Source organism: Paraburkholderia caledonica, from assembly GCF_000383275.1.
Classification (GTDB): domain Bacteria; phylum Pseudomonadota; class Gammaproteobacteria; order Burkholderiales; family Burkholderiaceae; genus Paraburkholderia; species Paraburkholderia caledonica.
Genome location: NZ_KB911037.1, coordinates 287,168 through 400,950, shown reverse-complemented (window position 1 = coordinate 400,950; position 113,783 = coordinate 287,168). Strand labels below are relative to the sequence as shown.

At 62.2% G+C, this 113,783-nt stretch carries 106 protein-coding genes and 1 riboswitch (2 of these 107 running past the window's edge); of the genes, 63 read left to right on the top strand and 43 right to left on the bottom strand.

Annotated features, from left to right (window positions below; all coding sequences use genetic code 11):
- Positions 1–44: the end of a DUF2934 domain-containing protein gene (locus H281_RS0114505; RefSeq protein WP_020067843.1), read on the top strand. It extends 136 nt beyond the left edge of the window; the window shows 44 of its 180 coding nt (coding positions 137–180); the start codon falls outside the window, past its left edge; it ends in the stop codon at positions 42–44.
- Between the two features lie 51 nt (positions 45–95).
- Positions 96–2,144, top strand: coding sequence for an AI-2E family transporter (locus H281_RS0114500; protein WP_020067842.1), 2,049 nt, complete (start codon positions 96–98; stop codon positions 2,142–2,144).
- Between the two features lie 71 nt (positions 2,145–2,215).
- On the opposite strand, the gene H281_RS36840 is transcribed toward H281_RS0114500, so the two are convergent.
- Both H281_RS36840 and H281_RS0114490 read right to left on the bottom strand, forming a co-directional pair.
- A complete protein-coding gene (locus H281_RS36840; protein WP_020067841.1) occupies positions 2,216–2,386 on the bottom strand; it encodes a hypothetical protein in 171 nt (56 codons plus the stop codon).
- 136 nt (positions 2,387–2,522) lie between these two features.
- Entirely contained in the window at positions 2,523–4,133 is a 1,611-nt protein-coding gene (locus tag H281_RS0114490; RefSeq protein WP_020067840.1) for an FAD-dependent oxidoreductase, read from the bottom strand.
- A gap of 282 nt (positions 4,134–4,415) precedes the next feature.
- Here H281_RS0114490 and H281_RS0114485 point away from each other — a divergent pair, with 282 nt between their 5' ends.
- Together H281_RS0114485 and H281_RS0114480 are read left to right on the top strand one after the other, a co-directional pair.
- Complete coding sequence (locus H281_RS0114485; protein WP_027804601.1) at positions 4,416–6,569, top strand: hybrid sensor histidine kinase/response regulator; 2,154 nt, start codon at positions 4,416–4,418, stop codon at positions 6,567–6,569.
- 116 nt (positions 6,570–6,685) lie between these two features.
- On the top strand, positions 6,686–6,979 hold the full coding sequence (locus tag H281_RS0114480) for a hypothetical protein (RefSeq protein WP_020067838.1): 294 nt from the start codon (positions 6,686–6,688) through the stop codon (positions 6,977–6,979).
- A gap of 87 nt (positions 6,980–7,066) precedes the next feature.
- Here H281_RS0114480 and H281_RS0114475 read toward each other — a convergent pair whose 3' ends face one another.
- The 3 genes from H281_RS0114475 to H281_RS0114465 all read right to left on the bottom strand — a co-directional run bounded on the left by H281_RS0114475 (position 7,067) and on the right by H281_RS0114465 (position 8,926).
- Positions 7,067–8,086, bottom strand: a complete 1,020-nt coding sequence (locus H281_RS0114475; protein ID WP_020067837.1) for a class I fructose-bisphosphate aldolase — start codon at positions 8,084–8,086, stop codon at positions 7,067–7,069.
- Positions 8,087–8,163: 77 nt separating this feature from the next.
- Positions 8,164–8,583 carry a secondary thiamine-phosphate synthase enzyme YjbQ gene (locus H281_RS0114470; RefSeq protein WP_020067836.1) on the bottom strand — a complete coding sequence of 140 codons (420 nt, stop codon included), beginning with the start codon at positions 8,581–8,583 and terminating at the stop codon, positions 8,164–8,166.
- A gap of 22 nt (positions 8,584–8,605) precedes the next feature.
- Positions 8,606–8,926, bottom strand: a complete 321-nt coding sequence (locus H281_RS0114465) for a thioredoxin family protein (protein WP_020067835.1) — start codon at positions 8,924–8,926, stop codon at positions 8,606–8,608.
- A gap of 308 nt (positions 8,927–9,234) precedes the next feature.
- On the opposite strand from H281_RS0114465, the gene H281_RS0114460 reads away from it, so the two are divergent.
- The 4 genes from H281_RS0114460 (at position 9,235) to H281_RS0114440 (ending at position 13,284) form a co-directional block, all read left to right on the top strand.
- Positions 9,235–9,735, top strand: coding sequence for a hypothetical protein (locus H281_RS0114460; protein WP_020067834.1), 501 nt, complete (start codon positions 9,235–9,237; stop codon positions 9,733–9,735).
- A 183-nt stretch (positions 9,736–9,918) separates the two neighbouring features.
- Positions 9,919–11,262: a sugar efflux transporter gene (locus tag H281_RS0114455; protein ID WP_020067833.1), complete on the top strand. Its 1,344-nt coding sequence runs from the start codon at positions 9,919–9,921 to the stop codon at positions 11,260–11,262.
- A gap of 233 nt (positions 11,263–11,495) precedes the next feature.
- Positions 11,496–12,533 (top strand): phosphogluconate dehydrogenase (NAD(+)-dependent, decarboxylating), encoded by a 1,038-nt coding sequence (gene gnd, locus H281_RS0114445; protein ID WP_027804600.1) that lies wholly within the window; start codon positions 11,496–11,498, stop codon positions 12,531–12,533.
- Positions 12,534–12,582: 49 nt separating this feature from the next.
- Positions 12,583–13,284: an HAD family hydrolase gene (locus H281_RS0114440; protein ID WP_020067830.1), complete on the top strand. Its 702-nt coding sequence runs from the start codon at positions 12,583–12,585 to the stop codon at positions 13,282–13,284.
- 92 nt (positions 13,285–13,376) lie between these two features.
- On the opposite strand, the gene H281_RS0114435 is transcribed toward H281_RS0114440, so the two are convergent.
- A complete protein-coding gene (locus tag H281_RS0114435) occupies positions 13,377–13,913 on the bottom strand; it encodes an ankyrin repeat domain-containing protein (RefSeq protein WP_027804599.1) in 537 nt (178 codons plus the stop codon).
- A 576-nt stretch (positions 13,914–14,489) separates the two neighbouring features.
- Between H281_RS0114435 and H281_RS0114425 the strand changes: the two genes are divergently transcribed.
- Together H281_RS0114425 and H281_RS0114420 are read left to right on the top strand one after the other, a co-directional pair.
- A complete protein-coding gene (locus H281_RS0114425) occupies positions 14,490–16,883 on the top strand; it encodes a phosphoketolase family protein (protein ID WP_027804598.1) in 2,394 nt (797 codons plus the stop codon).
- A 12-nt stretch (positions 16,884–16,895) separates the two neighbouring features.
- Positions 16,896–18,053: an acetate/propionate family kinase gene (locus tag H281_RS0114420; protein ID WP_020067826.1), complete on the top strand. Its 1,158-nt coding sequence runs from the start codon at positions 16,896–16,898 to the stop codon at positions 18,051–18,053.
- A gap of 21 nt (positions 18,054–18,074) precedes the next feature.
- Here H281_RS0114420 and H281_RS0114415 read toward each other — a convergent pair whose 3' ends face one another.
- The 3 genes from H281_RS0114415 to H281_RS0114405 form a co-directional block, all read right to left on the bottom strand.
- Positions 18,075–18,353, bottom strand: a complete 279-nt coding sequence (locus H281_RS0114415; RefSeq protein ID WP_020067825.1) for a BON domain-containing protein — start codon at positions 18,351–18,353, stop codon at positions 18,075–18,077.
- Positions 18,354–18,417: 64 nt separating this feature from the next.
- A complete protein-coding gene (locus H281_RS0114410; RefSeq protein ID WP_020067824.1) occupies positions 18,418–19,629 on the bottom strand; it encodes a D-amino acid dehydrogenase in 1,212 nt (403 codons plus the stop codon).
- A 168-nt stretch (positions 19,630–19,797) separates the two neighbouring features.
- A riboswitch (glycine riboswitch) is annotated at positions 19,798–19,890 on the bottom strand.
- Between the two features lie 56 nt (positions 19,891–19,946).
- On the bottom strand, positions 19,947–20,519 hold the full coding sequence (locus H281_RS0114405) for a lipocalin family protein (RefSeq protein ID WP_020067823.1): 573 nt from the start codon (positions 20,517–20,519) through the stop codon (positions 19,947–19,949).
- 204 nt (positions 20,520–20,723) lie between these two features.
- Here H281_RS0114405 and H281_RS0114400 point away from each other — a divergent pair, with 204 nt between their 5' ends.
- Positions 20,724–21,425, top strand: a complete 702-nt coding sequence (locus tag H281_RS0114400; protein WP_027804597.1) for a YceH family protein — start codon at positions 20,724–20,726, stop codon at positions 21,423–21,425.
- Positions 21,426–21,435: 10 nt separating this feature from the next.
- Here H281_RS0114400 and H281_RS0114395 read toward each other — a convergent pair whose 3' ends face one another.
- Both H281_RS0114395 and H281_RS0114390 read right to left on the bottom strand, forming a co-directional pair.
- Positions 21,436–21,954: an SLATT domain-containing protein gene (locus H281_RS0114395; RefSeq protein WP_020067821.1), complete on the bottom strand. Its 519-nt coding sequence runs from the start codon at positions 21,952–21,954 to the stop codon at positions 21,436–21,438.
- 90 nt (positions 21,955–22,044) lie between these two features.
- Entirely contained in the window at positions 22,045–23,310 is a 1,266-nt protein-coding gene (locus H281_RS0114390) for an acyl-CoA dehydrogenase family protein (protein WP_020067820.1), read from the bottom strand.
- A 370-nt stretch (positions 23,311–23,680) separates the two neighbouring features.
- Between H281_RS0114390 and H281_RS0114385 the strand changes: the two genes are divergently transcribed.
- Positions 23,681–24,835, top strand: a complete 1,155-nt coding sequence (locus H281_RS0114385; protein WP_020067819.1) for a GNAT family N-acetyltransferase — start codon at positions 23,681–23,683, stop codon at positions 24,833–24,835.
- Here H281_RS0114385 and H281_RS36835 read toward each other — a convergent pair.
- Positions 24,795–24,965, bottom strand: coding sequence for a hypothetical protein (locus tag H281_RS36835; protein ID WP_020067818.1), 171 nt, complete (start codon positions 24,963–24,965; stop codon positions 24,795–24,797). The two genes, H281_RS0114385 and H281_RS36835, sit on opposite strands and share 41 nt — an antisense overlap.
- A 262-nt stretch (positions 24,966–25,227) precedes the next feature.
- Here H281_RS36835 and H281_RS0114375 point away from each other — a divergent pair, with 262 nt between their 5' ends.
- Entirely contained in the window at positions 25,228–25,890 is a 663-nt protein-coding gene (locus H281_RS0114375) for a UdgX family uracil-DNA binding protein (protein WP_020067817.1), read from the top strand.
- A gap of 52 nt (positions 25,891–25,942) precedes the next feature.
- On the opposite strand, the gene H281_RS0114370 is transcribed toward H281_RS0114375, so the two are convergent.
- Positions 25,943–26,863, bottom strand: coding sequence for a DUF72 domain-containing protein (locus H281_RS0114370; protein ID WP_020067816.1), 921 nt, complete (start codon positions 26,861–26,863; stop codon positions 25,943–25,945).
- Positions 26,864–27,029: 166 nt separating this feature from the next.
- Here H281_RS0114370 and H281_RS0114365 point away from each other — a divergent pair, with 166 nt between their 5' ends.
- Together H281_RS0114365 and H281_RS0114360 are read left to right on the top strand one after the other, a co-directional pair.
- Entirely contained in the window at positions 27,030–27,338 is a 309-nt protein-coding gene (locus H281_RS0114365) for a DUF6566 family protein (RefSeq protein WP_027804596.1), read from the top strand.
- Positions 27,338–27,823, top strand: coding sequence for a hypothetical protein (locus H281_RS0114360; protein ID WP_020067814.1), 486 nt, complete (start codon positions 27,338–27,340; stop codon positions 27,821–27,823). Before H281_RS0114365 ends, H281_RS0114360 begins: the two co-directional genes overlap by 1 nt.
- A 34-nt stretch (positions 27,824–27,857) precedes the next feature.
- Here H281_RS0114360 and H281_RS0114355 read toward each other — a convergent pair whose 3' ends face one another.
- The 5 genes from H281_RS0114355 to H281_RS0114335 form a co-directional block, all read right to left on the bottom strand.
- Positions 27,858–29,249 (bottom strand): HD domain-containing phosphohydrolase, encoded by a 1,392-nt coding sequence (locus H281_RS0114355; RefSeq protein ID WP_020067813.1) that lies wholly within the window; start codon positions 29,247–29,249, stop codon positions 27,858–27,860.
- 56 nt (positions 29,250–29,305) lie between these two features.
- Positions 29,306–29,908, bottom strand: a complete 603-nt coding sequence (locus H281_RS0114350; protein ID WP_020067812.1) for a chemotaxis protein CheC — start codon at positions 29,906–29,908, stop codon at positions 29,306–29,308.
- The gene (locus tag H281_RS0114345) at positions 29,901–30,269 is read right to left on the bottom strand and encodes a response regulator (RefSeq protein WP_020067811.1); all 369 of its coding nucleotides are present in this window, start codon (positions 30,267–30,269) and stop codon (positions 29,901–29,903) included. The genes H281_RS0114350 and H281_RS0114345 overlap by 8 nt, the downstream gene beginning before the upstream one ends.
- Positions 30,270–30,278: 9 nt before the next feature.
- Positions 30,279–31,697 carry an ATP-binding protein gene (locus H281_RS0114340; protein ID WP_020067810.1) on the bottom strand — a complete coding sequence of 473 codons (1,419 nt, stop codon included), beginning with the start codon at positions 31,695–31,697 and terminating at the stop codon, positions 30,279–30,281.
- Positions 31,698–31,946: 249 nt separating this feature from the next.
- Positions 31,947–33,521, bottom strand: a complete 1,575-nt coding sequence (locus H281_RS0114335; RefSeq protein ID WP_020067809.1) for an alpha-amylase family glycosyl hydrolase — start codon at positions 33,519–33,521, stop codon at positions 31,947–31,949.
- A gap of 48 nt (positions 33,522–33,569) precedes the next feature.
- On the opposite strand from H281_RS0114335, the gene H281_RS0114330 reads away from it, so the two are divergent.
- The 3 genes from H281_RS0114330 (at position 33,570) to H281_RS0114320 (ending at position 39,007) form a co-directional block, all read left to right on the top strand.
- On the top strand, positions 33,570–35,234 hold the full coding sequence (locus H281_RS0114330; protein ID WP_020067808.1) for an alpha-amylase family protein: 1,665 nt from the start codon (positions 33,570–33,572) through the stop codon (positions 35,232–35,234).
- Between the two features lie 92 nt (positions 35,235–35,326).
- The gene (locus H281_RS0114325) at positions 35,327–36,643 is read left to right on the top strand and encodes a PQQ-dependent sugar dehydrogenase (RefSeq protein ID WP_027804595.1); all 1,317 of its coding nucleotides are present in this window, start codon (positions 35,327–35,329) and stop codon (positions 36,641–36,643) included.
- Positions 36,644–36,781: 138 nt separating this feature from the next.
- Positions 36,782–39,007 (top strand): DNA-binding protein, encoded by a 2,226-nt coding sequence (locus H281_RS0114320; protein ID WP_020067806.1) that lies wholly within the window; start codon positions 36,782–36,784, stop codon positions 39,005–39,007.
- Positions 39,008–39,053: 46 nt separating this feature from the next.
- On the opposite strand, the gene H281_RS0114315 is transcribed toward H281_RS0114320, so the two are convergent.
- The 4 genes from H281_RS0114315 to H281_RS36830 all read right to left on the bottom strand — a co-directional run bounded on the left by H281_RS0114315 (position 39,054) and on the right by H281_RS36830 (position 42,724).
- Entirely contained in the window at positions 39,054–39,362 is a 309-nt protein-coding gene (locus tag H281_RS0114315; protein WP_020067805.1) for a hypothetical protein, read from the bottom strand.
- A 130-nt stretch (positions 39,363–39,492) separates the two neighbouring features.
- Positions 39,493–40,269 (bottom strand): endonuclease/exonuclease/phosphatase family protein, encoded by a 777-nt coding sequence (locus tag H281_RS0114310; protein WP_020067804.1) that lies wholly within the window; start codon positions 40,267–40,269, stop codon positions 39,493–39,495.
- The gene (locus H281_RS0114305; RefSeq protein ID WP_020067803.1) at positions 40,266–42,482 is read right to left on the bottom strand and encodes a VTT domain-containing protein; all 2,217 of its coding nucleotides are present in this window, start codon (positions 42,480–42,482) and stop codon (positions 40,266–40,268) included. Before H281_RS0114305 ends, H281_RS0114310 begins: the two co-directional genes overlap by 4 nt.
- 71 nt (positions 42,483–42,553) lie before the next feature.
- The gene (locus H281_RS36830) at positions 42,554–42,724 is read right to left on the bottom strand and encodes a hypothetical protein (protein WP_020067802.1); all 171 of its coding nucleotides are present in this window, start codon (positions 42,722–42,724) and stop codon (positions 42,554–42,556) included.
- Positions 42,725–43,172: 448 nt separating this feature from the next.
- On the opposite strand from H281_RS36830, the gene H281_RS0114300 reads away from it, so the two are divergent.
- From H281_RS0114300 to H281_RS0114290, 3 genes are read left to right on the top strand one after another with little or no spacing between them, the layout of a single operon-like run.
- Positions 43,173–43,580: a hypothetical protein gene (locus H281_RS0114300; protein WP_020067801.1), complete on the top strand. Its 408-nt coding sequence runs from the start codon at positions 43,173–43,175 to the stop codon at positions 43,578–43,580.
- The gene (locus H281_RS34660; protein ID WP_020067800.1) at positions 43,555–43,851 is read left to right on the top strand and encodes a lysozyme; all 297 of its coding nucleotides are present in this window, start codon (positions 43,555–43,557) and stop codon (positions 43,849–43,851) included. Before H281_RS0114300 ends, H281_RS34660 begins: the two co-directional genes overlap by 26 nt.
- Positions 43,852–43,873: 22 nt before the next feature.
- Positions 43,874–44,677: a lysozyme inhibitor LprI family protein gene (locus tag H281_RS0114290; RefSeq protein WP_020067799.1), complete on the top strand. Its 804-nt coding sequence runs from the start codon at positions 43,874–43,876 to the stop codon at positions 44,675–44,677.
- 429 nt (positions 44,678–45,106) lie between these two features.
- Here H281_RS0114290 and H281_RS0114285 read toward each other — a convergent pair whose 3' ends face one another.
- The gene (locus H281_RS0114285) at positions 45,107–47,164 is read right to left on the bottom strand and encodes a hypothetical protein (protein WP_020067798.1); all 2,058 of its coding nucleotides are present in this window, start codon (positions 47,162–47,164) and stop codon (positions 45,107–45,109) included.
- Between the two features lie 146 nt (positions 47,165–47,310).
- Between H281_RS0114285 and H281_RS0114280 the strand changes: the two genes are divergently transcribed.
- Positions 47,311–47,544, top strand: coding sequence for a DUF2795 domain-containing protein (locus tag H281_RS0114280; protein WP_020067797.1), 234 nt, complete (start codon positions 47,311–47,313; stop codon positions 47,542–47,544).
- A gap of 98 nt (positions 47,545–47,642) precedes the next feature.
- Here the strand turns inward: H281_RS0114280 and H281_RS0114275 are convergent, their stop codons facing one another.
- The 3 genes from H281_RS0114275 to H281_RS0114265 form a co-directional block, all read right to left on the bottom strand.
- Positions 47,643–48,320: a hypothetical protein gene (locus tag H281_RS0114275; RefSeq protein WP_020067796.1), complete on the bottom strand. Its 678-nt coding sequence runs from the start codon at positions 48,318–48,320 to the stop codon at positions 47,643–47,645.
- Complete coding sequence (locus H281_RS0114270) at positions 48,317–49,723, bottom strand: selenium-binding protein SBP56-related protein (protein ID WP_020067795.1); 1,407 nt, start codon at positions 49,721–49,723, stop codon at positions 48,317–48,319. Before H281_RS0114270 ends, H281_RS0114275 begins: the two co-directional genes overlap by 4 nt.
- Before the next feature lie 190 nt (positions 49,724–49,913).
- A complete protein-coding gene (locus H281_RS0114265) occupies positions 49,914–50,915 on the bottom strand; it encodes a sulfonate ABC transporter substrate-binding protein (RefSeq protein WP_020067794.1) in 1,002 nt (333 codons plus the stop codon).
- A 287-nt stretch (positions 50,916–51,202) separates the two neighbouring features.
- On the opposite strand from H281_RS0114265, the gene H281_RS0114260 reads away from it, so the two are divergent.
- Entirely contained in the window at positions 51,203–52,030 is an 828-nt protein-coding gene (locus tag H281_RS0114260) for a hypothetical protein (protein WP_020067793.1), read from the top strand.
- Between the two features lie 43 nt (positions 52,031–52,073).
- Here the strand turns inward: H281_RS0114260 and H281_RS0114255 are convergent, their stop codons facing one another.
- Positions 52,074–52,952, bottom strand: a complete 879-nt coding sequence (locus H281_RS0114255) for an ATP-grasp fold amidoligase family protein (RefSeq protein WP_020067792.1) — start codon at positions 52,950–52,952, stop codon at positions 52,074–52,076.
- A 786-nt stretch (positions 52,953–53,738) separates the two neighbouring features.
- Between H281_RS0114255 and H281_RS0114245 the strand changes: the two genes are divergently transcribed.
- The 7 genes from H281_RS0114245 (at position 53,739) to H281_RS0114215 (ending at position 59,979) form a co-directional block, all read left to right on the top strand.
- Complete coding sequence (locus tag H281_RS0114245; RefSeq protein ID WP_020067790.1) at positions 53,739–54,311, top strand: YbhB/YbcL family Raf kinase inhibitor-like protein; 573 nt, start codon at positions 53,739–53,741, stop codon at positions 54,309–54,311.
- 162 nt (positions 54,312–54,473) lie between these two features.
- Positions 54,474–55,472 carry a bestrophin family protein gene (locus H281_RS0114240; RefSeq protein ID WP_020067789.1) on the top strand — a complete coding sequence of 333 codons (999 nt, stop codon included), beginning with the start codon at positions 54,474–54,476 and terminating at the stop codon, positions 55,470–55,472.
- A 143-nt stretch (positions 55,473–55,615) separates the two neighbouring features.
- Positions 55,616–56,095: a carboxymuconolactone decarboxylase family protein gene (locus tag H281_RS0114235; RefSeq protein WP_020067788.1), complete on the top strand. Its 480-nt coding sequence runs from the start codon at positions 55,616–55,618 to the stop codon at positions 56,093–56,095.
- A gap of 43 nt (positions 56,096–56,138) precedes the next feature.
- A complete protein-coding gene (locus H281_RS0114230; RefSeq protein WP_020067787.1) occupies positions 56,139–56,534 on the top strand; it encodes a cupin domain-containing protein in 396 nt (131 codons plus the stop codon).
- A gap of 215 nt (positions 56,535–56,749) precedes the next feature.
- Entirely contained in the window at positions 56,750–57,199 is a 450-nt protein-coding gene (locus H281_RS0114225; RefSeq protein WP_020067786.1) for a DUF2231 domain-containing protein, read from the top strand.
- Positions 57,192–58,511: a PQQ-dependent sugar dehydrogenase gene (locus H281_RS0114220; protein ID WP_020067785.1), complete on the top strand. Its 1,320-nt coding sequence runs from the start codon at positions 57,192–57,194 to the stop codon at positions 58,509–58,511. Before H281_RS0114225 ends, H281_RS0114220 begins: the two co-directional genes overlap by 8 nt.
- A 133-nt stretch (positions 58,512–58,644) precedes the next feature.
- Positions 58,645–59,979, top strand: a complete 1,335-nt coding sequence (locus H281_RS0114215) for a Gfo/Idh/MocA family protein (RefSeq protein WP_020067784.1) — start codon at positions 58,645–58,647, stop codon at positions 59,977–59,979.
- 62 nt (positions 59,980–60,041) lie between these two features.
- On the opposite strand, the gene H281_RS0114210 is transcribed toward H281_RS0114215, so the two are convergent.
- The 3 genes from H281_RS0114210 to H281_RS0114200 are packed head-to-tail and all read right to left on the bottom strand — an operon-like array spanning position 60,042 to position 62,535.
- Positions 60,042–60,848 (bottom strand): MipA/OmpV family protein, encoded by an 807-nt coding sequence (locus tag H281_RS0114210; protein ID WP_020067783.1) that lies wholly within the window; start codon positions 60,846–60,848, stop codon positions 60,042–60,044.
- Positions 60,845–61,732 (bottom strand): alpha/beta hydrolase, encoded by an 888-nt coding sequence (locus tag H281_RS0114205; RefSeq protein ID WP_020067782.1) that lies wholly within the window; start codon positions 61,730–61,732, stop codon positions 60,845–60,847. The genes H281_RS0114210 and H281_RS0114205 overlap by 4 nt, the downstream gene beginning before the upstream one ends.
- Positions 61,729–62,535 carry a DUF4118 domain-containing protein gene (locus tag H281_RS0114200; RefSeq protein WP_027804591.1) on the bottom strand — a complete coding sequence of 269 codons (807 nt, stop codon included), beginning with the start codon at positions 62,533–62,535 and terminating at the stop codon, positions 61,729–61,731. The genes H281_RS0114205 and H281_RS0114200 overlap by 4 nt, the downstream gene beginning before the upstream one ends.
- Positions 62,536–62,576: 41 nt before the next feature.
- Between H281_RS0114200 and H281_RS34655 the strand changes: the two genes are divergently transcribed.
- Complete coding sequence (locus tag H281_RS34655; protein WP_033379553.1) at positions 62,577–62,903, top strand: hypothetical protein; 327 nt, start codon at positions 62,577–62,579, stop codon at positions 62,901–62,903.
- Between the two features lie 94 nt (positions 62,904–62,997).
- Here the strand turns inward: H281_RS34655 and H281_RS0114195 are convergent, their stop codons facing one another.
- Positions 62,998–63,687, bottom strand: coding sequence for a phosphatase PAP2 family protein (locus H281_RS0114195; RefSeq protein WP_020067780.1), 690 nt, complete (start codon positions 63,685–63,687; stop codon positions 62,998–63,000).
- 929 nt (positions 63,688–64,616) lie between these two features.
- Between H281_RS0114195 and H281_RS0114190 the strand changes: the two genes are divergently transcribed.
- From H281_RS0114190 to H281_RS0114180, 3 genes are all read left to right on the top strand, one after another.
- A complete protein-coding gene (locus H281_RS0114190; protein ID WP_027804590.1) occupies positions 64,617–68,801 on the top strand; it encodes a YadA-like family protein in 4,185 nt (1,394 codons plus the stop codon).
- An 86-nt stretch (positions 68,802–68,887) separates the two neighbouring features.
- Entirely contained in the window at positions 68,888–69,298 is a 411-nt protein-coding gene (locus H281_RS35425; RefSeq protein ID WP_020067778.1) for a hypothetical protein, read from the top strand.
- Positions 69,299–69,643: 345 nt separating this feature from the next.
- Positions 69,644–70,291 (top strand): cysteine hydrolase, encoded by a 648-nt coding sequence (locus H281_RS0114180; protein WP_027804626.1) that lies wholly within the window; start codon positions 69,644–69,646, stop codon positions 70,289–70,291.
- Between the two features lie 51 nt (positions 70,292–70,342).
- On the opposite strand, the gene H281_RS0114175 is transcribed toward H281_RS0114180, so the two are convergent.
- Positions 70,343–71,152: an alpha/beta fold hydrolase gene (locus H281_RS0114175; protein ID WP_020067776.1), complete on the bottom strand. Its 810-nt coding sequence runs from the start codon at positions 71,150–71,152 to the stop codon at positions 70,343–70,345.
- A 163-nt stretch (positions 71,153–71,315) separates the two neighbouring features.
- Positions 71,316–71,453: a DUF3563 family protein gene (locus tag H281_RS36005; protein WP_020067775.1), complete on the bottom strand. Its 138-nt coding sequence runs from the start codon at positions 71,451–71,453 to the stop codon at positions 71,316–71,318.
- Positions 71,454–71,895: 442 nt separating this feature from the next.
- Here H281_RS36005 and H281_RS0114165 point away from each other — a divergent pair, with 442 nt between their 5' ends.
- The gene (locus H281_RS0114165; protein WP_020067774.1) at positions 71,896–72,204 is read left to right on the top strand and encodes a DUF4148 domain-containing protein; all 309 of its coding nucleotides are present in this window, start codon (positions 71,896–71,898) and stop codon (positions 72,202–72,204) included.
- Positions 72,205–72,207: 3 nt separating this feature from the next.
- Here H281_RS0114165 and H281_RS0114160 read toward each other — a convergent pair whose 3' ends face one another.
- Together H281_RS0114160 and H281_RS0114155 are read right to left on the bottom strand one after the other, a co-directional pair.
- Positions 72,208–74,328: an acetate--CoA ligase family protein gene (locus H281_RS0114160; protein WP_027804589.1), complete on the bottom strand. Its 2,121-nt coding sequence runs from the start codon at positions 74,326–74,328 to the stop codon at positions 72,208–72,210.
- 17 nt (positions 74,329–74,345) lie between these two features.
- Positions 74,346–75,128, bottom strand: a complete 783-nt coding sequence (locus H281_RS0114155; protein WP_020067772.1) for an enoyl-CoA hydratase/isomerase family protein — start codon at positions 75,126–75,128, stop codon at positions 74,346–74,348.
- Positions 75,129–75,375: 247 nt separating this feature from the next.
- Here H281_RS0114155 and H281_RS0114145 point away from each other — a divergent pair, with 247 nt between their 5' ends.
- Entirely contained in the window at positions 75,376–76,710 is a 1,335-nt protein-coding gene (locus H281_RS0114145) for an MFS transporter (RefSeq protein ID WP_020067771.1), read from the top strand.
- A gap of 18 nt (positions 76,711–76,728) precedes the next feature.
- Here H281_RS0114145 and H281_RS0114140 read toward each other — a convergent pair whose 3' ends face one another.
- On the bottom strand, positions 76,729–77,517 hold the full coding sequence (locus H281_RS0114140) for an IclR family transcriptional regulator (RefSeq protein ID WP_027804587.1): 789 nt from the start codon (positions 77,515–77,517) through the stop codon (positions 76,729–76,731).
- A 168-nt stretch (positions 77,518–77,685) separates the two neighbouring features.
- On the opposite strand from H281_RS0114140, the gene H281_RS0114130 reads away from it, so the two are divergent.
- A complete protein-coding gene (locus H281_RS0114130; protein WP_033379551.1) occupies positions 77,686–78,474 on the top strand; it encodes a substrate-binding domain-containing protein in 789 nt (262 codons plus the stop codon).
- A 111-nt stretch (positions 78,475–78,585) separates the two neighbouring features.
- Here H281_RS0114130 and H281_RS0114125 read toward each other — a convergent pair whose 3' ends face one another.
- Positions 78,586–79,983 carry a mercuric reductase gene (locus H281_RS0114125; protein WP_020067768.1) on the bottom strand — a complete coding sequence of 466 codons (1,398 nt, stop codon included), beginning with the start codon at positions 79,981–79,983 and terminating at the stop codon, positions 78,586–78,588.
- Positions 79,984–80,134: 151 nt separating this feature from the next.
- Positions 80,135–80,674 (bottom strand): carboxymuconolactone decarboxylase family protein, encoded by a 540-nt coding sequence (locus tag H281_RS0114120; RefSeq protein ID WP_020067767.1) that lies wholly within the window; start codon positions 80,672–80,674, stop codon positions 80,135–80,137.
- 111 nt (positions 80,675–80,785) lie between these two features.
- Between H281_RS0114120 and H281_RS0114115 the strand changes: the two genes are divergently transcribed.
- The 7 genes from H281_RS0114115 (at position 80,786) to H281_RS0114080 (ending at position 86,723) form a co-directional block, all read left to right on the top strand.
- Positions 80,786–81,748, top strand: coding sequence for a cupin domain-containing protein (locus tag H281_RS0114115; protein ID WP_020067766.1), 963 nt, complete (start codon positions 80,786–80,788; stop codon positions 81,746–81,748).
- Between the two features lie 149 nt (positions 81,749–81,897).
- Entirely contained in the window at positions 81,898–82,218 is a 321-nt protein-coding gene (locus H281_RS0114110; protein WP_020067765.1) for a YXWGXW repeat-containing protein, read from the top strand.
- 263 nt (positions 82,219–82,481) lie between these two features.
- Positions 82,482–83,042, top strand: a complete 561-nt coding sequence (locus H281_RS0114100) for an RNA polymerase sigma factor (RefSeq protein WP_020067763.1) — start codon at positions 82,482–82,484, stop codon at positions 83,040–83,042.
- On the top strand, positions 83,039–83,458 hold the full coding sequence (locus H281_RS0114095; protein ID WP_020067762.1) for a hypothetical protein: 420 nt from the start codon (positions 83,039–83,041) through the stop codon (positions 83,456–83,458). The genes H281_RS0114100 and H281_RS0114095 overlap by 4 nt, the downstream gene beginning before the upstream one ends.
- The gene (locus H281_RS0114090) at positions 83,455–83,964 is read left to right on the top strand and encodes a periplasmic heavy metal sensor (protein WP_020067761.1); all 510 of its coding nucleotides are present in this window, start codon (positions 83,455–83,457) and stop codon (positions 83,962–83,964) included. The genes H281_RS0114095 and H281_RS0114090 overlap by 4 nt, the downstream gene beginning before the upstream one ends.
- 71 nt (positions 83,965–84,035) lie before the next feature.
- Positions 84,036–85,571 (top strand): DUF1800 domain-containing protein, encoded by a 1,536-nt coding sequence (locus tag H281_RS0114085; RefSeq protein WP_020067760.1) that lies wholly within the window; start codon positions 84,036–84,038, stop codon positions 85,569–85,571.
- Between the two features lie 3 nt (positions 85,572–85,574).
- Positions 85,575–86,723, top strand: a complete 1,149-nt coding sequence (locus H281_RS0114080) for a DUF1501 domain-containing protein (protein ID WP_020067759.1) — start codon at positions 85,575–85,577, stop codon at positions 86,721–86,723.
- Positions 86,724–86,734: 11 nt separating this feature from the next.
- Here the strand turns inward: H281_RS0114080 and H281_RS0114075 are convergent, their stop codons facing one another.
- On the bottom strand, positions 86,735–87,658 hold the full coding sequence (locus tag H281_RS0114075; RefSeq protein WP_020067758.1) for a LysR family transcriptional regulator: 924 nt from the start codon (positions 87,656–87,658) through the stop codon (positions 86,735–86,737).
- Positions 87,659–87,834: 176 nt separating this feature from the next.
- Here H281_RS0114075 and H281_RS0114070 point away from each other — a divergent pair, with 176 nt between their 5' ends.
- The 3 genes from H281_RS0114070 (at position 87,835) to H281_RS0114060 (ending at position 91,688) form a co-directional block, all read left to right on the top strand.
- Positions 87,835–89,283 (top strand): M20 family metallopeptidase, encoded by a 1,449-nt coding sequence (locus H281_RS0114070; protein ID WP_020067757.1) that lies wholly within the window; start codon positions 87,835–87,837, stop codon positions 89,281–89,283.
- Entirely contained in the window at positions 89,273–90,562 is a 1,290-nt protein-coding gene (locus H281_RS0114065) for an MFS transporter (RefSeq protein WP_020067756.1), read from the top strand. The genes H281_RS0114070 and H281_RS0114065 overlap by 11 nt, the downstream gene beginning before the upstream one ends.
- A 73-nt stretch (positions 90,563–90,635) precedes the next feature.
- Positions 90,636–91,688 (top strand): serine hydrolase domain-containing protein, encoded by a 1,053-nt coding sequence (locus tag H281_RS0114060; protein ID WP_020067755.1) that lies wholly within the window; start codon positions 90,636–90,638, stop codon positions 91,686–91,688.
- Positions 91,689–91,770: 82 nt separating this feature from the next.
- On the opposite strand, the gene H281_RS0114055 is transcribed toward H281_RS0114060, so the two are convergent.
- A complete protein-coding gene (locus H281_RS0114055) occupies positions 91,771–92,448 on the bottom strand; it encodes a FadR/GntR family transcriptional regulator (RefSeq protein ID WP_020067754.1) in 678 nt (225 codons plus the stop codon).
- A gap of 219 nt (positions 92,449–92,667) precedes the next feature.
- Between H281_RS0114055 and H281_RS0114050 the strand changes: the two genes are divergently transcribed.
- From H281_RS0114050 to H281_RS37485, 6 genes are all read left to right on the top strand, one after another.
- The gene (locus H281_RS0114050; protein ID WP_020067753.1) at positions 92,668–94,452 is read left to right on the top strand and encodes a gamma-glutamyltransferase family protein; all 1,785 of its coding nucleotides are present in this window, start codon (positions 92,668–92,670) and stop codon (positions 94,450–94,452) included.
- Positions 94,453–94,501: 49 nt separating this feature from the next.
- Complete coding sequence (locus H281_RS0114045; RefSeq protein WP_027804585.1) at positions 94,502–95,914, top strand: MFS transporter; 1,413 nt, start codon at positions 94,502–94,504, stop codon at positions 95,912–95,914.
- 34 nt (positions 95,915–95,948) lie between these two features.
- A complete protein-coding gene (locus H281_RS0114040) occupies positions 95,949–96,503 on the top strand; it encodes a GAF domain-containing protein (RefSeq protein ID WP_020067751.1) in 555 nt (184 codons plus the stop codon).
- A gap of 1 nt (position 96,504) precedes the next feature.
- Positions 96,505–97,815 carry an MFS transporter gene (locus H281_RS0114035; RefSeq protein WP_020067750.1) on the top strand — a complete coding sequence of 437 codons (1,311 nt, stop codon included), beginning with the start codon at positions 96,505–96,507 and terminating at the stop codon, positions 97,813–97,815.
- Between the two features lie 209 nt (positions 97,816–98,024).
- Positions 98,025–99,353, top strand: a complete 1,329-nt coding sequence (locus H281_RS0114030; RefSeq protein WP_027804584.1) for an NAD(P)/FAD-dependent oxidoreductase — start codon at positions 98,025–98,027, stop codon at positions 99,351–99,353.
- Between the two features lie 119 nt (positions 99,354–99,472).
- Positions 99,473–99,775: a VF_A0006 family four-cysteine protein gene (locus tag H281_RS37485; RefSeq protein WP_020067748.1), complete on the top strand. Its 303-nt coding sequence runs from the start codon at positions 99,473–99,475 to the stop codon at positions 99,773–99,775.
- 138 nt (positions 99,776–99,913) lie between these two features.
- On the opposite strand, the gene H281_RS0114020 is transcribed toward H281_RS37485, so the two are convergent.
- Together H281_RS0114020 and H281_RS0114010 are read right to left on the bottom strand one after the other, a co-directional pair.
- Positions 99,914–100,630 (bottom strand): hypothetical protein, encoded by a 717-nt coding sequence (locus H281_RS0114020; RefSeq protein ID WP_020067747.1) that lies wholly within the window; start codon positions 100,628–100,630, stop codon positions 99,914–99,916.
- A gap of 407 nt (positions 100,631–101,037) precedes the next feature.
- Positions 101,038–101,937: an NAD-dependent epimerase/dehydratase family protein gene (locus H281_RS0114010; RefSeq protein ID WP_020067745.1), complete on the bottom strand. Its 900-nt coding sequence runs from the start codon at positions 101,935–101,937 to the stop codon at positions 101,038–101,040.
- A gap of 244 nt (positions 101,938–102,181) precedes the next feature.
- Between H281_RS0114010 and H281_RS0114005 the strand changes: the two genes are divergently transcribed.
- Genes H281_RS0114005 through H281_RS0113990 form a run of 4 tightly spaced genes read left to right on the top strand, consistent with a single transcriptional unit; the run spans position 102,182 to position 106,361 of the window.
- Complete coding sequence (locus H281_RS0114005; protein ID WP_020067744.1) at positions 102,182–103,177, top strand: ABC transporter permease; 996 nt, start codon at positions 102,182–102,184, stop codon at positions 103,175–103,177.
- Between the two features lie 39 nt (positions 103,178–103,216).
- A complete protein-coding gene (locus H281_RS0114000) occupies positions 103,217–104,158 on the top strand; it encodes a sugar-binding protein (RefSeq protein WP_020067743.1) in 942 nt (313 codons plus the stop codon).
- The gene (locus H281_RS0113995; protein WP_020067742.1) at positions 104,158–105,675 is read left to right on the top strand and encodes a sugar ABC transporter ATP-binding protein; all 1,518 of its coding nucleotides are present in this window, start codon (positions 104,158–104,160) and stop codon (positions 105,673–105,675) included. Before H281_RS0114000 ends, H281_RS0113995 begins: the two co-directional genes overlap by 1 nt.
- A 29-nt stretch (positions 105,676–105,704) precedes the next feature.
- Positions 105,705–106,361, top strand: a complete 657-nt coding sequence (locus H281_RS0113990; RefSeq protein WP_027804582.1) for an aspartate/glutamate racemase family protein — start codon at positions 105,705–105,707, stop codon at positions 106,359–106,361.
- On the opposite strand, the gene H281_RS0113985 is transcribed toward H281_RS0113990, so the two are convergent.
- Positions 106,336–107,094 carry a Crp/Fnr family transcriptional regulator gene (locus H281_RS0113985; RefSeq protein WP_020067740.1) on the bottom strand — a complete coding sequence of 253 codons (759 nt, stop codon included), beginning with the start codon at positions 107,092–107,094 and terminating at the stop codon, positions 106,336–106,338. The genes H281_RS0113990 and H281_RS0113985 overlap by 26 nt on opposite strands.
- 364 nt (positions 107,095–107,458) lie before the next feature.
- Here H281_RS0113985 and H281_RS0113980 point away from each other — a divergent pair, with 364 nt between their 5' ends.
- From H281_RS0113980 to H281_RS0113955, 6 genes are all read left to right on the top strand, one after another.
- The gene (locus H281_RS0113980; protein ID WP_227471287.1) at positions 107,459–108,154 is read left to right on the top strand and encodes a GntR family transcriptional regulator; all 696 of its coding nucleotides are present in this window, start codon (positions 107,459–107,461) and stop codon (positions 108,152–108,154) included.
- 50 nt (positions 108,155–108,204) lie between these two features.
- The gene (mtnK, locus tag H281_RS0113975) at positions 108,205–109,473 is read left to right on the top strand and encodes an S-methyl-5-thioribose kinase (RefSeq protein ID WP_020067738.1); all 1,269 of its coding nucleotides are present in this window, start codon (positions 108,205–108,207) and stop codon (positions 109,471–109,473) included.
- A 16-nt stretch (positions 109,474–109,489) separates the two neighbouring features.
- Positions 109,490–110,569 (top strand): S-methyl-5-thioribose-1-phosphate isomerase, encoded by a 1,080-nt coding sequence (gene mtnA, locus H281_RS0113970; protein ID WP_020067737.1) that lies wholly within the window; start codon positions 109,490–109,492, stop codon positions 110,567–110,569.
- Entirely contained in the window at positions 110,566–111,237 is a 672-nt protein-coding gene (locus tag H281_RS0113965) for a class II aldolase/adducin family protein (RefSeq protein WP_020067736.1), read from the top strand. The genes mtnA and H281_RS0113965 overlap by 4 nt, the downstream gene beginning before the upstream one ends.
- 63 nt (positions 111,238–111,300) lie before the next feature.
- Positions 111,301–112,398 carry a sugar ABC transporter substrate-binding protein gene (locus H281_RS0113960; RefSeq protein WP_020067735.1) on the top strand — a complete coding sequence of 366 codons (1,098 nt, stop codon included), beginning with the start codon at positions 111,301–111,303 and terminating at the stop codon, positions 112,396–112,398.
- 60 nt (positions 112,399–112,458) lie between these two features.
- Positions 112,459–113,783, top strand: partial view of a sugar ABC transporter ATP-binding protein gene (locus H281_RS0113955; protein WP_020067734.1) — the 5' portion only. 211 nt of this gene lie beyond the right edge of the window; only the first 1,325 of its 1,536 coding nucleotides appear in the window; the start codon lies at positions 112,459–112,461; its stop codon lies beyond the right edge, outside the window.

Sequence of the window (113,783 nt, the reverse complement as noted above, 5' to 3'; positions counted from 1 at the left end):
CGCCAGTGGAAAGCGGGCCGATTGCGGAAGAGCCGAAAAAATAAGCACATGCAAGGGAGCACTACAACAGATAACCATAAGCGGCACGCATCGCCATGAAGGACTTTCCTGAACCGTCACGCGGCAGGCATCCCACGCGCATCGACGCGCCGCCTGCCGCGTTCGGTCTGGATGCGCTGATCGCGTTGGCTGTCGGCGCAGGTCTCGTAGCGTGCCTGTATTTCGCGCGAGCGGTTCTGATTCCGATGACGCTCGCAATTCTGTTGAGCTTTCTCGTCGCGCCACTTGTGAAGTCGCTGGGCCGTTTGAAGCTCGGCCATGTCGCGTCGGTGTTCGCCGCTGTGGTGATCTCGGTGTCGGTAATCGGCGTGCTCGGCGCGGTGATCGCCATGCAACTGACCGATCTGGCGGCCGGCATGCCACGCTATCAGGCAACCATCGAGCATAAGATGGAAGCCGCGCATACGCTGACCGTCGGCAAGCTCGATCGCTTCGCCAAAGCCGCGGGTCAGGCGCTGCAGCGTGCCACCGTTGAACCGACGCCGCCCGCGCCGCGGCGCGATGCGTCTTCTTCCGATGGCCGGGCGCCTGCCGCCGTTCCCGTCGAAGTGCGCGAGCCGGTACCGACGCCGCTGGAACTCGCGCGCCGCGTGTTGTCGCCGGCAATCAGTCCACTGGAGACGGCGTTCATCGTCTTCGTCGTGATGGTGGTGATCCTCTTGCAACGCGACGATCTTCGCGATCGCGCGATCAGGCTGTTCGGCTCGCGCGATCTGCATCGCACCACTACTGTGATGGACGAAGCAGCGCGACGCCTGAGCCGCTACTTTGTTTCGCAGCTTGGATTGAATGCGGGGCTCGGCGTCGTGATCGGCGCGGGGCTTTTCTTGATTGGCGTGCCGAGTCCGATCTTGTGGGGCATCCTCGCGGCGTTGCTTCGGCTCGTGCCGTATGTCGGTATCTGGATCGCGGGCGGCCTTGCTACCGCACTCGCCGCCGCGGTGAGTCCCGGGTGGGACATGGCGATCTGGTCCATAGCGCTTTTTGTGACGGTCGAGCTGCTGGTGGGCCAGGTCGTTGAGCCGCTGCTGTATGGACGCAGCACCGGACTCTCGCCGTTTTCGGTCGTCGTGGCGGCGATCTTCTGGAGCTGGATCTGGGGGCCAATCGGTCTGATCCTGTCGACGCCTTTGACGCTCTGCCTGCTCGTGCTCGGCCGGCATATCAGGCGTCTGGAATTTCTCGACGTGATGCTGGGCGACCAGCCCGCGCTCACGCCCATCGAAAATTTTTATCAACGTGTGCTCGCAGGCGACCCCGACGAAGCGCTCGCGCAAGCGGAACTGCTGTTGCGCGAGCGTTCGCTGTCGGCGTACTACGACGAGGTGACGATCCCAGGCCTGCAACTCGCCGCCAACGACGTCGTGCGCGGCAGCGTGACCTCGGTGCAGCTCGCGCGCATCGAGTCCACCACGAACGATCTGATCGATGGACTCGACGGTTATCCGGACGAGCAGCCGCCGCGGCTCATGGCGGAGGATGCGGGCACCGATATCGGACCGGTGGCGCCGTCGCATATCGCGCCGGCTGCATCGGCGGGCATGCATGCGTTGTTTGCAAACCATATGTCGCGCGGCGCCGCGCAAGGGCCGCGCGACGATAGCGCTCAACAAGCCGCTGACGATGCGCTGGAGGAAGCAGAAGATCCGCCGCGCGCAGCGAATCAACGTGTCTTGTGTATTCCGGGACGGGGCCCGCTCGATCCTCTGGCGTCGACCATTCTGTTGCAACTGCTCGGCAAGCATGGTTTCACGGCACGCGCGCTACCGCATGAGGCCGCTTCACGTGCCTCGATCGAGCAGATGGATGCCGACGACGTGGGCGTCGTCTGCATCGTCTATTTGCGGATCGACGGTGTGCCCTCGCATTTGCGCTACATGGTGCGGCGCATTCGCGCACGCTTGCCGAACGCGTCGATTATCGTAGGACTGTGGGCGCGCGAGGATCTCGAGAAGTGGAGCGTCGATTTGCAAAACGCAATGGGCGCCGAATGCTATGTCACTTCATTGCAGGAGATGCTGGCGGCTTGCCGCATGTGCGCAAGCACGACAAGCGGTGAACCGCTCGCAGTCGCCGACGTCTAGAAAAGCACCGGAAAAGCAGGCAAAAAAACGCCCGGCGCTTGCGCGTCGGGCGTTTGTCGTTGCAGCAGTGCTTACTTGCCGGTGGCTCCGCCTTCTGAGGTCTTGCCTTCGTCGTCAGTCACGATTTTCGTCGTGCCGCCGGTAGAGGGCGGGTCGCTCGCCGGAAACGTGTCCTCGACTTCCTTGTCGATCTGCTTCTCGGTCTTGTCGGCATTCGGATGCTGTTCCTTGGGTTCTGCCATGACGCTTCTCCTTGAGCTGATAGGTGTGATGGGTGGACGGCCATGCTGCTCGCACGGCCTGCTTGGGGTGCTTTTTACATCGGCATGTAGAGTTGAATGAAAGGTGAGCGCTCCATGAGCTAAACATCGGCTTGCGTCAGACTGTCCCGCACGACTCGCGCCCGACAATCCGCAATGCGTCGGCGCGCCTGAGCGGACCTTGGCGCATGGCGTCGATCAAGTGCGCGGTCTGTGCGTCGCGTTCACACGCGAGCACCGCGAGAACCTTGTCGTCCTTCACGTAAAGCGCAGCGAACTCGTAACTGTCCAGGTCGCCGTCGATCACCAGCTCGTCCCAGTCGCTTGCATGGCCGAGATATTCAAACGTCTTGCCGAAGTGGTAGGTCCAGAAAAACGGCACGCCGTCATAACGGTTGCGTGCACCGCACATGTTTTGCGCGGCGATGCGCGCGTGCTGTTGCGCTACTCGCCAGTGCTCGATCCGCAGCGGCTCCTCGTTCTCGCGCAGCGGGAACATCGCAATGTCGCCGGCGGCGTAAAGACCGGGCGCGGCCTGCATACCTGCATTCACGATCACGCCGCCGTCCTTTTGCAACGGCAATCCTTCGACAAAGCCGGTGGCCGGGGTCACGCTTGTGCCTAACAGCACGACGTCGGCGGCGATATGCTCGCCGCTTTCCAGCATCACTTCATGCACGCTGCCTTCTTCCCCTTCGAGCGAGGCGACCTTCGCTTCCGGATAAAACTTCACGCCATGGCTTTCGTGCAGCGCGCGGAACATCGCGCCCATGCGTTCACCGAACTGCTTCGCAAAGGGCACCTTGTCCGGCGAAATAATGGCGACTTCGACGCCGCGTTTGCGCAGCGATGCGGCGGTTTCGAGTCCGATGAAACCGCTGCCGATAATCGCTACCCGCGTGGAGGTGGTCGCGGCGGTAGACGGGGCGTCGGTCGCGAGTTCGTCGGTCGGCCCGTCGCCAAGGGCGTCGACGATCGCCGCTGCGTCGGCGAGATTGCGCAGCACATACACGCCGCCAAGCTCGCAGCCAGGAATAGAAGGGACTTTCGGCACACCGCCGGTCGCGAGCAATGCGGTGTCGTAGGTCAATGCGCCACCGGGTTCCAGATGAACGGTACGGTTGGGAACATCGAGGCGCACCACCTTTGCGACGATCCGTTCCACGCCGTGCTGCTCGAACCACTCGTGAGCGAGAAGCGGCGGCACATCGGCGGGGGACATCTCCGCGGAAGGGACAAACTTGCTGAGCGACGTGCGATCGTAGGGCGCGTGCGGTTCGTCGCCGATCAGCGTGATGCGCCCGCTAAAGCCGTACTCGCGCAGCGCCGCGCAAGCCGCGGCGCCGGCCGCGCCCGCGCCGATTACCGCGAAATGCGGCTGCTGGGTGCGGGCAAGCTCTGTTTCGTTCGGCAGCTTGCCCGGTGTCACCATCACGTCATCGCCGTCGACGATCACCGCATAGCGTTCGAGCGGCACGAGCGGCGGCGGCTCCAGCACCTGGCCGGTGGATGCGTCGAACGTGCCCTTATGCCACGGACAAATGATCCGGCCGCGGCACAACGCGCCTTCCTCGAGCGGCCCGCCTGCGTGCGGACAGTCGGCGGAATAGGCGCGCACGGTGTCGCCGTCGCGGACCAGCAGGATTTTTTCGTCACCCACTACGACGCGTTGTGCCCGGTCCTCGCGTAGCTGCGAAAGCTGGGCGACGTGTACTGCGGTCGTGGGCATGCGGGTTCCTTGAGGCGTTGTCTGATGCGGCCCGCAGCGGTAGGATCGCGCGCCGAGGCCACAGGACCAGAATGAGAAAAAGTGCTACATGAACGAGCAATTGCCGTGCCCGACATCGGCTAAATCCAGGCCATGCAAAAACATTTCTCGTTTCTTCGCTTCTCGCTATGTGAATGGTCGGAAAGTACGCTAGATTCCTTTTAAGGAAATAGCGCACGATCAGAAGGCACGATACGTGCGACGAATCAGATGACTTCCCATGACTTTGTGGAGATGTTGGCCGTGCAGCGTGCGGAGCGAGTTGCAGTTGATGTCCCAATGCCGTCGCGCAATTTTGCGGCGACTCGGCGTGTGTTACTTGTTGTGCTTGCTGTTTCGATTCTCTTCCCGCTTGCATGCCTCGCCGGCTACGGTTATTTCGATTACCAGCGGCGCATCGCCGATTCGAATGACATGATCGACCGGCTAGTGCGTGTGACCGAGGAACAGGCGGTCAAGGTGCTCGACCTGAATCAGCAGATGGCTTCGCGCATCGTCGAGCTGATCGGCGACGAAGACGATCAGCAGCTTCGTGCGCGTGACGCGCAGTTGCACAAAGCCCTGCGCGAAATCGGCGGGGACTTTCCGCAAGTGGCGTCCATCAACCTGATTGGTGTGAACGGCGATCTGCTCGTGTCGAGCCGCGCGTATCCGGCAACCGGCATCTCCATCGGTCATCGCGAAGACTTCGTCTCCGCGCGAGCGATGCGCCCGCATCCGTACTTTTCGTTGCCCATGTTCGGTCCGTTATCGCAAACGGACGTGTTCAACACTACCATCGCCCGCACGGATACCGACGGCAACTTCCTCGGTGTCGTGTCGGTCGCGTTGCGCAACGAGTACTTCTCGCGCTTTTATCGCGAACTCACTAACGGCGACTCATCGCTCGCGTTGGCGCTTTATCGTCAGGACGGCAATCTGCTCGTGCGCTATCCGCCGTTGCCGGCAGGCGTGGCGGATAGTGCGTCCGACGCGTTTGCGTCCGCGTTGCGCGACAAACAGCTGTCCGGCCACGTGCGCGTCAAATCGGCGGAAGACGGCGGTGAGCGGCTCGTCGCGTTTCGCCGGGTCGGCGACTATCCGTTGTATGTGTCCAGCGCCTATGCAACAGGCGCGATCGTCGACGCGTGGCGCCAGCACTTCATGGTGATCGCCGCGCTGACGGCGGTGCCGTGTATCGCAATCTGGATACTCGTGCTTTACTCGCTGCGTCAACTCGACGGCGAGCGCGTCGCATGGGAGCGCTGGCAGGGCGAGGTTGCGATGCGGCTTTCGGCGGAAGCCTCGAGCCGGCAATTGCAGCGCATGGGCGCGCTAGGCAATCTGGTCGCGAACGTCGCGCACGATTTCAACAATCTGCTAATGGTCGTCTCCGCGAATATCGAGCTTGCCCGTCTCAAGCGGTTCAACAACCTCGAAAAGGAAATGACGGCGGTTCAGCGCGCCACCGCGACTGCGGAATCGCTCACGCGCCGGCTTTTGAGCGTCGCAAAGAAGCAGCCGCTGAAGCAGGAGCCGATCCACCTGAAAAAGTGGATTCCGGGCGCGGCGCCGCTCATCGAGGCGGCGCTCGGCGATCAGATCGAACTGGCGCTCAGCATTGTCGACGACGTATGGGACGTGCTCGCGGATCCGACCGATCTCGAACTCGCGATCATGAACCTGGCGGTGAATGCACGCGACGCGATGCCGCGCGGCGGACGCTTCGTGATTCGTTGCCAGAACAACCGGCTGGTCGGCAGCGATACCTTGCTACCTGATGGCGAATACGTGCTGATCGCGTGTTCCGACGACGGCGAAGGCATGCCCGAATCAGTCGCGCGGCGCGCGTTTGAGGCGCTGTTCACGACCAAACTCAGCGGCTCGGGCGCGGGCCTCGGTTTGGCGCAGGTGCTGTCAATGTGCGAACAGGCGGGCGGCACCGCGAAGATCGACAGTGTGCCCGGCAGCGGCACGACGGTGCGCATGTATCTGCCGCGCTATCGCGAACGCCGCCAGGCGCGCGCCGTGAAAGAAGAAGTGGTGGAACAGGCAGCGCTGCAGCACGCGGGCATGGTGCTCCTCGTGGAAGACAACGAAGACGTCGCAGCGGGCGTCGCGGCCGTGCTGGAAACGTTCGGCTGCGCAGTGCGTCACGAGCCCACCGCCGATCAGGCATTCGACGTACTGACCGGTGGCGAGCGTTTTGAACTCGTGCTGTCGGACATCCAGATGCCAGGCAAGCTGAACGGCATCGACCTGGCTGAAAAAGTGCGGAGCGCATGGCCCACGCAGAAGATCGCTTTAATGACGGGCTACGCGGACGAACTCGAACGCGCGCGGCGCTTGGGCGTAGCCATATTGGCGAAGCCATTCAACATCGAGGAACTGCACGCGCTGGTGGCTTGCGAACCGTAATGCGTTGCAATCTTGAGGCACACCCCTTGCTGAACTCCTGACGAGGCATGCGCGCCTGGCTCGCCTACGCGCGCAATCCGCTTCTTTTTCGCGTCCATTCCGACAGGAGAACAGTCATGAAGATCAAGAAGGCACTGCTTATTTCCACACTGCTCACGGCTTCCACGCTTGCCATGGCACAGGGTGCGGGAGGCTCGGGTGGGGCTGGCGGCGGCCCGGCCGGCAACGACCCGGCCACGACCGGCGGCGCGAATGCTTCCACGCGCGAAGGCGGCGACGCTACGTCATCGGGCGCTATGTCGCATTCGAAGTCGAAGAAGCACTCGTCGAAGTCGAAGGCCACGAAGCCCGCGACCGACACGACCAACATGCCGGGCGCGAACGCAAGCAGCGACACGAAAGGGCAATAACCCGCCGCGTTCAGAATGAGGGCCCGTGGCGCGAATGCGCTACGGGCGCCTCACGAATCGAATGCTTTACCGGCGCGGCCTGACTGACTAATTTTTTTCTTGCGCCGCGTCGTACTTGCCGAGTGCCGCCGCGCTGTTCAGGCGCGCCCGCTTCAGCAATGCCTGCTGCGCTTCCTCAACGTTGCTCGCCGCGCCTTTCCAGGCTTGTAACGGCGGCTCCTGCAACGCACGTCCATACGAGAAGCTCAGATTCCACGGCAGCGGTCCGAGGCGATTCATTGCGTCGAGATTCGCGGTCGCTTCTTCAGGCGACTGTCCACCAGACAGAAATACGATGCCCGGCACGGCCGCGGGCACGGTGCGTTTCAGAATCCGCACCGTGTAAGCGGCGATATCCGCAGTGGACGATTGCCGCGCGCTCTCCGAACCGGCGATCACCATGCTCGGCTTCAGCAGCATATGTTCAAGCACGACGCGATGTCGTTGCAGCGCGACGAACACCTCGTGTAAAACCGCCTCGGTCACTTCGGCGCTGCGCTCGATCGTGTGGTCGCCGTCCATCAACACTTCCGGTTCGACGATCGGCACGATGCCCGCTTCCTGCGCGATCGCGGCGTACCGCGCGAGCGAGTCCGCATTCGCTTCTATCGCGAGACGGCTGGGCAGATTGGCCGTGATGTTGTAGACCGCGCGCCACTTTGCAAAGCGCGCGCCTTGTTTTTTGTAATCGACGAAGCGGCGCGCGAGGCCGTCGAGGCCTTCGGTGATTTCATCGCCTGGAGCATGAGCAAGCGGAACCTTGCCGAGGTCCACCTTGATGCCCGGCACGATCCCGTTCTTCGCAGCGACCTCGGGGAACGGCGTGCCGTTGTCCGCTTTCTGGCCGAGCGTTTCCTCGTAGAGAATCACGCCGCTCACAAATTCGCCGAGGCCCGGCGTGGTGAGCAGCAGATTGCGATACGCACGGCGGTTTTCCTCGGTGGAGTCGAGTCCGATCGTCTTGAAGCGTTTGGCGATGGTGGGGCCGCTTTCGTCGGCGGCGAGCAGGCCCTTGCCGGGCTGAACCATTGCGTCGACGGTGGCTTGCAGTTCGCTACGGGTGTCCATGAGATGTGCTCCCTTTGTTCCGGTTGCGGAAGGAAAACTGCGGCCGCGGCGCATTGGCGGCCGCTGCATGACCTGCGTTATTCGCCTATCAGATGCAGCACGATGTCGCGATGCTGCGTGTGACGCCGATGCTCGAACAGATACAGCCCTTGCCACGTGCCGAGCACCATCTGCCCATGCTCGACCGGTATGCTGAATTGAACCTGTGTCAATGCGGTGCGCAAATGCGCAGGCATGTCGTCGGGGCCCTCGGCGTCGTGCTCGTAGCGTTGCTTGTCTTCGGGCGCGAGGTTCGCGAAGTAGCGCTCGAGATCCCGCTGCACCGACGGGTCGGCATTCTCCTGAATCAGCAATGAAGCCGACGTATGACGGCAAAACAGCGTCAGCAGTCCGGTGTCGATGTCCTGCGCCGCGACGAAGCGGCGGGCTTCATCGGTGAATTCGACGAGTCCGCGAGTGGGCGCCTTGACGCTCAGATGGTGGATGGCCTGTCGCATGATGAAAGTGCTCGACTCCGGTTCAGAGCGACGCGAACGCGTCGGCGATCTGTTCGACACTCCCTGGGCGAACGACGCGCGCTACTTCAGTGCCGTCGCGCATGAAAATCAGCGTGGGCCATAGCTTGACCTTGAACGAGCGGCCTAAGGGGCGGCCGGGACCGTCTTCGATCTTCAGGTGCCTGACGCCGGCATGCGCTTCGAACGCCTTTGCAATGGACGGCTGCGCACCCTGGCAGTAGCCACACCAGTCCGTGCCGAACTCGATGACGGTGGCGCCTGGCAGCGCGTCGATTTCGGCTCTGGATGGGGCTTTGGTGGAATAAGGCGTCCGGATTGCCATGCATGCTCCGCTGCGGGTTCAAATATGCGCTCTGGGGTTGGAAAGGCGCGTCCGCTGCCGCGGACACGCGCCGCACTCTGGTTTGATAAGAGTACCAGCTATTGGTTCGGGAGTCGGCGGGGCGGGCATTGGCCCAACCGTACAAGTTGGGGGCGCGCTCGAAAAGCGGCTATGGCATGCTCCGAACCGGGTGAGGGGCGCTTGCGGGAGTAGATATTGCTAGCTTCTGGCCTCGACTACCACGCATGGGGCCGGTGAGCGGGCGCCAACGCGTGGACGCGCAGGTTCAACCGTCATGGAGGCATGTCATGCCATTAGCATTGATCGTCAAGCGGTCCGTTGGACTCCCTGCAAAGTTACGCCGCGGCGTGAAGTGCGCGATGCTCGTATGCTCGCTCGGGGCCGCGCTGCCAGGCTACGGCGCGGATGTGACGTCTGCGCCTTCCGGCGCGTCGCAGGAGACACCGGCTGCGGCCTCCGCCGCGCGCGCCGCCAACGCACCCGACGACACTTTTCTGCTGACGATCTTTCTGCGCCACGACGAATCCAGGCCGCTGCCGAAGATCAACGAGCAATTGCGCGCGCAGGGTTTCTTCAAGACTTTCCCGCCGCCCGGCATAGAAGTGGTGTCGTGGTACGTGATGATGGGCATCGGTCAGGTGGTCACCCTGCGTGTGCCCGCGAGCCGCTTGCGCGAGGTCAATCGCGCGATTGAGACGACTGCGTGGGGCGGCTACCGCACCGAGTTCTATCCGACCTACGACTACAAGGCGCTCGCGCAGCAGATGCGCGCGAACGACGGCAAGTAACTTGCGCGGGCGGCCCGGTAAGCTCGCTATCCGGCATAACGGTCGCCGCCACAAATTTGGGATACATCCCCGCGCCTTTACGCGCCCTCACGCGCGGCCGATAATGCCCCGTCATTCCCGCCACGAAGCCTGTCGCGCGCGCCGCGCCTTGCAGGCTTGCTTGCTCTGAGCCCACAGCCGCCCGTGTTGAAAACCTCACGTTTTTTTGGTCTGCTGCACATTCCCGGCTTCAAGCCGCTCGCCGCCGCCACGCTGATGCTGGGCGTCGCCATGTCGTTCACCGCTCCGTATCTGTCGCTATTCGGTGTCGAGCGCGCCGGTATGACGCCGTTCCGCCTTGGCGTGTTCATGACACTGATTGCGGCAAGCGGCGTGCTGGCGAGTACCTTCGCCGGCCGCTGGAGCGACGCGAGCGGCCGGCATCGGCCTTTGCTGCTGGCGGCATTGGTTCTCGCCGCCCTCGGTTACCTGTGTTTATGCGTGGTGCGCGACTACCGGCTGTTGCTCGTCGTCGGCATTGTCTTCATAGGCGCCGGCGGTTCGGCCATTTCAATGGTGTTCTCGTTCAGCCGTGCCGCGCTGCCCGTGCCTGACGCGGCCGAGCGGGTGTTTGCCAGCGCGACGCTGCGCACGATTCTCTCGGCGGCGTGGGTGTTCGGGCCGTCGGTGGGCGCGCTGGTGCTGGCGGCAACGAGTTTCTACGGGCTCTTCCTGTTCGCGGCAGCCAGCTTCGCCGCGTGCGCCGCCATTGTCTGGCGCATGCGCGAGCCGCAGGGCCATCTCGGCGATCACACGGTGCAGGACACGGCCTCCGAGCCGTCTTCCTCCATCACCGTACCGCCGCTGACCGAGCCGGGCGAAGACGCGCACGAGGACTTGCCGGGCGTAGCATTGGCGAACGATATTGGCCGCGCGGTCGCGGCGCTGACGTTGCTCGGGCTCGCCGCAAACGCCACGATGATCGTGTTGCCGCTTTACATCGTGCATGGTCTGAGCGGCACGCATCTGGACGTGTCGGTGATGCTCGGCCTCGGCGCATTGACCGAAATTCCGATGATGCTCGCACTCGGCGCGAAGTCTTCCCGCTTGCACAAGCCGAACTGGCTGGCGGCATGCGCGGCGGTTCACGCTCTGTATTTCGTCGCGATGTCGCTCGCAGGAAACGTGCATGTGCTGATACCGATGCAGATTCTCAACGCGTTCGTGGTGGCCGTGACTTCTTGCCTCGGCATGACGTACGTGCAGGATCTGATGCCGCATTCGCCGGGGCGTGCCACGGCGCTTTTCTTCAACGCGGCGCGGGTAGGCTCGATTCTGTCGGGCGTGTTGTCCGGTTTGCTGGTGCAGGCTTTCAGCTATCGAGGAACCTTTCTTTTCTGCGGTTTGCTGGCGCTGTGCGCGCTCGTGCTGTTTGCCGTACCCGGTTATCGCTATCCGCTGATGTGGCGAGCGGTGCGGCGTTTTGCTCGTATGCAATACGGCAAGCTTCAATCGGCGCGCTCGCTGCGCGGCGGCCGTGAGCGGTGATTTGCGGCGGCGCGCATCGCACGCGTAGCCGAAGCTTGCAACGAGCTGAACGCGAGGAACTTTACGCCGCACAAAACCTCTGCAATGAGGCGTATCGTTCTTGCGATGGACGCGGTTGCTATCGTTACCGCAACCGGATCAATCAACGCGGAATCGCCGGAACTTGCAGCAATCGCATCATGATCATCTAACTGAACCAGGCAGCGTCACGAAGCACTTTCGGGAGCGGTGAAATGCAGCTAGGCATGATTGGATTGGGACGTATGGGCGCCGACATGGTGCGGCGGCTGACCAAGGGCGGTCAACAATGCATCGCCTACGACGTGCAGCCCGCTGCCGTCGAGCGGCTCGGGCAGGAAGGCGTGTTGGGCGCATCGTCGCTCGAAGATCTCGTGGCGAAACTCGAGAAGCCGCGTGCGGTCTGGCTGATGGTGCCCGCCGCCGTAGTCGACGGCACGCTCGACAAACTCCTGCCGTTGCTGGAACCGGGCGACATCGTGATCGACGGCGGCAATTCCTATTACCACGACGACATTCGCCGGGGCGCCCAGCTGGCCGAGCGCAAACTGCACTATGTGGACGTCGGCACCAGTGGCGGCGTCGCCGGACGCGAGCGCGGCTACTGCCTGATGATCGGCGGCGAAGCGGAGGTCGTTCAACGGCTGGAGCCGATTTTCTCGACGCTTGCGCCAGGCGCAGCGGCCGCGCCTGCCACGCCGGGACGCACCGAGGGCAGCAGCACGGCCGAGCAGGGCTTTCTGCATTGCGGCCCGATAGGCGCGGGGCACTTCGTCAAGATGGTTCATAACGGCATTGAATACGGCTTGATGGCCGCCTATGCCGAGGGCCTCAATATTCTGCGTCACGCCGACGCCGGTAAACACGCTCGCGACGCAGATGCCGAGACTTCGCCGCTGCGGCGTCCGGAGCTTTATCAGTACGATCTGAACCTGGCCGATATCGCCGAAGTGTGGCGGCGGGGGAGCGTGATCGGCTCGTGGCTGCTCGACCTGATCGCCGGTTCGCTGGTTGGCGACGCCGATCTGAAGAACTACGCAGGACGCGTATCCGATTCGGGCGAAGGACGCTGGACGATGGCGGCGGCCGTCGACGAGGGCGTGCCCGCGCCGGTGTTGAGCGCGGCGCTCTTCGGGCGTTTCAGTTCGCGCGGCGAAGCGGACTTTGCAAACCGCGTGTTGTCGGCCATGCGCCACGACTTCGGCGGTCACGCCGAAAAACCGCCTGCGCCGTCGGGCAGCCAGCAGGGCTGATCGTCCCGATCCTCCGGCTCACAGCACAGCCGATCTCATGGAGCCGCACATGCAAGCCACACAACCCACTGAAAGCGCGCCGCACGACGTCGTATTCCTGTTCGACTGCGACAACACCTTGCTCGACAACGACCACGTGCTATCGGATTTGCGCGCCCACATGATGCGCGAGTTCGGCACTGAGAACAGTAGCCGCTATTGGGAGATTTTCGAGCAATTGCGCGGCGAGCTCGGCTACGCGGACTATCTTGGCGCGTTGCAGCGTTACCGCACCGAGCATCCAAGAGACACACGGCTCTTGCTGATGTCGTCGTTCCTGATCGACTATCCGTTCGCCAACCGGCTCTATCCAGGCGCGCTGGATGCGTTGCAGCACGTCGCGAAACGCGGGCCCACGGTGATTCTGTCGGATGGCGACGTGGTGTTCCAGCCGCGCAAGGTTGCACGTTCCGGCTTGTGGGAAGAGGTGGAGGGCCGCGTGCTGATCTACATCCACAAAGAGCTGATGCTCGATCAGGTGATGGAATGCTACCCGGCGCGCCACTACGTAATGGTCGACGACAAGTTGCGCATTCTTACGGCAATGAAGAAAGTCTGGGGCAGCAGATTGACCACGGTGTTCCCGCGCCAGGGGCATTACGCTTTTGACCCCAAGGAGATATCGAGCAATCCGCCCGCGGATGTGACTATCGAGCGGATCGGCGATCTCGCGCAACTCGATGTGGAATCGCTGCTGGCCGGGAAGACCTAAGCGTTGCGAATGCGCTGTCCGTTATCTGGACAGCGATCGCGCGCGGCGCACCGCGCATGCCGTAATGCGTCGCCGATCGAGCATCGCGTGCATCACGAGTCTTGCGCTTTCAACCTGGCTTGCGCATCCGCGGCGCCCATTCTGCCGGCCGCATCGAGTGCGCTCGTTCCGCTGGCGTCGCGTGCGTTGGGGTTTGCTCCGTGCGCGATCAGCATGTCCATGATCGCCGTGCGGTTGAACATCGCGGCCACCATCAGTGCAGTGCGTCCGTCGGGCGATGCACCTTCGACGTCGGCGCCGTGCGCGAGCAGGGTTTCGACCACAGCGTCGAAGCCCTTGAAAGCTGCGCCTGCGAGAGGGGTCTGCCCGTTATTGTTGCGCAGGTCGGGATCTGCGCCGCGTTCGAGCAGCGTGCGCACGGCATCGACATGTCCGTGATAGCTCGCGAGCATCAACAGACTGTCGCCTTTGTCATTGCGCAGATTCGGCGGCACGCCTTTTTCGATCACCGCTGCGAGCATCGCGGCGTCGCCGGCACGGGCAAGATCGAACACCTGCTGCGCGACTTCGAGCAACTGCGGGTCGATGGGTTGCGGGGAAGGAGGGGACGGGTCGGCTGGGTTAGTCAATGAAATCTCCTTGCAATAAAGCCGCGCGCCTCGGCGCATGAACATCGGCAGCATACACAGATTGTGCAGGCGCCGCGCGTTGCTAAACGGCGCCGAAAAGTTTGACCAGCAAGCCGAACACGCCAACCAGAACGGCCACGCCCGCGCACAGCAGCACAAGTGTGACAAGAAGAACGAGCGGCGCTTTAAAACGGTTGGGTGTCGGCATGATCAATGTGTATGGTTAAGAACGAATAAGCGAACAGACGACACTGCAGTGTGACGGGAACAACGAGATGTGGTCGTCGCGGTCCACAGCTTAAGCGTTTCGCGCAATACCTGCAGCAATGCTGGCGTAAGACTTGCAGCGCGATGCGCGGCGACGGCGAGTCTTGACCAGCATCAAGCTTTCGCAAAGAGTTCCGAACGATGATGCGTGCATCCGGTCACACCGCTGGCGACCGGCGCGCAACGGCAAACTATCCTCCATTAGCGCTCTACGCACCACGCGGCTGTCATGTCAAACGCATGACGCTCATCCGCGAAGCTTCGCAACCTCCGTCAACCTGCCTGACAGTCCTTACGAGGAGTGACGCCATGGCTGAGACAACCTCCCGTCCCACCCCGCCGCAAACGCTAGACCCCGATACGCTGCGCAACATGGATCGCTACTGGCGCGCGTGCAACTATCTGTCCGCCGGCATGATCTATTTGCGCGACAACCCGTTGCTGCGCGAGCCGCTGAAGCCCGAGCACATCAAGAATCGTTTGCTCGGACACTGGGGCTCAGACCCTGGGCAGAGCTTTCTGCTCGTGCATCTGAACCGGTTGATCAAGAAGCTCGACCTGAATGTGATCTTCATCTCGGGTCCAGGCCATGGCGCGCCTGCCACGCTCGCCAATTGTTATCTGGAAGGACACTATTCGGAGATTTATCCGGACCGCAGTGAAGACGAAGCCGGAATGCGGCGCTTTTTTCGTCAGTTTTCGTTTCCGGGCGGCATCGGCTCGCATTGCACGCCCGAAACGCCCGGGTCTATCCATGAAGGCGGCGAACTGGGCTACAGCCTGTCGCACGGTTACGGCGCCGCGTTCGATAACCCGAACCTGATCGTCGCGGTAATGGTCGGCGACGGCGAGGCCGAAACCGGTCCGCTCGCCACGTCGTGGCATTCGAACAAGTTCCTCAATCCGATCCGCGACGGCGCTGTGCTGCCGGTTCTGCATCTGAATGGCTACAAGATTGCGAACCCGACCGTGCTCGCGCGGATTCCACGCGAAGAACTTGAAGCGCTGCTTACCGGATACGGACACAAGCCGTATTTCGTCGAAGGCGACAATCCCGAGGTCATGCATCAGCAGATGGCAGCCACGCTCGAACAGTGCGTCGGCGAAATCCGCGCGATCCAGCAACATGCACGCGATAACAACGACCCGACGCGGCCGCGCTGGCCGATGATCGTGCTGCGCTCGCCGAAAGGCTGGACCGGTCCCAAGGAAGTCGACGGCCACAAGGTGGAAGGCTCATGGCGCGCGCATCAGGTGCCGATTGCCGATCCCGTGACGAACAGCAAGAGCCTCAAACTGGTGGAAGCCTGGCTGCGCAGTTATCAGCCTGAAGCGCTGTTCGACGCTTCCGGCCGCCTCGTCGAAGAATTGCGCGAACTCGCGCCGAAGGGCGCGCGCCGCATCAGCGCCAATCCGCATGCGAACGGCGGCGCGCTATGCAAGACGCTCGATATGCCCGCGTTTCGCGACTATGCGGTCGACGTGAAAAAGCCCGCGTCCGCATACACGTCGCCGACTCAGGTGCTGGGCGAGTTTCTGCGCGATGTCATGCGCAACAACATGACGAACTTCCGCGTGTTCGGGCCGGATGAAACCGCAAGCAACAAGCTGACTGCCATCTACGAAGCATCGGGCAAGACGTGGCTCGCGGCGGGCGACCCCGGCGACGCGGACGGCGGCGCGCTGTCGGCGGACGGCCGCGTGATGGAGATGCTCAGCGAACACACGCTGGAAGGCTGGTTCGAAGGTTACGTGCTGACAGGGCGGCATGGACTCTTCGCCACTTATGAAGCCTTCGTGCACGTGATCGATTCGATGTTCAACCAGCACGCGAAGTGGCTGGAAAAAGCGAAGCGCGAGTTGGCTTGGCGTCAGCCGGTGCCGTCGATCAACCTGCTGATCACGTCGCTCGTATGGCGCCAGGATCACAACGGTTTTACGCATCAGGACCCCGGTTTTCTCGACGTGGTGACGAACAAGAGCCCGGACGTGGTGCGAATCTACCTGCCGCCCGACGCGAACTGCCTGCTGAGCGTGGCCGATCACTGCCTGCGTTCGCGCGACTACGTGAACGTGATCGTGGCCGACAAGCAGCCGCACCTGCAGTATCTCGACATGGATGCAGCCGTTACGCATTGCACGAAGGGCATCGGCATCTGGGACTGGGCGTCGACCGATCAGGGTGCCGAGCCGGATGTGGTGATCGGCTGCGCGGGCGACATCGCGACGATGGAAGCGCTCGCCGCCGTGGAGATTCTCAAGGAGCGTTTCCCCGATCTGAAAATCCGTTTCGTCAACGTGGTCGATCTGTTCCGGCTGATGCCCGAGCATGCGCATCCGCATGGGCTGACGAACCGCGACTTCGATTCGCTGTTCACGACGAGCAAGCCGGTGATCTTCAATTTCCATTCGTACGCGTCGCTGGTTCACAAGCTGACCTACAACCGGACGAACCACGAGAACCTGCATGTGCACGGTTATCACGAGAAGGGCAACATCAACACGCCACTCGAACTCGCGATCATCAATCAGGTGGACCGTTTTTCGCTGGCTATCGACGTGATCGACCGCGTGCCGAAGCTGCGCGGTGTCGGCGACCATGCGAAGGAATGGTTGCGCGGCCAGATTATCGAGCATCTGAATTACGCGCATGCCGAGGGCATCGACAAGGAAGAAATCCGCAACTGGACGTGGAAAAGCTGAGCGAGGCCCGTTATGACCACTCAGGACGGCGCTTCGCCGCATACCATTCTCGTGCTGAACAGCGGATCGTCGTCGCTGAAGTTCGGGTTGTTCGAACATTCCGGCGACGACGAATCGCTGCTGCTCGAAGGCAGCGCACAAGGCATCGGCCGCCGCGACGGCCGCTTGCGGATCGCGGCTCCCGACGGGCGCGTGCTCGTCCAGGAGGAGCATGTGCTGGAGTCGCAAACCGACGCATTGCAAAAGCTTTCCACCGTGCTCGCCCAGCAACATCATGAGCAACCGACGGCGGTGGGCCACCGTGTGGTGCACGGCGGCCCGCACTTACGCTCGCATCAGCGGCTGACGCCGGAGGTCCGCCGCCGCTTGCAGGATGCAGTGCATTTCGCGCCGCTGCATATTCCGCCCGCGCTCGATCTGATCGATGAAGCGCAGAAGATTTTCGGCGGCGCGCAGCACTTCGCCTGCTTCGACACCGCTTTTCATGCGACGCTGCCTCCGCGTGCCGCGCAACTCGCGTTACCGCGGCGCTATTCGGAAGCCGGCGTGATTCGCTACGGATTTCACGGGCTGTCGTATGAATCGCTCGTCGCCCAGCTTGGCGCCACGTTGCCCGCGCGGGTGGTGTGCGCGCATCTCGGGAACGGTTCGAGCGTGTGCGCATTGCGCGACGGCCGCTCGGTCGATACGTCGATGGGCATGACGCCGACCGGCGGCGTGCCAATGGGAACGCGTTGCGGCGACCTCGACCCGGGCGTGCTGTTATATCTGATGCGGGTGGAGAAGCTAGACGCAAACGGGCTGGAAACGCTGCTGAACCGGCACAGCGGCCTGGCCGGTTACGCCGATGGCGAGAGCGACATGCAGGCGCTCGAACAACGCGCGGCGGCGGGCGACCCGCATGCGTCACTGGCGCTCGACGCGTTCGCGACCGCGGTGCGCAAAACCATTGGCGGATATGCGGCTTTGCTGGGCGGCATCGATCTGCTGGTGTTCACCGGCGGCATCGGCGAACACAGCGTGCAGATGCGCAAACGGATCTGCGAAGGGCTGTCGTTTCTCGGCCTTCATGAAGGCGACGCCTCGGGCAAGGTGAGGGTGCTTCATACCGAAGAAGAGAAGCAGATCGCGAGGCATTGCCGCGCGTTGCTGCGTGCCGATCGAGGTTGAGCCGGTTGGATCTTGGTCTGCTCACGGGTGCTTCACGACCAGTCGATCGCATACACCCGCGACGCCGAACAGGCGCGTCACGTCTTCGAGCGCCGCGATTCGCTGGGCGTTGTGTTCGAGTTCGCCGTTGAGCACGATGCGCCCGTTGCTGACTTCCACCGTGATCGTACGTTCAGGAACCGCGGCGTCCCATGCGAGCCGCCGCGTCGCCTCTTCGCCAATCTGCTCGTCGCTCAGACGCGCGCCGTCCGCGCCGTCGGGGACGGCGCTGTCCGGATTGGGAAAGCCCGAATGAGCCATGGTTTTCAAGGTCAAGACTCGGATTGCACAACACTAGCAGATGCCGCGTCTTCGTGGCGGCACGCTACTCAATCGCGCGCGCCACCGCCTGTGCCGTTGCGGCCGACAGCGTCCAGCCCAGATGGCCGTGCCCCGTGTTGTAGAACACGCCGCGCCGTTTTCCGCGCCCGACCTTGGGCAGCATGCTCGGCAGCATCGGCCGCAAGCCAGCCCACGGAATGACGCGCGCGGTCGATACCTCGGGGAAATGCCGCCGCGTCCAGTCTACTAGCGGAGCAATCCGGGCGGAGCGGATATCGCGATTGAAGCCGTTGATCTCCGCCGTGCCCGCGACGCGAAAACGGTCGGCGCCGAGCCGGCTTGTCACGATCTTCGCGCTGTCGTCGAGCAGGCTGACCCACGGTGCACGCTGCCTGCTCGTTGCATCGTCGAGACAAACGGTGATCGAATAGCCTTTGACCGGATACACGTTCACGTGATCGCCGAGCATCGCCGCAAAATCACGGCTTTTTACGCCGGCGCACACGACGATCCGCTCGAACCCGAAGCGCTGCGTCTCGCCTTCGAGGTGGGCAGTGAGCGAGAAGCGACCTTCGGCGGGTTGCTCGATCGACATGATTTCCGCATCGTAATGAAACTGCACGCCGTGGCGAACGCATGCATCGGCGAGACCGCGCGTGAACTTGTGGATGTCGCCTGTCGAATCGGACGGCGTGAAAAAGCCGCCGTAAAAATCGCCGTGCAGCGTGGGCTCGATGCGCTGCACTTCGCTCGCCGTCACCGCGCTGCGCTCGAGTCCGCCTTCGCGCAGCAGGTCATTCACCTTGGCCGCCGCGTCGAACTCCTTGCGCGTCTTGTAGACGTGCAGAATGCCGCGCCGTTCAAGATCGAAGTCGATACCCTCCTGTTCGGCGATCGAAAACAGATGCTCGCGCGCGGCGATGGCAAGCCGCACCGTTTCGACGGTGTTAGCGCGGTAGTGGGGAATCTGCCGCAGGAATTCGCCCATCCACGAATACTTGTGCCACGTGGGCACGGGATTGAGCAGCAGCGGGGCGTCGCGCATGAACATCCAGCGCAGGCCTTTCAGAACAGTGGCCATGCTATTCCACACTTCTGCATTGCTGGCGGACAGCTGGCCTCCGTTGGCGAACGAGGTTTCCATCGCTGCATAGCGGTGACGTTCGAACACGGTGACGTGGTGGCCGCATTGGGCGAGGGCGTGCGCGGTCGTGACGCCGGTAATGCCGGCGCCGATAATGGCGATTCGTGACATGACATGGTCCAGAGTAGTTGAGCATCACCGGGTTCGATTTCGTACGAAACCGGTGCCGATGCCCCATCTGTCCATGTACCTGAGAGTTTCTTCCCGCGCTGCGCGAAAGCGCTGTATGTGCGCGGGAATCCCCTTCGGTGGGCGCGCGCGGCGCCGCTCTCCAGATGTTCCTGCTGCGCGGTCCTTTTGCCTGAGAGTTTCCGGGGCGGTTGCTCCGTCGGCGTCGCCCTGGCTTCAGACGATCTCTCCCGCGCTGCTTTGCAGAACGCCACGACGATACCGGGCAAAATTTCTTCCGGCAAGTGTTTTCTGGCGCGTTACGTATGCTGCGTGATGCGCAACATCGACGTGTCGTAGCCAAGCGCACGCACTCGCTCGATCAACATGTCTTTCACACTGGCGACCGGTTTCGCTTCACGCGTCAGAATCCACAGGTAGCGTCCGCTCGGTTCGCCGACGATCGACCAGCTGTAGTCGTCGGCGTGATCCAGCACCCAGTAATTGCCGACGAAGAATGGGCCGAAGAACGACACCTTCAGCTTCGCGTTGTTCGATCCGGCTACCACCTTGGCGCGCCCCTTCGAGGCGTCGAGCGGGCCTTCAACGCCACCCTTGCGGCAACTGTTGGTCACGTCGATCAGGCCGTCTTCACGCGCGGCGTAGTCGGCGGTCACCGCCTCGCAGCCTTTTTCGAAGCGGTTTTCGTAGCGTGCCAGTTCGTACCAGCGGCCCAGATAGCGCCCGAGGTCGACCGGCTTGGCGGGCTCGGGCACGCTCGCATTGCCGCTCTTGCCGCCTGGGTTTAGCGCACAGGCGCCGAGCAGGCAAACGGCACCCACCGCGAGCGAGATAGCGCTCACGCGCAGGACCGACTGTGAACGCATTGGCATTAAACACTCCGTGTCGAGAAAGACGATGAGAAAGCAGGCCTCGTGCCCAGCGCCCGCTTACGCGCCGCAGTCCGTCGCGGCGATTCATACGTCGTCAAGGCGCGGGCCGTTTATCATAGTGCCCACCAGGAGAAAAGTGCCGCCTCGCAGAGCGATGGTAAGGCGTGTTATCCACGACCACACCGGCACATGCCGCTACATCAAATGAACTCGACTCCCGACGCTCCGTCCCGTCCTGCCATCCGCGCATTGACCCTGCTCGAGGGGCGCGTGCTTGGCGTGCTCGTCGAAAAACAGCACACGGTGCCCGACAGTTATCCGCTCTCGCTCAATGCGCTGACATTGGGCTGCAATCAGAAGACCGGCCGCTCGCCTGTCATGAACGCGACCGAGGCAGAAGTACTAACGGCGCTCGACGGTCTGAAACGGCTAAGCCTCGTGATGGAAGGCAGTAGCAGCCGTGTGCCGCGCTTCGAGCACAACATGAATCGCGTGCTCGGTCTGCCGAGCCAGTCCGCCGCGTTGCTGACCACATTGTTGCTTCGCGGCCCGCAGACGGCGGCGGAGTTGCGCCTGAACAGCGCGCGCTTGCATGGCTTTGCCGATATCTCGTCGGTCGAGGCGTTTCTCGACGAACTCGCCGCGAACGATCCGCCGCGTGTTGTCAAACTGCCTCGCACGCCTGGCGAGCGCGAAAACAGATGGATGCATCTGCTATGCGGCGAAGTGAACCTGAGCGAGTTCGCGCAGTCGGGCGGCGGCGAGGACGAAACCGTGCCGCTGTCCACGTTCGAAGCGGTGAAGGCCGAGCAGAAACGGCTTGCCGATCAGGTCAACCGTCTTCAGGGAGTGGTACGGCGCATGGCAGCCGAGCTAGGCATCGACGCGAACGATCTCGACGCCTGACGCCGGCCGCTCAGGTTTCGGCGCCGCGCCGCGGATCTGCGGATAACGCTCGCTGAGTACGGTAGAAGTTGCGCGGCGGCACATTGGGCGAGTCTTGTGCAAGCCGGTCGAGTTCGTCGCGAATCGCGGTCAGATAGTGGCCGTCGCGCGCGTCGGCGTCGCCCGCAAAAACCGATTCGAGCCGCCGCCGCACCGCGCCATAACGCGCGCCTGCGGCGCGATGTTTTTCTGCGCGCTCCGCATAACGCATATACGTCTGCAACGCCGACGACACCGCGGCGATCACGCTCACGAGGCCGACCAGAATCCTGATCTCCAGTGAGACCGCGTTCGTGTTCAGCGATGCAAACACCGCCGTGCCCACGAACGCAGCCAGCACGGTAACGAGCCAGCCCAGCTTACGATCACGTGCGGACAACAGATCGGCCATGTCGTAGTGGCTCATTTGCGATTCGCGCGCTCGCCGGATCCATTTCAGCAACAGTTGCTGTTCATCGACTGGCGGCTCATAGGCTGGCAGATTCTTCATGGGGCTCGTCAGGGCAGTTGCGTGCCGCGCGCCGCGCGCATGCACTGACGCTACTGTGCCACATGAAAGCGCGGCCTGGCGCGCTGCCGGTCATGCGGCCACGGCTGTCGGCCGGGCAACGGCGAAGCGCTCGTTGTGCGCTTTGCCATTCAGGTAGAAGTCGCCGATGGCGGCCTCGCGAATGATCGCCGGGTTGTGCGACGCGAGCACTCGCGCATTGCGCCAGTAGCGGTCGAAGCGCCGCGTTTCACTGGTCGCGGATGCGCCGCCTACTTCGAACAGCAGCGTGGCGGCCTGCAAGGTTTGCTCGATCGCGATCTGCTGCGCCTGAAAGGTCTGAATGTCGAGGCGAATGTAGGTGTCTTCGGTGGTGCGTCCTTCCTGTCGCGCGACCAATACTTCGTCGATGGCCCGCGCGAGCGACGCACTAACGCTTTGCGTCGAATAGGCGAGGCTCGCAAGCCGGCCGACCACGCGATGCACGAGCGGATTGTCGCGTGGACTCGATTCACCTGGGATACCGAAGGTTCTCGTCTTAGCCTGCGTAAAGGCCACTGCATCGCGCAGCGCGGCCCGGCTGATGCCAGCCAGATTCGCGACGTGCAGGGCCTGGTAGTACGAGGTGAGCACACTGTTGCGCCGCGGCGCCGACGCGTCGTAACGCCGGTACACGTTTTCTCGCGTGACAGGTACATGATTGAAGCGTGCGGTGCCGCTGCCCGTCAGACGCTGGCCAAAACCGTCCCAGTCGTCGATACGCTCGAGGCCCGGCGTGTCGGCGGCGACCAGCACGCGCACGTCGCTTTGTCCGTCGTACGCGGTCACGTCCACCCAATCCGCGTATAGCGTGCCCGTGGTGTAGTACTTCTCTCCGTCCAGATGCCACGCGCCGGCGGATTGCGTCAACCGCACACTGTTGTTCGTGCCGGCCGTGCGCTCGGCCACTGCGCCGCCGATTATCTGCCCTTGCGCGACGCGGGTGAGCCAGCGGTCGCATAGCGCGTCGTCGCCATATTCCAGCAGCGATTCGATGAAGCCGCCGTGCACGCGCAAAATCTGCGGCAGGTTCGAGTCGGCTTCGCCAAGGCGTGTGACGAGCGCGAGAAATTCGCTCAACGACACGCCTTCGCCCCCATATTGTTTGGGCACGCGCAGCTTCGTATAGCCGGCTTCACGCAGCCATTGCACGGGTTCGTAGGCTAGCTCGCGATGGCGTTCGCGGTGCACCGCGCCTTGCGCGATGCGTGCGAAGACAGGCGCGAAACGGCGGGTCAGCGCGTTGTCGTCGAAAAGCTGGGCGGCGTCGGCAATGCCGGCCGCAGAGGCCGGGTCGGCATGCGATGTGGGCGCGGACATGGATTCTCCGTAGTGAGGCGCGCAATGCGCAATCCGTCAACGGTACGGCATGACACGCGCCGCGAGCAACGAAGCATTTGGCCGATTCTTAGCAGCGGGAGAGAAATGGCTCGGTCGCATTCCTGCTGCATGGCCCGTATGGTCCGTACTGGTCCTGATGGTCCGCGTAGTCCCATGCTCGCGGCGCACTCACGACCCACGCAGCGTGCGGCCCCGCACACACGCTGTGAGGCGTGCGGTGCATGCTCGCAATACCAGCGATACCCGCCATACCTGCTTGAACCCGGGCGGCCGCTTGCGCCCGGTCCGTACAGCGCTCAGCAACACGGGTGCAAAAGCGCCAACCGTATCCTGCACTCTGTGAGACCGCATGAACGAGACCACGCATCGTACTCGGCGCTACGACATCATCACCGACGAAGCGCAATTCCGCGCGCTGCAGCCAGAATGGGACGCGCTGTGGACGCGCGCGCAAGGCTACTACTATCAATCGTTCAGTTACTGCTGGCTCGCATGGCAGCATGTGTCGAAGCCGCACGGACGCATGCTCAAATGCATCGTCTGCCGCGAAGACGGGCAGCTTGTCATGATCTGGCCGCTCGAAACAGTCAAGCGTGCGTTATGGACGTACCTCGTGCCGCTCGGACCCGAAGGCGGCGACTACACGAGCGTGCTGGTTACGGATGACGCATCGGCCCCGGCGTTGATCGAAGGCGCATGGAACATGGCGCGCCGGTGCTGTGGCGCGGACTTCATTCACATGCCGTATGTTCGCGAGACGCTCGATCTTCACAAGCTCGTGTCGCGCGAACGCCGGGTGCTGTTCTGCGAGCCTCACCAGGCGTCGGCTGCGCGATTGCGCGGGCAGGGCACGTGGGACGAGTATTGCCGGTCGCTTGGCACGCTATTCGGAAAACGACCGGGCGGCTTCGTCAAGCGTCTGTCGAAAGAAGGCACCGTGGCCGTGCGCGTCGTCGATCCGGCCGACGAGGGCGAGACCGCGTCGATCATCGAATGGATGTTCAACTGCAAGCGTAGTTGGAGCGACCGCGTCGGCAAACGCAGTGTGTGGCTCGACTCGCCGGAGTTCGAGCGCTTTCTAGGCAAGCTGATTTATTCGCCCGACGTGCCTTCGATGGCGCGCCTGATCGTCGTCACGCTGAACGAGGCACCGGTGGCGGGCATTATCGTGAGTCTCGGCAATCCTTGGGCAAGCGCGATTTTTGCCGGCTACGATCCCTACTATGGCAAATGCTGTCCCGGTCTGATCGCGGTCGAAGAATGCGTGAAGTGGGCGTTCAACAACGGCTGCGATCTTGACTTCGGCGTCGGCGCGGAGCGCTTCAAGGCCTATTGGGCGCGCGGCGAAGCGTCGACGGCATGGACCACGCAGATCGTCAACTCGCAGTGGGGATGGCTGGCGATTCGAGCACGCCGGCTCGCCCGCGCACTCGCGGCCCGCGCGAGCGGGCCGGCTCAAACCGCTACGACCGATCCCGATTCCGCGCTCGCGTCGCGCCGGTGATCACGGCGATACCGAGAAGAATCACGGCCACGATCGCGATCACGTGCTGCGCGACATGCAGCGCCGTCAAGCCCCACGCGACGCCGCCAATAAAAATGATCCATCCGACGAGGTAGATAAGCAGAGTCATCATTTCTCCTTGTAATTTTCGGCCGATGGCGCCGGTCGTCTGCGTTGCAGAATTTACCGTGCGCGCCGATGAGCCGCTGGCATCGCCTGACACGGCGGGCGGGTGTGCAGAAACGCTACCGCCGCCATGCGATCAGCGGGACTAACTCCAAGCACATTGCGCGCCTGCCCTCGGCGCAGTGCTCCCGCAGTGCTCCACCACGACCGGAATGCGGTTTGCTTCGCCACCGTGTCAGCAGCATACAAGCGCGATGCATTGAACCATGGTCACGACCAATCGAACAACCCGACGCACGCCGGCAGCCGAGGACGAAACATCGGCGCAGCCCGAAGTCGATCCCGACCAGCAGCCGGCGACGCTCGACGATTGCCGCCGCTGTCCGCTTTGGGCCAACGCCACGCAAGGCGTGCCCGGCGCCGGCCCGCGCCGCGCGCCGATCATGATGGTCGGCGAACAGCCCGGCGATAAGGAAGATCTGCAAGGCTTGCCCTTCGTCGGACCCGCCGGCGCATTACTCGATGACGCGCTCGTTGAGGCCGGCGTCGGCAGGAAAGAAGTCTATGTCACCAATGCGGTCAAGCATTTCAAGTGGACGCCTCGCGGCAAGCGCCGCATGCACAAAACGCCGGCGCAACGCGAAGTGGACGCATGCCGTTACTGGCTCGATCGGGAACTGGAGAGCGTGGGCGCTCACGTGATTGTCGCGTTGGGCGCGACCGCGTTGAGGGCCGTGCTCGAAGATCCCAAATCGCGCTTGCAGGATGCGATCGGCAAAGTGATCGAACATGGCGGCCGTTTGGTGATCGCAACGTATCACCCGTCGTTTGCACTGCGTGCGCCCGATCCCGAGACGCGACACCGCGCCTATGCGGCGATTGTCGCCGCGCTACAGGACGCGAGGAAACTCTCGCAGCGGCACAGGTAGACGGGCGCCGGCAGGGTCTGGCCGCGCCATGTCGCCCTGACGACGCCGCCCGTCACGCGGCCTTCATTCCGTCGCCCTGGTGTGCGTGCAGGCCCAGGCGCTCCATCAACCGTTGCGCGTCGAAGGGCGCATTCGTCTTCGCGTCGTTGTCGAAATAGCAGTACACGTCGCGCGTTGCCGCGCGTGGCGGCTGCAGATCCGGTGCGGCGAGGCGGGCATCGGCGGGCTGAGTGCCGCGGCTCCACGACTCGATTCTCCGCGCCCACCGTTCAAGCGATGCATCCGAGTATTCGCCCGAATATTTGGTTTCGGTGCCATGCAGCCGGATATAGACGAAACCCGCGCTCAGGTCTTCGAACTGCGGCCATGCTTCGGTCGAATCCGACACGACGAGCGCGACCTTATGACGGCGAAGCAGCTTGATGAACGCAGGGTCGACGAAGCTCTCATGACGCACTTCCACCGCATGACGCAGTTTGCGCTTGCGGTCGATTTCCAGGTACGGCGTCTTGACACGCTGATCGTGCTGCTGCGCGAGCGACAGCGCCGCTTCCGTGTCGCGAGGCAACAGCGTCAGGAAACGCTCCATGTGCTGCGGATCGAAACGCAACGAGGGCGGAAATTGCCACAGTATCGGCCCGAGCTTGTCTTTCAGCGCGAGCAGTCCTTGCGCGAAAAAATTCGCGCACGCGACGGTTGCCGTTTCGTCGCGAAACCGCAAAAGATGAGTCAGATAACGCGCGCCTTTCACGCTGAAAACAAAACCCGGCGGGGTTTCGTCGTACCAGTGCTGCCAACTGTCGAGCGATTGCAGGCTGTAGTGCGTGCCATTGATCTCGATCGTCTGCATCAGTCCTGACGCGTACCGCAATTCGGTGGCCTGTTTCAGCCCTTCGGGATAGAAGGTGCCGCGCCATCCTTTATAGCGCCAGCCGGAAATGCCTATGAGAACCTCGCCTGTGGTGCTTTTCACGTCAATACTCGAAGGGTCTTGGGTCTGGACTTGAGTCTGCCGAATACGGGCGAGCAACGGTCGTGCCATCGCGCGGCACATGCGTTGCTGCATAGACATACTGAGCAGCACATTTGGCGATACCGTGCAGCTCGAACAAGGCTGGCACACACACTCGGAGGCACGCATGGATGGCACCGGTTCCCGGAGCACGGACATCGAGACGCAAAGCGACGGCACCCTGCGCGTGACGCATCGCGGCGTGCAGATCGTCGTCAGTGCGAAGCAGAACGATCGCGGCGCATGGGTCGCGCAAATCGGCGCGTCCGTCGACGGAAAGCCGTTTGCATTACCCGATGTCGAACCGGTCACACCAGAATGGACGACACAAGCCGAGGCACTGCGCGACGGGGTCGAGCGCGGCTGCTACCTCGTCGATCGAAGCAGCGCCGGTCGCGGCCTTGAAGACTCCGCGTACGGATCGGGAGAAAGCTGATGAACCGCCTTGCCAATCTCGTATGCCGCGCGACGGTGTCGGGCACCGCGGCGGGCAGCGCCGCCGCCGTCACGGCAGCCGCACGCGCCACCAACGACGGCAGCACGCCGTACGCGCCGCTGAACGCGGTCACTCATTGCTTGTGGCCGCGCCGCGCGTTCACTGAAACCGGCTTAAGTGCGAGGTTCACGCTTACGGGTCTGACGATTCATCAGGCGTCGGCTATCTTCTGGGGCGTGCTGTTCGAAGGACTGCTCGATCATTGGCAATGCCACGTTAATCGCAAACCTCGCGTCGTGGAAGTCGCCGCTACTGCTGCGACCACGGCGGCCATTGCCTATGCCGTCGACTACCACGCGGTGCCGAGCCGGCTCACGCCCGGATTCGAGGCGCATCTGTCGAAACGCTCGATGTTTTACGTGTACGCCGCGCTCGCTGTGGGCTTTGCCGCCGCCGCGCTGTGCCGCGGAAGTCGCGACGAATGAGTTGATATTCGCTGCACCGCACGGCGGGGCGCACTCACGCGGCTTGCGCCTTGCGTGCATCGGTCGCGCGTTCGACGAGAATCACGAAAGGCTCACCCTCGTGTATTTCAAAGCGCCGGATTTGCGCGACCTGCTCGGCGGAAAGTACTTTGCCTTTTGTCATCAGCAGCGTGCCGCGCGACGTGCGCAGATCGTCGGCGAGTTTCATCCCTTCCTTCAGATTCGAGGCATCCACGCGGTCGGGCACGCCTTCGGGCGTCAATTCGGCATGCTGCATCAGCAACTCGATGTACTTCTCCGCAATCGCGGGGTCGTAGCGAATACCCGTCTGCGCGCGCACTGTGGAAATGATCTGCGCGTCGCTCATCTTTTGCGGTGCAATTACGCCGATGCGCAAGTCTTCGGCGTCGCGCGCCAAAGCAAGCACGCGCGCGCCCAACGGAATCAATCCGCCGACGAGGCCATCGGGCGTACCGCGTCCATCGTAACGCTCGTACTGGTGGCGGATCATGGTTTGCACTGTGCTCAATTGCGAAACAGGCGTGAGCGCCATCTGGCCATGCAGCGGATGAAGCTGGTACAGCTTCGCTTCCTGCGGTTGCAGCTTCGCGATCGGCGTTTTCAGCAACGCGTCGGGCAGAAATAGCTTGCCGATACCGTGCAGCAAGCCCGCCATGAGCAGTTCGTTGCACGCGTAGTCGCTCAGGCCGAGCGCCGCGCCGATCTGCCTCGCGGTCTCCCCGATTCGTGCCGAATGGCCGGGCAGGCCGCAGCGCATTTCGACCATGTTCGCGCACACCTTCACCATCGTCAGGAAGTTGCTTTTCAGGTCGTGCTCGGCACCTTCGAGAAACATGACGGTCTGGCGGATCTCTTCAGTGCGCGCGTGAACCTCGCGTTCGAGCTCCATGTTGAACGACGACAGCTTGTCGTTCTGCTCCTGCAACAGCAACGTTAACCGCTCGGCCTTGCGTTGCAAAGCGAGTTGTTCCAGCGCGCGCTGAACCGTCAACAGCAGATCCTGATCGTCCCAGGGCTTGTGCAGATAGTGATAGACATGACCTTCGTTGACAGCGCGCACGACCGCCTCGACCTCTGAATAGCCGGTAAGCAGGATGCGGATCGTATCTGGCGCAACGGCTCGCGAGCGCGACAGGAATTCGGCGCCGTCCATGTTCGGCATGCGCATGTCGGAGATGATCACGTCCACCTGCGCGGATTCGAGCAGGGTAAGCGCTTCCGCGCCGCTGTTAGCGCTGAGCACCTCGTATTTGAGCGGCCGCAGCAAGCGTTTGAGTGACGAAATCACGCCGGGCTCGTCGTCCACCAGCAACAGCGTGGGCACGGGCGAGGTGCCGGCATTAAGAGCTTGAATGCACGGGTCGGCGGGGATCGTCGAATTGCCGGTTGCCTGTAGGTCAGACATGGTCATCCTCATCGATTATTTTCGCGTCGCAGCGCGCGTTGCATCATTAGCCCGAACTACAGCGCTTCGAGAAAGTGGTCGAGCGCTTCCATCATTCCGCGAATGGCCGCATCCGGCAGCAGCAGCACCATGCGCGCGCCGAAGCCGCCTTCCTCCATCGTGAAGTGAATCTCCAGCAACAGCGCCATCTGCCACCGGCCGCCAGGCACCAGTCCGCCTTGCTTGGTCCCGGAAGGCGGCAACAACGTGGGTTGCGAGAAGCAGATATGCCACCCCAGCTGCTCGAAGACGCTTCGCACACATGCGCCGACCAGCAGGTTCGTGATGTCGCACAGCACTTCAACCTGCGTGTCGGGGTCGCCGGCGTCATGTCCCATCAGTTGCCGCAGTTCGCGCTGACCGTCTTTGCCGACGAGCACGATCGCTTCGCCGGATATGTCGGACTGGAACGCCTGGCGCACGGGCGGCAGTTCGCCGTCGCCCTGTGGGCTCAGCAAGACGCGCAACTGGTCGACGCCGACGAGCCGGATATCAGGCACCGCAAGCGTAACGAACGCGCCGAGCAGTTGTGCCAGCGCAGCGGCGGCCTTGCCCATGCCGACGTTGCAGATTTCCTGCAACGCGTCGCGCTGGTCTTCGTTCAGAGTCTGTTCATTCATGGAGACCGTACTCCGCGAGAATCGGCCGGATCGCCTCGGGCGATACCGGCTTGGCAACAAAGCCGATCGCGCCGAGCGCCTTTGCGCGCTCGACAGCGCCGGACTGCACGTCCGCCGACACGACGATCACGAATGTGTCGAGTCCTTCGTGCTGGATCGCTTCGAGCACCTGGAAGCCGTTCATTACCGGCATGGTCAGATCGAGAAACATCACCGCGGCCTTGCCCGCGCGATAAAGGTCGAGGGCGGCCGCTCCATCGGATGCCTGAGTAATTTCGATGTCCCAGCCCTCGGGCAGCGAGCGGATCAAGAGCTTGCGGGCGAGCGTCGAATCGTCGACTACGAGGACGGGCAATGGCATGGAATCACCTCACGTGGCTGCCGGTAACTGCGCTGTCGGCGCGATTTGCTCCACCGGACCGGTTTGCGCAAGCACATCGGGATTGGCGGCTTCTTCGCGCAAGGCGCCATCGACCGGCAGCGTCACGCGAAACGTTGTGCCCCGGCCTACGGTGCTGGCCACCGAAATCGTGCCGCGATGCGCGTTGACGATTCCATAGGTCACCGATAAACCGAGGCCGGTCCCCTGACCAACGGGCTTCGTCGTAAAGAACGGGTCGAAGATTCGTTTCAGGTGCTCGGGCGGAATTCCGCATCCCGCGTCGGCAACTTCGAACCACACGCGTGACGCATCGGCTGGATCGACGCCGGTGCGTACCGTGATCGTGCCGAGCGGCGCGCCGTGCTGCTCGTGATTGCTGCCGTAGGCCTGCGCGGCGTTCACCACGAGATTGAGCACCACCTGGCTGATCTGCGAGGGGATGCAGTGCACGAGCGGAATCTGCGCATAGTCGCGGACGAGATGCGCGCAGTACTTCACTTCGTTATGGACGATGTTCAGCGTCGATTCGATGCAGCGGTGAATGTCGGCGCGTTCCCACACATGCGTGCTGTCGATGCGCGAGAAGTCGCGCAGATCGACCACTATCGTGCGCACGCGTGCGAGTCCTTCTCTCGACTCCTGTACGAGCGTCGGCGCATCGCCGAGCAAATAGTCGAGGTCCGCCTGTTCCGCGAGTGCGCGCATATCGTTCTTCAGTGCGGGCGCAGTGTCGCTTACCATGCGCTCGATATCCGCTGCATAGCGGATCAGCGTCTTCACATAACCGTCGAGCGTGTTCAGATTCGACAGCACGAAGCCGACCGGATTGTTGATCTCATGCGCGACACCCGCCGCGAGTTGACCAATCGCGGCGAGTTTTTCCGATTGCAGCAATTGCTGGTGCGCGTGCTCCAGTTTCTCGTTGAGCGAGGTGAGCTGTTCGTTGCGCTCGGTCAATTCGGCGAGTGCGCTGGTGACCGCCTTCTCGCGGTCCTGAAGCTCGCCGTACGCGATGCAGACATCGGTCGTATCGACAATCGCGACGCCGACCGCGACCACTTCGCCGTGCTCATCCTCGATTGGAATGAAACTGCAGTTCTGGCGCATTGCGTCGATCGTGCCGGTGATCGGGCGCGAGTGCTCGAAGCGGAACAGATACGGCCTATGCTCCCACGACGAGTAAGCGGGCGTGCCTAATACGAACACGCCCTCGATCTTTCTTTGAAGCCACTGCCGCGGCAATTCCGGGAAAGTGTCGAGCAGGTTTTCGCCGACCACGGACTGCGCTGAACGTCCGCTGTGCGAGTGCATGAAGCGATTCCACGTGAGGATGCGCAACTCGCGGTCTACCGAAAAAACACCGCTATTGATCCGCTCGACAATGGCTTCCGACAGATTCGTTTTCACCGAGAAGGCCCGTGAATGACAACGCCGGCAACGTTTGATCGCGGGCCCGTCAAGCGCTCATGCTCTGAAGACCGGCGTCGCTGCCATGAATGAATTAACGGAGCGTACGGCGCCGGGACTAAGCGGTATTTACCCTGAGTCAAAGCGCATGGCGGGCGGTGCGGGGCAGCAGCGCGGGGATGGATGAAGCCTTAACGACGCTTCGGCCTGCAGCGAAAGAGGGTGCGCGCGGGCGAGTCGATATGAAGCTCAGATAGCGGCAATGATCGCCTCCGAACCGGCCAGACGATAACCGCTTCCAGGGAGTGCCTGCCCCTCGCGGCCCGCGAGCGTCGATAACAGCACCACACCTGAACGCGGCTGCATTACCGCATCCGCTGCACCCATATTCAGCGCGATAAATAACCGCTGACCGCGATAGTGACGCTCAAAAGTGAGCACATCGCCCGAAGCGGCGACGTTTTCGATCGCGCCCTGCACGAGCGCCGCATTGCTGCGCCGCAACTCGAGTAGCCGGCGATACAGCGACAGCATGCTCGATGGGTCGCCGTCCTGCGCGCGCACGCTGGTATCTGTCGAGATCGGTAACCATGACCTGCCGTTTGTAAAACCGGCGCCCGGCAGCGCGGCATCCCACTGCATCGGCGTGCGCTCCGGATCGCGTCCCTGGCCAATATCGGGCTGCCGGATCTCGGCCGGGTCCTGCACCCGATCGGGCGAAATCTCGCCGTCGGTCATGCCGATTTCATCGCCGTAGTAGAGCGTCGGCGTGCCTCGGAGCGTCAGCAGCAGTACGGCCGCCACGCGTGCCTGCGCCGCTCCTACGCGCGACGCCACGCGCGGATTGTCGTGGTTGCCCAGCACCCAGTTGGGCCAGGCATGTACGGGCAATGCGCTGTCGTAATCGCGGATCATGCGTGCGATTTCGCCCGCATTCCACGCCGCATTGAGCAACTGAAAGTTGAACGGCATGTCCGCGCCATCGCCGTTCGCGCCGTAGTACCTGACGAGTTGTGGAACGGGCAGATAAATTTCGCCGATCAATACGCGCTCTCCGTACTCGTCGAGCGTCGCACGCATGGAACGTACGATCTCATGCACTTCGGGCTGGTCTTCGGTGTAGGTCTGCAATTGCCGATGATGCTCCGGCTGGCCCGGCTCATACGCGGGATTTGGCGGGTTGTCGCGAAACTGCGAGTCTTTGATCAGCAGCCACAGCACGTCGACGCGAAAACCGTCCACACCGCGATCGAGCCAGAACCGCAACACGTCGTCCATAGCCCGGCGAACCTGCGGATTGCGCCAGTTCAGATCCGGCTGTTCGCGCAGAAACGCGTGGTAGTAGTACTGGCCGGTGCGCTCGTCCCACTCCCACGCGGAGCCGCCCATGCGGCTCAGCCAGTTGTTCGGCGGGCCGCCATCGGGCGCGGGATCGCGCCACAAATACCAGTCGCGTTTGGGGTTCTCGCGTGACGAGCGGCTTTCCTCGAACCATGGGTGCCGGTCCGACGAATGGTTCGGCACGAAGTCGAGCAGCACCTTCAGGCCCAGTTCGTGAGCCCGGTCCGCGAATTGCTTGAAGTCGCCGAGGGTGCCGAACATCGGGTCGATATCGCAGTAGTCGGCGACGTCGTAGCCGAAGTCGGCCATGGGCGACGGGTAGATCGGCGAAAGCCAGACTGCGTCGATGCCCAGCCCGGCGAGATACGGAAGACGCGAAGTGATGCCGGCGAGATCGCCGATGCCGTCGCCGTTGCTGTCCTGAAACGAGCGCGGATAGACCTGATAGATCACCCCGCGTTGCCACCATGCCAGTTCCGACATTGCAATTTCCCTCAACGATCGATTGTTTTGGTGCCACTCAAAGACCGCATGCTCAACGATCTCTGGTACAAGAACGCCATCGTCTATTGCCTTTCGGTGGGCACGTTCATGGACGCGAACGGCGACGGCGTCGGCGATTTTCAGGGCCTTCTGCGACGGCTCGACTACCTGCAAGGGCTCGGAGTCACGACGATCTGGCTGATGCCTTTCCAGCCTTCGCCGGGCCGCGACAATGGCTACGACATCTCCGACTATTACAACGTCGATCCGAAGTACGGCACGCTTGGCGACTTTTCCGAGTTCACGCATGCGTGCCGCGAGCGCGGCTTGCGCGTGATGATCGACCTCGTGGTCAATCACACGTCCGATCAGCACCCCTGGTTCCGGGAAGCACGCAGCGATCCCGATTCGCAGTATCGCGACTGGTATGTCTGGTCCGACAAGCAGCCGCCGAATGCGAAAGACGGCGTGGTGTTTCCCGGCGTGCAGAAATCGACGTGGACTTTCGACAAGCAGGCGAAGCGCTGGTATTTCCATCGCTTCTACGAATTCCAGCCTGACCTGAACACCGCGAATCCGTACGTGCGAGCCGAATTGCTGAAGATCATGGGCTTCTGGATTCAGCTCGGCGTGTCGGGATTCCGCATGGACGCCGTGCCTTTCGTCATCGCCACGAAAGGCCCGAAGGTGCGCGAGCCCGTCGAGCAATACGACATGTTGCGCGAGTTTCGCGAGTTCCTGCAATGGCGTCAGGGCGACGCGATCATTCTCGCGGAAGCCAACGTGCTGCCGGATACCGATCTTGAGTATTTCGGCGACGAAGGCGAACGCCTGCAGATGATGTTCAACTTCCAGCTCAATCAGAACACGTTCTATGCGCTTGCGACCGGCGACACTGCACCGTTGAAAAAGGCGCTCACGGCGACCAGACCACGCCCGGCGACTGCGCAGTGGGGCGTGTTCCTGCGCAATCACGACGAACTCGATCTCGGCCGTCTCACGCCCGAACAGCGCGAGGCCGTGTTTGCGGCGTTCGCGCCCGAGCCCGACATGCAACTGTACGAGCGCGGCATTCGGCGCAGGCTCGCTCCGATGCTCGCGGGCGACAGGCGGCGGCTCGAGCTTGCCTACAGCCTGATGCTGACCTTGCCCGGCACGCCCGTTTTCCGTTACGGCGACGAGATCGGGATGGGCGACGACTTGCGGCTACCCGAGCGCGAATGCGCGCGCACGCCAATGCAATGGTCGACGGAACCGGAAGGCGGTTTCACGAAGCATGCGAAGCCGCCTTGCCGCGTGATAACCGGCGGCGCTTACGGCTTTGAGCGTGTGAATGTGGCGAGCCAGCGGCGCGATCCGAACTCGTTTCTGAACTGGATGGAACGCATGATCCGCATGCGCCGCGAGGTGCCCGAAATCAGTTGGGGCGACTTCGACGTGCTGCGCACGTCGCGAAGCGACGTACTTGCGCTTCGTTTCGACTGGCGTAACAACTCGGTTCTGTGCCTGCACAACTTCGGCGCGGAGGCCTGCACGGTGAAATTCCGCTCCGGCTGCAACGAGCCGGGCCAGAACCGGCTCATCAACCTTCTCTCCGACGAGCACAGCGAGGAGCAGGACGACGGCCGTCACGCGGTCGTACTCGAACCGTATGGCTACCGATGGTATCGGGTCGGCGGGCTCGATTATCTGTTGAGGCGCAGCGAGATCTAGACACAGTTACGGAGTCCGCAACATGCAAGGCGAATGCAATGAATAATCACGACGCCGGATGTAGCAAAGCGCGCCTGAGCAGGTCTGCCGGGATGCTCGCACTGGGTCTCTCGCTGACTCTCACTTTAAGCCTCGCGGCCTGTGCGTCCGGTGCGGTCGATATCGGAGACACCGGGCTGGGCCCGCATCCGCCACTGCCCACACCGCAAACGTCGCTGTTCCCGACAGTGAACATCGCACCCGTTCAGGCGCGCGACAGCCAAAGCGTGCCCGTTGCGCCGCAAGGCTTCAAGGTGACGGCGTTCGCGAGCGGGCTCGACCATCCGCGCTGGGTGTATCCGCTGCCGAACGGCGATCTGCTGGTCGCCGAGAGCAATGCCCCAGCTCAGCACGACGAGGATCAGGGCATTGTCGGCTGGATCCGCAAACAGGTGATGAAGCAGGTGATGAAGCGCGCGGGCGCGGGCGTGCCGAGCCCCGACCGGATCGTGCTGCTGCACGGCGAGGGCGATAGCGCACAAAGCCGCAGCGTGTTTCTCTCGGGGCTTCACTCGCCGTTCGGCATGGCGCTCGTCGGCGACTACCTTTACGTCGCCGATACCGACGCGCTGCTGCGCTTTCCGTATCACGCCGGCGACACGCAGATCACTGCGACGCCCGAGAAGATAGCCGACCTGCCGGCGGGGCCGATCAATCATCACTGGACCAAGAACGTCGTGGCGAGCCGCGATGGACAGCGCCTGTATGTCACGGTCGGCTCGAATAGCAACGTCGCGGAGAACGGCATTCAGGCCGAAGAGGGTCGAGCGCTCATCCTGGAACTGACGCTTGCGAGCGGGCAGTCGCGCGTATTCGCGTCGGGCCTTCGCAATCCGAACGGGATGGACTGGCAACCCGATAGCGGCGCCCTGTGGGCCGCGGTCAACGAGCGCGACGAACTGGGCGACGACCTCGTGCCCGACTACATGACCGCGGTGAAAGACGGCGGCTTCTACGGATTTCCCTATAGCTACTATGGGCAACATGTCGATACGCGCGTGAAGGAGCAGCGCCCCGACAAGGTGGCGAGCGCGCTCACGCCGGACTATGCGCTTGGCAACCACACCGCGTCGCTCGGACTGGCGTTCTATACCGGCAAAAGTTTTCCCCGGCACTACTGGGGCGGCGCATTTGTCGGCCAGCATGGGTCATGGAATCGCAAGCAGCATAGCGGCTATAAGGTCATTTTCGTGCCGTTCGCCGACGGGCGGCCAGCAGGGATGCCAGAGACGTTTCTCAGCGGCTTCCTGAGCGCGGACGGGCATGCGTTGGGGCGGCCGGTCGGTGTGGCCGTCGACAAGGCGGGCGCGTTGTATGTCGCCGACGACGTGGGTAACGTCGTCTGGAAAGTCGTTTATAGCGGCAACTGACAATGAAGCACGAACGCAACACGGCGGGCGCCGCATTCGGGGCCTGCCGGAATTGCCCGGTAAAATACCGCCCACTACCGACGGCGCGGAAGGCCTGATCTCCGCCTGCTTACTTTGAATTTCGAGGCGTTCATGTCCATGGAAACAGACACCGTCACCGATGAACGGGTGGCTCACATTGCAGACCGCATGGTTGGCGAAGGCAAGAAAGTTTCGGCGCTGGCGGTCTGGACAGAGGTGCGCAGCGGCTCGATCGTCGCCGTGTCCGCGGCTCTGGAGCGCTGGCGCGCGGCGCGGCAACCCGCGCCGGAGGCTGCGCCTGTCGCGGCCGGCTTGCCGGAAGACGTTGCCCAAACCATGCTGAACGCAGCGGGCAACGTGTGGGCGAGCGCCCGCGAGGAAGCCGAGCGCGTCGTCAATCAGCGTCTTGTCGTGGCAAGTGAGCACGCCGGTGCGATTGCCGCGGAGCGCGACGAGGCGCTAGTCGAATATCAGAACACGCTGGCCGAAGCCGAGTTGGCGCGCGAGCGCGTCGCGACGCTCACGAACGCGCTGAGCATCTCGGAAGACGCGGTGAATCGCCTCGCGACGGAACTGTCGGGGTTGAGGGACCGGGCGAAAGCTGCTGAGGAGCGCGTCGCCGAACTCGAGGACCGCACCGCGGAGGCGGAAGCGCGCGTGGCCCAGACCGAGGAGCGCGAAGCGGCGGCCGAGGCGCGCATCGCCGAGGCCGAGCAGCGTGCGGCGGCTGCGGAGGCGCGTGTCGTGGAGGCCGAAGAGCGGGCTTCGACCGCGGAAGCGCATGTGGCACAGGCCGAGGAACGGGCTTCGACTGCGGAGGCGCGGGTTGCACAGGCTGAGGAGCGGGCTTCGACTGCGGAATTGCGGGTTGTAGAGGCCGAGGAGCGGTCTTCGAATGCAGAGGCGCAGGTCGCCCAGGCCGAAGAGCGGACAGCGGACGCCGAACGGCGCATCAGGGAAGTGGAAGAGCGTGCGGCGGCAGCAGAGGCGCGTGTTGCACAGGCAGACGAACTGGCAGCCACGGCAGAGACGCGTGTCGCGCAAGCCGAAGAGCGCGCAACGACCGCGCAAGCGCGCGTGGCAGAGGCTGACGAACGCGCATTAGCGGCGCAAGCGGGCATCGCGCAGGCCGAGGAACGCGCCTCGGCAGCAGAGGCGCGCATTGCAGAGGCAGAGGAGCGTGCAGCCGGTGCGGCGGCGCGAGCCGCAGAAGCCGAAGAGAGTGCGTCGACAGCGCAAGCGCGCATTGCCCACGCTGAAGAAAGCGCCGAGGAACATGCTTCGGCGGCGCAAGCACGCATTGCAGAGGCTGAAGAACGCGCGTCGGCAGCACAAGCCAGGCTGCAAGCCGTCGAAACATCCCTGAACGAAGAACGTCAGGCGCGCGAAGCGTTGAGCAACGCCGCTGTCGCCAAGGACGAGGAGATCGCGCGTCTTATTGAAGAGCGCGATGCCGCGCGCCACGAGGCGGTCACGCTCGGTGAAGCCGGTCAGACACACGCACGCGAAGTGCAGAAATGGGCGGTCGAATCCAGCGCGGCGTCGTCGCGTGCGCAGGACGCCGCGTTACAGGCAAGCGAAAGCCTCGCGCAGCTTGCCGCGTTGCAGACAGAACTGGATCAGGCCCGCGCCGAACTGGCGGCACACCGCGAGGCGAACTCGGCTCACGGCGACGAAGCAGCCGCCCAGCGCGCCGAGGTCGAACGTGTACAGCAGGAACTCGATGCCGCCCGTGAACAACTCGTCGCCCTGAGCGAAGCCAATGCGACCGCGACGGCGGAGACTAGCCGGCTGGCGGAGCAGGCATCGTCGGCGGCGAGCCGCGCAGAGGCCGCCGAACAGCGCGCCGCAGACCTTGAGCGCCAGCTTGCCGAACTCGAAACAGCACATGCGCAGCGACTGGAACAGGCGCAGCAACAGCCCCTGTCGCCGGATAGCCCGTCGCCGGATCGCCTGTCGCCGGTCTCCGAATCGAAGGAAGCGGTAATGGCCGACGAAATCGCGTCGCTGCGCCGTCAGATGTCCACTCAGGCGAAGGCGCACGAGAAGGCGTACAGCGAACTTCGTACGCTGGCCGAGCAGTGGGTCGCGCACGCCAAGGAACTCAAGCAGCGGCTCAGCGCAACGAATCAGAAGGTGACCTTCCTCGACGCGCGCAGCGCGGCGGAAGTCGCGCTTCTACGACGGCTGTCGTCCGAGCTTGAACGGCTGAAGCCGGACCACGATCTGGTGTCGCGCGACGCGCAGCAAAAGCTCATCAGCGCCACACTCGCCGAGCGCCTCGAACAGAAGGGCTATCGGTACGATCCGGCAACCGCGGTCATATCGAAGATCGAAGCCTGACGCGTCGGGGCGTCGGGGCGTCGGCGCGTCAGGCAGCGCCGCGTGCTTATAACGGCTTGGGCGGCGAGCCATCGTCGTCGACGCTGTGACTGCCCGCGCCCGGCGGCGAGGTCGCGTCGCGCAGTTGCGTCTCTTTCGGACTTTTTGGCACGACCTTGTCGGCATCGGCTTCGTCGATTGCGTTGAGCCGATTGCCGCCCGGCGTGCGCGGTGTGCCCGGCGCCGACGTCGGCACCGCTCGTGGCTGAGCCGGCCCCGGCCCCGACAACCCCTCTTGCGAAGGCGTGTTCGGCGAGGGCGGCGTGGCGGGGTCGTTGTTCGAAGAAGAGGAAGAAGCGTCCTGGTGGTCGGTCATGGGGTCATCTCCTTGGCTGGAGTCGTTCGAAACGGCGCACGAACGACATTTGCGTGCAATGCGTACCGCAGACGCAGCACGCGCCGTTCCATCGGGCCTCGCCTGCAACCGTTGCGAACGGCGGACCGGCTCAGCGCAGCACGCGCGCGACGAGCGGCAGATGATCCGACGCGATTCGCGCGGGCTTGCTCCGATCCACCTCGATATCGACGAGACGCGCGGCCGGATGCACCCACACGCGGTCCAGTGCAAAAGTCGGAAAGCGCGAAGGAAACGTGCGCGGCGCGGCCACCCGCCCGAAACGCGTGAGAAGCGCGCGCAGCGGCCATCCCCAAACGAACCATTCATTCAGATCGCCGAGCAGGATGACGGGGAGATCGGGCGTATCGAACGCTTCCAGCAGCAGCCGCACCTGCGCGCGGCGTTCGCGCGCCGACAGGCCCAGATGCGTCGCGACAATGCGCATCACGCCACGGCCCGTTTCTATGTCGACGTCGAGCGCGCCGCGCGCTTCCCGGCTGCCGAACGACAGGTCAAGCGTGCGCACGGCTCGTACCGGGAGATTCGTCAGCACCGCGTTGCCGAAGCGCCGGTCGGGACCGTCGAGCGTCGGCCCCGGCACCGCGTGCATGCCGGTCAGATCCTGCAATTCACGGAGCACGTCGATGCTCGCCGCGCCGCCGAGCGGCACTTCCTGCAACGCGACCACATCCGCCTTAAGAGCCGTGATCACTTGCGCGATACGGGCCGCCGAGCGTTTGCCGTCCGTGCCCACGGCCCCGTGAATGTTGTACGTGGCGATGCGCAGCGGCTCGCCCGCATCGCTCGAATGTGCCGGCATCGTTCGCACACGCGGCGCCGGCTGCGCTTCGTCGAGCGTCACTGTATCGTTCGCGCGGCCGGTCATTGGCGCCTCATCAGCACGCGCCGCAGGACAAGCGACATCGAGACGAGTGCGACGCCGATCGCGGCGACGAGCAGCAAGGAAAGCGGCGTCGGATGCGTGAGCGCCGTCACCAGTTGACGGGCGAACGACGTCGCGAGCACCACGCCTGGCGCCATGCCGATCGCAGTGCCCGCCATGAAGTCCCAGAAGCGGATATGCGATGCGCCCGCCGCGAGATTCACGATCGAAAACGGCGCAACCGGCACGAGCCGCAGCAGGATCATTGCGACCAGCCCTTTGCTGCGCAGCCGTTCGCTGAGCTGGTTCAGGCGTTCGCCAGCCAGTTCGCGCACGGCGTCGCGACCGAGCCAGGCGCCCGCGGCCCAGCCCGCCGCCGCGGCGATCAGCGTCCCGGCGAGCGCGTAGGCGGCCCCGGCTACCGCGCCGAACACCAGCCCGGTTACGGCGATCAGCAAGGTGACCGGCACTGACAGCAGAGCGGCCACTGCGTACATCGCGACTACGGCAATCGGACCGAAATGCGTTGCGGCGAGCCGTTGTGCGTCGGCGGTCAGTTTGGCGAAGGTCAACTCATGACCGAACGGCGTGAAGCGCCAGGCAATGGTCAGCGCGACGACGCCGAGCGCGAGCGCGCCGAGCACCAGCAGCTTCGCGATGACGGGACGACGCGTGGGCTCGGGCAGGAATTGCGCGAGCAGTTCATTGGCCTCGATCGGCGCTTCGGGATCGAGAACATGAACCCGATCGGCGATGTCGCGTAGCTCGGGCGGCACCTCCGGCGTCAACGGTACAAGCGTGCGCGCCGAATGTCCTTTCAGGCTCGCGATGGCCGCGTTGAGACGCCCATGGCGCGCGAGCGCCTGCTCCACGTCTGCCTCGCTCGAATCGAGATGTTCGGCGAGCAACCGGTTCCGAATGCGTGCAATCGCTGCTTGCCTGAGCGGATTGTCGCGCGCGTCGATCACGATGCAGCACTCGGAGTCGAGCACCATCGACCGATTGTTCAGATTGGCACTGCCAATCACGAGCAAACGGTCGTCGGCAATCATGATCTTGCTGTGCACGTTGATGAACCGGCCGTTCGGCGCATCGACGGCCGGCGCATACATGGCATAGCGGCCGTTGCGGTCCGCGGCCTCAAGCAGCTTGTGCAGACGCGCACGCAGAACGCCCATTGTCGCTTCCTGGAGCCAACCGCTTTGCCGGTAAGGGCAGACAACCGCAAGGTCGGGGCCGTTTTCTTCAGCGATGCGTTTTTGCAGCGCCGAGCCGACCGAATTGGCCGTGAAATACTGATTCTCGACATAAATATTGCGACGCGCGGCGGCCACGGTAGCCAGATGCAACGCCTTCACCTGCTGGATCGCGGGTCTGCCGTCGTACGCAGGCTCGGTGAGCGAAATGCCCAGGTCGATATCGGCGAAATCGGGTTCGATGCGCGACGGCCACAAATCGGTTCGCGGCGGCGGCTTGCCGTTGAACGGCCGTCCGGCCTTGCTGCTGCGGCGCGAGCGGCGCCAGCGTTCGCGGGCCAGATGCGCGATGGCGGCGGCAGCGGGGCCGTCGAACATCAGTTGCGCGTCGTGCATCGGCTCGTAACTCGTCTTGCCGAGATTTTTGCGCAGCGGATCGTCCGGCCGATGTTCGGGCGTGTCCCAACGCGAACCGGTGAGGTCGATGCCGCCGGTGAACGCGAGGCTGTCGTCGATCACGACGATTTTCTGGTGATGCGACGCACCCAGCGGATGACGCCCGTCCAGCCGGAACCAGAGGCGCCGATGCGCGTGCCACGCGGGCTTGTAGGACGGCAGCCATTCGCGCTCGAATGCGTACAGCATCGCGAAATCCCAGCCGAGCAGATAGATGCGCAACTGCGGATTCGCGTCGAGCACGGCGCACAGGAACTCGGAGAGTTTAGGCGGAAAGCCGTCGTCGACGCCGCCGGGGACGAGTTCGATGCGGCTGTCGATATCCCATCCCAGGATGAAAATCGAATGACGTGCGCGCGGAATCATCTCGCGCAACACCGCGTAGTAGGAGGCGGCGTCGATCAACACGCTCGCGCGGTGCGCCTTCAGAATCCATTCGCAGGTCGTGCGGGTGTCCATCACCTCGCCGTTCGGGACGGCGGGCGGCGCGTCGGCGGTGTCTCGCGACGGCGACGGCGACGGCGCATCGAGCAGATCGGATTCTATCGGGTCAGGTTCACTCATGGTGGTCCGTGCGGCTGTCAGTGGGTATATGCGGATGCAAGTGGCATTCCATGGCGCGGCGGGCGCTGCTGTCAGCCGTTTTCGCTTGTCAGTGGGCGCGGCTTGTAGTTGCGCTTTGTAAGGTTTGAAATTTTGGCGGCGGTGGGCGCTGTTTTTTCAGTCGCGAGGGTTTCGGCGTTCTGCGCTGGAGTGGTGCGCAATGTGTCGTGGGTCGTCGTGTAGCGGTGGTTGATGGCGATCAATCTTGTGTGGCGTCAGATTTTCGGACGATGCCGTGGCGAATTTTCTGAATTTGCAGGGGTGGTTGGCTTCAGCGTGCGGATGGGATTGGATCTGTTCTAGAGTGATTCGGGCGCGAATAGGTGAGTGGCCGCGTCCATAGGTCGTTTTTAGTGGGCGAGCGTTTGGGTTGATGTTGCCTTCTGCTGGTGGCTGCTAAGCGGTAAAGGCCGGGGTCGATTCAAACATGCAAAGGCGAGCCAACACTGGAAAGGGGGGCGTCGTAGAGACATTTAGTAGGATTCCAAAATGTCTGGACAGCCGGCGGCATATGAAACATAACTTTTGGAGGGGGCTCACAATGTCGTGGCTTATCCAGCCGAGTACGCCGGACACGACCGGCGATGCGCGGACGCAATGGGCGGACGAGCCGCTTCCCACGATTCCCCGACCCGCTGACGCGAGGCAAGCATGACCCGGTGGACGACGCAAACGCGCTCCCTCACGTTCAGCGGTGCCGCGCTTCCAGAAATCGTCGGCGTCGATTACCGCAGCCGGAAATGCATCGAAACCCGTGAGCCGATGCTGACGGTCCGCAGTCTGCGCGGACGCGAGGCGGTGGGCGAGCTGTTCGAATACATCGTAGAAACCGAGGTCGAAAACCCGGACTTCCTGCAGGACCCGGCGAGTGCCGCGCAGCTCGACCTGGCGAAGATCGTCGGTACATCGGGCACCGTCGCGATCCAGGTTGCGGGCATCGGCACTTTCCGCACCGGCGCGACAGGCGATACCGGGCGCGTGAACGTCGGTGCCGATACCCGCCATATGTTGCGCCGCAAATGGACACGTCGCGATGTCGAGCAAGATAACCATCGCTGAATCACAGACGTTGTTCAACAATGACATCGCAGTGATCGAGGGACGTGTCAAGAATGCAATCAGCGTACCGCTTTATCAGCATGAATACGATGCGCTTGTTTCGCTCGCCTTTAACATGGGCAGCCTCAGCAAGGCCCCCAGTCTATGTCGAAAACTTAATAGCGGAGACTATACCGGTGCCCCCGTCGAGTTTCTGGATATCGAAAACAGGACGCGGCGAGAACGAGAGTACGACATGTTCTGCTTGGGCACTTACAATTCAAACCACTAAACGAACGATGTTTATATAAGCCATGAAGAAACTTAAGCTGTGTCTGCTTCTCGTGATGTCGGCACTTCTGTTGCCGATCTACGCGGTAGCCCAAGACATATATCGAATGACAGGGGCTGCGCAATTCGAGCAAGGACACGACTCACACAATCTCCCATTTCCAGTCAATCCGCTGACAGCGGGATTTCTGACATTCAACGGCAACGCGTTCATGTTTCACTATAACGGCCACGATTGCAGCGTGAAAGTCAATAAGAGGGTGAACTTCTACGTCGACCCGGTCATCTCCCACTCATTCGGCTCGCGAAATAAATTCAATGCTTTTCTGAGCACCAAGTTTCGTGCGAAAGGTGATGTGCTAACCGATACTTATATTCTCGGCGAGGCTGACGCGCCGCTCTGCTCAGGATTACGTTCGGCAATGATCTACAGTTCGCCGGATGAAATGGTACTGCTAGATGGCTCCTGGGCCTATGTGTTCGAGCGTCAGACGCACGCGCCCACGAATGCCGAGCAAAGTTTCGATTGCACGAAAGCCAACACGAATGTCGAGCATCTCATCTGCAAGAATCCGGACCTGGTCAAGCTGGACGCGACGGTTAATCGTGGTTACATCGCGATGCTACTGACTGACTCAAAGGAGATTTCGTATCAGGATCCTGTTCGGCTGGACCAAATCAACTGGATCAGGAAGGTGCGGAACGTATGCAACGACAACGCGTGCTTGCTGAACGCATATCACTCGCGCATCCAGTATTTAAAGGGCAAGATAGCGACCACCGATCCGTCGTATCCGAACGACGACTCCAAGGATGAGGGGGACTGACTGGCGCGTTTCGTTGCGATGGACAGCGTACGGATCCCATTCTGAAATTCAAACGAGGGACATCATGTGTATTAGCTTGGTCTGCACCTCATAGCTAGTCTCGTCCTGTACATTTGGCGGTGAGAGCGTCGCGCGCAAAGGCGATACCGGTTGCCTGACTGAAGATGCTGGACTGAGGACGCGCATGGAAGATCCATGCGACAGCCGCCGAAAAGCAATCAACCGCGCCGCAAGTGGAACAAACCGGCCCGAACCCTCGCGCCCGACATCAACAGAAACAACGTGCCCACTCCGCATCCGCGGCACGACACACCTTAAAATCTTCCACGGAGTCCCCGCATCCAACTCACGACATCGACACACACCGCACCACCATCACAACTCCCTCCCGAGCAAACCCCGCCAAACCCCGCCAAACCCCTCGCAACCTCACGGCGTCCCAGCCTGATAGCACGACTGCGTGCCGCTCGTCTGATAGATAAGCCGATAACCACTCGTAGCCGTCGAACCCGCTTGCCTGGAGGCAAGCGTCAGCCAGCCTTTCCTCGTCTGCGGCAAAGGCTTGATCACGTAGGCGGCGAGGTGCGGATCGGTTGTGGCCGCATTGGCCCCGACAATGCGCCGCACATGCGACAGGCGCTCCGCATACCAGCCGAGAAACGGACGATATGCGGGACCGGCGTAATGGCTGTCGATGATCATCCACGGGTCGTGTCCGGGCTGTCCCAGGTTCGCGGCGGTGTCGGTCGGGCCCAGCAGCGCCAGGAAGTCGCCTCCAAGCCGCGAATCCGGCTGGCCGATGCGGCTCAGGTCATACTTCGCGCGGTCGGCACCGGCCTGTAGATCGCTGAAGCGCTTACCCGTCCACGTGATGACGTGTGCGAGCTTGTAATCGGCGGCGAACGTGCCACTGCCTACCGTGTCCTTTTGTGTCACGTAAAGCAGATCGCCGGGCAGCAGGTATTGCTCCATCGTCGTCAGATTGCCGCGGTTGATGTCGAGCAGTACGCCCGTCAGCGGATCCACACCCGAAGACGGCGTGCTGCACGCCTGCACGCCGATCGCTCCAGACAACTGATTGGTCGCCAGTCCCGCGAAGTTGTAGACCCACGACGTGAAGTTGGAGCAGTCCGCGCCGTTCCACATCAGCGCCGACGTGATGGCGGGCGGCGTTTGCGCCGTGGACGTCTGGACACTCTGCGACCCGTCCGCGCCGCGCTGCGCGGTGCAGGTCATTTTCGGCGAATGCGGATCGGCCGAGCCGCCGCTGGTGCTGCCCGCCGACGAATCGCGATAGTCGATGCTTGCGGTGTTCTCCGGCGGCGTCCAGCCCGGAACGTGATGGTGGCAGTAGTTGAGGTTCTGATCGACCCAGTAGTTTTCAATTGCCATCACGAGTTCGCGCCTGAACGTGTCGATGTCCGTGCAGGCAGGCGGCGCCGAGATCGCTCCATAAATCGCCGCGTGCGGTCCCCACGTGCTCGTGGTCGGATAGGTCGACCAGTTCGTGCTCGTCATGCCCGGCACGAGCGACGCCTGCACACTGTTCTTGCGTCCCTGGAAAAGCCACAGGTTTTCATTGAGCAACGCCACACGGTCGCCGCACGCACTCGCCGACGCGCTAGCGGTCTGGTGGTCTGAAGCCCGCGTGGTCCCAAGCATCGAGAGCGCGGTGACGCCCGAGTGGTTCAGCGGATTCGTCGCGAAGTTTGCGGCGCCGGTGGTGACGTAGCAGGCGTCGTCCGCGGGCGCGACGAGCGAGCCGTCCGCTGCGACGTTGCCCGCCCCAGCGTGGCAGGCCGCAAGCGTGTCGCCATTCGCGGATTGCGCGACGATGCTCTCCACGCTCGCAGCCACGGTCAGGTCGTTGTCGATACGACTTTGCGATTCGGCGCCGAGCGCGAACGCCATGCGGTTGCCGTCAGCGACCGTGCTGCTAGTGCTGGCCGTGGCGCCGGTCGCCATGAAGGCGGGCGGCGTCTGCTGCGGATCGATGCCGCCGAGGAACGCGGAGACGCGTGTGGCCGCGGCCGCGACATTCGACGCCGTGAGCCCGCCCGCCGTCTGCGCATCGACGACCACCGCGCTCGAATACGGCGTGATCACCATCGTCGAAGGCTCGGCGAGATACACCGCAGACAACACGGATTGTCCGACCGGTGCGCGCACGCCGGTCGCTTCCTCGGTATAGCTGCCGCCGGTCGATTGCACGAGCAGCGGCCAGTGCGAAGCGCGCGGCAACACGAAGTGGCCGTCGGCGTCGGTCACGACGGTCGCGAGCGGTGTCGCTGCCGCATGCCCGTTTGCGTCGACGGCATAGACGGAAACCGTCGCGCCGGAGACTGTCCCGAGATAGACACTGCCGCTGATCGAAGGCTGCGGGCTGGCAGTACCGCCGCAGCCCGCAAGGGAAACTGGCAGTAGTGGGAGCAGGGTGAGGAGGGCGGTAAAAGCGCCCGAAGCGCCCGAAGCGCGCGGAAAATGCATTGTTGTCTCTCAGCTTCTCGTGAATCTGTTTGGAACGTCATCAAGATTAACGGCAGCTTACAAAACAACTTAATGCAGATTGACGAGCGCGGCACACGTTATGCGAATTATCGGAAGAAGCTTTCTCAACCGGCAAGGAGATGAAAATGGCTCAGCATCCGGCTCGTTCGCAGAACCACCGCCATCCGGACCAACCGCGAATGGAAGAAATTACGCGTGCGCTCGAAGGCGCCGCGTTTCCTTCCACGCGCGACAAACTGGTCGAGTTTGCAGAGCGCCAGGGCGCCGACGGCGAGGTGCTAGCGGTACTTAGGAGAATGGGCGACCGCCATTTCGACAGCATCTCGGCTGTCGTTCGCGAGGCATCGAACGTGGAGTAGCGCTGCATGTCTTTAAAGATTGCGGCGGCGCGTTCAGGCATCGCGTGCAATGACCTGCAAAGCCTGACGGGACTTTGCGAGGTAGAAGCCAGCGGCCATCAAGACCCGCGTAAATCGCCAGAATTGAGCACCAGCGCAAGCGTGCCGACGAGGATGAAACTGAACGCCCACAAGGCGTCAAGGTTGAACCAGCTGCGCGACACGAACTTGAGCCCTAGATAGCGATACACGAGCCACGCGATCAGTCCGCCGGCGAGCACCATGGCCGCGGCATGCACGCCGGAGACCAGCAGCGCCATGCCGAGCCGCGCTTCCATCAATGTCTGCGCCGCCTGGTGCGCCCGGTCGGCATCGTCGGCGCGGCAAAGGCCCAGGTAGATCGGCACGAGCATCAGCCCGGCGCCGTGCGCAATTGCGATCGCGAACGACCACAGCGCGAGCCGCGATGGCGCGATCCTGGCGAGTACGCGCGGATGCCGTCGCCAGAGCAGCAGGACAACGCCGAACCCGATCACGAGCACGCTCGCGCCAGTCTGAATTTCGCGCTGCCATGCAAACACGACGGCGAGCATGGCAAACGGCATCACCATCAGAAAGATGGCCAGCACATGTCCGGCCGCGAGATAGAAAAGAGCGGTGAAGAGCGCACGCGAACGCCTTTGCATCAGGGCGTTCGACACCGCAAGCGGCCATCCCATCGCCGGATTGGCGCCGTGATAGCAACCGCTCGCGACGACCGCGAGCCAGAGGCCGGTCTGCGACCAGCCGCCGCTCAAATGCCCACCGACGGGTAGCAGAACGAATCCGTCGAGCAGTCCCCCCCTTCGAGACGAATCTGGTGCGCGCGGTAGCCATCGGGAAACTTCACCCAGAAGTCCTCGGCAAGCGTAAGGCCGCCGCCAGGATCGGCGTGCGCCATGACCTGCGCGGCGGGCACGCCGTTCGGATAGAACTGGTTGTCCCACGTCGAGTAGAGCGAGTTGGTCCAGTACACGCGCTTGCCGTCGCGGCTGATCTCGACCATCTGCGGGCCGCCTGCAAACGCCTCGCCGCTCGGATGCGGCGTGCGACGCACGATTCCGCCGAGATGAACCGAACCGGCGAGCTTCGGCTTGCGCGGCTCCGTCACGTCGTACTGGCGCATTTCGCCGGTGCCCCAGCAGGCGACGTAAAGATATTTGTCGTCGATGGAAAGATCGATGTCGGTGACGAGCGGCGGCACCGCGCCGAAGCCCTGCAGCAAGGGCGGCAGCGACGCCGCGTCGGCCGGCTCGGGCGGAATGGTCGCCGTCTTCTCGATGTGGAACTGGCCGCCTTCGCGCCACCATGTCCAGATCGAGCCTTCCAGGTTGGTCGTGTCGACCACCACGCCGATAAAGCCATATTCGCGGCTCGGATCGTGAGCGGGACGCACTTCCAACGCCATTTGATGATTCGCGCCGAGGTCGATCGTCTGGACATTGCGCCGGGCGCGCAGATCCCAGAAGTGGACTGCGTGGCCGTATTTGTTCGACAGCAGATCCTCGGGCACGATGCCGTTCTCGAACTGCGGCGGCAACGCCCACTCGCTCGACACCATATAGTCGCGCGGCAGATTCCACCAGAAATCGTAATGTTTCTCCTGCGGTCCGCGATCGATTTCCCAGCGGCCGAGCACGTCGAACGTTTCACAGTCCATGATGAAGATGCCCGGCGGCCCGTCGGTCCCATCCGGCCCCGCGCCACCGAGCGTACTGACGTAAATGCCCTCGGGGCCGCAATGAACCGTGTGCGGACGCGAGTAACCTGTCTTGCGGAAAATTTCCTCGGGCTCGATGATTTTGTGAATCCGCGCCTGCGTCGGATGCGGCTTCGTATCGACGATGTAAATACGCGACGAGCGCATACCCGGAATAATCAGAAAGCGCCGCTCGAGGAAGGCGTGGCCGGTCAGCGGCGACAGCGCCGACGAACACGCGTTCCAGCCGAAATGATGAAATTCGTCGCCCTTGTTCGGCACCGGCACTGTGTGGACGACCTGGCTGTAGGTCGGCGAGCCGGGCTTGACGTCGATAACGGCGAGCGCGTCGGGCTGCGAAAAATCGGGGCTGAGCAGGAGCGTGTACGCGTATTCTTCGGCGGGCGCATCCATTGCAAGTTTTGGCGACGCGTGGAACGTGGGATCCGGGCGCATACCCATGACGGCTCTCCTCTGTCTGACCGCGCGCGGGCTTGGCGCCGAGCGCGCTCCGGCTTTAGATGTAGTTCACGGCGGCGCCGAGAGCAACCGGAACTTTCATGGACCTTGCTGGCGCCGATCTTGCCACCGTCGTGCGTCGCAGCGCCTTAAGCGCTCCGTCGGCCGCCATCGGGCGTCCGCGCTGGCGTCTTTACGCGAGGTTCGGCGGGCCGGCCCTCAACACGTCGACGTGTTTGGGGATCAATCCAAGGTCGAGAAACGCATCCGCGATCTGCTGCTGCTCGGCGAGAATGGCGCGAGTGATCCGCTCCGTGCCGAACTGCTGACGTGCCACGACGACATCCACGACCGGTTTCGGCAAGCCCCACAACTGCGCCAGTTCGCTCGACATCTGATCCTTGTTGAGGCTGCCCCATTGATCGACTTTCTCGATCTCTTCAATCACGATCCGTATCACGTCGGGGTTCCTGGCTGCATAACTCTGCGACGAGAAGTAGTAGCCGCGATTGCCCACGACGCCGCTGGCATCCGCGAGTACCCGCGCGCCGAGCGACTTCTGCGCGGCCGCAAAGAACGGGTCCCAGATCACCCATGCGTCGATGGACGCGCGCTCGAACGCAGCGCGTGCGTCGGCGGGAGCGAGAAAGGCGACATTCACGTCGGCATACTGCAAGCCATGCTGACGCAGCAGCTTGACGAGAAAATAGTGAACATTGCTGCCGCGATTCAGCGCAATCTTTTTGCCCTTCAAATCCGCTATTGAACGGATTGGCGAACCAGGCGGCACGAGCACGGCTTCGGATTGCGGGCGCGGAACCGTCGCTGCGACATAGGCGAGCGGCGCGCCGGCCGCTTGCGCAAAGATCGGCGGTGCTTCGCCGACATCGCCGAAGTCAATCGAGCCTACGTTTAGCGCCTCCAGTTGCACGGGGCCCGCGGCGAACTCGGTCCAGCTCACCGACACGTTCAGCGGCGCCAGCCGTTTTTCGAGGGTGCCGCGCCCCTTCAGCAGATTCAGATAACCCTTCTGGTTGCCGATCCGCAAGGCGCGTGGCCCGCGCGCTGGTGCCCCCGGCGCCGGCGCTTGCGCAAGAGCGAGCGGTGCGGCCACTGCGGCTGCCGCGGCTACGGCAGCGCCGGTGGAAAGCTTGAGAAAGGCGCGGCGATCGGGTCGTGTCGTTGTCGTGGCCATGGCAGTCGGGAAGGTTAGGGATGCATCTGGCGAGCCATCCTACCTGCGGGCGCGAAGTTGACGAACCGATCTTTCGCCGTAAGCAAATGACGACAGATGGAATAGACGGGGGCCTGGATTGCGCGGGGCGCGGTTCCCGGTTGCGCTGAAATCAGACGACCATTGAACCGCCATATGGTCTACCGCACATAACGCGGCAATTGGCCCATGACAAACTGTAAGGCAGAAGCCGGCGATTCCCAGGACGAAACCACCATCCACTCTGCGCCCACACTGCATGAGGAGCTATGGAAAGTGCCTCTGATCAAGCTTTGGACTCCGTATTGAAGCAGGTGACCGACGCAAGGCTCGACGCATTGAGCGAGGAGATGGACACAGTCGGCATAAGCGCACTTCGGGACGTCCTGTCGCCGGCTGAAATAGCAATGGCGGGCAACTACGTTCAGCGCGAACTGGACAAGCATGAGCGCCAGCACTTTATTTACGCCGGACGCCCGTGGCTCGATGCCTCACCGCTCGCGACGTTTGGGCAATCTCCGCATCTGCGGCGCATACTCGCGGGGCTGTACCGGCGAGGCACCGGGCGAGCCGCACCCGATATAGACATTGTCGCCGCGCTTCGCGTGCTGTCGGGCGACCTGGGACTCAAGGCATCGAACCTGTTCCACTACGACACTTATGTCGTCACCGCGCTGTTGCCGCTGATCATTCCGAACGCCCCCAACGAGCCGCGCGGCGATCTCGTGATGTATCCGAACCTGCGCCGGGTGCGGTCTTCATCGGTGATTAATCTGGCCGAAAAAGCACTGGTGCAAAATTCGCTGACGCGCTCGGTACTCGCGCGAGAAACGGTGCAGCGTGCGCTCGGCGCACGCATCTTGCCGCTGGAGCCGGGCAATCTGTATTTTTTCTGGGGAATGCGATCGCTCCACGCGAACCAGGCGTGCCTGCCGCACAGCGTGAGATCCACGGTCCTGTTTCATTTTGCCAACCCGCACTCGGGAGGCACAGTCGACAGACTGCGCGAGTGGGCTCATCATAGGAATTCCGCGCCGTCCGAGCGTGCGAGGGTTCCGCTCACTCAGGCTCGGAACACATTCGACGACCAGCAATGAATCTGGATCGATCGTGCGACCGCTTCTTCGGAGTAAGGAAGCGTTACGTTAGAAGCCGGCCCCACTCGAAATCGACGCGATCGGGCCTCATCGGGACCACCCCCGCGCCTGGCGTGAACGTGAGTTCGCCGAAGTACACTGCATTGCCCGGCGCATATAAGTCGACGCGAACATAGTTGAAGTCTTCGGCCAGTACAGCGGCCATGTCCAATATCGAATTCAGATTCTCGGGTGGCGGTGGCGGTGTGGTGCTGCGGGCATACGGGCCAATGCCCACGTCGAGATGATTCCAGTGAACGTCGAATACATCGCCACGCGTGTTATTGCCGAACCGGTCCGAGATGACGACTATATACATCATCGGTCGTCCCGACTTTCCGCCGAAGCAATGAACCTTGTAGTCAGCGGGAATCTGGCGATGCTCGTCGAGAAGAAGTTCTTCGAAGAAAATCCGTGGCCGAATCTGCCGGTAGTGACGCTCCCGTGCAATCAGGTAGAAGTCCGTAGACATCCAGCGATTGGCCATAGTCCGCAACGCGTCGAAAGTGACTTTCGACTTGTCCTGCACGATCTCCACAAAGCTACTGCCATGATTCGCCTTCATCACAAAGGCGTTGGGTAGCGCATCGAAGACCGACTGCGTGAAAACGTCGGGCGACGAAATCAGCGGGACCAGATGTTGTTCGCCAACTTTCGCCTTGACATAGTCTCTCACGGTCAACTTGTCGGTCAACGCGGCATATCGCGGGTCTGGCCGCAGGCTGCGCTGCAGGATTTTCTCGTTGAATGTCGTGGGACGAAGCAATCTCGGAAAGCGCCCGATGTGCTTCCGATGCAGAAGGCTGAGGAACAGCGCATCTGGAAGCAACTGTTTTGCGTTGTCCTTCACCAGCTGAAGGATCGCACTGGACGGCTGCCACATGGTCTGTCTCCGAATAGAGGGCACTCAGTTATGAACCATCGCGACAGGTCGGTCAGTGGACGCGACCTGTCGCACGCGCGAACCGACCGTTTCGTTGGGGTCGGCCGCGCGCGATATGTCCATTGCTTCGCCAGGTTTCTGGCTGTCAGCAATGGATTAGGTGTCCTGGCATCTAATTGTCATACTCAAACGCCCGCCCGCTCGTGCAGTAGCCAAAGCAGCGGGGTGGTTCAGCATAGCCCGGAGAAGGCCTCTCGAAAGCTAGTGGCGCAAATCGTAGAGATATCGGCTAATTTGGTTGTATGGTTCGCGGAAGGCGGTCGGTGGCTTGTCTTCATTGGCTCCAGCCGAGCGGGAGAGATGCGAGGTTAGCCTGCACACATGCCGCAATTCCGCCTTCGTCAACAATCTGTCATATCCGTTTACGGATACCGTGTTTTTGCCGCTCTGGCAGGTGGATCGTGCTCATATGTCTGCCGCGCGGCCTGAAGTCCGTCGCCATGGCATCCCGCAGACATTCCTTAGTCTGAACATTGTTGTCTGAAGCACAACACGGTGATCGCCGCGAGGGCTCTACTGACAACTAAAGCTCGAACCTACAATTCGTTTCGACAAAGGCACTCCGTGCAACGAGTTAAACGTTGGACTGAGCGGCCCGAGACGCACGGCTCCATAACGACGAATCGCGGTTTCGATTCGTTAGTAGTCCAGCGGAGCATGTCCATTCGGCTGACTGGACGCGCCGACCAAACCCTTCACTTGTCTTCTTTACAAACGGAGTCGAACATGAAATTGCGTGCCGCTTTGCGAACCACCGTCTGTTCCACAACCTTGCTGGCGATCGTGCCGGCCCCTGCGTTTGCCGAGCCGTTTTCTGTGAAGGTCGATGGTTTGAATCGAGGGCAATTCGCAAACGAACAGGTGTACGGCGGATTCGGCTGCCGAGGTGAGAACGTCTCTCCACACATCTCGTGGTCGCATGTTCCGGCGGGGACGAAAAGCATCGTCGTCACCATTCACGACCCTGATGCGCCGACCGGCGGTCTCGGCTGGACACATTGGGAAGTTGCCAACATTGCGCCGTCGCAGACGTCGATCGAAAAGGGCGCGTCCGGAAATGCAAACCTGCTGCCGGCGGGTGCTGTTGAAACACTGACCGACTTCGGCGACTCGAAATACGGTGGACCGTGTCCGCCTCAAGGCGAGTCGCATCGATATGTCGTCACGGTTTCCGCGCTTTCTGTGCCGGGCATCGATGTAAAAGCCGCGTCGAGCCCGGCGCTCGTCGCATACCAGATGCATGGAAAGATTATCGGGCAGGCGCGCTTTGTCGCGCGATATCACCGTTCGGTAGAGTGATTGCGTCTGTCAATAGAAGGTCGTCAGGCGGTCTTTCGGCATGCGCCTTCAGTCATCGAATCAGGAATTCTTGTGTCAGTGTCACACGGCGCAAGATCAAACGTCTTGTGAGAATGCGGTCATTCGACCCGACCATATTTAATCGAACGTCTCACACACGACATGCACCTTGGTAAATCGTATCGCCTCACCGAGTTCCTCATCTGGACACGAAGGCAGATCTACGCACTCGTTATTTGTGGCTCGGTGCCCGTCATTCTCTACAAGTACGCGTCGATGACGTGGCTCTCGGTGCCGTTCACCATCGTCGTACTGCTCGGCACGGCGACGTCGTTCATCGTGGGCTTCAAAAACGTGCAGACGTATAACCGTGCAATGGAAGCACAGGACGTCTGGACCGAGATTGTCGGCGCGAGCCGCAAGTGGGGACAACTGTCGTGCGCGTTTCCGTCTGAACGGAATTTGAGCCGCGAACTGATCTCTCGGCATCTCGCGTGGCTAACCGCATTGCGATACGAACTGCGTAGCCCTCGAATCTGGGAAAGCATGACCCGGCGCTTCAATCTCGAGTATCGGCGTCACTATCATGTTCCCGAATGGGAAACAGCGATAGAAGACGTTCTGACGAACTATCTTTCCAGCACCGAGAGTACGCGCGCGCTCGCCTCACCGTCGGCGACAACGGCGATATTGAGCATGCAAAGCGATTGCCTTAAGTCACTGCACCTCGCCGGGCATCTGAACCTGTCGTTCTATCTCGAACTTCAGCGGGCGACTGGCGACTTCATCGCGCTTCAGGCGAAAGCCGAGCGTTTGAAAAACTTCCCTTACCCTCGCCAGTACGCGACCATCAGCGCGTTGTTCGTGCGGTTTTTCTGTTTTCTGTTTCCCTTCGGCCTGCTGCAGGAATTCGACAAACTCAATAGCGGCGCAAGCGGACTCATGCACGGCAACATGATCTGGCTCGTCGTGCCATGCAGCGTCATGGTTTCGTGGATGTACACGTCGCTCGCACAGGTGGGCGAAAGCACGGAAAACCCTTTCGAAGGAAGCGCGAACGACGTCCCCATCTCCACGCTGTGCGCCGCGATTGAGCGCGATCTGCGCTGGATGCTCGGGGAGCCGGTCGAACATGCGGCGCGCGAGGTCATCGCACTTTAAATTGGTGTCTCACGGACAACACAGTGAGGCGCTTCGCATGGCTTCCGACCGTCTGCCGCCAGGACTACGATGGTTCTGTACGGCATCTCGCCGGCGCCGGTGCGTGGCTCGTGTGCACCGGTTTTATCCTCGCTGGAGCAACCATGACTCAACGCATCAACTATATGCAGCAATCGCCGGAACTGTTCAAGAAGTTCGTCACGTTCGGCCTTGCGGTGAAAGAGACTGGCATTGAAACGTCGATCTGCGAACTGGTGTCGCTGCGCGCATCGCAAATGAACGGCTGCGGCTTTTGCGTCGACATGCACGTGAAGGAGGCGAAGATTCACGGCGAGCGCGAACTGCGTTTGCATCATGTCGCCATCTGGCGCGAGTCGACGCTGTTTTCTCCGCGTGAACGCGCGGCGCTCGCATGGACGGAGATCCTGACGAAGCTGCCGGAAGGCGGCGTACCCGATGACATCTTCGAACGCGTTAGCACTCAGTTCACGGATCAGGAACTGTCGAACCTGACATTTCACGTGATGGCGATCAATGGCTGGAACCGCGTTAACGTGGCGTTCAGGACTGTGCCAGGATCAGCAGACGCGGCATTCGGACTCGGCAAGGCGAACCTGTCCTGAGCGACGAGTCCAGTCGCGCATCTTCAGCAACACGGAGGACATCATGCCTGAATTCAGAAAGCTTGCGATGATCGCCGCGGCGTGTCTCGCCCAAGCGGCTCACGCCGCGCCCGACGCCGTCGTCACGCCCTTGATGGAGAAGCCGCTAGCGGATTATCCGGGCAAGGAAGCGCTGATGATCACCGTTGTGTATCCGCCGGGCGCCGCCGATCCGGTGCATGTGCATCGCGCGCACGGTTTTATCTACGTGCTCGAAGGCACCATCGTGATGGGTGTGAAGGGCGGCAAGGAAGTCACGCTGACGCCCGGTCAGACTTTCTATGAAGGTCGGAACGACGTGCATACGGTCGGCCGCAACGCCAGTGCCACACAACCAGCCAAGTTTCTCGTGCTGCTGTTGAAGGACCAGAACGCGCCAGTGCTCGTGCCCGTGAAGTGACGTATCGATAGTACTCGCGGCGCGCTCAGCCAAGAGCCGCCGCGGGCCTCAATGACATGGCCTGGCAATTCAATGCGCATCAGTGAATGCGTATCCGTGCTTTCCACATGACGCTTGCCGACGTCGCGGGCAATCAGACCGACAGCTAAACGAAGGGTCCGGGCATGGCTAATGCAACGGCATCCAGACCGGTTCTGATACAGAAATGGAAAGCCATGTCTACCACGCACACCGTCACCAGACGTCCATCGACGATCGCTCCCGCCATCTTCGAACTGTTCAACCCCATACCCTACGGACTGTTCGTCGGCACCTTGATCTTCGACGTCATCTACATGGCGACGCGTAATGTATTCTGGGGCAAGGGCGCCGCCTGGCTCGTGACAGTGGGCCTCATTATCGCGATCGTGCCGCGCCTTCTCAATCTGGGGCACGTATGGGTGCAGCGACGCCGCCGGGTATCGCGCATCGAACGGCTGGACTTCTGGCTCAATCTGCTTGCAATCGTCGCAGCAGTCATCAATGCATTCGTGCATAGCCGCGACGCCTATGCGATGGTTCCGGAAAACGTGATTCTGTCCGTTATCACTGTCGTGCTGCTGAGCATCGCTCACGTTGCAATGGCAATAGACAGACTTCATCGCGTGGAGGCGACTCATGAATAAGCTCGCCACGACCAGCGCGCTCGTCGTCGCCATGTCGGCGCTGATGAGTGGGTGCAACGAACACGCGCAGTACGATGCGTCGCATCAGGCTGGCGCCAATCCGCCGATGCCGGAGGCGCGCAACTTCTTCGCGCCGCCAATGCAGGTTCCAAAATACGTGGGTTGGCAGAACGGCGCCACGCCCAAGGTCGCTGACGGCCTGAAGATCGAGAAGATCGCCTCGGGGCTCGAACACCCTCGTCAGGTCTATACGCTGCCCAATGGCGACATTCTCGTGGCGGAATCCAATAGCCCGAACGAAGAGGCTGTTACCACGCCGAAGCAGGTCATCGCGGGACTTATCGAAAGCAAGTCAGGGAAAAAGGCGAAAGGCGCGAATCGCATCACGCTGCTGAGAAAGTCTGCGAATGGCAGTGGCGAATGGGAGCGCCACGTGTTTATCGACAATCTGCACTCGCCATTCGGCATGCAACTGGTTGGCGACACGCTCTACGTTGCCGATACCGATGCAATCCTGAAGTTTCCGTATAAGGCGGGCGTAACCAGCATTAGTGAACGCGGTGTCGAGCTTGCCGATCTTCCCAATACGGTCAACCACCACTGGACGAAATCGTTGCTGGCCAGTCGCGATGGCAAGAAGCTTTACGTAGGCGTCGGCTCTAACAGCAACGTCGGAGAGAACGGCCTGGAAGTCGAGTACCGGCGCGCGGACGTACTGGAAGTCGATACGGCTACCGGTGCAAGCCGCATTTACGCAGCGGGCATTCGCAATCCGACGGGGCTGCAGTGGGAACCGAAGACGGGACAACTGTGGGCCATCGCGAACGAGCGTGACGAGATCGGCGCAGACCTGGTGCCGGATTATCTGACGTCGGTGAAAGAGAACGCCTTTTACGGATGGCCATACAGCTACTACGGCCAGCACGTTGATCCTCGCGCTCAACCGCAGCGCCCCGACCTGGTCGCCAAGGCGATTGCGCCGGACTTCGCAATCGGCTCCCATGTCGCGCCGCTGGGACTGATGTTCTATACCGGCAACAACTTGCCGGCGCAGTATCGCGGAGGCGCGTTCATCGGCGAGCACGGCAGTTGGGACCGCTCGCCGTTGAGCGGTTACGTCGTGTCGTACGTGGCGTTCGAGAACGGCAAGCCGGTGAGTGCGCCCAAAGATGTCGTGACGGGTTTTACATCCGCCGATCAGAAGCAGTTGTATGGCGCGCCCGTGGGCGTCGCTCAGGATCGGGACGGTGGCCTCCTGATCGCCGACGACGTCGGCAACGCTATCTGGCGTGTGACCGGCACAGGCGGCTGATGCACAGGTAACGTGGCGCGCCTTCATTCGGCCGGGGCGCTCGTCATGCTCGAACACGCCGAAGTGCGCTGCGACGACAGGCATCGGCATATCGTCTCAAGGCACGAGATCCATCATTCGTACCGGAGCTTCAATGCCCACTCGCAACCGCACCTCGCATTCCGACCAGCCGACTTCCGACGTACCAACGGAGGCGACTGCGCCTGCAGAAACCGCGCGACGCCTCTTTCTCAGGCGAGGCGGCGCGAGCCTCGCAGCCGCACTCACGGTTGGCTCGGCCAGCAGCGTGTTGGCCGCAGGTCCAAACGGTGCCGATACGAACCAGGTGAAACTGCCGCTGATTCAGGACCCGGACACCGAGCAAAAGGAAGAAACGCCAGACGCGAACTTGCCGCCTGATGAGCGTGTGGGATATGCCATCGTCGGACTCGGGCGGCTGTCGCTGGACCAGATCCTGCCTGCGCTTGCGCAGTGCAAGTACTCGAAGGTTGTCGCGCTGGTTTCCGGCGACAGGGCCAAGGCACTTCGCGTCGCACGTCAGTACGGCGTGCGGGAAGCGGACATTTACGACTATCAGAATTTCGAGCGCCTCGCCGACAACCCGCGCGTACAGGTCGTGTATATCGTGCTGCCGAACGGCATGCATAAAGAGTTCACGTTGCGCTCCGCGAATATCGGCAAACATGTGTTGTGCGAAAAGCCGATGGCAAATAGCGCGGCGGACTGCGAGGCAATGGTCCGGGCGATGAAACGCGCCAACCGCAAACTCATGATCGCGTACCGCAGCCAGTACGAGCCGATGGACCGTATGATCGCGAAAATGGTGAAGGAAAAGCAGTTGGGGCCATTGCGTGAGTTCGTAGCCGGAAATTCGCAAAACGTCGGCGATCCGGGGCAATGGCGGTTGAAGAAGTCGCTGGCGGGTGGCGGCGCCATGCCCGACATCGGACTGTATTGCCTCAACGCTGCGCGCTTTCTGTCCGGCGAGGAGCCGCTGGAGGTGGTTGCGTCGGTGCACCGGCCGGAAAACGATCCGCGCTTCGTCGAAGTGGAGGAATCGGTGCACTTCATCCTGCGCTTTCCGAGCGGATTCACGGCAACGTGCATGTCGAGCTACGCGAGTCACGAGTCGCGCTTCTTCCGGCTGCAAGGCTCGAAAGGCTGGGTCGAAATGGATCCCGCATTTGGTTACAACGGCCTGCGGCTGCGCCACGGCATGCTCGTGGAGGGCAAGTCCGCGACAACCGAGTTGCAGATCGATCCGCAGAACCAGTTTGCGCGGGAGATCGATCACATGTCCGTGTGCGTCAAGGACGACATCCAGCCGCACACGCCAGGCGAGGAGGGCTTGCAAGATCAGCGCATTATCGACGCGATCTACGAATCCGCGCGCACCGGGCGCGCGGTCAAACTTGCGCAAGCGTCCGCGCCGACGCGTGGCCCCGAGCCGCAGCAGGAGACGTTCTGAAGCGCGCGTGCGAGCAGAACGGGCTTTGCGGCACGCACACCGAGGTTCGACTTTCGCACTACCTAGAAGCGGTAGTTGAGAGACGCCAGCGTGTTCAGTTCGCTGCGGCGCTCGGTGATTGGGCTCGCCGCCGCATAGTGCTGCAGCCGCCCGACAGTGACCGCGACCGAGCCTACCCAGTGCTTCGAAAAGTCGTAGCTGAAGTAGCCGTTCAGATGAATATCCCGGACGCCAGAACCGGTTCTATAGACCGGCAGTCCTGATGCCGCGCTCTGCTGGCTGGACACGCCGAAGAACGTCCGCGTGTAGAGCGCATCGGCCCACGTAAAGCCCGGGCCAATAGAGAAAAGGCCGCTTCCCACAGGCACCGACGCAAGCAGGTCCACCGGAACGGTTTTGCCCTGGCCGTGCCCTGCAATGTCCTGGTACAGGGCGACGGAGCCCGTGAACATCCATACCGTGTAGTCGGCGAACAGTTTGAGTTTCGGGCCGCCATGCACGTTGCCCAGACCGTGCAGGTGCGGATCGTCCTTCTCGTTGCGTGACTGGAAATCGAAACTCAGCGCCGCGCCGACGTGATAGTTCGCACTGCGCAGCGCATTGACGCCCAGCACGTCCGGCCCCTGCGAGAAGACCCGGTCATCGTAGGAGATATCGAGCGAAGGGAATGGGAACACTGTGGTATGCCGCGAGCCGGGCGACTCGGGCGTCACGATGACGCCCGGCCCGACCGCCACTTTCCATTTGCTGTCACCGGGGGCCGCTGTTGCGTCGGCCGCGCGCGCGGTCGTAGCGCTCAGGAAACCCGCCAGCGATAGCGCGAGCGCCGCGGCGCCCACGGTTCGATGCGTGAACGTCCGCGCTTTCATGCGTCGTCCTTGCCGATGGCAGCAAGCTGCCGCAAGCGGCGCGCGAGCGCTTTGGATACAACGGGGCTACGCGGCTCTCCAGATCCCGAAGCCGCTTCGCTCTCGCGCAGAAACGATGCCGTTTCGCGCGCAACGATCTCGCGTTCGTTGTCCGATGTGATCATGTGGTACGAATCGTCGAGGTAGATGGTGCGCAGAAAGGTCGAACCGAGCGCCAATGCCGCGGATTGGGCGGTACGCGGGCTCGACGTTTCGTCGTCGATCGCGTGGATGACGAGACAGTCGTTGCGGATACCACGAATCTGCGAGCGGACGAGCGATGCAAGGCGGCTTGCTTCGTGCAATGCGGGCAGTGCAATCGTCGACGGACCGACTTCGCTGAAATTCGAGCGCTGCATCGAGCGCGCGATCTTTGCACGCAGCGCTTCGTTGCGCAGGCCGTAGGGTTCCGACTCGCGATACTGCCAGCGCGAACGTAGGGGCGTGTAGTAAGCCCAGCCAAGAAGAAAGCGGTACCAGGGAATGGCCCAACCGTTGTAGGCGAGTGTAAGCGACAGCAGCACGACCGCCTGCGCTTGCGGGCGTCGATGGGCGAGTGCGAGCGCGAGCGCCGCGCCCATCGACAATCCACAGATAGACACGCGGTCGAATCGCGCGGCGAGCGCATCGAATTCGCTGGTTGCGGCGTCAAGCCAGTGTTCCATGGTCTCGCCGCCCGTACCGGCGCTATAGCCGTTGAGCACTGGGGCACACACCGTGAAGCCCTCGTCGCGCAGGAACCGCCCGAGGTAGCGCATTTCGAGCGGCGAGCTCGACAGGCCGTGCAGCAAGAGCACCGCGTGTCCGCCGCCTTCTAGAAAGATGGACTGCGTTAATGATTTCATGTGTCGGTCGCCACGCGCAGCACGAGGAAATCGCCTGCGTGAGTCGTAAATTGTTCGCAGATGCAGTCGACGACGCGCGCAGTGCCTCCGGCAAGGTTCGAACCGGCGGCGAATCGCACGCGATGTGAACCGGCCGAGAGCCCATTCGAGAGCCGTCGGATATCGTCTGGATCGACTTCGGAAAGGCGAGGCCCCGGCGCCAGATCGGCAGGCAATCCGGCGAAAGCGTGCGATGCGACGGCCAGCGCCGACGCTGTGCCGGCGCCGTTGCGCCGCAGCGGCTCACGTTCGAGTGCCTGAATCAGAATGAACGTCTTGTGATGGTGCGATAGATGCCTGAGGAGCCGGTGCGTTTCGTCAATGGCGCGGCGGGCGATCGCGCGCTCGTTGTCATGGCGAAGCAGCATTTCGTAGCGCGATTGCGCCACTGCAGCGATCAGTTCGGCGCGAAACTGCACGCGCCGCAGTTTTTCGAGCAACGTGATCACCACGAGCGTGACGACTGGATACGACACCAGCAATAGCAGGTCTGCCCGGTCGAAGACGGCGATGGTCACGTAGGGCGGCACGAACAGATAATCGGCGAGGCCTAGTCCCGCCAGCATCACGGTCAGCGCCGGAGCAAGGCCGAAGTGGTATTGAACGAGCACCGCCGCAATGCAGAACGCGGTGCCAGGCATGACGGGCCCGAGCAACGGATGAAGCAGCATGCGTACTGCGCTCGCGATGGCCAGCGCGGCAGCTACGGCGAGCCACCGCCGTTTCCCTTGAGGTGCCCAGCAACGGGCGTTACGGACTTTCATATGCTATTCGGGGCCGCGTCGGCTGCGCTATTGAAGTAACGGTGTTTCTGTTCAGCGGGCTGCGTCTCGCCAAAGCCTGCACCATTAACAGTGCAGGGAATTCGCGCTTCCCGGTAATTTGGTTCGAGGTGTTTCAGACGCTGCTCCCGGTTTCGATCCGTTGGAGCGCATTTGCTAACGGCATCAAGCTTGTCATGCAGAAAATGGAGTTTGTTTCCTGGGCGAAGTCCAAACTGGCGCTTGCAAGATTTAACTTGAGTCCGCTTACTCATGTACGGTCCGGAACTCCGGCAAAGCTGTGTCTTCGTCAGCCGTTGCGTCTATTCCTGCGCCTTAATGGGTTTACGGCTTCGGGCGCGAAAAGTTGAGCTGGGGATAATGTCCGGACGATGTGCAGGAGTTCGCTCTGGCTATTCGGAGGGTTAACCCAGGCGACGATCTGGGTAACCCGACCTGTTCGAACTACTTCAGAAGCAAACGCCCGAGTATCAGTAATTCTTCGAATTGAGTGACCAGCTCAAAACATAAAGCAAATAGGAGCGTATAACCTGGGCCCGGAGATTTTCGTAGCCATCGCAGGATCGGAACTGCAAAACGGGTTCTGACTGCGTCTCGCGTCATTGTCCACGTGGTGGCCGCTCCGAAAGCCGCGCCCGCCAGTATGTCTGTCGGATAGTGCCAGCCGAGATAGACGCGCGGCAGGCATATGAAAATCGCCGTGTGCAGTAGCGCAAGTACACCGACGGCGCGCCAGACGAGAAAGATGCCGGTGGCGACCGACACCCACAGCATGGCGTGATCGCTCGGAAACGAGCTCCAGGTCGGCAAAACGGCAGCGCCCAGATCGTCCGATGGAAATTGCAGGTGCAGCTCCGGGTTATAAACCGGCCGCATCCGGAACGGTAAGAAGTGAGCGACGATTCTGAACGTTGCGAGCGCGAGCAACGCGCTCAGGATCGTCGCAACGACCATTTCTCGTTCCCATTCTGCCCGTTGACCGGGTTTGAACCAGATCCACCATAGCACTGCCACGAGCGCCAAACCTTTGAACGTGTATAGAGCCGCAAGGACTCTGATCGGGTGGTTCAGTATGGGCAGATCTGCAGCAACGCCGGTCAGGAAAGTCTGGATTGCGGTATCGAAGACATTCATCGGCAACCCTCGTAGCCTGTTTGTTATAACCAGAGTTCTTTTTTGCCGGTGGCCATGCCGTCATGGCGGAAGGGAAGACGTGCCCCCCGCAGTTGCGTCCACGATTTATAGGCCTTGTTCTCAATCCGGTATGTGGGAAGAACCACCTAAGTTTTCGCCCTTGACCTCGCGAGGCACGATTGTATTCGGCGTGGCGGGCCGCTTTAGGTGGCAAATGCCCAATAGTCCCTGGGAATTTCGGAGCATTGGCTGGGAATTTGCCAGTCGCCTTCACATGAATGTCATCCACTATCTGCAATGCATTTAAAACCGGAATTCGGCGCAATTGTTAAATCTTGCAAGACGCCGGAATAGCCACGTCTTTCTGTGGACAAATGAAAAATCGTATGAGAAAGTTTCGCGGAATTTGCAACTTTCTTTTCATTACATTGGAATTTGCACTGCAGCGGCTGTAGTGCAACGCACCACGAAAAAGTCCCAACAGGCTATTAAGGGGCAATACAAATGAATATGGGAAGCGAAAAACGATCAGGCATGCGTCTGGCCGAAGGAGACCCTTTTCCAGGCCGCCCGTTGCAGCTAATGCCTGCCTTTGCTGCCCTTATGCCGCGATCATTTGGACCTTCGTAAAACCAATGCCTGGCAGGTCCGCCGGCCGGCTGCGTAGCCGCTCAGCAGCTTTCTAGCCGAGGCTCACCCATTACCCAGTAACTTGAATTCCTGCACGGCGAGGACGGATTCGCTCGCCCTGGAAAACTCGTTATCCATGAACACCTGAAGGGGAAAAGGGCTAGTCGCGCCTGTTCAGAAGACACACGGCTGAAGTTCTTCGCCTATTCAATATAAATAGTCATCCTAAATGTAATGGCTGTAAACAAACACGCTTGTCGTTTCCAATTCGAATTGTGAATCCTTACAGGAAAATAACCATGAATAAGGCATATCGGACAGTCTGGAACGCGTCACTAGGGGCTTTTGTGGCCGCCTCGGAACGGGACAAAACGCGCGGCAAAGGGAATTCGCGAACCTGCGCCCCGGTAGTCGATGGACGAGACGGCGATCGTCGCAGCACGTTGTTGCACGGAGCGAGTCTGCGCATCCTGCCAGCGCTCGTGCTGGCGGCCCTCGGCGCATGGGGCACGCAGGCGCAGGCACAGGTCAATTGCTCGTCGTCACCTTATAACTTCTTCAACGGCAGCGATTCGTGCGCGGGCTTTTTGTCTACGGCCAGTGGTGGCGGTGCGACTGCGCTGGGTTACGCCGCTAACGCTACAGGAATCAATGCCACGGCTGTCGGCTATCAGGCGATCGCCAATGCAACGAATGCGCTTTATCTGGGGGCGCGCAATGCTCCGGGCACCGGCGCGACCGCTGAATCGGCGATTGGAATCGGTACCGATGTTGCCGCTAGCGGATCGGCCGCCATTGGTATCGGCGTCGACGCGGTCTCCAGCGGCAACCTGTCGACGGCCGTCGGCCCGTCGGCGAAGGCGACCGGAGACAACGGCGTTGCACTGGGCGCGAGTTCCAGCGCAGCCGCTTCCGGCGCTGTGGCGTTGGGCAGCGGAGCCATTGGTTCGCAGACCAATGGTGTAGCCGTTGGTTCGGGAGCCAATGCTGCCGGTGTCAATGCAATCTACATGGGCTCGCGCACCGCCGCGGGCACCGGTTCGTCCGGACAATCGTCGATTGCGATCGGTACTGACGTCACCGCTACCGGCGACTATGCTGCCGCCTTCGGCTTCCAGTCGGTGGGAAGCGGAGCCGCAGCTGTTGCAATGGGCTATATCGCCGACAGCTCGGGCACGCATGCCGTGGCCGTCGGCTTTCAGTCGATCGCGAGCGGCCTCAACTCCGTGTATCTGGGAGCGCGTACCGTCGCGGGCACGGGCGCAACGGCTGCGGGAGCGATTGGCATCGGCACCGATGTGAGAGCTTCGGGTCCCTCTTCGCTGGCTGCAGGCACGGTGGCCGCAGCCACTGCCCAAAATGCCGTGGCCTTGGGGGCGGGAGCCGCCGCGTCGGGACTCAACTCGCTCGGCATGATGAACGGCTCCAGCGCCAGCGGCGTCAATTCGATAGCGTTGGGCGGGGCGGATTCCGTCGCCGAAGGCGGGTCGTCCGCACCGGCGGCAGTCGCGGGCGCCGCAGCGTCGGGAATTCGTGCGGTTGCGATCGGCTCAGGCGCGAGTTCGGGCGGGTCCTCGTCGATTGCGATAGGCGATTCTGCTTCGACGGGTACCAATGCCAATGCCATTGCGATGGGCACGACGGCGACGGCCTCGGGAAGCAGCGCTGTCGCGTTGGGCAACCAGACCGTGGCGAGCAACGCGAATGCGACCGCGGTTGGCTCTTCGTCGCAAGCCCTCGCGGCCTCGACGGTTGCGATCGGCGATAGCAACAAGGTTGCCCCAGCGGCCGGCGCCGGCTCCATAGCGGGCGGCCACAACTCTCAGGTGCTGAGCGGGACGGGCGCTGTCGCGCTCGGTCAGGCGCAGACGGTCAGCGGCAATGGCGCCGTCGCCATCGGCGACCCGAATAGCGCGACCGGCAATGGCGCGATTGCGGTTGGCGCGGATAACACGGCGACCGGCAACGGAGCGATCGCCCAAGGCAACGGCAACATCGCGAACGGTCAGGGTGCGGTCGCCCTGGGCAACGCCAGCAACGCGAGCGGCGCGAGTGCGCTGGCATTCGGCGATACAGCAGTCGCGAACCAGGCCGGCGCGATTGCACTCGGCGCCGGCGCGTCGGCCGGTAACGCGAACAGCGTGGCGCTCGGCTCGGGCTCCCAAACCGGCACCGCAACGCCGACCGCGAGCACGACCATCAACGGTACGGTCTACAACTTCGCCGGCACCGCACCGACCAGCGTGGTGAGCGTTGGCGTGGCAGGCACGGAGCGCCAGATCCAGAACGTGGCGGCGGGCCGTCTTAGCGCGACGAGCACCGACGCCGTGAACGGCTCGCAGTTGTACCAGAGCAATCAGGCGATCGACGCTCTCGCAGCGACCGTCGCAACCGACAAGGCTCACTACTTCAGCGTCAACGACGGCGGCACGCAAGGCGGCAATTACAACAACGACGGTGCCACGGGCGTCAACGCGTTGGCGGCAGGCGTGGGCACCGTCGCTGCCGGCGCGGGCAGCACCGCGATGGGCCAGGGCGCGACGGCGAACAATGCAAACGACGTGGCGCTCGGCAGCGGCTCGACGACCGACGTGGCCGTGGCGACCACGGGCGACACCATCAACGGCACTGCATATGCGTATGCCGGCACTTCGCCCACGAGCACGGTGAGTGTCGGCAGCCTCGGTCACGAGCGCACCGTCACGAACGTGGCCGCGGGCCGTGTCGACGCGAACAGTACCGATGCAGTGAACGGCTCGCAGCTTTACGCCACCGATCAGGCAGTCGATAACCTCGCCAGTGTCGTGTCGGCGAATGCGAAGCACTACTACAGCGTCAACGACGGCGGCACGCAGGGCGGCAATTACAACAACGACGGCGCCACTGGCCTCAATGCGCTGGCCGCGGGCGTCGCGGCGACGGCGAGCGGCGCGAGCAGCTTCGCGGGCGGCAACGGCGCTTCCGCACTGGCCAATAACGCCGTTGCGCTAGGTTCGCTGTCGAGTGCGTCGGTCGCGGGTGCCGTTGCGATCGGTGCCGGTTCGGTGTCCGACCGGGCGGTGCTCTCGGGCGTCGGCTCGATCGCCAACGGCTCGCATGCGATTCCGTTCGATACCAGCGATCAGACGTTGCTCGGCGCGGTGTCCTTCGGCAGCGCAAGCGGCAACACGTATCGGCAGTTGACGAACGTCGCCGACGGTACGCAGCAGCACGACGCCGTCACGATCCGCCAGTTGGCAGGCGCACTGTCGTCGTTTGCGGTGACTGGCCAGATGTACTTCCATGCGAATTCGACGGCGGCGGACTCGCTCGCGGTCGGCGCGGAGTCGATCGCCGTGGGACCGACCACGGTCGTCAACGGCGACAGCGGCGTGGGCATGGGCAACGGGGCGATCGTCGACGCAACCGCGCCCGGCGGCGTCGCGATCGGCCAGGCCGCGAATTCCGCGCAGGCGGACGCGATTGCGGTGGGCAGCGGCTCTGTCGCGAGCGGCGCGCAGTCGATCGCTCAAGGCGCGAATGCGAGCGCCGCAAACGCCGGATCCGTTGCAATCGGTTCAGGCGCGCACAGCAGTGCAATCGACGCGCTTGCACTTGGGGCCGGCGCGGGCGCGACGTTTGCCAACAGTGTGGCGCTCGGAGCCGGATCGGTGACGACGGTCGGCGCGTTGAGCAACTACATCGCTTACGGACTGAGCAGTCCGCAGTCGTCGGCGGGCGAGGTCAACGTCGGCAACCGGCAGATTACCGGCCTTGCTGCGGGCAAAGCCGGCACGGACGCCGTGAACGTCTCGCAGCTCGATGCGGTGACCAACCGGTTGACGACGCTCATCAACCAGCAGACCACCAACAACGGCGGCAGCTTCTCGTCGTCGCCCGGTACGCCCACGCCCCCGACGCCTTCGGGATCGAACTCGTCGGCGGGCGGGCAGGGGGCCGTGGCTTCGGGCAACAACAGTTCGGCGGTGGGTAACGGCTCGACGGCGTCGGGCAGCGGTTCCACAGCCGTTGGAGCCGGCGCGACATCCACGGGCAGCGGCTCGACGGCGCTCGGCGCGAACAGTAACGACGGCGGACGTGCGAATGTGGTTGCGGTCGGTTCCAGCGAGTCCACCCGGCAGGTGATCAACGTGGCGGCCGGCACCGCGCCGACCGACGCGGTGAACGTTCAACAGCTGAACGCGGCGTTGTCGCAGGCAAACGCGTACACGGACGCCCGCGTGAACGAACTGCAGAACGGCATCAATTCGACGGCGCGCAACGCGTACTCCGGCATCGCGGCAGCGACTGCGTTGACGATGATTCCCGAAGTGGACAAGGACAAAACCTTGTCGCTCGGTATCGGCACGGCGGGCTTCCGCGGTTACCAGGCGGTCGCGATCGGCGGTACCGCGCGCCTCGCGGAGAATCTGAAAATGAAGGCCGGCGTGGGCATGAGCCCAGGCGGCACGACCGTTGGCGTCGGCGCCGCAATGCAATGGTAAGTCGTGAGGACGGGGACGCAGCCGCGTGTCCCGCGTTCTCTGCGTATTCCGCGTTTTCCGCCACATACAGTCTATGGGAGCACCTGATGAACCGAATTTTGTTTGCAAGCCTTTTCACTACCGGCGTCCTTCTTTTCACTACCGGCGTCCTTCTCATGAGCGGATGCACGGCAGCGAGTGGTCCGTCCTTTAACGCCTATTCCGTCGACGCAAGCAACGGCGTCAGGACATACCGGGCGGAGTGCCACGGCCTCCTGGAAAGCGCGGCGACCTGCACGAAAGTGGCGCAACACATCTGCGGCGACAAGTCTGTACAGCCGATCGAACGGATCGACCGCGTTCGCGAAGCCGACGACAACCGCAATGACCCTCGCGTTCTGCTATTCAGTTGCGCTCAGGCGTCCGACAGCAAGACGTCGGCCGAACCGCCTTCGACGGTTGACGAAGTCGCAAAGATCGGAGACGTCGATCACCGTTCAGGAACTAAAGCGATGTAACCGTGAGGCAGCGCGGCCACGCTCGTCTCGGGCGTTGGCCGCCGTGTCGCCGACCTGAGCGACCCGCGCATGTTCAAAAACAAACGCACGGGCATGTCGGGAAAACCGTATTTGCATGCCGAATTCCAACAAGCGCGTGGGAGTCTTACTCATCGCCTTGTTAAAAGCATGCACGCGGGGTCGACCTGCGGACGCATCCAGCGCCCTGTCATCCGGCGCTCGCATGCAAAACCGGGATGCCGCATCAATGCGCCGTTGCTTTCCAGGTCTTCGTTTCCTAATCTGGTCGGGAGGCTCCGGTCGGAGAGGCCGGTGAGCCGTCACGCGATTTCCTGGAGGTCCGAAGTGTCCTTTGATCGTACGGAGACAGCCGTAGTATTCATCGACCCGCAAGTCGATGTCCTGAGCAAGTCGGGTAAGAATTGGGGCGCGGTGGGAGCGAGCGTGACGGAGAACAGGACGGTCGAAAACATGCTGCGAATCTTCAAGGCGGCAAAGACCGCGAAATTTCCCGTCTTTATATCGCCACATTACTTTTTCCCGACCGATCGCCTGTGGAAATTCAACGGACCGTTGGAGTCCGATGAATTCGCTACCGGGACGTTTGCGCGTAGCGGTCAGTTGAATCTCGAAGGTTTCGAGGGATCGGGCGCTGACTGGCTCGACGAATTCAAGCCCTACATCAACGACGGCGAGACGGTTGTTGTGAGCCCACATAAGGTCTTCGGACCGCAAACCAACGATCTCGTCCTTCAACTGCGCAAGCGTGGCGTGAGCAAGGTGGTACTGGGCGGCATGCTCGCCAATATGTGCGTGGAATCGCATCTGCGCGACCTGCTCGAACAGGGATTCGAGGTCCACGTCGTGAGCGATGCGACTGCGGGACCACGTCACCCCGTTTGGGGCGATGGATATAAAGCGGCAATGGTCAATTACGCGTTTCTCGCGCACGGCGTGGTGACCACCGACGAAGTTGTCGCTTCAATGAAATGACGCACGCGTAACCCGCATTTCCCAAACTAACTGCGTTCGACGATTGCCTCATCAATGCGCCGCTTCCGACTCGGCGATATGCCGCGCGATCGTCGCATTGACCTGGTCGGCGTGCGTGAGCGGGCCCATGTGTCCCGCGCCCTCGACGATTGCAAGGCGTGCCGCAGGCAGCATCATGGGCAACCGCTCGGCGATCGCCCGCGTCGGAACCGGCGCATGTTCGCCGCGCATGATGAGCGCCGGCACACGCAGGCTCGTGTAAGCGCTGGCGGGCGTGCGTTCATCGAGAAGCGCGCGAAAGTCGAGCGGCGCCTTCGGCGCCCAGCGCGTGAGCGCGGCCTGCACCGAGGGCCGCAGCGCATCCCATGCGCCGCGTCCACTCCAGTAGTCGACGAACGAAGCCGCCGCACCGCGATAGTCGCCGCAGCTGACTCCGTCGGCGGTGCGCTTCGAGATCGCGACGATTTCCGAAAGCGCTTCGACTCCGTAGGTGCCCATCGCCTTCAGCAAGTGAAACGCCGACGGTTCGTACAACGTCAGGCTCGCAATGCGCTCGGGCCGCTCGACAGCCGCGCGCAACGCCACGCCACCGCCATACGAATGGCCGACGAGATGCACCTTGCCACAGGCGGCGTCGATGATGCCGACCGTCCTCGCCGCCTCGTCGGCAAGCGTGAACGCGCGCTCGCCGCTCCAAGGGCCGGTGCTGTCGCAGCCATAGTGCTCCGGGGCGACGAACGAATGGTGCGATCCAAGCGCCTCGCCGAGCTTGCGCCATTGCGTCGCGCCGGAGCCCGAGCAATGCAGAGCGATGACGGTCGTTGGAGATGAGCAGATTCGCGATGCGATGGCGTTATTCATGTCGTTCCTGAGGAGTCGGGTAGTCGAGGAGTCGGGAGCACGGACGCCGTGCCGGGGAGTCTCTACTATCGGTGCGACGCCGCCGCCTGGCTATGCTCGAGACGCCGGAAGATTTGCTCTGCCATCCGAACTGATTGACGGACAGCGCGCCCGTTGAGCGACTTCAACCGTCGATGTCGAGCGACTGCATGCGACGTTCAAGCTCGCACATGTCGACGGCGGAAGCGAGGTACGCGTCCCGACGGCTGTGTTCAGCGCGGTCGAGCAGCTCTTGCAGCAAGAGAAACAGATAGATGAACATGATGCCCTCCGGTCGACGACCTGGTCGATTCAGTACCAGCGCGAACGGGGCGCGACGCAACAGCATCCGGTGGGATGCACGGTGGCTCGCGCTACGGCTGGACGCAGTGTATTGCAGAGTCCATGCCATATCGCTGCAAGCCTTGTTTAGCGGTGATTCGGACATTGCCGGGCGCGACGAATTCGATAAACTGTCGTCGCGTCGCCAACACGGATTCATGCGAAAGTCGGCATGACACGAACACCTGTTTGTTGCGCGGGAAATGTGAGCGGAGCTTGAGAAACCAGGCGTGGGGATTGCTCGTAGTTTCTGTCGCCTCCGTGAGGCGGCGTTATCGCACAGCAACGGAATCATCACTCGAAAGACGAACAACCGGAGGAGACACGCCAGCCGCGCCGGCATGGCGTCGCCCCTGGTTCGCTCGCACCGAAGGACACGCACCATGAGCAGACTGCTGACAAACTGGTCGACGCTTTTCGCCGTGACGATGCTGGTCGCCGGTTGCGTGGCTCCCGTCATGCCGTACACCGGACCGCACCTTACCCCGACAGAGTGCCGCGACCTCGCAGCGCTGAGAACAAACGCGCCGCCGACCATGGCGCAACACCAGAGCGAACTCGGTGCCCTGAGAAAAGCGGGCTACGACCCGTCCCCGTGGTATGACCCGTACTATCCGGACGACCTCCAGGCGGCGCAGCGCCTCGTCGACTACTGGTTCCAGACCGAGTGCCAGCGGCCTCAGTCCGGCTGACCGTCATTCAACAGCAGTCGATGCGAGGACGGCAACGCCGTCAGCCGCTCGTACGCCCTGGCCGGCTGGCAGCACGAAAATCGGATTGATCTCAGCTTCGACAATACGCTCGCCAAGCCGTACCGCCATTCGGGCAAAAGCGACGATCGCGCTCACGAGCGCATCGACATCGGCGCGCGGCCGCCCACGATACCCGTTGAGCAGCGGCCACGTTTTCAGTTCATGAATCATCTCCAGTGCGTCATCGCGCGAAAACGGGGCGTCGGCGGAGAGAAGTCGCATTGTCGTGTCCTTAAACAACTCCGCAGTGACTCCGCCCATGCCGAGCAGCAATGCTGTACCCAACGGGTCTCGATGAAGGCCGAGAATCAGTTCCGTTCCGCCGCTCACCATTTCCTGAACGAGAAACGCATTCGCGGGTACACCGGTCGCGGTTTCAACATCGTCACGCATACGGTTCAGACGCGCCCCGATGCTGTCAGCGGTGAGCCCAACGGCTACGCCGCCAACATCGCTCTTGTGCGTGATGGTGCTCGACAGCAGCTTGAGCACGACTTTCCCGCCCAGCTCGCGAGCGGCGCTCGCGGCTTCATCCGGGTCTGTGACGACACGCTCGCGTACCACGGGCACTCCGAAGCGGGCAAAGAGCGCTTTCGCCTGCGCTTCGTTTAAAGAGCCGGAAGGAAGATCGCTTACGTCGACGTTGACCTCGGCCTCGGCTTCAGCGTGTTGGTCGCCCGTGGTCGCCGTGGGTTGCCTGAATCTGCCGTGCTGCCACATTGCAGCGAGCGCGCTCGTCACGCTTTCGGGCGACGGGAACGCCGGCACTTCGTGCTCGTTGAGCAACCGCGTGATCTCCGGCGCGTGCGGGCTCACGAAAGCCATGACGGGCTTGTCGCTTCCGGGCAGCGAATCGCGGATCGCGCCAGCCATCAGGTCAGGCATTGCGAGACCTGACGATCCAACGATCACCGCGACCGCGTCGTAAGTCGGACTGTCGAGCAACGTGCCGATCGCACCGCGCAGCAACGCCGGCTGCAGGCCCGCAAGTGTCACATCGATTGGATTACGGTCGAGCACCGCATGATCGCCGGTCTGCAGCGCGCGCAGCTTCGCAGCGGTCGCTTCGTCGGGAGGCGGGGTCTCGAAGCCGGCCATGCCAAGACTATCGGTCACGAGCGTGCCCGCGCCGCCGGTCGAGGTCAGAATCGCGATTCTTCGCCCGGCGAGCTTGCGACGCGTGGCGAGCGCATGAGGAATGTCGAGCAGATCGGAAAACGTCTGGGCGCGAATCACGCCGATCTGGCTGAAGAGCGCGTCATACATCCGGTCCGAGCCGGCTAGCGCCCCCGTGTGCGAGACCGCCGACCGTGCGCCCGATTCGGAGCGCCCGATCTTGAACACCACGACCGGCTTGCCCGCTGCCGCCGCCCGTAAAGCCGCGCGCCTGAACCGCTCCGGATGACGAAGCCCTTCCATGTAGAGCGCGACCACCGAAGTCGAATCATCGTCGACGAGATAGTCGACAAAGTCCGCCATGTCGAGATCGGCCTCGTTACTCGTGGACACCAGCTTCGACAAACCAATGCCGCGTGCCGCCGCCCGCGACAGCAGCGAGCCGAGAATCCCTCCGCTTTGCGACACCACGCCGATCCCGCCGACGGTGAACGCGTCGGTCTCGAGCGCTCCGCTTGCTGAGAGCGTGATGCGGTCGGTGAGGTTGACGAGCCCGATCGTATTCGGACCGAGCACGCGCATGCAGCCTGCCGCCTCGATCAATTGCGCCTGACGCTTTGCGCCTTCCTCGCCGATTTCTGCATAGCCACTGGCCAGCACGATTGCAGCGGCCGTCCCGCGGCTTGCAAGATCGCGTACCGCAAGGTGGGCGCGCTCGGCGCCGAGCAGCACGATACCGACATCGGGCGCCTGCGGCAACGACGCTACGTCGGGATAGCAGGTCAGGCCGTCGATCGACTCATAACGCGGATTGACAGGGTAGATGTCGCCGTCGAAGCCGTGCTTCCTCAGGTAAGCCACCGGGCGGCCCGAAGTCTTGGCGGTGTCCGCCGATGCGCCGATCACGGCGACGCTCGCCGGGCGCATCAATTTGGAAATTGCGTTCATGTCGATTTCCTTCGCGCTCACCTGGCTTTGTTCAGGAACGCGAGCACCGAGTCGCGATGTTCACTGCTGGTATAGCAAACCGCCTGTGCCTGGCTGCCTTGTGCAAACACCTGATGCGCGGACAGTTCGTAGCTCTGGTTAAGAATCGTCTTGCCGAGTGCGAGCGCCGTGGCCGAACCCTGGCTCAATTCGACGGCCCACGCATGAGCGTCGGCGATGAGCGAGTCCGGCGCGCTCAGGCGGTCCGCGATGCCGAGTTCCAGTGCTTCCTTTGCATCCACCTTGCGCCCGCTGAAAATCAGTTCCTTTGCCCGCGCGAGTCCGACCCGTCGCGGCAGGAAGTACATGCCGCCGCCGTCGGGAATCAGCCCTCGCCTGATATAGCTCCACGTGAAGCTCGCTTCGTGCGACGCGAGGATAAAGTCACACGAGAGCGCCATATCGGCGCCCAGACCTGCCGCTGCGCCGTTGACTGCCGCAATGGTCGGTTTGGGCATCGAATAAAGCAGATTGACCGTGTGATGAACGATCTGCTGACGCGACCAGCCATTGAACGCGACCTCGCCGGCGGGTGCTTCCATACGTTGCGCCATGCCGCTGACGTCGCCGCCTGCGCAGAATCCCTTGCCGTTGCCGGTCAACACCACCGCGCGCACGTCACGGTCGCGCGATACGGACTCCAGCGCCGCGATCAGTTCGGCACGCATTTCGTTGGTGATGGCGTTACGCTTTTCTGGGCGATTGAGCGCGATCGTGGCGACCTGCGACTCGATAGTGACTTGAATAGTGGATGTGCTCATGCGTGTCTCGATGATTGAATTGGAGTCGACCGATCAGGTCAGTCTGCCAATGCAGCTTAGCCTCACCGGCCGCGGGAGACATCCCATCAATTCCACTCTGTGGAACGGCATGTGCGTTTCGGCGGAGCACGACAATTCCACTGCATGGAATTGGCGGATTGTCATCGTGCGTTCGGCGTCGATAATGAATTCCAACGCAGGACACTTGCCATGACGATCCTGCGGCCCATACAAGCCTGGAGACATGATGCACGCAGCCCGTTCCAATCCCATCGACGTAAGCGCCGTCGCCCCGCCGCAGACAGAGGCTGTCTACCGGAAGGTCACCTCGCGGCTGCTGCCGTTCCTCTTCGTTTGCTACGTTTTTGCGTACCTGGATCGCGCAAACATTGGCTTTGCGCATTTGCAGTTCTCGCGCGACATTGGTCTTTCCGACGCCGCATTCGGTCTGGGCGTGGGGCTCTTCTATGTGGGTTACATGCTCTTCGAAGTGCCGAGCAACCTGTGGCTCGCGCGAGTCGGCGTGAGAAAAACGCTCATGCGGATCATGGCGCTGTGGGGCATCGTCTCGGCCGGTACCGCGTTCGTGCAGACGCCTACGCAGTTCTACATCGCGCGCGTGTTGTTGGGCGCAGCCGAAGCAGGGTTCTTTCCGGGCGTCATTCTGTACTTCACCTACTGGTTTCCTGCTGCTCGCCGCGCGCGCGTCACGTCGATCTTCATGACGGCGATCTGCGTATCCGGCATTGTCAGTGGGCCGGTGTCGGGATGGATTCTCAACAGCATGTCAGGCTTACTCGGTTACAACGGCTGGCAATGGCTGTTCCTTCTCGAAGGGCTTCCGTCCGTGATTGCCGGTGTCTTTGCGTATGTCTATCTGACGGACCGCCCCGAGCAGGCGACCTGGCTCACCGACGAAGAAAAGGCTCTGCTGCTCGCGGAACTCAATCGCGACGCGCAAACGAAGGCTGCACGCGCGCATGGTTCGATCTGGATCGCGCTAAAGGAGCCGAAATTCTATTTCTTGACCTTCGCCTATTTCAGCGTGCCGTGGGCGAGCATCGTCGTGCATATCTGGGCACCGAGCGTGATCCAGAAAAGCGGCGTATCGAACTACTGGCACATTGGACTTCTTTCCGCGATTCCGTATGTGGTCGGCGCAATCGCGATGTATCTGCTCGGCCGGAACTCGGATCGAATGCTGGAGCGGCGCTGGCATTTCATGGCAAGTGCATTGATGGCCGCATTGGGTGTCGCGCTCCTGCCGGCTGCAGCGAATCACGCAAGCATTCTCGTGGCACTGCTTTGCGTCGCGACGGCGGGTTATCTCGGCATGCTGTCGCTCTTCTGGACCATCCCGCCCGCGTACCTGTCGAGCACCGCCGCCGCGAGCGGTATCGGACTCATTAGCAGCGTCGGCCAATTCGGCGGGATCTCGGCGCCCTCGGTGATCGGCTATGCATCGACGCACTTTGGCAGCAGCACTATGGGCCTCTATGCGGTTGCGGTCGTGTCGATTCTCGGCGGCCTTGCAGTGGTGCTGGGTATTCCAGCGCGCGCGATCAGCGAACGCCGCGAATGAAATCGATGCTTGCGGTCTTCAACCTTCGAGGCGCGCGCATGCGGTTGTGATCTCGTCGCGCAGACGCAGCAGGGGCGCAGCTAGTTCGCTCACTACGCTGTCGCTCGACGCGGCCGTGCGCACGCTGAAGTTGAGGACCAGCAACCGGTGTCCGGGAATGGCGAGCGGGGTTGCGAGCGCGATCACTTCTGGCTGCCAGCTTGCGACGCAACAGCCGTTGGTGTGCACATCGTCCACGGCCTGTGCGATCTCTTTTGCGAGGCGCTCCCAGCCGCTTCGCCCGCGTCGTTTGAATGCATCCATCAGACGGGCGAATTCGGCCTGCGGCTGCATCGCGAGATAGGCGCGGCCGAGCGACGTCAGTTCCATTGGCACGCGTTGTCCCGAGACGATGGTACGTAGTGAAGCTCGCTGGTTGTAGCGAATCGACTCGAGGTAGACCATCTCTTCACGGTCGGCGCCCGCGATTCCGACATTGATGTGCCTGGTCTGGGCAGTGTCGCGGATGAGCGGCCCAGCGGCATTGAGTACCGTGGATCCGCTGCGCAGTGCCTGCGCGAGACTGAGCACCGGCAGCCCCAGTCTGTATGCCCTGCGTGCAGAGTCGTGTTCGAGATAACCGGCGTCCACGAGCGTTCGCGTGAGGCGGCTCACTGTCGCCTTCGGCAAGCCCGTGCGTTCCGCAAGATCGCCGTTGCCCAGAAGCGTCGCACCCGGACCGAACGCGCGCAGCAACTCGAGCCCGCGTTCGAGCGATCGATTCGATGGAGATGTGCCCCGTTCCGGTTGTTGATTCTTGTTCGCCATAAACAGAGAGGTGTCGTGCTGAATGTTAAGAGGCTGAATATCGATGCACGCCTCAGCATGCATCAAAGCACATGAAGTACATCGTAGCGGCGCGTCTGCGGATCATTTTGGGCGCTTGGCGTCGCGAACGGAAGCAGGGCGGCGAGACTGACTAAAGAGGGTAATCCGATGATCGTCAACAACGCAAACTTCCTACGTGCAGCACTGTCTGCGGCACTCTTGAGCGGGGCACTGATATCAACCGCAGTTCATGCCGCTGACGTTCATGTCCTTGCAACCGGAGCGCTATCCGCAGCGTTCAGGGAACTCGGGCCAGGTTATGAACGGCAGACGGGCAATCACCTCATCATATCGTGGGGGCCTTCATACGGTACGTCCGCTGACGCGCTGCCCATGCGCATCCGGAATGGTGAAGCCATGGACGTCTGCCTGATGATTCGCCCTGCGCTAGACGAACAGATCAGTCAGGGAAAGTTTCTGCCGGACACTCGCACGGACCTCGTTGCTTCGCGAATCGGTGTCGCGGTGCAGGCCGGCATGCCCAAGCCGGATGTGAGCACCGTTGACAAACTGCGTAATGCGCTGCTCACAGCAAAGTCAGTGGCTTTCTCCGAGGGCGCGAGCGGCACCTATATCACCGGGACGTTGTTTCCCAGGCTCGGCATCGCGCATCAAATGAACGCCAGGAGTGTTCAGATCAAAGGGAAGGAACTGGTCGGAACGGCCATCGAGCGAGGAGACGCAGAACTCGGATTGCAACAGATCAGCGAGCTTCGCGCCATTCAGGGGATTCAGTACGTCGGGCCGCTTCCGGAAGAAGTTCAGAAGGCGAGCGTCGTATCCGCCGCGGTGTCGACAAGCGCGCAGGAGCGGGAAGGGGCCGCGGCGCTCATTTCTTATCTGAAAACGCCGGCAGCGTCGGCCGTGTTCGAAAAGACCGGTCTCGATCCAATCTAACCGGGACAGTGAGTCGCACCATCTCCGGGCGCGGGCAGATTGCGCAAGTAACGAGCGAGCCCGTCAGATTCAACGGACTCGCTCAGTCCGCGCCCATGCGCCGATTGCCTGTTAAGCCGCCCTTGCAGGAACCTTCGACAGAAGCGGCCCCAAACCTTCGGCGAACGTCAGATGCGAGATGACGGCATCGCGCAGTTTCGGGTACGGAAGCTCTGCGATCATTGCCGTCTGCACTGAAGCCATGACCTCACCTGCCTCCGGTCCGATCATCGAGAATCCCAGGATACGATCGTCTTTGGCGTCGACGAGAACCTTCATGAATCCCTGAGTTTCGTCGGTCGCTTCAGTTCGCAGCACATTGCTCATTGGGAGTGTCGCGACGCGAACCGCAATACCGTAGCGAAGCGCATCGCGTTCGTTCAGACCCACGCGTGCGAGCGGCGGATCAGTGAATAGCGTGTACGGAACCAGGCGGCCCGTTGTCGTTCGATCTGTGCCCGCGAGGTTGTCGCGCACTATCCTGAAGTCGTCTACCGAAACATGCGTGAACTGCGGACTGCCCGCGACTTCGCCGATTGCCCATACGCCGGGTGCCGATGCCTGCAACCTGTCGTTGACGCGAATGTATCCGCGTTCGTCGAGTTCGATGCCTGCCTGCTCCAGCCCGATACCGGCCGTATTGGGAACCCGTCCTGCCGCAACGAGGATGTCACTGCCTTCAATCACCCGTTCCCCCGAAGCGGTTCGCAGCACGACGCGAACCTGCGTACCGGAGCGACCTTCGACACGGACCGTTTCAGCACCCGTCACGATATCGATTCCTTCGTTACTCAGAATCCCACGCATCTCTTCGCTGATGTCCACGTCTTCGCGAGCCATCAGGCGGGCGCCGCGCTCGACGATAGTCACGCGACTTCCGAAGCGGCGATAAGCCTGTGCCATCTCGATGCCGATATAACCGCCGCCGAGCACGACCAGATGCGCTGGCGCGTAGTCGAGATCAAGCGCGCCGATATGCGTCAGCGGACCGGCGGCCAGCAATCCGGGCACATCGGGAATTGCAGCGTGCGTGCCGACATTCACGACCACCTGATCGCCGGCGAGCGTGCGCGTGCCGCCGTCGTTCAGTTGCACTGCGATCGTCTTCGGTCCGATGAAACGGCCGGAGCCCATGATCAACTCGGCGCCGCTCGACGCATACGCCTGCACGTGAAACGCCGCCTCTCTCTCGATCATGCCGCGCTTGCGTTCGCGGACCTTCGCCATGTCGACGGCGATCGGACCGGTCGTCGTGCCGAAGTCGCCGGCATGCCGCGCCAGATGCGCGACTCGCGCGCTCCATATTTCATTCTTGCTCGGCAAGCAAGCCACGGCAGGGCATGACCCACCGACCCACTGCCGTTCGACTACGGCGACCCGTTGTCCCGATCGTCCCAGATGCCACGCCAGAAGCTTGCCGCCCTGGCCGCTGCCGAGAATCAACGTATCGAAATGTTCAACTTGAGACATGAAATCCTCCAGTACACCTGCGAGTGAGTTGGCCAGTGCGGCAGCGATCCGGCTTTCCGCCGGATCGCGACGATGCGGCGAGCGGCACGTCACCGCGTGACGAGTCGGCCCGCACGTCACCGCGTGACGAATCCGCCCGACTACGCACGTGTTATTTGACCGGCGGGAAATCGACGTCAGTGTCGTTAATGCGATTGAATGTATTCGTGAAGATCGTCATGGCGATTGCCAGCGAAATCTCAGCCAGTTGCGTGTCGCTGTAACCGGCGGCGCGAATGGCGGTGAACTCGCTTTCATCGATCGTGCCCCGCGTGCTCTGCAGGGTCAGCACGAAGTGGACGAGGGCGTCACGCTTCGCATCGCCCGTCGCCTTGCCCGCGCGAATCTGACGGAGCGTCTCGGGCGAGAGGCCGGTCATCTTTCCCAACATCACGTGAGCGGCCACGCAGTAATCACAACCCGTCTGCTCGCTGACGAGCAGCTTGATGGTTTCCAGATCCTGTTTGCTGAGACTGCTGGACGCGAGCGCGCCTTCCGCATCGAGCACGGCGTTCAATGTCGCGGGTGCGAGGTGACCGACCGTCGCGAACAGGTTCGGCACGCTGCCGCCTGCGATCTTCCGTACCCGTGCATAGACTTCGGCGGTGGCGCCCGTGGCGTTCGAAACTGCGGGGATTGCAATGCGACTCATGATCGACCTCATGCGGTGGTGGTTAGGAGCCTCCACTTTAGGGTCGCGAAATGATCTTGTTGAGCCTCTGGATTGCCAATATCATGCTCAAAAGTATCAACCGAGGTAGGTATGTCACTCACGCTCGATTGGCTGAGCCGTCTGCTCGGCATGATGACGGTGCGCGGGCAGCTCGAACTCCGATGCTCGTACGGCGCTCCGTGGCAAGTCATCTACGACGATTCCGCTGCCGGGGAAATGCCGTATCACATCGTGCTTGGCGGATCGGCCATTCTGGAGACGCCGGGCGAGGGCAAACCGCAAGATCTGGGTGCTGGCGACATCGTGATGTTGACGCACGGTTCGGCCCATATTCTTCACGACGGCAGCGGCGCGCGCCCGAAACCTGCGCGCCAGCGCCAGACGTTGAACCTGACCGTCAGCGAAAATAAAGGCAGTGGTCAGCGCCTTGAAATGCTTTGCGGTCGAATCGTGCTGGCGCCGCCGCATGACCGCCTGATCCGCGCATATCTGCCTCCTCGGCTCGTTGTGCGGACGTCGGCCGCAGGGGCTTCGTCCAGCGCTGAGACGCTTGCACAACTGAAAGGGCTGATGGCGCTCCTGCAGGCGGAATCGAGTGCGGACAGGCTGGGCGGCTATGCAATGCTGAACGCGTTGTCTACGGCGTTGTTCGCGCTTGCGCTGCGTATGTCCGGCGAGTCTGACGAGGCGCCGACAGGCTTGCTGGCTCTCGCTGGACATCCGCGCCTCGCCCCGGCGCTTGCAGCCATATTCAACGATCCGGCCTATCCGTGGACCCTGTCTGAACTGTCCGAACTTTGCAGCATGTCGCGCGCGACGTTGCTTCGCCACTTTCAGGACAAGGTGGGACGCTCGCCCAATGAACTCCTGACAGATGTCCGGATGGCATTGGCCGCCAATGAGTTGAAAAAGCCGGGCGTTTCCACCGAGGTCGTAGCCGAGACGGTCGGCTATCAATCCGTCGCGGCGTTCCGTCGGGCCTTCACCCAACATCTGGGCATGACGCCCGCCGACTGGCGTCGTTCGGAGGACAAGCAGCACGGACAGTCATGATTTGCACCCGCTCCGGCCCGTCGCAGCGAAGATTGTCGCTGCGACGCAAATAAATATTCGAAGCATTCGACGGATTTTTCCCGCTGCCGCGTTTAAGAAGAAACGAAGCCCTGCCGCGCTTCGATACTGAATGAATGGGAGAAACCGACATGACATCGAAAACGCCGTTTCACTTTGGACGCAACGTGCTCGCCGTCGCGGCGACCTGCGCCGCCGCGCTGACCGCGGCACCTGCCATCGCCCAAGCCGTGATCATCGCGCCTGTCGCGCCACCGCCGCCCCGCGTCGAAGTCTTGCCCGCGCCGCGAGCGGGCTACGTGTGGGACCAGGGCCGCTGGCGTTGGCACCACGGTCGTTACGAGTGGGCGCCGGGCCATTGGCAGCCGGTTCGCGCCGGTTATCACTGGGTGCCGGGACATTGGGTGCAGCGCGGACCGAATTGGCGCTGGGTCGAAGGTCATTGGGCGTGAAGGGCTCACATGACTCAAGGAGGCAAGCTGCCATGAAAACACTGTTGATATTGCTGCTCGTGGCGTCGCTCGGCGGTTGTGTGGTCTACCCGGCGCGGTCGGTCTACTATCGTCCGGCAGTCGTCGTGTATTGAACAACGGCGTGAATGACCGCTGCAAAAAAACCGCTTGAAAAACCGCGCCCGGATAATGCACGCGCAACGAACCTACGAGGATAAAGCCGACGTGAAGCGCATCGCACGTGTGTCGAAGGGTGCGGCCTCTTGAGCGAACGCGATCCCGACGCGGAATTGCTGGAGCAGGTCGGCCGGCACGATCCGGCCGCTGTGCGCACGCTGGTTGCGCGCAAGCTGCCGCGTCTGCTCGCGGTCGCCACGCGCATGCTGGGCGACCGCATGGAGGCAGAAGACGTCGCGCAAGAAGTGTTCGTGCGGATCTGGAAACAGGCCACGCGCTGGCGAGAAGGCGAGGCGAAATTCGACACGTGGATTCATCGCGTCGCACTCAATCTTTGCTATGACCGCCTGCGCGGCCGGCGCGAAGATCCTGGCGACGACCTGCCCGACGAGGTCGATCCCGCCCCGCCGCCGGATGCACGGCTCGAAGCGCGCGCCCGCGGCGAGCGCGTTCGCGAAGCACTCGCCGCCTTGCCCGCGCGACAACGCGAGGCACTGGTGCTCACTTATTACCAGGAGATGTCGAACACCGACGCCGCAGCACTGATGGGCGTCACCGTCGATGCGCTGGAAAGTCTGCTGGCTCGCGCGCGCCGCAACCTGCGCGCTCAACTGGCCGACAGTGGCCTTAGCAAGGACAAGTCATGACGCCGGAAAGATTCCACCAGATCGTCGAAGCCTATGGCGCCGATCCACGCCGCTGGCCGCAACAGGAGCGGGCAGCGGCGCAGGGCTGGGCGGACGCGCATCGCGCGCAAGCGGATGCGTACCTGGCTGAAGCCGCCGAGTTGGACACGTGGCTCGCTGCGGACCATGTTGCGCCACCGGACGCGGCACTGCAGCAGCGCATTATCGGCAGTGCACCGCGGCGGCGGCCTGTTGCGCAGCGGCGCGCATGGTGGTGGTCAGGCGCGGCGGTCGCGGGTGTCGGCTTGCTCGGCGGCGCGGCCGGCGCTTTGGCCGTGTCGTTTTTCGTATTGACCGAAACGGTTCCGCCGATGCACGAGTCGTCATATCTAACGTCGAGTTTCGGTGGTTCATCTGCCGACTGGAGCGGCGAATGAACAGCCGGACATGGAAAATCGTTCTGGTGGCCTCGCTGGTGCTCAATGTGTTCCTGCTGGGCGCGATTGCCGGTGGCGCCTATCAGTGGTTTGCGGCGCGCGGTGCCACGACGCCGCTCGTCGCGCAACAGCGCGCGTTGCGCTTTGCCGCGCAGACGCTTTCAACCGAGCGCCAAAAAGAGTTTGCCGACAGCCTGAAGAACGGGCGCCGCGAGGCGCGACAATTCGCGCGCGAGGCACGCGAAGGGCGGCGCGAGGTGTTGCGTCTGCTGGCCGCTCCGCAGCTCGATCGCCCTGCACTCGACGCCGCCCTCGCTCGCACGCGCGCGGCCGACAGCAATCTGCGCGCGCAGGTGGAAAGCAGTGTGGCGGATTTCGCGTCGGGGTTGTCTCCTGAAGAGCGCGTCAAGTTCGCCGACAGCCTCCGCTTGCGCGGACAGTGGCGCGAGCCGCAGCCCGGCGCCAGCGTCGCGAGGCCGGCGAGTCCCGCATCTTCGGGCGATTAAAAATCAGACTGGCGCGACGGATATCTCTCGCGCCGCACGTTCAAGCTGTATCTAACGCCGAAGAGGATCGCATGGCTGCGCAACCAAACCTTACCGCCGCTGCAATTGCGCTGAATCGCTTCGGCCTGGGCGCCCGCGCCGACGATACGCCGCCCGCCGATCCGAAGGCCTGGCTACTCGCACAGTTCGATCAGTATCAGCCGAAGCCGGCTGCGTGGGCGAGCCAGCCGGATTCGCTGGCAATCTCGGGCGAACTGGAACAGCAGCGCATGCAGTTGCGTATGCAGGCTCAGCGCAATCCGGGCGGCGCGAGCATGCCCGTACAAGCGAATGCCCAGACAGGCGAGCAGGCGGCATCGCAAAGCGACACGAAAAAAGATAAGGAAGCCGAACGAAAGGCGATTCGTGCGGAAATACGCGACAACTATCGATCGTCCGTGAATGCGCGGGTGGTGAGCGCACTGACAACACAGACGCCCTTTGTCGAGCGGCTGGTTCATTTCTGGTCTAACCATTTCGCAGTGTCGACGGAAAAGCCCGCTGTGGCCGCGCTCGCCGGCTCATTCGAAGCCGAAGCGATCCGTCCACATGTGCTGGGCCGCTTCGAGGACATGCTGGTCGCAGTGGAACGTCATCCGGCCATGCAACTGTTTCTCGATCAGACGCGCTCGGTAGGGCCGGACAGCGTCGCGGCGATGCGGGCGGCGCAGCGAAATCCCCAGAGCAAGCGCGGCCTCAACGAAAATCTCGCGCGCGAAATCATGGAGCTGCATACGCTAGGTGTGCGCAGTGGCTATAACCAGGATGACGTGACCGAATTCGCCCGCGCACTGACCGGTTGGAGTCTCGCTACCGGACCTCGCAATCCCGGGAATATCGCCAACGCCGGGAGTTCAGCCAGTGCAGGCATGCCGGCAGGCCGTCCGATGCAAGAAGCCTCGGCGCCGGGCAGCTTCGTGTTTCGCGACGCGTTGCATGAACCCGGCTCACGAACCATCATGGGCCGCCGTTACGATCAGCCCGGCGAACAGCAGGCGCTTGCAATCTTGCATGATCTCGCCAGCGCGCCCGCAACAGCGCAGCACATCGGCTCGAAACTGGCCCGTCATTTCATTGCCGACAATCCGCCGGCAGGCGTGAGCGAGCGGCTTGCGGGCGTGTTCGAGCGCAGCGGCGGCGATCTGCCGTCCGTCTACCGTGCATTGCTCGACATGCCGCAAGCGTGGTCGCCCGTCGCTGTCAAGTTCAAGACGCCGTGGGAATGGGCGATCTCGTCGATGCGCGGGCTCGGCTGGCAAGACCTCGGTAATCAGCAGGCTGCGGCCATCCTGGCGCAACTTGGTCAACCAGTGTGGCGGCCAGGCTCGCCTGCCGGTTATGACGATATTGCTGCAAGCTGGGCCGCGCCCGATGCGCTGGTACGCCGCGTCGAAGTGGCGCAGCGCCTGGCTTCGCGCGTCGGCGACCGGCTCGACGCGCGTTCGCTGGGGCAGGTGCTGCTCCCGGGATCGCTCAGCGCGCCGAGTGCTGTGGCCGTCGCACGTGCCGAAAGCGCATCCACGGCCATCGCACTTTTGCTGGTCTCGCCCGATTTTCAACGGAGATAGTCCATGTCTTCACGCCGTCAATTTCTGCAAATTGCTGCTGCCGGAGCGGGCGCAATTCTCGTATCGCCGCGCATTGCTTTCGCGAGCGTCGTCACGGATCGGCGTTTCGTGTTCGTGATTCAGCGGGGCGCCGCCGATGGCCTGAACATCGTCGTGCCCTTCGCGGAGCCTGCCTATGCAACGTTGCGCGGCGCGCTTGCGATCGATGCATCGAGCGCGCGTCGCCTTGACGGCACCTTTGCGCTGCATCCCGCACTCGTGCAGATCGGCGCCATGTACGCGGACCGTCAGGCGCTGTTCGTGCACGCGGTGGCATCGCCGTATCGCGACCGCTCGCATTTCGACGGACAGAACGTGCTCGAGACGGGCGGCGCGTCGCCATATCGGGTGAAGGACGGCTGGCTGAACCGGCTCGTCGCGCAATTACCCAGCGCACGCGAAAACGCGATTGCGTTCGCGCCGACTGTGCCCATGGCGCTGCGCGGCAATGCGGAGGTGACTTCTTACGCGCCTTCGGCATTACCGCAAGCGCCGGACGATCTGCTCATGCGCGTCTCCCAGCTATACGATCAGGACGCCCAGTTGCGCCCACTGTGGGAATCGGCAATGACGGCGCGCGGCCTTGCGGGCGACGCCGGCGCGCGCCAGGACCCCGCGAGCCTCGGCAAACTGGCCGCTAGTTTTCTGTCACGGGATGACGGCCCGCGTATCGCAATGATCGAAACCGGCGGCTGGGACACGCACAGTGCGCAGAGCACGCGCCTTGCGAATCAGTTGAAAGCGCTCGACACGATGCTCGCGGCGCTGCGCGACAACATGGGCCCGGCCTGGAGCAAAACCACCGTACTCGTCGCGACCGAGTTCGGCAGAACCGCGGCCGCGAACGGAACTGGCGGCACCGATCACGGCACGGGTTCGGTGGCGATGGTATTGGGCGGGGCGGTCGCGGGCGGGCGGGTCATCGCGGATTGGCCCGGTCTCGCGCCTCGCGATCTTTACGAAGCGCGCGACCTCAAACCGACCACATCGCTCGACTCGCTGATTGCCGGTGTCGCGAGCGAAGGCCTCGGCCTCGACCCTCAGCGCACGGCTCGCGCGCTATTCAGTCAGACCGTCGCCACGAAGCCGCTCACCGGTATCGTGCGTGCATAGTGCGGCGCGCGCTAACCTCGGCTGACTCCCACGTCCACATGCTCCGGCGACTCGATCGCTTCCATCAACAGGGCAATGAACGCGGTCACTGCCTGTGGAAGCGTGCGGCCCGCCATTGTCTGAATCTGCAGCGTGCGCTGGTGCAGTTCGGGGTTTGAAATCGGCACCATGGCAAGTGAGTCGGACACGAGGCGGCTGTGTACCGTCAGATAGCCGGTCAACGTTATCGCGTCGGTGTAGCGCACGAAGTTTTGCAACGCCACGTGATAGTTGCTGGCGATTACCGGCTCGAAGATCAGCCCTTCGAGACTGCATGCGATATCGAACAGTTGCCGTATCGTCAGAGTCTGGCTCGGCATGGCGAGCGGCCAGGGCAGCAGGTCCGCCAGCGAGACGCTGGCGCGCGCAGCGAGCGGATGGCTCTGCCGCATCAGCGCGTACACCGGTGCGCGCTGTGCGTAATGCACTTGCACGTCCCGCTCCGGCACCATGTTGAAACATACCGCCACGTCGTGCGTGCCTTCACGCACGCGCTGCGTCGCTATCGACGGCGCGGAGACGTCGAGCTGGAAATGCGCTCCGGGATGCATCTTCAGGAACTGCGCAAACACGAGTGGCAGGAAGTCCGGTGCAACGCCTTCCGAACTCGCAATGCGAATGGTCGCGCGTTCGCCGGCCGAGAGACCGCGGATCTCTCCGGTGACACGTTCGTCCTCCAGCTGACTGCGGCGGGCGTGGTTGGCGAGGAGCCGCCCGGCATCGGTGAGTACCATGCCGCGCGGACGGCGCTCGAAGAGCGGCGTTCCCAGTTGCTCCTCGAGCCTCGCGATTTGCCGGCTCAAAGCCGACACGGCGACGAAAAGCCGCTCGGACGCCTTGCTCAGCGATCCGCTGCGCGCGACTTCGAGGAAATAGCGCAAGGCTGTCTGGTCCATTGGATGCGTTAGTCCCGGTGACGACCTTTGCCGTTCTGGCAAAGGTGGGTGAGAAATATTGTAATTGTGCAGAAATATCGGCCACCACAGCATGGGTGTTGACCCGCTGCCGCATGCGCCGCGCACTCTGACGCGGCGGCGCAACGCAGTTTCCAGCGCCCCCGACGGAGACCGAGTTGACCCGACATACCGCCATTGAGCTAGCCACCGAAGGCTACCGATCCGGCCAGTTTCTCGCCGACCTGCAACGCCGCGTCGCGCTGCGTACTGAAAGCCAGGAGCCGGAGCGCGACTCGCTTCTACGCGCCTATCTCACCGACGAACTGACGCCGCGCCTCGAAGCATGGGGCTTCGTGTGCCGCATCGCCGAGAACCCGCACGAAGGCGCGGGCCCATTTCTGATCGCGCATCGTCACGAAGGCGACGATTTGCCGACCGTGCTCAGCTACGGCCATGGCGACGTGGTGCGCGGCTACGACGCGCAATGGGCCGACGGCCGCTCGCCATGGGAGGTGAGCGTTGACGGCGAGCGCTGGTATGGCCGCGGCACCGCCGACAACAAAGGTCAGCACAGCATCAACCTGGCCGCGCTGAAAGCCGTGATGGATGCGCGCGGCGGCAAGCTCGGCTTCAACCTGAAGCTGTTGTTCGAAACCGGCGAAGAGGTCGGGTCGCCCGGCTTGCACGCACTCTGCACCAGCTTGCGCGCCGAACTTGCCGCCGACGTACTGATCGCCTCCGACGGCCCGCGTCTCGCCGCCAGCCGCCCGACGCTCTTTCTCGGCTCGCGCGGTGTAACCAATTTCCGGCTCGATGTGAACCTGCGCGACGGCGCGCATCACTCGGGCAACTGGGGCGGCTTGCTGCGCAATCCGGGCATCGTGCTCGCCAACGCGATTGCGTCGATGGTCGATGCCAACGGCCGTATAGGGATCGAAGGGCTTCGTCCGCCGCCGGTGCCGGACGCGGTGCGCCGCGCGCTGGCCGGCATCACCGTGGGCGGCAACCCCGGCGAGCCCGAAGTCGATACCGACTACGGCGAGCCGGGCCTGACGCCCGCCGAGCGCGTGTTCGGCTGGAACAATCTGGAAGTGCTCGCGTTTCGCACCGGTAACCCCGAAAAGCCCGTGAATGCGATTCCGCCGTTCGCGTTTGCGCACATGCAGTTGCGCTTCGTGGTGGGCACCGCCTGGTCCGATATCGCCGGCATTGTGCGCCGCCATCTCGACGCGCACGGTTTCCAGATGGTCGAAGTGAGCGTCGAACGCGGCGCGCCCGCGACGCGCGTCGATCCGGAGAACCCGTGGGTACGGTGGGCGTTGCGCTCGCTTACGCAAACCACCGGCGCGCAGCCGGTGCTGCTGCCGAACCTCGGCGGAACGCTGCCGAACGATGTGTTCGCCGACGTGCTCGGCATGCCCACGCTGTGGGTGCCGCATTCGTACCCCGGCTGTTCGCAGCACGCGCCGGACGAGCATCTGCTCGCGCCGGTAGTCGAAGAAGGTCTGCGCATCATGGCGGGCCTGTTCTGGGATCTCGGTACGCGCGAGGGCGACGCCCCCGACGCGAATCCGGCCGCCAATCTGCCCCGTCAACCGTATCGAGGACAGCGCAATGAGTACTGACACCGCCGCCATGCAACAACCGCTCGACGCCGCGCAGTCGCACAACATTGCGCGCCTGATCGTGGCGACATCGATAGGAAACGCGCTCGAGTTCTACGATCTCGTCGTGTATGGCTACTTCGCCTCCACGCTGTCGCGGCTGTTTTTTCCGACGCACGACCGCACCGTTTCGCTGTTACTTACGCTCGGCACGTTCGCGTTGTCGTATCTCGCACGTCCGGTCGGCGCGCTGGTTCTCGGTTCATATAGCGACAGGCACGGCAGAAAGGCCTCGCTCACACTCTCGATTGGGTTGATGACGCTCGGCACAGGACTCGTCGCCGTCATGCCGCCGTATGCGACGATCGGCATCGCCGCGCCGATCCTGATCTTCCTGTCGCGCTTGCTGCAGGGGTTTTCGGCCGGTGGTGAATTCGGCAGTTCGACGGCGTTTCTCGTCGAGCATGCGCCGGCGCGCAGCGGCTTCATGTCGAGCTGGCAGTTTTCGAGCCAAGGCGCGAGCACGTTGCTCGCGTCGTTGTTCGGCGCCTTGCTGACCGGCCTGCTGACGCCGCCGCAACTGGAAGGGTGGGGCTGGCGTATCCCGTTCCTGTTCGGCATGCTGATCGGTCCCATCGGCCTTTACATTCGCCGGCGCATGGACGAAACACCTGAATTCGCTCGCGCTGAAAAGCTCGCGTCGCCGGTGCGCGTGGTGCTTGCGACGCAAAAGGAACGGGTGCTCGTTTCGATCGGTTCGCTCGTGCTCACCACGACCGCGAACTACATGCTGCTGTATATGCCGACGTACGCGACGCATCAGCTCAAGCTCTCGCCGTCGTCGGGATTCATTGCGACGCTCGTGGCGGGTTTCATCATGATGGCGCTGGTGCCGGTGGTCGGACACCTGTCGGACAAGCTCGGGCGCATACGCATCATGTTGCCGGTCGGCGTACTGTTTCTGGTGACGGTGTATCCGGCCTTCATGCTGATGAACGCCTATCCGTCGTTGCCCATGCTGCTGGCCTGCGTGATCTGGGTCGCACTGCTGAAAGCAACGTACTTCGCGCCGATTCCCGCGTTGATGGCGGACCTTTTTCCGGTTGAAACGCGCACGACCGGCATGGCGTTCGCCTACAACATCGGCACGACAATTTTCGGCGGCTTCACGCCGGTGGTGGTCGCGGCGCTGATCGCGTTCACACATAACAATCTGGCGCCCGGTTTGTATCTGATGATCGCCGCTGTAATCAGCCTCTTCACGCTGATGTGGGCGCGCCGTCGTCTGCATGTGCGGTGAGTGCGCGGGGTTCATCGCGGGTCATCACCTCTGCACGCACAACGACTTTCCAGAAAACTCACAGGAAATACGCATGAACGAAGCATTGCAGCAGGCCATCCAGTTTTCCATCGAGCATGAATCGACGTGGGATCGCCAGGTCGATGCCAACTGGGGCGTGCATGTGAAAGACCCGGCGCCGTGGAACCGGCTGCTCGGACCCGTGCATGACCGGGGGCCGGTCTCGGGCGCAATCGCGCTCGACGGACACAAGCTCGCGACGTGGGGTGAGCCGGACCGCGCGGACCTCACGTTCAGCATTGCGAAGACGTATCTGGCGCTGCTCGCGGGCGTGGCCCACGACCGCGGCCTGCTGTCCGATCTCGATGAGCCTGTGCGCATGCGCGTGCCGGGAATCGGCTTCGACGACGATCACAACGCAAGCATCACGTGGGCGCAATTGCTGCAACAGACGAGCGAATGGCAGGGCACCTGCTTCGGTTTGCCCGATCAGGCGGATCACTATCGCGCGGTCACGTTCGGTGAGCCGCCGAACGGCAAGAAGGGCGATCTGCGTCCACTACAGCAGCCGGGCACGTATTGGGAGTACAACGACGTGCGCATCAACCAGCTTTCGCTTGCGCTGCTGCATCTGTTCGGCGAGCCGCTGCCGGACGTGTTCCGCGAGGCGATTGCACGGCCTTCAGGAGCAAGCGACGCCTGGGATTGGGTCGGCTACGACCACTCATGGGTGGAGGTGGGCGGACGCCGCATGCAGTCGGTGCCGGGCGGCACGCACTGGGGCGGCGGCATGTCGATCAGCGCGAACGATCAGCTGAAGATCGCGCAGATGCTCCTCGACGAAGGCGTCGCATCGGGGCGCCTTGTGCTGTCGAAGGAATGGATCGAGCGTATGCAAACGCCTTGCGCGATCGCGCCGTTTTACGGCTATCTCGTCTGGCTCAACACCGGACAGAAGATGTTCCCGAGCGTGCCGGCACCGAGCTATTTCGGTGTGGGCGCGGGAAGCTCGTTCATGTGGATCGAGCCGACCCGGAGGCTCGCCGTCATAGTGCGCTGGCTTAATCCCGAGCATGCGGATGAGTTCTTTGGGCGTGTGTTCGATGCAGTGGCGCAGTTGCGGTGACGGCCGGTCGGGTGAGCACGGCAAACGCCTTTCGACAACTCCACCGAAAGCATGATCAAACCAATGCACAGCCAAAGCTGTTTCACCCCCCTGAATCCGCCGCGCCGCCTATCTTGCTGGACGCTCGCGACTGTACGCTCGACAGATGTTCGCGCATGCATCGAGCCGCCGTTTCACCGTCACGGGCTTTCATCGCGTTGACGATTGCCTGATGCTGCTGGGCAAAATAATGCCGCGTCTCCTGGCTGACGGTTTTCTTTCGAACCTCCGGCTTGACGCGCATACCGTTGATCACTTCCATGAGCGCAATGAGCGCGGGATTGCGGGTGGCCTGGCTGATCAATAAGTGAAAGCGGTGATCCCATTGCTGCCACTCCTCGTCGCTGTTCGCGGCCGCGTTTTTCCGCGCGCACTTCTCAAGTTCGAGCAGATCGTCCCAACTGGCCTTGGTCGCGGCGAGTTCCGCGAGCGCGGGCTCGAAAAGTAGCCTCATCTCGGCGATATCCGCTGGACTGGTGCCCGCGCGCAAGCCGCGCAGCGTGGGACCGAACTTGAGCGGCCGTGCTCCCAGATACGTGCCGCGTCCAACTCCGCGCCATACGCGTCCCGACGCCTCCAGTGAGGCAAGCACCGAGCGTAATTCCCTTCGACTGACGCCAAGTTCCTCAGCCAGCTTCCTCTCGGGCGGTAACGCGTCGCCGTCTTTGAGTTGATGACTTGCGATATACCCGAGCAGGCCGCTCAACGCTGTCTCTTCCATTGCATCGTCCGAACCAATGAATATTGGTACCAAAGATAACAGATTGACGGCGCACTGACGCTAGGAATTTCATGCAATGCCTTTTTGGCTTGTATTACGCAGTTATATTCCAGGTTAGCATCGAGGAAAGGGTGGCGTCATCCAAGGCCCGCTGATCGAATTGATACCTTTAAACATTGGTTCAGCAACCGGTCGCAGCGATCAAAAGAGGAGTAGGGCATGTCGTTCACAACTCGTCCCGAACTGATTGGCACGTTCGGAATGGTGGCGTCCACGCATTGGCTGGCCAGCGCGTCGGCCATGGCCGCGCTGGAAAAAGGCGGCAATGCCTTCGATGCCGCTGCAGCCGCGGGGTTTGTACTGCAGATCGTCGAGCCGCATCTGAACGGTCCCGGCGGTGAACTGCCGGTGGTGTTCTACAGCGCCCGCGAAGACCGGGTTCGAGTGCTTTGCGGCCAGGGCGTGACGCCCGCGAGCATGACCATCGGGCGTATGCGCGAGCTGGGGCTGGAAGTGGTGCCGGGCACCGGACTTTTACCGGCGGTGGTACCGGGGGCATTCGGCGCATGGATGGCCATGCTGCGCGACTATGGCCAGTTGCCGCTCGAAGACGTGTTGAGCTATGCGATCGGCTATGCGGAGAACGGCTACCCGGTGCTGCCGCGCATGGCTTCGTCGATCCTCGCGATCAAGGATTTTTTCCTCACCGAATGGCCTACTTCGGCCGAACAATGGCTGCGAAATGGCGACGCGCCCACGCCGAATCACCTCTTCGCCAATCCTGCGATCGCCACCACCTACAAACGCATTCTGCGGGAAGCGACCAGCCGCAGCGACCGCGCCGGGCAGTGCGAACGGGCTCGCGAAGTGTTCTATCGCGGGTTCGTGGCAGACGCCATCGACCAGTACTTTCGGTCCACAGCCGTTCTCGATACGTCCGGCCAGCGCAATCGCGGCTTGCTCTCGGCCGACGATCTCGCTCGGTGGGAGCCATCCTATGAAGACCCAGTGTCCTACGACTACGGCGACCTTCGCGTCCACAAGACGGGTCCGTGGGGGCAGGGACCGATGTTCCTGCAGCAGCTTGCGCTGCTCAAGGGATTCGATCTCGCGGCGATGGATCCGCTGGGACCGGATTTCGTCCACACGGTTATCGAGTGCTCGAAGCTCGCGTTCGCCGACCGCGAGGTCTTCTACGGCGACCCGGCGTTTGCCCATGTGCCGCTAGATGTGCTGCTCAGCGACGCCTATAACGACGAACGTCGCAAGCTCATCGACCCGCAGCGTGCGTCGCTCGAATTTTGTCCGGGAACGCTGGGCGACAGCGGGCGCCGCGCCGCGCGCATTATGGCGCTCGCCGGGAAGGAACAGTTTGGGGGCTTCGGGCAGGGAGAGCCGACCTTCGCGCCGCTGCCTGAACTTCGAGGCGACACCGTACACCTCGATATCGTCGACCGGTGGGGCAACATGGTGTCGGCTACGCCGTCCGGCGGCTGGTTGCAGGCGTCGCCAGCGGTGCCCGGACTCGGGTTCAACGTCACCACGCGTGCGCAGATGTTCTGGATGGAAGAGGGCTTGCCATCCTCACTGGGTCCCGGGCGCCGTCCTCGCACAACCCTGTCGCCCACGCTCGTTACCCGCGCGGGCAAGCCCTACGCGGCATTCGGCACGCCCGGCGGCGACCAGCAGGATCAGTGGTCGCTCCAGCTATTCCTGAAACATGTGCACGCCGGCATGAACTTCCAGGCCGCCGCGGATTCGCCGTCGTTCCAGACCGCTCACTTCCCCGGCTCGTTCTACCCGCGCGCGATGCAGTTGGGCAAGATGTCCGCCGAAGCACGCTTTCCGGAAAGCACGCTCGCCGAATTGCGCGCGCGTGGACACGATCTGACCGTGGCGGAGCCTTGGGCATTGGGGCGGGTCTGCGCAGTCGGCATCAGAAATGGCCTGATGCGCGGCGCGGCGACGCCTCGCCAGATGCAGGCATATGCGATCGGGCGATGAACTTCGTGCCCGCGATCAACGCGCTCATTCCTCCATGGAGAAACTCGCCATGTCCGCTGTAGCTGCTCGTCTTGAACGGCTCCCGTTATCGGGATTTCATCGCAAACTTCTACTGATCGGCGGGCTGGGGTATCTGTTCGACGGACTCGACTCGTCGTCGCTTGCGTTCCTGTTACCGGTCGTCAGCAAACTGTGGCATCTGACGAGCGCCGAGACTGGCCTCGTGGCCAGCAGTACCTATATCGGGTACTTCTTCGGCGCTTTTCTGTCGGGGGTTTTCGCCGATCTCATCGGCCGCCGCCGCATCATGATGACGGCGCTGGCGATCTACTGTGTCGCGTCGCTCGCGAGTGCGGCGGCAACCGACTGGCACACGTTCTTCGCATTACGCATCGTCGCGGGTTTTGGCTCCGGCGCGGAGACCGTGGTGATCGCGCCATTCCTCGCGGAATTCGTGCCGCGGCGCTACAGGGGAATGTTTTGCGGCGCACTGGTCGGTTTCATGTCGTTCGGCTATCTGAGTTCGTCGATTCTCGGCTTCGTCGTGGTCAGAAACTTTGCCGATGGCTGGCGGTATCTCGCCGTGGTCACGTCGTTGCCGGTCGTCATGCTGCTCTGGTGGCGAAGGACGCTGCCCGAGTCGCCGCGATGGCTCGAAAGCCAGGGCCGAACCGACGAAGCGAATCGCATCGTGAGCACGATCGAATCATGGTTTACCGGCCGCGGCATTCATCTTGCGCCGGTTGCCTCCGTCCGCATGATGCCGGCGACGGCACCGGCCAAGGGTCGCGCATTGCAGAACGTGTTGACGTTGTGGTCGCCGCGACTCGCGCGTACCACGGCGGTGAGCTGGCTCATGTGGTTTTCGGTCGCGTTCGCGTACTACTCGTTCTTCTCGTGGATCCCGAGTCTGCTCCTCAAGGAGGGGCTCACCATGACTAAGAGCTTCGGTTATTCGATCGCGATCTATGGGGCGCAGATCCCCGGCTATTTCTCTGCGGCATGGCTCAATGAACGCATCGGACGCAAAGCGGTGGTCGCGTCGTACATGCTGCTGGGCGGCATCGCGGCGATCGCGCTTGCGTTCTCTCACACGGGAATCGGCATCATGCTTGCGGGCATATGCCTGTCGTTCTTCATGAACGGCGCGTTTGCGGGCGTCTATGCGTACACCCCGGAAGTGTTTCCCACTGCAGTCCGCACGACGGGCACGGGATCGTCGTCGTCGTTTGGCCGCATCGGCTCGGTGAGCGCGCCGATTCTGGTCGGCCTCGTCTATCCGGCGTTCGGATTTCTGGGCGTATTCGCGATGACGACGACAGTTCTGCTCGTCGGGGCATGCGTGGTTTTCTGCCTGGGTATCGAGACCCGCAACCGCTCGCTCGAAGATATCGAGGCCGAGGAGTTCGGGCGTGCACAGGATGTTCGAGGTCCGCTCAGTTCCACGGAATTAGGCGGCTGAACGCCGCGATGCGCCAACTCTTCGTTTATAGATTATGCAAGCCAACAGGATCGTGACTACGCCGCCCGTCCCGCAAACGCTGGACATTTCCCATCTGCAACATCTCGCCAGGGCCATGCGGCTCAATGGTCAGCCGACGGCGCTGTTCCGTGCGGTTCATGAGGTGGCGGCAAGCGTAATCGGCTTCCGCCTGCTCACGATCATGTCTTACGACGCCGGGCGCGAGGAAGTCGAGCGCGCTTATACGAACATGCCAGACGTGTATCCAGTTGGCGGGCGCAAGAAAAAACGCGGCACCGCGTGGGCCAGACAGGTTCTGCATGACCTTGAGCCATTTCGCGCAGAAACGCCGCAAGGCATTCTCGAAGCGTTCGACGATCACACGGTGATAACCGGCATGGGCCTCGGATCGATATTGAATATCCCTATCGCGTACAACGGCGTGTGCATCGGCACGATGAACCTCACACACCGGGAAGGGTGGTACACCGAGCGGCACGAAGCGCTTGGCTTGCTGATCGGTTCGTTCCTCGCTCCCGCGCTGATCGCTGGCAATACGGTATCCGCCGGCAGTTCGGATTCTCTCTGACATGACTACAACTCCCCGCGCTACAACAGCGGCAACGGCGACGGCAACGGCAACGCAAAGCGCGGAATCGCAAGGCCGTTGGCTGCTGGTCTTCGTCCTTTCCTATCTCGCGCTAATGGCCGATGGCGCCGACGTGATGATGTACGGCCTGACCCTCACGCGAATCAAAGACGATTTCGGGCTCAGCAATGTGCAGGCAGGAGCGTTGGGAAGTTTGACGTTGGTAGGCATGGCCGCGGGCGGGATACTGGGCGGCTGGCTGAGCGACCGTGTGGGCCGGGTGAGGGTGGTCGTATGGGCGCTGACGCTCTTCTCGCTCGGCGCGGGACTGCTCGGGCTCACTCACAGCTTTCTGCAGTTCGCGATTGTTCGCTTCATCGGTTCGTTGGGAATCGGCTGCATGGTGCTCGTCACCACGCTGGTTGCCGAATACGTGCCCACCGAAAGACGTTCGTTGATTCTCGGTGCGTTGCAGACCGCCATTTCGGCCGGCTATATCGTGGTGATCGCGCTGAGCAGCTGGATCTTGCCGCACTATGGCTGGCGCACGCTGTATTACGTGTCGGCCGTTCCCGTGGTCTTTGCGCTCGCGATCAAATTCGCCGTACCCGAGCCGGCCAGCTGGCGGGCAAGCCGTGCAGTCGACCGCAATAGCCAGAACGAAAGCGGCACTCGTGGCCAGAGTGGAGCGCGATTACGCGACGGCCGCTACGCCGTGATTTTCCGCACACGACAAACGCGCACGCTGTTCATCCTGTGGACTCTCGCCTCTGTTTTTATTCTTTCCGGCTTTTATGGTTTGAACAACTGGCTACCCACGTACCTCGAAAGAGAACTGCATATCAAGTTCAGTTCACTGACCGGCTACATGATCGGCACCTACGTGGTCGCCTTCATCGGCAAGATCTTCGCCGGCTGGCTGGGCGACCGCTGGAGCCGGCGCGGCGTATACGTGCTGGGTTGCGCGGGCGCCGCGCTCTTCTTGCCGGTCATCATCTTCTGGCATACGCGGGAGAACATTGCTGCGCTGATGCTCTTCTTCGGCTTTCTGTATGGTGTTCCGCTCGGCACGATCGGCACTTTCATGTCCGAGAGCTTCGCCACTTCGATCCGCGGCACTGCTGTTGGCGGTTCCTATAATGTTGGCCGTTTCTGCGCGGGCGCAGCGCCTATTGTCATCGGCTATCTCGCTACCCAGTTCTCCATTGGCTTTGGTTTTCTCGTCGTGGGTGCGGTCTTCTTTTTGAGCGGCGTCACGGCGCTGTTTATCCCGGACCGCCTGTACGACACGGAGCGGCCATCCACGCCATGACGCTTCGGGTTTCGTCCCAAAGCATTCAGGATGCGGTGGATCGTCGTCTCCCGCGTAGAGGCAAGAGGATCGTCCTATCAGCGAAGCGATGGAAGATAGGAGAATCGTAGCCACTTTCTGCGGATGGCGAAACGGTGATGCGCGCTCTTGTACGCATTCCCGAACTCACCACTGCAGTTCACCAGGAAGCGGCAACCGGCGGCTGTGAAATGTTAAGGATCGACGAAGTCACGAATAGCGAAAGTTTCCCCGATCGATGCGATGTCGCGGTGATAGGCGGCGGCATCGTCGGCGTCAGCACCGCGTATGAACTGGCGCGGCGCGGTGTCCAGGTGGTGTTGCTCGAAAAGGGCGTTATTGGCGGCGAGCAGTCGGGGCGCAATTGGGGTTGGGTGCGTCAGCAAAACCGCGACCTCTATGAGTTGCCGCTCGCGATGCAAAGCCTCAGGCGCTGGGAGGAACTAAGCGGAGAACTCGGCGAGGACATTGGCTTTCGCAGGGCTGGCATTCTGTATGGCACGGAGCTTCAATCGGACGTCGCGCAATGGGAATCGTGGATTGCACGCGCACGGGAGATCGGTTTCAACAGTGAGATCCTCAGTGCGCGAGAACTGGCTGCGCGCATTCCGTCCGGACGTGCAAGGTGGGCTGGCGGTCTGTGGTCGATCACGGACGGCCGCGCCGAGCCGTCGAAAGCCGCGCCTGCAATTGCACGCGGGGCGCAACGGCTTGGCGCCAGGGTCTTCCAGAACTGTGCGGTACGCAGTCTGGACATGAGTGCAGGACGCGTCGGCGGCATCTGGACGGAGCGCGGCCGGCTCGCCGCCGACACCGTTGTGCTTGCCGGAGGCGCCTGGAGCGCGTTGTTCTGCCAGCATCATGGTATCGATCTGCCCGCCATCAACGTAATCGGAACGGCGTTGCGCACCGCTGAGGCACCGGCGGTCGTCGAAGGCTGCTTCTCCGGACCTGACTTCGCGTTGAGGCGGAGGTTGGACGGCGGCTACACCATCGCGGTCCCCGGCTATGGACGGGTCGAACTCGCGCCGCAAAACCCGCGGCATTCGGTGAAGTTCCGCACCATGTTCCGCAGCAAGCTGAAGAAGAAACTCAAGGTTCGCGTCGGTACCAGCTTCTTCCACGGACCAGAGGCGAACGCGACGTGGCGCGACGATGACATCTCGCCATTTGAACGGACACGGGTGCTAGACCCGCGTGTCGATAGCGAATGGCTCGAACGCGGCCTGCGCAATGTGGCCCGCGTGTTTCCCGAGTTGTCGGGCTTGCGGATCGCTCACGCATGGGCGGGCGCAATCGATACGACGCCGGACCTTGTCCCGATCATCTCGAAGGTCGATGCGAAACCGGGTCTTGTGATCGCCTCCGGCTTTAGCGGTCACGGCTTCGGGCTAGGGCCCGGCGCGGGCTTACTGGCGAGCCGGCTGGTAATGAACGAGGCGCCGCAATTCGACATGGGTCCCTACAGACTGACGCGCTTTTCCGATGGAACGAAACTGAGCAGCCCCGAAATGATGTGAGTTGAATTGCGGGGACTAGTTCTCGCGACACTGTAATGCGCGCTGAATGGAGTGCGCATTTGCAATTAAACGCGACGTGCTACGATTGCCATCGTCAAGTTCCTGGCTGTCGCACGTCCATGCACAAACTGGCTTACCTGCTCGTTCCTTTGACGCTCGCCGCACCGTTATCAGCCTTCGCGCTTGGCGGCGAGAATGTGGAATACGACCAATGCATTCTGAATTCTTTAGCGAATAGCCAGAGCAGCTACGCGGCACGTGTCATCAGAAATTCGTGCCAGGCACTGTACGTAAACAGTGCTCTGCTTTTGCCGCGCGAGAAGTCCTATCACGTGTGTATCTTGCAGAATGTCCAGAACGTGAGAGGGGCATTTGCAGTCAACGAGATATTGCACGCCTGCCGCCGCCAGAATCGGATGTGAGTTGTGCGCGGCGCGATTCGATATCGGCAAGCGCGAGCCGGTACCCGGTTCGCGGTTCACCGACCGCGCGGATAGAAAATGTCGACGTGACGTAGCTCACTCAAACAGGCAGGGTGTGCCTGCCTGTTTTTCTACTGTTTAGCCGGCGTGCGCGAAGGCGCGTGTCGTGCGAGTCCTGGGCGGCCGGTCCCGCAGCAGCAGTGGCATCAAACGCCGGTTGGCTGTGCGCGCGGCCCACTCGCAATACTCGGCGCTGCCGAGCACCCAGCCATTCAGCGTGGACTGCATCAGTTTTTCGACTTCGAGTTGATCAGGGGACTGTGCGCCCAGATCCCGATAAGCCTCGTTACGCTCGAACGGCGTGTTGCCGAGCGCGCGATAAAGCGGGTGATCTTTGATAAAGCTATCGACACGCAGCCCGATATGGTGCGAGTAGCTCGACCACCGGTATTTTCCCGGCTCGTCTACAAGGTTGCTGCGCACCGGCGCATGATCGATGATCTGGCTCGCCAGCAGAAAATATCGGTCCGGCTCGATCACGGTTGCCCGGTACCCGCCACGCCACATCGTGCCGCGCCGTCCGTGGCGTCGATTAAACGTCTCGACATAGCGGCGGCCCACCGCCTGCATCGCCATGGCCACGCTCGACTCATATGACGGCGTGACCAGAAATTGCACCGCACCTGGCATCAGGACCCAGGCGTGGACTGCCAGGTCGGCGACGCGCGCTGCGTCTGCCAGGCAGGCGAGGAAGTACAGGTAATCTCCTTCGTCCAGGAATGCGGGCCCCGTGAGCCCCTGCAAAATAACGTGCTGCGGTTGATCTGGAACGTAATGACGTGCGAGCCGTGTCATGCTGAATTAACCGGAAATCCGATGTGAGAAAGCGTTCCGACAGGTAACGAATGTGTGACGGTGCGTGAAGCAGGTATGAGATGGAATTCTAGTGGTGACAGGCGCGAGTTTTCATTGCGAATAGGCCTTTGTTCTAGCCTCATTTCGCTGAATTGGCGTGCGCTGCCATCGCCGGTTTTATGCCAACGCTGAATCCCAGCGGCGTGCTAACGCAAGTGGCCGGTCCGATTGTGTCGACGCGGAAGGACGAAGTGGGGATCGATGGGCTGGCGGATGCGAAGCAGCGATCAGGCGCAATCACGTGCGTCTGGGAGACCTCGGCGGTCGGACAGGGCGTCGGCGTCTTTGGAAAGTGCGCCTGATGTCGTTATCAGGCGCACTCGGCACTTTCCGAGACTGTGAGTCGCCTACGACTGTCCGGACACCTGCTCGCGCCATCTGTAAGCCTGCTTCCACCCAAGCAAACGCTTGAGCTTTTCATTACTCAGCAAGGTCTCGAATTCACCGAGCGATTTTTTCACCGGCACGTTCGGGTAGTAAGTCTTCAGCAATTCCGCGACCGGCCGGTCGGAGGAAACGTCGTCTGCGGCTACGTTCATCACCGTGAAACCCAGTCCATCCTTTTCGATGCCCAGACGGCAGGCCGTTGCCAGGTCGCGGCCGTCGATATAGCTCCATGCAATGCGCTTTCTCAAGGCGGGGTCCTTGAGCCAGGTCGGGAATTTCTGATAGTCCACCGGGTCGAGTACATTGCCGATGCGCAAGCAGTAAATATCCGCGCCCGTGCGCGCATGAAACGCCTTTGCTGTCACTTCATTAATGACTTTCGACGTGGCGTAGCTGTCCATCGGGTCGACGGGATACTCTTCATCGAGCGGGAAGTACGCGGGGTCGCGATGCCGGTGCGCGAACACCACGCCGTAGGTCGTCTCGCTCGAAGCGACGATGACCTTCCTGATGCCGAGCTTTGCAGCCGCGTCCAGCACGTTGTAGGTGCCCATCACATTGATGCGGAACACCTCGTTGTCCGTGGTGACGAGAATGCGCGGAATGGCGGCGAAATGCACGACGGCGTCGATCGGCTTGGGCTCGATGTCGTCGTCGAATTCTTTTGCCGTGGTCGTCGACGAAAGTGCATTGAAGACCTGTCCCGCATCGGTAATGTCGGTGATCAGAGTCCGCGCGGTGCCTTTGGCCATTGGCACGCGGTCCAGATTGAGTACTTCGTAGCCGTGCGCCACCAGATCTTCTACTACCCATTTGCCGGCAAGTCCGCTGCCGCCCGTCACAATCACTCGTTTGGTCATGCCTTGTCTCCTTTGCAGTTCATCAAGCCACCCGACGGCAATTCGCCGCTGACGACACCAGACGCATCGTAACGCCACGCCCTGCGCGATGCTGTGACGCCCGTCATAGGCACGTGGGCATTCATCGCGCTATCTGCAGACAATCTACGGGTCAATCCCGATACGAATCTATGACGCGCGTCACAGATTTCCGCATGTCCGCGCTCCTATGATCTGTTCCGAGCCTGTAAAGGAGGAGCGATCGGTGACTGCAATATCGTCGAAGAAGGAACCCCCGTCCGGGCGTGCCGCTGACTGGATCAGGGCGTGTTTGCGCATACGCGAGCTGAACGTGCTCTCGGTGCTGCTGCTCGTTGGGCTGCTGATCAGCGTTTTCTCACCGTACTTCCTCACGACCAACAACCTGATGGGCGTGTTCCGCTCGTTTTCGTTGATTGCGCTCATGTCGATCGGCATGATGCTCGTGATCATTACGGGCGGCATCGACCTCTCGGTTGGATCGGTCATGGGCCTGTCGTCGCTCGTTACCGCGCTCGTCTTCCAGCATGGTTACAACGCGCCGGCGGCCATTGGCGCGGGGCTCGCCGTGGGAATCGCGGTCGGCGCATTCAATGGCTTCATGATCACGTGGATACAGTTGCCGCCTTTCATTGCGACGCTTGGCACGCTGTCGATCGGGCGCGGCCTCATGTACATCATTACCAAAGGCGTGCCCGTCACACCGGACGTTCCCGACAGCTTCACATTCATCGGGCAGGGCTACATTGGATTCGTGCCTTTTCCGGTCGTCATTCTTCTGGCCATGACGGCCGTCTTCTCCGTCGTCATGCGACAGACGCGCTTTGGCCGCTACGTGTACGCGACTGGCGGCAATGAAGTGGCCGCGCGCCTATCCGGCGTGCGCACCGCGCGCGTGAAATTCACGGTCTATGTGCTATCCGGCCTGATCGCATCGATGGCAGGCGTCATTGCGTTCTCGCGCTTCGTGTCGGCCGAGCCGGCTTCTGGCTTCGGCGCGGAACTCGATGTCATCGCGGCGGCGGCCATCGGCGGCGCGAGTCTGTCGGGCGGGGCGGGCAGCGTGGAGGGCGCGATCATCGGCGCGGCCCTCGCGGGAATCATTACGAATGGCGTGGTGCTGCTCAACATCGATACCTATGCGCAGCAGGCCATCACCGGCTGCGTAATTCTCATTGCCGTCAGCATCGACATCTGGCGCGTGCGTCGCAAGGAACGCTAGGAACACTGAACGCTGCAACCATAACATCAGGAGACATGCATGAAACTCACGCAACGATTCACCGCGAGCGCCCTGGTCGCACTAGCCGCATCAGTTGGCGCAACGGCTCACGCCAAAGACGCAAAAGATATTTCCGTCGCCGTTATTCCCAAGGTCGCGGTGCCGTTCTTCGACGACTGCAACAAAGGGGCAAAGACGGCGGCCGGCAAAGCCGGTGTGAAATATCAATGGGTGGTGCCGCAAAACACGCAGGGTTCGACGCAGGTACAGATTATCGAGGACCTGATTTCGAGGCATGTGGATGGCATTGCGATATCGGTGAACGAGCCGAAGTCGGTCGAAAGCGTAATGAAGCGCGCAGAGCAAAGCGGCATCAAGGTGCTGACGTATGACTCGGATTCGCCCAGAAGCGGACGCTCTATGTATATCGGCACCAACAACGAACAGGCGGGCGCGACCATGGCGGAGACGATGGGCAAGGCGCTCAATGGTCAGGGCGAAGTGGCGATCATCACGGGCCAACTGGGCGCGGTCAATCTGAACGAGCGTATCGCCGGCATCAAGAAAGGGCTGGCGAAATATCCGGGCATCAAGATTGTCGAGACGCAAGGCACCGACGACGATCTGGCCCGCGGCGTCTCTGTGGTCGAAACCACGCTGCGTGCGCATCCGCAACTCAAAGGCATCTTCGGCGTGAGCCAGGTGGGCGGGCCGGCGGTCGCGAAGGTGCTCAACACGAAGGAGTTCGGCACGATGAAGGGCAAGCTCGAAGTGCTTGCCTTCGACGATCTTCCCGACACGCTGAAGGGGCTTAAGGAAGGCTATATCCAGGGCATCATGGTTCAGCGTCCGGTGACAATGGGCTCGCTTGCTGTCGAACACCTCGTTGCGCAGATCCAGGGCCAGGAAGCGCAGCCAAAGGACATCGACACCGGCGTGACCGTTGTCACGAAAGACAATATGACCAGCTACACGAAGTGATGAGCCACGTAACAGGCGTGCCTTTTCTGGAGATGCGTAACATCTCCAGAACCTTTCCTGGCGTCAAAGCGCTCGACCGCGTGAACCTGGAAATACGCGCGGGCGAAGTGCTCGCGCTTGCCGGAGAAAACGGCGCGGGCAAAAGTACGCTGATGAAGATACTCACCGGCATTTACGCGCCCGATCCCGGCGGCACTATTCTTGTCGAAGGGCAGGAAGTTGCACTCGCCGACAGCCATCACGCTCGCACGCTTGGCGTGAACATCATTTATCAGGAGCTTGCGGTTGTCGGCAATCTCACTGTCGGCGAGAACATTTTTCTGGCGAGAGAACCGCGCACACGGCTCGGACTGATCGACCGTCCGCGCATGTATCGCGAGGCGCGCGAAGTGCTGGCCACCATCGACATGGATATCGATCCGGCTACGCGCGTGAGCGAATTAAGTGTGGGCCAGCAGCAGATGATCGAGATTGCCAAGGCCCTTTGCGCGCGGTCCAAGGCCATTATCATGGACGAGCCGACAGCATCGCTCAGTCATCACGAAACCAGCGTTTTGCTGGGCATCGTCAAGCGCTTGCGCGAAAGAAACATTGCGGTGGTCTATATCTCGCATCGGCTCGAAGAGATTTTCGAACTCGCAGATCGCGTGACGGTACTGCGCGACGGACGCACAGTGGGCACCGCGCCAATCGCCGACATGACGCGCGAGACGCTTGTACGCCTGATGGTGGCCCGCGAGTTGAGCGAACTCTACGGCGAGCCGCAGTCTCATGCGAGCCGCGATCCCGTGCTCGAAGTGCGAGCGCTGTCGCTCAAGCCGGTCAGGAAGGCAGAGCCTCGCATCCGCGATATAAGCTTTACGCTGCATCGTGGCGAAGTACTCGGGATCGCCGGGCTTGTCGGTTCGGGCCGCACCGAGATAATGGAAATGATCTTCGGAATGCGTGCGTGCACGGGATCGGTCAAGATAGAAGGCAAGCCGGTGTCGATCCGCAATCCGCACGATGCAATCAGGTCGGGCATAGGTTTCGTTACCGAAGACCGCAAGGCCCAGGGGCTCATACTCGGCATGACTGTGCGCGAGAATTTCAGCCTTACTCATCTGGAGCGCTATTCGCCGTTCCAGTTCGTGCAGCATGCGCGAGAACGCGAGAGCTGTCGGCGGTTCGTCCGTATGCTGGGTATCAAAACGCCGGGCGTCGAGCAGAAGGTCGTCAACCTGAGCGGCGGCAATCAGCAAAAGATCGTGATCGCCAAGTGGGTCGCGCGCAGCCCGAAAGTGCTCATCGTCGATGAACCGACACGCGGCATCGACGTAGGCGCGAAAGCGGAGGTGCACGCGCTCATTGCGCGGCTCGCGGCAGAGGGCATTGGCGTGATCGTCATCTCTTCCGATCTTCTCGAAGTGCTCGCCGTCAGCGATCGCATCTTGACTGTGCGGGAAGGACGCATCAGCGGGGAATTGAGCAGGGCGCAAGCTTCGCAGGAAAAAGTGATGGCACTCGCCACCGCTTGATAACCATCAACGAAGTAATGGATACGAATATGACCACGATCGTCGTTATACACACCGGCCCAGTCACGGTCGATCCCCTCAAGGCGCAGTTCGCCGAGCAGTTGGCCGATGCGCGGGTCGTCAATATCGTCGACGACAGCCTGCTGACCGATGTGCGTTCGGCGGGCCGCCTGACGCCCGAAGTGACACGCCGTTTATATAGCTATATGGCGAACGCCGAAGCGCTCGGCGCGGACATCATTCTCAATGCGTGTTCGTCGGTGGGCGAGGCAACCGACCTCTTGCGCAGCATGATCCGCACGCCAATCGTCAAGGTTGACGAAGCGATGGCCGAGGAGGCCTGCGCGCTTGGACCGCGGATCGGCGTTGTCGCAACTGTGTCCACGACGCTTGAGCCGACGGTGCGTCTGATCCGCAAAAAAGCCGCCGAGCGCCGCATCGAGATTCAGGTGACGGAATCCATCGCGCCAGGTGCATTCGAAGCGTTGCTCGCGGGCGACGCCGCGAAGCACGACGAGATCCTCAAGCGCACGATCGTCGAACTCGCCGATCAGGTGGATGTGATCGTGCTCGCGCAAGTCTCGATGGCGCGCCTCGTGCCGTCGCTCGGCTCGCTCTCAGTGCCGGTACTGTCGAGTCCTCAAAGCGGCGTAGCGTCGGTCAAGCGCGCATTAGCGGCGCTCTGAACTCGCGTGGAGCCGGGTTCGCGGGCAGTGCAGCAAAGGCCGGCGCTTTGGTGATGTACCGCGCGACGAAGGCGGGTGTCAGCACGATTTTGCGCTCGTGCATGTCGACGAAGCCTTCTGACTTGAGGTCGCTAAAGTGCCGGTTGACTGATTCGCGCGACGTGCCGATGAATTCCGCGAGCTTGTCCTGTGCGATCGGCAAGTCGATGAGAACGGTATCGCCATGCTCCGGATGATCGAAGGGCGTGCCCACTTGCCCCGAGAACATGACGAGTATGTTGACGAGCCGCTTTCTCACGTCGTGTAACGAGAGATTCTCAATTAACTGCTGTGCTTCCTGCCAGCGCAGATAGTGGTTGCGCAGCACGAACTGGTTGATGACGTCGTAGCGCGCAAGCAGTTCCTTGAAATCCGCTTTACGGATATAGCAGACCATGCTCGGCGTGAGCGCCTGTGCATGATGGGAGTAGCTGTCCTCATTGAGAACATCGCCATCGCCGAAAATCATGCCCGCCTTGACGAAGGCAAGTGTGATTTCCTGGCCGTCTTCGGTGAGGCGGTAAAGCCTTACGCTGCCGCTCTTGAGCAGGTACACATGCTCGCTCGATTCATCCGGCCGATAGATAACGGTGTTCTTGCGTAACGTGCGATGGTCGCTGAAGGCGGGCATCACCTCGTCGAGGCAATGACACTGGATCAAAGAGAGCAATTCGCTCTTGCCGACAAACCACATTGCCGTCTCCTTAAAGTTGCCTTGCGAACTTTGGCGCCTTATCAGGCGTTTGTAATAACGCTGCTTTGGTCCGATTCATTCTACACACGGAGCCTCGAAACGCGCTGAGGCCAACGCGCCAGAAATGTTCGCGAGAGCTGGCTGCGGCACACCGTTTTTGCGCAACGCAGCGCGTCGCAAAGCCAACGACGACAGGGTTGAGGGCAATGGCATGTTGCGCGAGCGACGCGCGTCGCTACCCGCCAGCCGCGCTCGGCGCGAAACGAAACCAAGGGAAATTCCCTACAAAAACATCAGATGTCTGATGTATATTTGGTCCAGTGACGAGCGAGAGAGCAACATGCGCCTAAGCGTAGAGCGATCGATGAGCGACAAGATCCAGGAGTCGCTGTTGACCATGATTCGTGAGCGCAAGCTCAAGCCTGGTGATCAGATTCCCACGGAATTGGAGCTCTGCGAGCTGCTCGGCGTTGGCCGTTCGAGTTTGCGCGAGGCCGTGGCGCAGATGATCTCGCATGGGCTCCTCTCACGCGTCCAGGGACGCGGCACCTTCATCAGACAAATTTCGCTGAAGCTGCAAGGCGGTCTGGATGATCTGATGTCTGTGACCGACATGATCAGGAGCGTTGGCGCGGTGCCTTCCACGAGCCGTATTCAGATGGACAGCATTGCGGCTTCGGAGAGTCTTGCCGAAAAGCTTGGGATCGCGCCCGGCGAAACATGCATCCGCATCGAACGGGTGAGGCGTGCCGACGATGCAATTGCCGCTTACTGCATCGACACGATCCCGAAAACGCTTTTCGATGAAGCTCAAGGTGAATTAGGCGAATCGCTCTTTGGCATGTTCGCGCGCACAGGACGGCGCTTATCGCATACGCACACGTCGATACAGCCGACCATCCTCACGCCGCGCGATCTGCCGGAACTGGGCGACGGATTCGGCATGTTTCTCCTGCTGGACGAAGTGGATTTCGATCAGAGCGGCGAGCCGCTTTGCTATAGCAACGACTACTACAACACGAGCATCTTCAAGTTCGATCTGGTGCGCAAGCGTCGCTAAAGACGTGTCCAGGTCGATGGGCGCCGGAAGCAACATCGGAGGAGGCACCGATGGAGTTTGAAGCCTTTACCGCAGGTGAGCTGGCAGCGTATCTCGGCGCCATTCCCAAGGTGCGCGCGCTGCTTGGCGAGCCTGACGATCTGGACGTCGCCGAAGTGGGCGACGGCAATCTGAATTACGTGTACTTCGTAACGAATGCGAAGGCGCCGCAGCGCAGCGTCGTGGTCAAACAGGCGCCGCCTTTTCTGCGGCTCGTCGGCAAAACGTGGCCTCTGTCGTGCCAGCGCATGGAGCACGAAGTCGCAGCCCTGCGCCGCTTCGGCGCGCTCTGCCCACAGCACGTGCCGAAGGTGTATCACGCCGACAGCAAGCGTTTCCTGATGGTCATGCAAAGGCTTGCCTCGCATTGCATCCTGCGGCAAGGCCTCATTAACGGCATAACCTATCCGAAGCTCGCTGCGCATCTGTCCACTTATCTTGCGCATACGCTTTTTTACGGCTCCGATCTCTTTCTGGCGCCGGACATCAAGAAGCAGGCTGTGAGCGCGGCCGTCAATGTCGAGTTGTGCAGGATTACCGAAGATCTCGTATTCACTTTTCCCTTCGAAGACCATCCGTCCAATGTGTATAGCCCGGCACTGCCGTTGTCCGTGCTCGAGCGTCTGAGAACGAACGAAGCATTGCGTATTGCCGCAGGCGACATGAAATGGGCATTCATGAATCGCGCGGAGACGTTGCTGCATGGCGACCTGCATACCGGCTCCATCATGGTCAACGAGGAAGAAACGTTTGTCATCGATCCGGAGTTCGCGTTTTACGGGCCGATGAGCTTCGACATCGGCGCCTTGCTGGCCAATCTGCTGCTGGCCTATTTTTCCCGCGACTGGCATGGCCGTACTGACGGGCGAGACCCAGCGCCTTACGAGGAATGGCTGCTCGCGCAGGCGATCGGTATATGGAATGGTTTCAGCGAGCAGTTCGTCGCGCTCTGGCGCGATCACGAAAGCCGCAGCGAACGCCGCTTCATCGGCGGACAGACCGACTCGCGCGCAGTCGAAGGCTATCGCGCGCATTTCATGCGCCGCCTGCTTGCCGATACGCTTGGCTTTGCAGGCTGCAAGATGATTCGACGCATCGTGGGCATGGCGAAAGTCGCGGAAATCACACGCATACCGGATGCGCAGGCACGGGCACGGATCGAAGTGCGGTGTCTGCGTTGCGCCGAAGCCTTGCTCGTGGAACGCGACGCGCTGACCGATATCGAGCAGGTCACCATGCTTGCGCGCGAGATTCGGCGCGAGACGCACACACACGTTTAACGCACACGGAGCTTTCATGGTTGCGCAGTCCCTGTTCCCCGCACTGGCCCCTACGATCGAATGGCGCGACGACGCTCTTCTGCTGCTCGATCAGACCCGCCTGCCGCATGAGGTCGTGGTGGAGCATGTCGCCGATGCAGCCGCCGTATGGCGGGCCATTCACGAACTGCGCGTGCGCGGCGCGCCCGCCATCGGGGTTGCAGCGGCGTATGGCTTATGTGTGGCCGTTCAGGATGCGCGCGCATTGCCGCTCGCCCAATTCCGGGCGGAACTCGAACGGCGGGCGCGCTGGCTCAATACGGCACGTCCCACTGCTGTGAATCTCAGCTGGAGTCTCGGACGCATGCTGCAACGTGCGCACACGTGCGGCGCGAGCGATTCGACTGCGCTTTACGAGGCGCTCGTCGAAGAGGCCCGGCAGATTCATGCGGAAGACCAGACGCTGTGCGAAGGCATCGGCCGCCACGGCATGCCGCTCATCAAGCAGGGCTGCGGCGTGCTCACCCACTGCAACGCCGGCGCACTTGCGACCACTGGCCTTGGCACCGCCACGGCACCGATTTACGCAGCGCATCGCGAGGGCATAGCGTTCAAGGTATTCGCGGACGAAACGCGGCCGCTGCTGCAGGGCGCGCGGCTGACTGCATTCGAATTGCAACAGGCAGGCGTCGACGTGACGCTGATCATGGACAGCGCAGCCGCTTCGATCATGTCCCAAGGGCTCGTCGATGTAGTGATCGTCGGCACCGATCGCGTGGCGGCCAATGGGGACTTCGCCAACAAGATCGGCACGCTCGGGGTTGCCATTGCAGCGAAGCATTACGGCATACCGTTCTACGTGGCCTGTCCGTCGTCGACACTCGACTTTCGCACGCCGACCGGTGCGCAAATCGAGATCGAGGAGCGGTGCGACGAAGAGGTTACGCATTTCGCGGGGCAGCGCACGGCGCCGCACGGCATCAAGGCTCGCAATCCCGCATTCGATGTAACGCCGCACGAACTCGTCACCGGTTTCATCACCGAACGCGGCATCGCTAAGGCGCCGTTCGAACGGTCGCTCGGCCAGTTCTTTCCGGCGGCGGGGAACGCGGCATGAAGGCGGCGCAGGAACGCGCGCTGCGCCGGGGCATCGTCGAGACCTCGCTCGAGATGGAGCGGCTCGGCATCAACCAGGGCACCTCCGGGAACGTGAGCGCGCGCCTGGGCGAGGGTTTTCTGATCACGCCGAGCGGCGTGCCGGCTCGCGAGTTGCGCGAAGAAGGCATCGTGTGGTTACCGCTCGACGTGGACGACGACGCGGAGGTGCTGCATGTAAAGCGCCCGTCGTCTGAATGGCGCATTCATCGCGACATTCTTCGCGCGCGGCACGAGATGCATGCGGTCGTGCATACGCATTCGACCGCGGCCACTGCTATGGCAATCCATGGACGCGATATTCCGGCGCTGCATTACATGGTTGCGGCAGCGGGCGGCGATTCGATTCGCTGCGCGCCCTATGCGCTCTTTGGCACGCAGTTGCTCTCGGATCATGCGCTCAAGGCGTTGCAGGACCGGCGTGCGTGCCTGCTTGCGCATCATGGCGTAGTCGCCCTGGGGGACGATCTCGCGCGCGCCGTGTGGCTCGCGCACGAAGTGGAAGTGCTGGCCAGGCAGTACCTGCTCGCCTGTCAGCTGGGTCCGCCGCCGCTTCTGTCGGACGTGCAAATGGAAGAGGTTCTGGAAAGGTTCAAGACGTATGGCAGACCGAGGCATGCCGAGCGTTAGTGCGCTTGCTTCAAGGGAAATTATCGTTAGCACCGCAGTGAATAATCTACAACGGAGACGACTATGGCCTGGAGTTCAGCAAGATTCGACGGATGGGACGTATTGGGTAAGCCGACCTGTGCGGTGCTGCTGTGTGCGGCAGCCGCGCTTGCCGGTTGTTCCAAAAGCGACAACAGCTCGACCAGCACCACTTCGGGCCAGGCCGCGAGCGCGCCGGCCAGCGCGCCCGTGGCCAACGCGTCGGGCGGCAAGACAAAAGTTGGATTCTCCGTTTCTACGCTCAATAACGCTTTCTTTGTCGGCCTGAAGGCTGGCGTGGAGAAGGGCGCTAAAGAGCAGGGCTTCGACCTCGTGCAAACCAATGCGAATGGCGACGCGCAGCAGCAGGTGAACGACGCGATCAATCTTCTGAGCCAGGGCGTGACAGCGCTCGTGCTCAATCCAATCGATTCCAAGGCCATTATTCCCGCCGTCGAAAAAGCCAATTCGATGAACATTCCGGTGTTCATGCTGGATCGCGGTTCGGACGGCGGCAAGGTCACGTCTTTCGTTGCATCGGATAACGTCGCGCTGGGGCAGACGGCGGCCAAATGGATTGCCGACCAGTTGACGAAGCGCTACGGCTCCGCCAAAGGCAACGTGGTCGATCTGATTGGGCTGGTCGGCACGACGGCCGCCACCGATCGCGAGAAAGGCTTCAGCGACGAGATCGCCAAATATCCCGACATCAAGGTGGTCGCTCGTCAGGAAGGCGCGTTCGATCAGGAAAAGTCCCTCAACGCGATGACCAATATCCTGCAGAAGTATCCGCAAATCGACGCGGTCTTCGGCGCCAATGACGACAACACGGTCGGCGCGGAAAAAGCCATCGACAATGCCGGCCGCTATAAGCCGCTCGGCGACAAGCAGCACATTCTGGTCATCGGTGCGGACGGTACCGCGCAGGCGCTGTCGGCGATTCGTGCCGGCAAGCAGGACGCGACCATCTCGCAGAACCCGATTCAGATGGCGGCCAAGTCGCTGCAATTCGTCGCCGACTACAGCGCGAAGAAAGAGGTGCCGGCGAATTATGCGTGGCCGACGCTGCTGATCGACAAGTCGAATATCGATTCGGATGCGACGAAGAAATACGGGCTGTGGTCTGAGGAAGTCAAACAGTAAGACAGGCCGCGGGCTGCGTCGCATCGGACAACGCGCAGCCCGCAAACGGAAAGAGGCGACATGACAGTGCAAGCCGAAGAACGGGAGCGCGCGCCCGTGAACAGATCCGTGCCGTTGTTGCGCATGCAGGGCATCGTCAAGAGTTTTCCGGGCGTGAAGGCCTTGCGCGGCGTGAGCCTCGAATTGCGGGCGGGACACGTCATGGCGATTGTCGGCGAGAACGGCGCTGGCAAGTCGTCGCTCGTCAAGACGCTGTCCGGCGCCTACGAGCCAGACGAAGGCACGATCGAAATCGACGGCGTGCCGCTTGCGCGCGGCACCAATGCAGCGATAGATGCCGGGGTCGCCGTCATCTATCAGGAACTCTCGCTGATTAACGACATGACGGTGGCGGAGAATCTGTTTCTCGGCCGCATGCCTGCGCGCAAGGGTTTCATCATGCAGCGCGAGGCGAATCAGCTCGCACGGGAGGCGCTTGCGCGTGTGGGCCTCGATTCCGTGCCGCCGTGGATGCGCCTCGGCGATCTGCCGCTCAACAAACGCCAACTGGTCGAAGTGGCGAAAGCCATTGCACGCGATGCGCGCATCCTCGTTATGGATGAGCCGACCGCGGCGCTGCAAAGTCAGGACATCGTCAATCTGTACGCCGTGGTGCGCAGGCTGCGAGCGGCGGGCATGGGCATCATCTTTATTTCACATCATCTTGAAGAAGTGTTCGAACTCGCCGATTCGGCGGTCGTGATGCGCGACGGCGCCACTGTCGGTGCGCGTCCCATGTCGGAATGGACCGAAGCCGCACTCGTGCAGGCGATGGTCGCGCGCAATCTGGAGTCGTTCTACCCGTGGGAGCCGCGCGACTACGGCGATGTCGTGCTCGAAGTCCGTAACCTCGTCAGCGCGCCGCTGCTGCGCAATGCGAGCTTCAAGGTGCGGGCGGGAGAGATTGTCGGTATCGCGGGAATTGCGGGCGCGGGGCGCACCGAACTGCTCAAGACGATTTTCGGCGCGCTGCCGGCGACGGGCGGCGAAATACTCATCAAAGGCAAAAAGATCGCGAATCATTCGCCGACCGAAGGCGTGCGTCACGGGCTCGTGTACACGTCGGAGGATCGAAAGCTCGAGGGGCTCGTGCTCGATGCCAACATCGAAGAAAACATTGCACTGTCCAGCCTTAAAGCGCTGGCGAACGGCGGATTTGTTAGCGGTGCCAGGAAGCGCAAGCTGGCGCGAGATGCCAGCACGCGATTTGGCGTGCGGGCGTCTTCGGTCCTGCAGGTCACGCGCACGCTGTCGGGCGGCAATCAGCAAAAAGTGATTCTCGGGCGCGCCACCGCAACCCAGCCCGTCGTCATCATGCTCGACGAGCCGACGCGCGGCATTGACGT

What these genes read in the sequence shown, in the direction of transcription:
- H281_RS0114500 (WP_020067842.1), top strand. Translation starts at nt 96, where the DNA reads ATGAAGGACTTTCCTGAACCGTCACGCGGCAGGCATCCCACGCGCATC.
- H281_RS36840 (WP_020067841.1), bottom strand. Translation starts at nt 2,386, where the DNA reads ATGGCAGAACCCAAGGAACAGCATCCGAATGCCGACAAGACCGAGAAG.
- H281_RS0114490 (WP_020067840.1), bottom strand. Translation starts at nt 4,133, where the DNA reads ATGCCCACGACCGCAGTACACGTCGCCCAGCTTTCGCAGCTACGCGAG.
- H281_RS0114480 (WP_020067838.1), top strand. Translation starts at nt 6,686, where the DNA reads ATGAAGATCAAGAAGGCACTGCTTATTTCCACACTGCTCACGGCTTCC.
- H281_RS0114475 (WP_020067837.1), bottom strand. Translation starts at nt 8,086, where the DNA reads ATGGACACCCGTAGCGAACTGCAAGCCACCGTCGACGCAATGGTTCAG.
- H281_RS0114470 (WP_020067836.1), bottom strand. Translation starts at nt 8,583, where the DNA reads ATGCGACAGGCCATCCACCATCTGAGCGTCAAGGCGCCCACTCGCGGA.
- H281_RS0114465 (WP_020067835.1), bottom strand. Translation starts at nt 8,926, where the DNA reads ATGGCAATCCGGACGCCTTATTCCACCAAAGCCCCATCCAGAGCCGAA.
- H281_RS0114460 (WP_020067834.1), top strand. Translation starts at nt 9,235, where the DNA reads ATGCCATTAGCATTGATCGTCAAGCGGTCCGTTGGACTCCCTGCAAAG.
- gnd (WP_027804600.1), top strand. Translation starts at nt 11,496, where the DNA reads ATGCAGCTAGGCATGATTGGATTGGGACGTATGGGCGCCGACATGGTG.
- H281_RS0114440 (WP_020067830.1), top strand. Translation starts at nt 12,583, where the DNA reads ATGCAAGCCACACAACCCACTGAAAGCGCGCCGCACGACGTCGTATTC.
- H281_RS0114425 (WP_027804598.1), top strand. Translation starts at nt 14,490, where the DNA reads ATGGCTGAGACAACCTCCCGTCCCACCCCGCCGCAAACGCTAGACCCC.
- H281_RS0114420 (WP_020067826.1), top strand. Translation starts at nt 16,896, where the DNA reads ATGACCACTCAGGACGGCGCTTCGCCGCATACCATTCTCGTGCTGAAC.
- H281_RS0114415 (WP_020067825.1), bottom strand. Translation starts at nt 18,353, where the DNA reads ATGGCTCATTCGGGCTTTCCCAATCCGGACAGCGCCGTCCCCGACGGC.
- H281_RS0114410 (WP_020067824.1), bottom strand. Translation starts at nt 19,629, where the DNA reads ATGTCACGAATCGCCATTATCGGCGCCGGCATTACCGGCGTCACGACC.
- H281_RS0114405 (WP_020067823.1), bottom strand. Translation starts at nt 20,519, where the DNA reads ATGCCAATGCGTTCACAGTCGGTCCTGCGCGTGAGCGCTATCTCGCTC.
- H281_RS0114400 (WP_027804597.1), top strand. Translation starts at nt 20,724, where the DNA reads ATGAACTCGACTCCCGACGCTCCGTCCCGTCCTGCCATCCGCGCATTG.
- H281_RS0114395 (WP_020067821.1), bottom strand. Translation starts at nt 21,954, where the DNA reads ATGAAGAATCTGCCAGCCTATGAGCCGCCAGTCGATGAACAGCAACTG.
- H281_RS0114390 (WP_020067820.1), bottom strand. Translation starts at nt 23,310, where the DNA reads ATGTCCGCGCCCACATCGCATGCCGACCCGGCCTCTGCGGCCGGCATT.
- H281_RS0114385 (WP_020067819.1), top strand. Translation starts at nt 23,681, where the DNA reads ATGAACGAGACCACGCATCGTACTCGGCGCTACGACATCATCACCGAC.
- H281_RS36835 (WP_020067818.1), bottom strand. Translation starts at nt 24,965, where the DNA reads ATGACTCTGCTTATCTACCTCGTCGGATGGATCATTTTTATTGGCGGC.
- H281_RS0114375 (WP_020067817.1), top strand. Translation starts at nt 25,228, where the DNA reads ATGGTCACGACCAATCGAACAACCCGACGCACGCCGGCAGCCGAGGAC.
- H281_RS0114365 (WP_027804596.1), top strand. Translation starts at nt 27,030, where the DNA reads ATGGATGGCACCGGTTCCCGGAGCACGGACATCGAGACGCAAAGCGAC.
- H281_RS0114360 (WP_020067814.1), top strand. Translation starts at nt 27,338, where the DNA reads ATGAACCGCCTTGCCAATCTCGTATGCCGCGCGACGGTGTCGGGCACC.
- H281_RS0114355 (WP_020067813.1), bottom strand. Translation starts at nt 29,249, where the DNA reads ATGTCTGACCTACAGGCAACCGGCAATTCGACGATCCCCGCCGACCCG.
- H281_RS0114350 (WP_020067812.1), bottom strand. Translation starts at nt 29,908, where the DNA reads ATGAATGAACAGACTCTGAACGAAGACCAGCGCGACGCGTTGCAGGAA.
- H281_RS0114345 (WP_020067811.1), bottom strand. Translation starts at nt 30,269, where the DNA reads ATGCCATTGCCCGTCCTCGTAGTCGACGATTCGACGCTCGCCCGCAAG.
- H281_RS0114335 (WP_020067809.1), bottom strand. Translation starts at nt 33,521, where the DNA reads ATGTCGGAACTGGCATGGTGGCAACGCGGGGTGATCTATCAGGTCTAT.
- H281_RS0114330 (WP_020067808.1), top strand. Translation starts at nt 33,570, where the DNA reads ATGCTCAACGATCTCTGGTACAAGAACGCCATCGTCTATTGCCTTTCG.
- H281_RS0114325 (WP_027804595.1), top strand. Translation starts at nt 35,327, where the DNA reads ATGCTCGCACTGGGTCTCTCGCTGACTCTCACTTTAAGCCTCGCGGCC.
- H281_RS0114320 (WP_020067806.1), top strand. Translation starts at nt 36,782, where the DNA reads ATGGAAACAGACACCGTCACCGATGAACGGGTGGCTCACATTGCAGAC.
- H281_RS0114315 (WP_020067805.1), bottom strand. Translation starts at nt 39,362, where the DNA reads ATGACCGACCACCAGGACGCTTCTTCCTCTTCTTCGAACAACGACCCC.
- H281_RS0114310 (WP_020067804.1), bottom strand. Translation starts at nt 40,269, where the DNA reads ATGACCGGCCGCGCGAACGATACAGTGACGCTCGACGAAGCGCAGCCG.
- H281_RS0114305 (WP_020067803.1), bottom strand. Translation starts at nt 42,482, where the DNA reads ATGAGTGAACCTGACCCGATAGAATCCGATCTGCTCGATGCGCCGTCG.
- H281_RS0114300 (WP_020067801.1), top strand. Translation starts at nt 43,173, where the DNA reads ATGACCCGGTGGACGACGCAAACGCGCTCCCTCACGTTCAGCGGTGCC.
- H281_RS34660 (WP_020067800.1), top strand. Translation starts at nt 43,555, where the DNA reads ATGTCGAGCAAGATAACCATCGCTGAATCACAGACGTTGTTCAACAAT.
- H281_RS0114290 (WP_020067799.1), top strand. Translation starts at nt 43,874, where the DNA reads ATGAAGAAACTTAAGCTGTGTCTGCTTCTCGTGATGTCGGCACTTCTG.
- H281_RS0114285 (WP_020067798.1), bottom strand. Translation starts at nt 47,164, where the DNA reads ATGCATTTTCCGCGCGCTTCGGGCGCTTCGGGCGCTTTTACCGCCCTC.
- H281_RS0114280 (WP_020067797.1), top strand. Translation starts at nt 47,311, where the DNA reads ATGGCTCAGCATCCGGCTCGTTCGCAGAACCACCGCCATCCGGACCAA.
- H281_RS0114270 (WP_020067795.1), bottom strand. Translation starts at nt 49,723, where the DNA reads ATGGGTATGCGCCCGGATCCCACGTTCCACGCGTCGCCAAAACTTGCA.
- H281_RS0114265 (WP_020067794.1), bottom strand. Translation starts at nt 50,915, where the DNA reads ATGGCCACGACAACGACACGACCCGATCGCCGCGCCTTTCTCAAGCTT.
- H281_RS0114260 (WP_020067793.1), top strand. Translation starts at nt 51,203, where the DNA reads ATGGAAAGTGCCTCTGATCAAGCTTTGGACTCCGTATTGAAGCAGGTG.
- H281_RS0114255 (WP_020067792.1), bottom strand. Translation starts at nt 52,952, where the DNA reads ATGTGGCAGCCGTCCAGTGCGATCCTTCAGCTGGTGAAGGACAACGCA.
- H281_RS0114245 (WP_020067790.1), top strand. Translation starts at nt 53,739, where the DNA reads ATGAAATTGCGTGCCGCTTTGCGAACCACCGTCTGTTCCACAACCTTG.
- H281_RS0114240 (WP_020067789.1), top strand. Translation starts at nt 54,474, where the DNA reads ATGCACCTTGGTAAATCGTATCGCCTCACCGAGTTCCTCATCTGGACA.
- H281_RS0114235 (WP_020067788.1), top strand. Translation starts at nt 55,616, where the DNA reads ATGACTCAACGCATCAACTATATGCAGCAATCGCCGGAACTGTTCAAG.
- H281_RS0114230 (WP_020067787.1), top strand. Translation starts at nt 56,139, where the DNA reads ATGCCTGAATTCAGAAAGCTTGCGATGATCGCCGCGGCGTGTCTCGCC.
- H281_RS0114225 (WP_020067786.1), top strand. Translation starts at nt 56,750, where the DNA reads ATGTCTACCACGCACACCGTCACCAGACGTCCATCGACGATCGCTCCC.
- H281_RS0114220 (WP_020067785.1), top strand. Translation starts at nt 57,192, where the DNA reads ATGAATAAGCTCGCCACGACCAGCGCGCTCGTCGTCGCCATGTCGGCG.
- H281_RS0114215 (WP_020067784.1), top strand. Translation starts at nt 58,645, where the DNA reads ATGCCCACTCGCAACCGCACCTCGCATTCCGACCAGCCGACTTCCGAC.
- H281_RS0114210 (WP_020067783.1), bottom strand. Translation starts at nt 60,848, where the DNA reads ATGAAAGCGCGGACGTTCACGCATCGAACCGTGGGCGCCGCGGCGCTC.
- H281_RS0114205 (WP_020067782.1), bottom strand. Translation starts at nt 61,732, where the DNA reads ATGAAATCATTAACGCAGTCCATCTTTCTAGAAGGCGGCGGACACGCG.
- H281_RS0114200 (WP_027804591.1), bottom strand. Translation starts at nt 62,535, where the DNA reads ATGAAAGTCCGTAACGCCCGTTGCTGGGCACCTCAAGGGAAACGGCGG.
- H281_RS0114195 (WP_020067780.1), bottom strand. Translation starts at nt 63,687, where the DNA reads ATGAATGTCTTCGATACCGCAATCCAGACTTTCCTGACCGGCGTTGCT.
- H281_RS0114190 (WP_027804590.1), top strand. Translation starts at nt 64,617, where the DNA reads ATGAATAAGGCATATCGGACAGTCTGGAACGCGTCACTAGGGGCTTTT.
- H281_RS35425 (WP_020067778.1), top strand. Translation starts at nt 68,888, where the DNA reads ATGAACCGAATTTTGTTTGCAAGCCTTTTCACTACCGGCGTCCTTCTT.
- H281_RS0114175 (WP_020067776.1), bottom strand. Translation starts at nt 71,152, where the DNA reads ATGAATAACGCCATCGCATCGCGAATCTGCTCATCTCCAACGACCGTC.
- H281_RS36005 (WP_020067775.1), bottom strand. Translation starts at nt 71,453, where the DNA reads ATGTTCATCTATCTGTTTCTCTTGCTGCAAGAGCTGCTCGACCGCGCT.
- H281_RS0114165 (WP_020067774.1), top strand. Translation starts at nt 71,896, where the DNA reads ATGAGCAGACTGCTGACAAACTGGTCGACGCTTTTCGCCGTGACGATG.
- H281_RS0114160 (WP_027804589.1), bottom strand. Translation starts at nt 74,328, where the DNA reads ATGAACGCAATTTCCAAATTGATGCGCCCGGCGAGCGTCGCCGTGATC.
- H281_RS0114155 (WP_020067772.1), bottom strand. Translation starts at nt 75,128, where the DNA reads ATGAGCACATCCACTATTCAAGTCACTATCGAGTCGCAGGTCGCCACG.
- H281_RS0114145 (WP_020067771.1), top strand. Translation starts at nt 75,376, where the DNA reads ATGCACGCAGCCCGTTCCAATCCCATCGACGTAAGCGCCGTCGCCCCG.
- H281_RS0114140 (WP_027804587.1), bottom strand. Translation starts at nt 77,517, where the DNA reads ATGGCGAACAAGAATCAACAACCGGAACGGGGCACATCTCCATCGAAT.
- H281_RS0114130 (WP_033379551.1), top strand. Translation starts at nt 77,686, where the DNA reads ATGATCGTCAACAACGCAAACTTCCTACGTGCAGCACTGTCTGCGGCA.
- H281_RS0114125 (WP_020067768.1), bottom strand. Translation starts at nt 79,983, where the DNA reads ATGTCTCAAGTTGAACATTTCGATACGTTGATTCTCGGCAGCGGCCAG.
- H281_RS0114120 (WP_020067767.1), bottom strand. Translation starts at nt 80,674, where the DNA reads ATGAGTCGCATTGCAATCCCCGCAGTTTCGAACGCCACGGGCGCCACC.
- H281_RS0114115 (WP_020067766.1), top strand. Translation starts at nt 80,786, where the DNA reads ATGTCACTCACGCTCGATTGGCTGAGCCGTCTGCTCGGCATGATGACG.
- H281_RS0114110 (WP_020067765.1), top strand. Translation starts at nt 81,898, where the DNA reads ATGACATCGAAAACGCCGTTTCACTTTGGACGCAACGTGCTCGCCGTC.
- H281_RS0114095 (WP_020067762.1), top strand. Translation starts at nt 83,039, where the DNA reads ATGACGCCGGAAAGATTCCACCAGATCGTCGAAGCCTATGGCGCCGAT.
- H281_RS0114090 (WP_020067761.1), top strand. Translation starts at nt 83,455, where the DNA reads ATGAACAGCCGGACATGGAAAATCGTTCTGGTGGCCTCGCTGGTGCTC.
- H281_RS0114085 (WP_020067760.1), top strand. Translation starts at nt 84,036, where the DNA reads ATGGCTGCGCAACCAAACCTTACCGCCGCTGCAATTGCGCTGAATCGC.
- H281_RS0114080 (WP_020067759.1), top strand. Translation starts at nt 85,575, where the DNA reads ATGTCTTCACGCCGTCAATTTCTGCAAATTGCTGCTGCCGGAGCGGGC.
- H281_RS0114075 (WP_020067758.1), bottom strand. Translation starts at nt 87,658, where the DNA reads ATGGACCAGACAGCCTTGCGCTATTTCCTCGAAGTCGCGCGCAGCGGA.
- H281_RS0114065 (WP_020067756.1), top strand. Translation starts at nt 89,273, where the DNA reads ATGAGTACTGACACCGCCGCCATGCAACAACCGCTCGACGCCGCGCAG.
- H281_RS0114060 (WP_020067755.1), top strand. Translation starts at nt 90,636, where the DNA reads ATGAACGAAGCATTGCAGCAGGCCATCCAGTTTTCCATCGAGCATGAA.
- H281_RS0114055 (WP_020067754.1), bottom strand. Translation starts at nt 92,448, where the DNA reads ATGGAAGAGACAGCGTTGAGCGGCCTGCTCGGGTATATCGCAAGTCAT.
- H281_RS0114050 (WP_020067753.1), top strand. Translation starts at nt 92,668, where the DNA reads ATGTCGTTCACAACTCGTCCCGAACTGATTGGCACGTTCGGAATGGTG.
- H281_RS0114045 (WP_027804585.1), top strand. Translation starts at nt 94,502, where the DNA reads ATGTCCGCTGTAGCTGCTCGTCTTGAACGGCTCCCGTTATCGGGATTT.
- H281_RS0114040 (WP_020067751.1), top strand. Translation starts at nt 95,949, where the DNA reads ATGCAAGCCAACAGGATCGTGACTACGCCGCCCGTCCCGCAAACGCTG.
- H281_RS0114035 (WP_020067750.1), top strand. Translation starts at nt 96,505, where the DNA reads ATGACTACAACTCCCCGCGCTACAACAGCGGCAACGGCGACGGCAACG.
- H281_RS0114030 (WP_027804584.1), top strand. Translation starts at nt 98,025, where the DNA reads ATGTTAAGGATCGACGAAGTCACGAATAGCGAAAGTTTCCCCGATCGA.
- H281_RS37485 (WP_020067748.1), top strand. Translation starts at nt 99,473, where the DNA reads ATGCACAAACTGGCTTACCTGCTCGTTCCTTTGACGCTCGCCGCACCG.
- H281_RS0114020 (WP_020067747.1), bottom strand. Translation starts at nt 100,630, where the DNA reads ATGACACGGCTCGCACGTCATTACGTTCCAGATCAACCGCAGCACGTT.
- H281_RS0114010 (WP_020067745.1), bottom strand. Translation starts at nt 101,937, where the DNA reads ATGACCAAACGAGTGATTGTGACGGGCGGCAGCGGACTTGCCGGCAAA.
- H281_RS0114000 (WP_020067743.1), top strand. Translation starts at nt 103,217, where the DNA reads ATGAAACTCACGCAACGATTCACCGCGAGCGCCCTGGTCGCACTAGCC.
- H281_RS0113995 (WP_020067742.1), top strand. Translation starts at nt 104,158, where the DNA reads ATGAGCCACGTAACAGGCGTGCCTTTTCTGGAGATGCGTAACATCTCC.
- H281_RS0113990 (WP_027804582.1), top strand. Translation starts at nt 105,705, where the DNA reads ATGACCACGATCGTCGTTATACACACCGGCCCAGTCACGGTCGATCCC.
- H281_RS0113985 (WP_020067740.1), bottom strand. Translation starts at nt 107,094, where the DNA reads ATGTGGTTTGTCGGCAAGAGCGAATTGCTCTCTTTGATCCAGTGTCAT.
- H281_RS0113980 (WP_227471287.1), top strand. Translation starts at nt 107,459, where the DNA reads ATGAGCGACAAGATCCAGGAGTCGCTGTTGACCATGATTCGTGAGCGC.
- mtnK (WP_020067738.1), top strand. Translation starts at nt 108,205, where the DNA reads ATGGAGTTTGAAGCCTTTACCGCAGGTGAGCTGGCAGCGTATCTCGGC.
- mtnA (WP_020067737.1), top strand. Translation starts at nt 109,490, where the DNA reads ATGGTTGCGCAGTCCCTGTTCCCCGCACTGGCCCCTACGATCGAATGG.
- H281_RS0113965 (WP_020067736.1), top strand. Translation starts at nt 110,566, where the DNA reads ATGAAGGCGGCGCAGGAACGCGCGCTGCGCCGGGGCATCGTCGAGACC.
- H281_RS0113960 (WP_020067735.1), top strand. Translation starts at nt 111,301, where the DNA reads ATGGCCTGGAGTTCAGCAAGATTCGACGGATGGGACGTATTGGGTAAG.